The sequence below is a fragment of the Gemmiger qucibialis genome, assembly GCF_027689445.1.
GTDB lineage: Bacteria > Bacillota > Clostridia > Oscillospirales > Ruminococcaceae > Gemmiger > Gemmiger qucibialis.
In genome coordinates this window covers 1-115,343 of record NZ_JAQFEN010000005.1, presented here as the reverse complement: position 1 = coordinate 115,343, position 115,343 = coordinate 1, and the positions used below count along the sequence as shown (strand labels likewise).

Genomic DNA, 115,343 nt, shown 5'->3' with positions numbered 1-115,343 from the left:
GAAAGCGGCGTGTAGTCGATCTTGAAGTCGCCGGTATGCAGCACGATGCCCGCCGGGCAGTCAATGGCAAACGCCAGAGAATCCGGGATGGAGTGGTTGACATGGATGGGCTCCACCGTAAAGCAGCCAAGGCGCACTTTCTGGCGGGGACGGATCTCATGGAACTCTGCACTGGAGGCAAGACCGTGCTCCTCCAGCTTGTTTTTGATCAGGCCAATGGTCAAACGTGCAGTGTAAATGGGCACGTTGAACTTTTTGAGCAGATACGGCAGGCTGCCGATATGGTCTTCGTGGCCATGGGTAATGAACAGGCCCTTGATGCGGTCCTTATTTTCCAATACATAGGTGAAATCCGGAATGACAAGGTCCACACCGAACATATCGGAATCCGGGAACACCAGGCCGCAGTCCACCAGGATCATATCGCCCTGGCATTCATACAGGGTGATGTTTTTGCCAACTTCGCCCAGGCCGCCCAGCGGGCAGATGTGCATGGGAACAGCCGGGGTGGAAGCATCATAATAATGCTGCTTATAGCTGCGGCGCTGCGGGCTGCGGGGGCGCTGCACCGGGGCCGGAGCTGCTGCATTCACCGCATTGCTCGCTGCAGCCTGCTGGGGCTGCGGGGCACGGCGGCGCTGCGGCTTGCGGTGCTGGGGCTGTGGTTTTTCCTCCGCTGCCTGCAGGGCGCTGGCCGCGGGGGCAGGCGCACCGGGTTTGCGGTTCTGGTTATTATTATTTGCGCGCGGGGCACGGCGGGTGTAATTGCTGCGGCCCTGCTGGCGGGGGCGTTTTTCGTTGTTGTGATCTTCCATTGCATAACCTCCATATTGTATTCGGCCAGGGTTGGCGGTTACACACACGGTAAGCACCGTACCCCGGACGTGATGTTTTGTCGCATGTAAAATTTGTACGGCACTGTGCCGATTTACTGAATCACGGTTTGGACGCGAAGAGTTCAGCCGAAAGGCTGCAACCGGGTCCTGAATCAAACTACGACATTGCAATTAAATCTATTATAAGGCGCAGCGGGGGCATTGTCAAATAGTATGCCGGACGCATTTATGGACAAATTACACAAAAGCTTGCAGGGCTGGGCAAAATCGCGTATAATTATTTTTATAGTAAAGCGGCAGGGTTCCGGGCATTGCGGCTGGCCGATAAGGTACAGCGAAAAGCAAAGAAAAGGATGCCATCTTCCGGCACGCCCTGATTCCAGTATTGCCGCAGCAAAACGAGGGTAACATGAAACACATCGAAATTTATACCGACGGTGCCTGCAGCGGCAACCCCGGCCCCGGCGGTTGGGGCGCGATCCTGCGCTTCCGTACCGGAGAAAAGGTGTATGAGAAAGAGATTTCCGGCGGCGAGGCCGGAACCACCAACAACCGCATGGAGCTGACCGGCCTGCTGGAAGCCCTGCGCCAGCTGAAAGAGCCCTGTGACATTGACCTGTACAGCGACAGCCAGTATGTGATCAACGGGCTGGAAAAGGGCTGGGCCAAGGGCTGGCGCAAGCGCGGCTGGAAAAAGGCAGACAAATCCCCCGCCTTGAACCCCGACCTTTGGGCACCGCTGCTGGAAGAAAGCGAGAAGCATGTGATCCACTACCACTGGCTGAAAGGCCACGCAGGCCACCCCGAAAACGAGCGTTGCGACCGCTTGGCCGTGGAGCAAAGCAAAAAATACGGCGGAAAGCAGGCCTGACGCACTGCGCACCGCTGATACAGGAGGATATTATGGACGGAGCACTGGGTTTTAATACATTTGAAAAGCAGGATAAGGTTCTAGTTGGGCTGAACGGCGGCATGGACGCTGCCGTTACTGTGCGCATTTTGCAGGAGCAGGGCTTTGCCGTACAGGCCGCACTGGTGCATTTTGCCGGGATGGCCGACGATGCCGTGGAGACCGCGCAGAACGCCGCCAAGGCGCTGGATGTAACCCTGCACGTGATTGAAGCAGCGGACACTGCCGCGGACGAACTGCTGAAGTTCCAGCTGCTGATGCAGACGGCTGATAAGCTCGACTGCCGTTTTATCTCCACCGGCCATTATGCCCGCGTGGAGCAAGACGCCGATGAGTGCCGCCTGTGCGCCCCAGAGCACGCAGAGTGCGACCAGACCGCCCTGCTGGAAGTTCTGCCACAGGAAATTCTGGCACGGCTGATCCTGCCGCTGGGTGAATTCGACAAGGAATCCGTGCAGGAAATTGCGCAGGATATCGGCTGCGCGGAATAAATTGCCGCAAACGAACGCAGATGTTTGGATAGAAATGCAGAGCTGCGGATTCCAATGGTTCAGAGATTATGAAAAAGGCATGTGCTTGAATGATAGCACATGCCTTTTTGTTTTAGGCAATACCGCATAATTCTAAGTGCCGATACGGCGAGCGAGGTGCGGCAGCTGCTAAGCCAAAAGCGCAGATAATACTGGATGCTGCAAAGGTGAGCGCCGCCAGTGGCGGAAACAGCGAACCGAAGCAGGGGCAGCGGTCGCAGAGTGCGAGGGGCTTTTGCCCCCGAAGCACGATGCGGGTACCGCAACCCGACATTATCGAGCATTTTGGCAACGCAGATGCCGTGCCGCAGCCGCCGGAGCGGTGCTTGAGCCGTTAGGCGGGAATTGTGCGGTATTGCCTTTACTATTCTTTTGTTCTCTGTTCTTTATGAGATGAGCGTCTGAGAAAAGCAACGGAAATCAAGTGACCCAAAGCCATCTTATTTCTTTTTGTTTTTCTTTTCCTGGCGCTCCTGCTCTTTGATCAGGCGCTTGCGCTTCTGCTTTTCGGTTTCCACGCGGGGCCAGGGGTTCCAGGTGCCCTCGTTTTCGTGCATCCAGTGGGCAAAGGGATACAAAAGGATGGCCAAACCGCCCAGCAGAATCAGCAGGTAGATGGCGGTGGACAGATCGACCGCCATATCCAGCGCGCCAAGGGCCGCCATCAAAAAGCCGGCATACATGGCGAACTGCCCATTATAGCGGACATAGCGGTTCCAGTTTTCTTCTTTTATGGCGTCCCGCCCCTGGTCCCCCCAGATGCGGGGATTTTTGGTAACGGCATAACCGTAATACGCCAGCACAAGGCCAACAACAAGCATAAACTGGAACATAGCGTCTCCTCACTTTGGGCTGTATATTACAGGCCCATTTTTTTGTAAAATGGGGTAAAATCAAAGGTGGCAAAATAGTCTGCCGGGGTCTCGGCGCGGCGGATCAGTTGGTGGGAGCCATCCTCGCACAGCAGCACTTCGGCGCTGCGCAGCTTGCCGTTGTAGTTATATCCCATCGAGAAGCCATGGGCACCGGTATCGTGGATGACCAGCACATCGCCCATATCGATCTTGGGCAGCATACGGTCAATGGCAAACTTATCATTGTTCTCGCACAGACCGCCGACCACATCGTATTTATGGTCGCAGGGGGCGTTCTCTTTGCCCAGCACGGTGATGTGGTGGTAGGAACCGTACATGGCCGGGCGCATCAGGTTGGCAGCGCAGGCATCCAGGCCGATATACTCTTTATAAATGTGCTTTTCGTGGATGGCTGTGGCAACCAGGCAGCCATACGGAGCCAGCATAAAGCGCCCCATCTCGGTAAAGATGGCAACGTCGCCCATACCGGCGGGCACCAGGATCTCCTCAAACTTTTTGCGGACGCCCTCGCCAATGGCCAGGATATCATTGGAGCGCTGCTCCGGCTTGTAGGCAACGCCGACGCCGCCGGACAGGTTGATGAACTTGATGTGTGCACCGGTCTTTTGGTGCAGACGCACAGCCAGGTTGAACAGGATACCGGCCAGTTCCGGGTAATAATCATCGGTAACGGTATTGCTGGCCAGGAAAGCATGGATGCCGAAGTTCTTTGCACCCAGTGCCATCAGGCGGGTATAAGCTTCGGTCATCTGCTCTTCGGACATGCCGTACTTGGAATCGCCGGGGTTATCCATGATGCCATTGCCCAGGTCAAAGGTTCCGCCGGGGTTAAAGCGGCAGCAGATCGTTTCGGGGATACCTGCCACATTCTTGAGGAAATCCACATGGGTCAGGTCGTCCAGGTTAATGTAAGCGCCCAGGTCATACGCCTTCTTCATGTCCTGCACCGGCGTTTCGTTGGAGGAGAACATGATATCGCTGCCGCTGAAGCCACAGGCTTCGCTCAGCAGCAGTTCGGTGTAGCTGGAGCAGTCCACGCCGCAGCCTTCCTCTTTCAGGATGCGCAGCAGGTACGGGTTGGGGGTTGCCTTAACGGCAAAATACTCCTTAAAACCTTTGTTCCATGCAAAAGCTTTGTTGACAAGGCGTGCATTGGCGCGGATGCCTTTTTCGTCATAAAGATGGAACGGGGTAGGCACATCGGCAATAATTTCCTGTGCCTGCTCAAGGGTGATGAACGGTTTCTTTTCCGGCATAATAATACTTCCTTCCCTCTTGTTGCGCGGCGCGGCACTTCCCCTGCCCTTTTTTGCACATACAGGGCGTATGCGGCCCGCTGGGGCGTACCGTAAAGCAAACGTGGTGAAAATATTCCACCCGCTTGTTTGCTTATTCGATACGCTCTGACCCTCTATGAATAAATATACAGTTATTATATTGCTTTTGCCGCCGCAGGGCAAGAGCTTTTTGAAAAAATGCCGGAATGGTGCAAAAATGCCCCGCATACCGCAGGGCATGCAGGGCAAAAGCATGGATCGTGATAAAAATTCAGGGGGTCAATCCCCTACCGCGCTGTGCCGCATGGCAAGGTGGCCGGCAAGCAGGCGGTTTTCCAGGTGTTTGACCGTCCACAGGTAAGCCGGGTACAGGAACAGGCAGGCCGCCACCCAGGCTACCGGGTTGGACAGCTCTGCGCCAAAATAGCCCAGCACCGGAATCAGCACCAGGGCGATAACGGTACGCGCCACCATTTCGGCCACACCGGCCATCATGGCAAGTGTGGAATAGCCCAGCCCCTGAATGGTATAGCGCCATACGATGAGCGCGCCGAGCGGGATAAAGAACAGACTGTTCCAGAACATATAATCCCGCGCCATCGCCACGATCTCAACCTCGGTCTTGGTATCCAGGAAGAGGCCGATGATCACGACATCGCCAAAGTGCAGGGCAATAAAAGCAAGGACGGAATAAGCAACCACCATAATGTAGGAGCTTTTTACACCGCTGCGCACACGGTCCAGCCGGGCCGCGCCAAGGTTCTGGCCCGCATAGGTTGCCATAGCGGTGCCGATGCTTTCCAACGCACAGGAGAGCAGATTTTGGGTTTTGCCCGCAGCCGTAATGGCGGCAACCACAGAGCTGCCCAGCCCGTTGACGGCCCACTGCATTATAACGCCGCCCACGGCCGTGATGGTACACTGCAGGCCCATGGGCAGGCCCATAGCAGACAGGCGGCGGCAGGTAGAGCGGCTGTATTTCCATTCATCCCGCGTCATATGCAGGATCTTGAACTTTTTGATCAAATAGATCAGGCTGATCACGCCGGAGATTGCCTGCGAAACATCGGTTGCCACAGCGGCACCCAAAACACCCATATTAAAGTTGATGATGAGCACCAGATCCAGCACAATGTTGACAGCGCTGGTCAGCACCAGGAAGTAAAGCGGGGTTTTGCTGTCGCCCAAAGCGCGCATGATGGCCGAAACCATATTATAGAGAAAAACAAAGGGAATTCCCGCAAAGATCCAGCCAATGTAGGTGCTGGCACCATCAATAATGTCCGCCGGGGTCTGCATCAGCTCCATAATGGGGCGAGTCAGCGCCACCGTGACAACGGTAAGCACAACACCCCAGGCAATGCACAGCCAGGTTGCATTGGCCACATGGCGGCGCAGGTCGCTGTCATCATGGGCACCAAACAGCTGTGCGATGGGGATAGCAAAGCCGTTGCACATGCCAATAACAAAACCCAGGATCAGATAGTTGACCGAGCCGGTAGCGCCAACTGCCGCCAGCGCATTGACACCGACAAAACGGCCCACAATGATGGTATCTGCCAGGCTGTAAAACTGCTGGAACAGGTTGCCCAGCATCAGCGGCAGGGTGAACAACAGGATGATTTTGAACGGATTTCCGCTCGTTAAATCTTTGGTCATATGCATTCCCTCAACAAGATCATTTTTCCACACAAAACAACGCGCAAAAGTAAAAAATAGGGTGGTTGGCACCCTGTTTTGCTCAAGCGCGGAGTTAATTATACTATAACAAAACAAAAAATCAAGTGGGCTGCAAAGAAAAATATATTCCCCCAAAGCAGCGGCTGAATTGTATGCTTTTACAGCGCCACTGGAGCTCACGCCGAACAGCCAACAAGAAAAGCCGCACACCCGAAGATGTACGGCTTACCTTGGCAGGGGTAGAAGGATTCGAACCCTCGGCACGCGGTTTTGGAGACCGCTGCTCTACCAACTGAGCTATGCCCCTATGTAAAAAGCCCACAGTAGCTAACGTGCTGTGGGCTTTGCTATGGAGCTGTTAGGCAGATTCGAACTGCCGACCTCATCCTTACCAAGGATGCGCTCTACCGACTGAGCTATAACAGCATGTGGCGACCCGGATCAGGCTCGAACTGACGACCTCTAGCGTGACAGGCTAGCGTTCTAACCAACTGAACTACCGGGCCAAGCCCTTTCGCGCTTTGCATCAGGCGTTACCTGACCGCTGCAACATGATTGATTATACTGGATTATACCCCAACTGTCAAGCACTTTTTTGATTTTTTTGCCATTTTTCTTGTGTTTTGCGCATCAGCGTCAATAAAGTTTTGGGCGGGTGCTCTTGTGCTTTCCTCTGCTGACCACGGCTATGCCGCAGCGTTAATTTGCAGTTGCTCTTTCCCGACTACAACATTTTTTGTTACAGCGTTTTGGAAAAAAGCTGGTCAACAGAGCCGTAAATCGTTTTATAATCTCCGACTTTGGTAAAGCTATATTTTTCATACAGCCCCACTTCCCCGCTCATGAGATAATTCGCTGAAAAGCCCTGTTCCTTCGCCACGTTGCAGGCCGCGTTCACCATTTGTTCAGACAGCCGGTTCCCCCTGTATTTTTCGGCAACAAACAAAAAACCTATCAAAGGCCCACAACCATATTCTCTTGGCATTTCATCCCGATTGGTAAATGTGCAGAAAGCCGCCGCGTCATCATCGCGCAAGGCCACAAGAGCTCTTTCGTTATTTTCAAAATCGTTTGGCTCCATCTTCTCTGCCCCAAAAATGCTGCTGCTTTCCATGGGCAGCCTGCTGCAAAAGCGATGGTCCCATCCCACAGTTCATGGCCGGGTGCCATTACGATAATTTTCTCCAACTTATTCTCCTTGAAACCCTTCGGATTTCAACGAATCGAACCGCAAACAAAAAGCACAGCAGTTTTTCGATACATCTGTATCACAACTGCTGTGCTTTTGGCAGGGGTAGAAGGATTCGAACCCTCGGCACGCGGTTTTGGAGACCGCTGCTCTACCAACTGAGCTATGCCCCTATGTAAAAAGCCCACAGTAGCTAACGTGCTGTGGGCTTTGCTATGGAGCTGTTAGGCAGATTCGAACTGCCGACCTCATCCTTACCAAGGATGCGCTCTACCGACTGAGCTATAACAGCATGTGGCGACCCGGATCAGGCTCGAACTGACGACCTCTAGCGTGACAGGCTAGCGTTCTAACCAACTGAACTACCGGGCCAAACCCTTCGCGCTTTGCATCAGGCTACCGCCTGACCGCCGCGACGCATATTATTATAGCAATCAGGGCGGCCTGTGTCAAGCATATTTTCAAAAAAAATCCAAAAATCTTTTTGCTCTTTTTCTTTTGTCAAAATCGTCCGTTATGCGTTATTTTTATTTCCTTGCTGTCTTAAAAGAACTCTATTGTACAAAAAATATCCTCTGTTCTTTTCAAGTTCACAGTTCTATGTTATACTGACTAACAAACAGCGTTCCCTTTGTTCGTATCGCCATTTCTGCTGTTGCGCAGGCGGCACGGCAAAAGGATCCGCTTGCAACCCACAAAACAGGAGGTACAAATTATGTGGACCCGTTCCCTTTTGAAGTCCAACGCCAAACAGGCGTTGCAAGAGCGGTACTGGCGCAGCGTGGGACTGTGCCTACTTCTTTCCCTGTTGGGCATTGGCTATTCTTTCCCCCGCCTTACGGCGCAATACCGCGTAACGTCTTCCCAACTGAACGGTATGATGAGCGGCCCGGCGTGGCAGGGCAACGCCGGCGGTGGATACACCAGCGGCAATGAGGAGTATCTTTTGCAGGCATTGGCCCCCTTTGCCGGGGTGGTGATTATCGTAATGTTGATCGCTGCCGCAATCAGCCTATGCTGGGCAGCGTTCCTCATCAACCCGCTGACAGTCGGCCGCAACCGCTATTTTATGGAAAGCCGCCAGTCGGCAACACCGTTCAGCACCGTCACTTCGATCTTCCGCACCCCGTATCTGAATGTTGTTAAAGTTATGCTGCTGACCAACCTGAAAATTGCGCTGGGTTCCCTTTTGATCATTCCCGGCATTTACTGGTCTTATTGCTACATGCAGGTCGGCTACCTGATGGCCGAAAACCCCTACCTGACCACCTGCCGCGCCATGGAGCTGAGCAAGCAGATGATGGACGGTGAAAAGTGGAGCACCTTTGTGCTCCAGCTTTCCTTTATTGGCTGGTACTTGTTGTGCAGCATTACCTTTGGCATTGGTTTCATCTTCCTGGAGCCTTATGTACAGGCCACTTTCGCAGAGCTTTACGCTGCGCTGCGCGCCAAGGCGCTTGCCAACGGATACACCAATGAGTATGAACTGGGCGGCTTCGTGCGCCACTGATTATAAACAATAAAACAATAAAAAACAAATCCGGACTGTGGATCATTTCCACAGCCCGGATTTGTTTACTTGTGCAATTTTGACGGTATATAACTCAAGCTTTGCCTGATTCATTCACAGCCACTGCGCTGGGGTGATCCTTAGAAGGATGCTTGGCAAACAGCGTCTTCAGAGCAAGTGGAGTGGCAACAGAAGATACGATGATCAGCAGAATAACAGCGGTAAAGTAGACAGCGTCCACCATGCCGACTGCAAGGCCCTTTTGTGCCACAATCAAAGCAACCTCGCCGCGGGTCATCATGCCAACGCCAACCTTGAGGGAATCTGCCCAGTTGAACTTGCAGATCTTTGCTGCAAGACCGCAGCCAATGATCTTGGTGATAAGTGCCACAATGACAAAGCAGACACAGAACAGCAGGATATCGGGAGTCAAGCCGCTGATATCGGTTTTGAGGCCGATGGAAGCAAAGAACACCGGAGCAAACATCATATAGTTGCTGATTTCGACACGGCGCTCCACATAGGGTGCATCATGAATGTTGCACAGCACGATACCAGCAATGTAAGCACCGGTAATATCGGCAATGCCAAAGTACTGCTCTGCAATGTAAGCCATGGCAAAGCAGAAGCCAAGGCTGGCAATGGTAATGCGCTGGGTGTGGGGGTTACGGTTATCCAGCCAGGTCATGGCCTTGTACAGCACAAAACCGACAATGACCGCCACCACAAAGAACAGCACCGTGTTGATCAACACCTGGCCGATGCTGGTACCGCCTTCTTCGCCGCTGCCGGCCCCCAGAACGCAGGTAAGCACCACAATGCCGATAACGTCATCAATCACGGCTGCGCTGACGATGGTGGTGCCCAGGAAGCCTTTCAGCTGGCCAAGCTCCTGCAGGGTTGCCACCGTGATGGAAACGCTGGTTGCCGTCATAATGGTGCCGATGAACAATGCTTTATAAAATTCCGGACTGCCGATAGCACCCAGACCATAGAACGCACCATACAGCAGCGTACCGCCCACCAAGGGAACAAAAACACCCACGCAGGCAACCAGAGTTGCAATGGGGCCGGCTTTCATCAACTGCTTCAGGTTGGTGCCAAGGCCGGTGGAGAACATCAGCAAAATAACGCCGATTTCCGCAAAGACCGAGATGGTATCGCTGAGCTGAACAACCCCCAGCAAAGAGGGGCCAATCAGCAAACCGGCGATGATCTCGCCCACCACTTGGGGTGCCTTGAGTTTGCGGGCAATCAGGCCAAAAAACTTAGCCGCAATCAATATGATTGCAAGATCCCGGAAGAATAGATACATAATGATAGAGCCTCCTTTTCAGCACGGCATAGCTGATATGGCTTTTTGGTTCATACAGTGGTACTTGCCATCCGCCCAGCCTCCCCAGCCAAAAGGTGCCGGAGCCGTGTTCCCTTATGTTTTACCACGCTGTTCATATTTTTTCAAGAGCTTTGTCACAGAAATGTCAATTTTCATCTGTATGCACAAATGTCTTGCACAAACGGGGCGTTTGCGGGGCAGTTCATGCCATATTGTGGTTGCGGCAAAAAGGGCATGTGCTTGTACCCTCCTTTGGATTTCAGATCATTTTTACAAAAAACTTCTTCCATATGTTCTTTTTTTCTTTTTTAAAATTTATTTGAAAAAAATTGATTTTTTTCAAAATATTGCTTGACAATCCCAGATGTGCTTGCTATAATATAACACGTCGTCAGGTGAGGCGATACAGCAGAATAGATGGAAAGATGGCTGAGCTGGTCTAAGGCGCACGACTGGAAATCGTGTAGGGCCCATAAAGCCCTCAAGGGTTCGAATCCCTTTCTTTCCGCCACAAAAAAGCTACATTCAATTTGGATGTAGCTTTTTTGTTTTACAATTTTACATGTTATCAGTGCGGCCCTTTTTGTGGCATAATAAAGCCACGAAAGGAGCTGAGCTTATGCCCGAAATTATCCCAATTCGTGATCTGAAAAATACCAATGCGATTTCGCAGCGCTGCCACAAAACGCAGGAACCCATCTTTGTGACAAAAAGCGGTTATGGGGATATGGTTATCATGAGCATAAGGGCTCCTCGGATGTTGTCCGGGGAGTTTTTATTTATATCGTCTCGTGTATTTTCCTTGGCACATTGCTGATTATATCGACTATTCTAATAACAGCAGAATTCAAGCTAAAACAAAATGGATGCCTCCCTCCACATTCAGAGAAGCATCCATGATGGATTCTTAATTATTCGATTTTTATCCGTGTCCAGAAAACCGGGTACATATCAGTACGGGACGGCAGCTTTGCTTTTATTGGTTTGCTCTTTTTATAAAAAACTATGGGCAATACCGCATAATTCTAAGTGCCGATACGGCGAGCGAGGTGCGGCAGCTGCTAAGCCAAAAGCGCAGATAATACTTTGTGTATTATCGAGCATTTTGGCAACGCAGATGCCGTGCCGCAGCCGCCGGAGCGGTGCTTAAGCCGTAAGGCGGGAATTATGCGGTGTTGCCTATGATTACAGCGGCATATAGTCAAAATCAATGCGGCCAAGGGCAACGTTGGCACCGGCCACCTGCACTTTGACGGGGTCGCCCAGCATCCAGCGTTTTCCGGTCAGCGGGTCCAGAATGCTGACACCCTCCACCACAGTGGCTTCGCCCTTGCAGAGCTGTGCGGCAGGCACAAAGCCCTCTACGGTGTTTTCCAGCGCCACAAAAATGCCGCGCGGTGTTACACCTGCCACGGTGCCGGTGTAGACTTCGCCCAGGTGGTTGTGCATATACTCGGCCTTGTACAGGTCCTCCACATCGCGCTCAATGCGCACGGCGGAAACTTCCTGGCGGCTGGACTGCTCGCTGGCGTGGGTGGCAAAACCGGTATAATCCTTGATGAGCTCCTGCTCCGGCTTGCCCACCAGCATATCCGTCAGGATGCGATGGATGGCAAGGTCCGGGTAACGGCGAATGGGGCTGGTAAAGTGGGCATAGTCTGCCAGCACCAGGCCGTAATGGCCTTTCGGCTCCGGAGAGTAGCGAGCTTTCTGCATGCTGCGCAGGATACCGGTGTGGACCGGGATCTGGATGGGCTGGCCGCGGGTTTCGTCCAGAATGGCAGAAAGCTCCAGCTGGGTGGGCACTTCCCCGGCAAAGTGGACGTTCAGGCCGCAGGCTTTCAGGGTGTTGCTCAGCTTTTCCATGCGCTCGGCATCGGGGGCTTCATGGATACGGTACACAAACGGCACGTGATGGGTGCGGCCCGCATTGGCAGCGCACTGGTTGGCCAGCAGCATGAACTCTTCGATCATGCACTCCGACACACCGCGGGTGCGCTTGACGATATCCACGCAGCGGCCTTCCTCGTCCATGACCAACTTGGCTTCGTCGGATTCGATGTCCATCGCGCCGCGTGCTTTGCGCAGAGCCAGGCGCTTTTCGTACAGCTCGGTCATCGCGGGCAGCTGAGCCATAACATCTTTATATTTCGTCACCAGAGCCGGGTCATTGGAGCCGTCCAACAGAGCGTTAATTTCTTTATAAACGCCCTTGACACGGCTGCGGATGACGCTCTTGACGAACTGATAACTATGGATATTGCCGCTTTCATCCAGCTGCATCAGGCAGGAGAACGCCAGGCGCTCCTCCCCTTCATTGAGGCTGCAGATGCCGTTGGAAAGCTGGGTGGGCAGCATGGGGATGACTTTATCCGCGTAATAGATGGAAGTTGCGCGCTCATAAGCTTCCTTATCCAGCGCGGTGTCCGGGCGGACATAGTGGCTGACATCCGCAATATGAACGCCCAGCTCATAGCCGCCGTTCTGGGTCTTCATCAGGCTGATGGCGTCGTCGATATCCTTGGTCTCGGCAGAGTCGATGGTAAAGATCGGCAGACCACGCAGGTCGGCGCGGTGGGCAGCTTCGGCGGGGTCGATGAGAGCGTTATCATATGCGTGAGCTTCGGCCAATACCTCCTCCGGGAATTCCTGGCGGACATCACGGCCATACAGCACAGCCTTGGCGCACTCTGCTGCGCGGTCGGAAGTGCCGAAGCGCTCGGCAACAGCGCAGCGATGGTCCATATGGCGCTGGCCGCGGTTGGTCAGGATAGCACCGACCTTATCCCCCAGCTGTGCGCCGTTGACGCCTTTTTTATCCAGCACAATGCGCACATCACGGCAGCCGTCCGGCTCCACGGCAAGGCGGCCGTCCTCAGTCAGCACAATGGTACCGGCAAAGGTGTTGTGCGGGGTGGTCACCTCCACCACTTCACCCTCGGCGCTGCCCTCCACACGGGGGTGGTCGAACAGTTTGATGATAATTTTATCCTGCGGCATAGCACCATGCAGGGCGCGGCCGGGAATAAAGATATCGCCGGTGCCGTCATCGCGGGACGCAAAGCCGAAGCGGGCCGCCAGCTTGACCAGTGTGCAGGGAATGCCAGCGGGGGCATCGGTATTTTCCATCACGGCAAAGCCCGGAACATAGGTACCGTTGCGGGCGGACAGCATACCGGTAGCTACCATGCCGGTTACGGTGTTGCGCAGGCGGGAATTATCCACCTGCAAAGCATTCTGCAGTTCACGCAAGGTCTGGGGGCGGTGCTTGCACGCCGCAAGAATATTTTTCTGTAATGGTGTCATGTTTTCTCCTTTGGGTTGGGCACAGGCAGCGGCCCATGCCTTTGTTTTTACTCCTCGTTTACGTCACCCTGCCACCCGGCAGGATCCTTCCATAGCAGGCGCGGCCTTTGGTTTCGCGGCAGCACCTGCACCATTGTGACCTTTTTATTTTTCCCATAAAAAACGACCCGCGGTATTGGGCGGGTCGTTGACGGTTCCTGAATAAGGGAAAGCGGAACGCCAACAAAATTGGCCAGACCGTTCTCCTTTCATTCAATTACAAGCGGGCACTCAGCACACCAACCAGCAGCGTAGCTACAAAGAAAACAGCGCCGCAGATTTTGGTCACTTTGGCCAGCTTGGCATCCAGGCCACGCTCGCGGCCGGCAGCCATAAAGCTGCTATCACCCATAATGGCAGCAGACAGGCCCTGCCCTTTCTGGGTCTGGGACAAAGTGAACACAACGATCAGAACCGAAACAATGATCAGCACAACGCCGAACGCGATTTCATAAGCGGTCATGGATTAACAGCAACTCCTTTTCAGGCCACAGCCAAAACGGATGTTTCGGCCTGCCCTAACTCTCATACAGGTTATAATATAACATACCAAAAAGCAAAATGCAAGAACTTTACCCTGCCTTGTGCAGAAAAAGATTGCATTGCCTTTTTTTGCTCCTTACAGACTCATCTGCTCGGTCGTGTCCTCCTGGCGGAGCAGCGCGCCGGCTGCGGGCAGAGTGCGCACGCGGTAGCGGTGCGGGTCTTTCAGTTCCAGCCCCGCCGCCAGGCGCACTTTGGCGATTCGGGCGTTCTTTTTCAGCGTTACCATGTTGATACCGGCGGTATCGCGGGTAGCCTTTTCGGGAATCAGCGCACTGCCGACCAGGATCAAGCGTGGGCCACCGGTGCCGCCGCTGGTGAAGACGGCCAGCTCGGTTTCTTCCTCAATGTGCAGCATTGCGGCAAGTTCTTCCTTATCGCTATAGGCTTTCAGCAGCTTGCGGCGGTTCTGCTTGGTCATATAGCTGGCCAGCGGGATCTTTGCACACTTGCCGTTCTGGTAGAAGAACAGCATATAACCACGGTAATCGACTGTGACCGTCATGAACAGCGGCACTTCGCCCTCTTCCATTTCCAGCTTGGAAGCGACATAATCACCCAGCACGCTGGCCTTGGTATCGGCAAATTCCGATGCGCGGGATTTGTACACCTGAGCATGGTTGGTAAAGAAGAGCAGCTCGGCGCTGTTGGTGGTCTCTTTGGTATAAACCACCTCGTCGCCGTCTTTCAGCTTCTGCTCGCCAGACATGCGCAGGCTCTGCGGGGTAATTTTTTTGAAGTAGCCTTCCCGCGTAAAGAACACCGTGACCGGGTAATCCGGGATCTCGTTCTGCTCATCGGCAGCAGAATCGTCCGGCAGGTCGTACAGAATTTCCGTTTTGCGGGGGCTGCCATACTTTTTGGCAACATCGCCCAGCTCGGTCATAATGATCTTGCGGATGCGGGCGGGGCGTTTGAGAACATCTTCCAAGTCTGCGATCGCCTTTTCCAGTTCCTCAATTTCCTCGGTGCGTTTGAGGATATACTCACGGTTGAGGTGGCGCAGCTTGATTTCCGCCACATACTCAGCCTGCACTTCGTCAATGCCAAAACCGATCATCAAGTTGGGCACAACCTCGGATTCTTCCGCAGTGTTGCGCACAATTTCAATTGCCTTATCAATATCCAGCAGGATAGCTTCCAGGCCGCGCAGCAGGTGCAGACGCTTTTGCTTGCCCTGCAGATCATAGTAGGTGCGGCGGCGCACGCATTCGGAGCGGAATGCGATCCACTCCAACAAAATCTGGCGCACGCCCAACACGCGGGGCTGGCCGCCGATCAGCACATTGAAGTTGCAGGCAAAACTGTCCTCCAGCGGGGTTGCCTTGAACAGACGCGCCATCAGCTTGTCCGGGTCCTGGCCGCGCTTGAGGTCGATGGTCAGCTTCAAGCCGTTCAGGTCGGTTTCATCACGCATATCGCTGATCTCACGGATCTTGCCCAGTTTGACCAGCTCGGTGATCTTATCCATGATGGCTTCCACCGTTGTGGTCGGCGGAATGCGGGTGATGTCAATGCAGTTGTTCTCTTTATCGTAAGCCCACTGGGCGCGCACGCGGATGCTGCCGCGGCCTTTTTCCAGCACATTCTGCATCTCGGCGGCATCATACAGGATGGAACCGCCGCCGACAAAATCCGGCGCGGGCATCAGCTGGGCCAGGTCCGCCTGGTCGTCTTTCATCAGGGCGATGGTTGCATTGCAGAGCTCCACGAGGTTGAAGGAACAGATGTTGGACGCCATACCGACCGCAATGCCCAGTGTGTTGTTGGCCAGAATGGTCGGGAAGGTGACCGGCAGCATCGTCGGTTCGGTGGTTGTGCCGTCATAGTTGGGCACAAAATCCACGGTATCCTTGTCGATATCGCGGAACAGCTCTTCACACACGGGTTCCAGCTTTGCCTCGGTGTAACGAGCGGCGGCGTAAGCCATATCGCGGCTGTACGCCTTGCCAAAGTTACCCTTGGAGTCCACAAAGGGCACCAGCAGGCTTTCGTTGGAACGGCCCATACGCACCATGGTGTCGTAAATGGCGGCATCACCGTGGGGGTTCAGGTGCATGGTGCTGCCCACGATGTTGGCGCTTTTGGTGCGGGCGCCTTTCAGCAGGCCCATGCCGTACATGGTATACAGCAGTTTGCGGTGGGCGGGCTTGAAGCCGTCAATTTCCGGCAGCGCGCGGGAAACAATAACGCTCATGGCGTAAGGCATGTAGTTTGTTTCCAGCGTATCGGTAATGGGGCTTTCGATGACCTCACCGGCAGAGAGGATCTCGACGTTATCGCCCAGCTGCGGGCGGGCAGGGGCAGCTTTCTTTTTGGTTGCTTTTTTTGCCATTTTGCTCTCTCCTCCCCTGATTAAGATACATCCAGATCGTCCAGATATTCAGCGCCGTGCTCCGCAATGTGCTCCTTACGGCCCTGCAGATTATCGCCCAGGAGCAGGTCAAACACCTCCGCCGTGCGCTGAACATCGGTGGGCAGAACTTTAATTAAGCGGCGGCTTTCGGGGCTCATGGTGGTCAGCCACATCATTTCGGGGTCGTTTTCGCCCAGACCTTTGGATCGCTGGATCGTAAACTTCTGGCCATCGATCCGCTTCATGATATCGGCCTTTTCCGGCTCGGTATAGGCAAAGTAGGTCTTATTTTTGGTGTTGATCTCATACAGCGGGGATTCCGCGATATACACATACCCCTGATTGATGAGGGTGGGGGTCAGGCGGTAGAGCATCGTCAGCACCAAGGTGCGGATCTGATAACCGTCCACATCAGCATCGGTACAGATGACGATCTTGTTAAAGCGCAGGTTGTCCAGATTAAAGGTAGCCAGGTCCTTATTGTGGCTGCCGCCCAGCTCCACGCCGCAGCCCATCACGCGGATCAAGTCTGTGATAATGTCAGACTTGAAAATGCGGGCGTAATCGGCCTTCAGGCAGTTCAGGATCTTGCCGCGAATGGGCATGATAGCCTGGAACTCCGAATCGCGGCTCTGTTTGACCGCGCCCATAGCGGAATCGCCCTCCACGATGTACAGTTCGCGGCGGGTGGCATCCTTGGTGCGGCAGTCCACAAATTTCTGCACGCGGTTGGCCAGGTCCATCTGCTGGGTCATTGTTTTTTTGATGGACACACGCGCTTTTTCGGCGTGCTCGCGGCTTTGCTTATTGATTAGCACCTGCTTGCAGGCTTTTTCGGCTTCGTCCGGGTGCTCCACAAAGTAGACTTCCAGCTGGTGCTTGAGGAACTCCGTCATGGCCTGGGCCACAAACTTGTTGGTGATGGCCTTTTTGGTCTGGTTCTCGTAGCTGGTGCGGGTGGAGAAGCTGGAGGAAACCAGAATCAGGCAGTCCTGCACATCGTTGAATGTGATGGAGCTTTCGTTTTTCTTGTACAGACCCTTATTTTTCAGCCAGTTGTTGATCTGGTTGACAAAGGCCAGGCGGACAGCGCGGTCCGGGCTGCCGCCGTGCTCCAGCCACGAAGAGTTGTGATAGTATTCCAACGTTTGCACCGCGTTGGAAAAGCAGAACGCCACGTTCATTTTGACCTGATATTCCGGCTGATCATCACGGTCGCGGCCGATTGCGGAACCGGAGCAGAAATACACCGGGGTCAGGGTTCCCTCACCGGCGATCTCATTGGCATAGTCCTGAATGCCATGCTCATAGAAATATTCGATTTTTTCGGCACGTTCGCCCGTGCGGTCGTTGAACACGAGAGTCACACCGTCATTGACAACGGCCTGGCGGCGCAGCATATCCTTGAAGGTATCCGCCGGAACATTGATGTCGGTAAACACATCGGTGTCCGGTTTCCAGCGGATGACGGAGCCGGTGCGGCGGCCGGTGAACGGCTCTTTTTTCAGCCCGCCGACATTCTCACCTTTTTTGAAATCCAGGTGATAGTGCATGCCATCGCGGTAAATATCCGCAGTCATCCATTCGCTGGAATACTGGGTGGCGCAAAGGCCAAGGCCGTTCAGGCCAAGGGAGAAGTCATAGTTGCCGCTACCCTCGCCATATTTGCCTCCCGCGTACAGTTCGCAGAACACAAGATCCCAGTTCCAGCGTTCTTCAGCTTTATTGTAATCGACGGGGATACCGCGGCCAAAGTCCTCTACTTCCACAGAGTGATCCGGGTAAAGGGTAACGTTAATTTTGTTGCCGTGGCCGTCACGCGCTTCGTCGATGGAGTTGGATACGATCTCAAAAATGGAATGGGCACAGCCTTCCACACCGTCAGAGCCAAAGATAACGGCCGGGCGCTTGCGCACACGGTCTGCACCTTTTAAGCTCTTGATGCTTTCGTTGCCGTATTCTTCCTTCTTTTTTGCCATTCGGCAGTTCCCTCCCGTTTTGGATGCAGGGAATCACGCTGCTGCGTACCCCTGTGCGCGCAGAATTTTGCTTTTTCAGGCGCGTAAAGATAATTAAACCACAGGTTGACAGGAATTGTCAAATCCAATTTTGCGTTTTTGCTGCACAAAGTTCCCTGTTGTGGTTATTTTTTGTCTGCTTTTTTGCGTTTGCGCGGCGGCTGGGCGGAGGCTTTTTCCTCTGCGGGCGCCGGGCGTCCCGGCTCTTCCGGCACGGGGGCCGGAGCTGTGCCCTGCAGTTTCCAGGCGCGCTCCAGCACGGGTTTCAGGTACTGGCCGGTGAAGGAGTTCGGGTTCTGGGCCACCTGTTCCGGCGTACCGGTTGCCACAATGGTACCGCCGCCGCTGCCGCCCTCCGGCCCCAGGTCGATGATATAGTCGGCACGCTTGATCACATCCAGGTTATGCTCGATCACGATCACGGTGTTGCCCGCATCGGCCAGCTTATCCAGCACCTTGACCAGGCGGTGCACATCGGCAATGTGCAGGCCGGTGGTAGGCTCGTCCAGAATATAGACGGTTTTGCCGGTATCGCGGCGGGCAAGCTCGTTGGCCAGCTTGACACGCTGGGCTTCGCCGCCGGAAAGCGTGGTGGCCGACTGGCCCAGCTGCACATAGCCAAGGCCGACTTCCTGCAGGGTTTGCAGTTTGCGCGCAATTTTGGGCTGGTTGGCAAAGAAATTGCAGGCTTCCTCCACCGTCATATCCAGCACATCGGAGATGTTTTTGTCTTTATATTTTACTTCCAGCGTTTCGCGGTTATAGCGCTTGCCCTTGCAGACATCGCAGGGGACGTAAATATCCGGCAGAAAGTGCATTTCGATCTGCACAATGCCGCCGCCCTCGCAGGCTTCGCAGCGGCCGCCCTTGACGTTGAAGCTGAACCGGCCGGGGCCGTAACCGCGCTGTTTGGCATCCTGGGTGTTGGAGAAGAGGGTGCGGATATCGCCGAACACACCAGTGTAAGTGGCCGGGTTGGAGCGCGGGGTGCGGCCAATGGGCGACTGGTCAATGCCGATGACCTTATCGATCCATTCCATACCCTGAACTTCGTCACACTGGCCGGGGCGGCTGCGGGCGCCGTTGAGCGCTGCGGCCAGCGACTTATACAAAATTTCATTGACCAGCGTGGACTTGCCGGAACCGGAAACACCGGTCACGCAGATCACTTTGCCAAGGGGAAAATCCACGGTAATGTTTTGCAGGTTGTTTTCCCGCGCTTTGACCACCGTGAGCATTTTACCGTTACCGGAGCGGTGAGCGGTGGGAACTTCCACAAATTTGCGGCCGGAAAGGTACTCGCCGGTCACACTGCGCGGGGCATTGCAGATGTCTTCCACACTACCGGCGGCCACGATCTCGCCGCCATGCACACCGGCACCGGGGCCGACATCCACAATATAGTCCGCCTGGCGCATGGTGTCCTCGTCGTGCTCTACTACAATCAGGGTGTTGCCCAAGTCGCGCAGGCGCTTCATGGTGGCAATCAGCTTATCGTTATCGCGCTGGTGCAGGCCGATGCTGGGTTCATCCAGCACATACAGCACGCCGGTCAGTGCGCTGCCGATCTGGGTTGCCAGGCGGATGCGCTGGCTTTCGCCGCCGGAAAGGGACGATGCGCCGCGAGACAGGGTCAAGTACCCCAGACCCACGCTCTTCAAAAAGCCCAGACGCTCTTTGACCTCTTTGAAGATGGAGGCAGCGATGACTTCATCCCGCTCGGACACTTTTGCCGTCTGAATAAATTCCAGCTCCTCGTTCACGCTCATATCGCAGAACTTGGCAATGTTGATGCCGCCCACCGTGACGGCGAGGCTGGTGGGCTTCAGGCGTTGGCCGTGGCAGGTGGGGCACTCCTCGCTGGACATGACAAGGGCGATTTCCTCCTTGACCCACTCGCTGCCTGTTTCACGGAAGCGGCGCTCCAGGTTGGGGATAATGCCCTCAAACGTGTTCATATAGGTGCCGGAGCCAAACATATTCTCGCGCTGCATCTCGATTTTTTCAGTTCCGGTGCCATACAGGATGGCGTGCACGGCTTCTTTGCTCATCTCCTTGATGGGGGTATCCAGCGTAAAGCCATAGCGCTTGCCCAGCGCTTTGTAATACATTTCAGAGATGGATCCCTCCGCATAATACCAGCCGCTGGCCTTGATGGCACTTTCGCGGATGGACTTGTGCGGATCCGGAATCACGCGGGCCGGGTCCACCTTCATAAAGGTGCCCAGGCCGGTGCAGGTTTCACAGGCGCCAAAGGGATTGTTAAAGCTGAACATGCGGGGGGAAAGTTCGTCAATGGAAACACCGTGCTCCGGGCAGGCATAGTTCTGGCTGAACTCCATCGGTTCGCCACCGATAACATCAATGATGACAAGGCCGCCGGTCAGGGCAACGGCAGTCTCAATAGAATCGGCCAGGCGGCCGCGCACCGTATCATTGATGGACAGGCGGTCCACGACGATTTCAACGGTATGCTTGATATTCTTTTCCAGCTTGATCTCTTCGTCCAGATCATACATGTTGCCGTCAATGCGCACGCGGGCGTAACCGCCGCGGCGGGCAGCGTCCAGCTCCTTGGCCTGGGTGCCTTTGCGGCCCCGCACAACAGGGGCCAGCACCTGGAAGCGGGTGCGTTCCGGCAGTTTAAGCACCTCGTCTACCATCTCGTCCACCGTTTGCTGGCTGATGACGCGTCCGCAGACCGGGCAGTGCGGAACACCGATGCGGGCATACATCAAACGGAGATAATCATAAATTTCCGTCACGGTGCCCACGGTGGAACGCGGGTTGTGGCTGGTGGTTTTCTGGTCAATGGAAACCGCCGGGGAAAGGCCGGTGATTTCGTCCACATCGGGCTTTTCCATCTGGCCCAGGAACATGCGGGCATAGCTGGAAAGGCTTTCCATATAGCGGCGCTGGCCGTCCGCAAAGATGGTATCAAAGGCCAGGCTGGACTTGCCGGAGCCGGAAAGGCCCGTCATAACAATCAGCTTGTTGCGCGGCAGAACCAGGTTGACGTTTTTCAGGTTATGCTCCCGCGCGCCCTTGATCGTAATGCGGTTGTTGGCATCAATTTGAATGTTGCTCACTTTTTATAGCTCCTTCTCCCCTTGCCCGTTTTGCGCTGTTTTTCAGCGGCGCGGCGGGTGCTGGTATCGGCGGTAGGGTCCTCCCCGCGCTGCAGCTTTTCAATCTCATCACGCAGGAATGCGGCGTGCTCAAACTGCAGCAGGCGGGCGGCTTCTTTCATCTCGCGGGTCAGGCGGGTAATGGTCTGTTCGCGTTCAGCGCGGCTCATACGGTGCTGGCGCATCTTTTTGTTTTCTTCGCTCATGCTGATTTCCAGCCCGCCGCCGATGGCTTTCACGATAGTTTTTGGTGTAATGCCGTGTTCTTTGTTGTAGGCATCCTGGATGGCACGGCGGCGCTCGGTTTCCATGATGGCGCGCTCCATGCTGGGGGTTACTTCATCGGCGTACATCAGCACCACGCCGTTTGCGTTGCGGGCCGCGCGGCCAATGGTCTGAATCAGGCTGGTTTCGCTGCGCAGGAAGCCCTCTTTGTCGGCATCCAGAATGGCGATCAGCGAAACTTCCGGCAGGTCCAGGCCCTCGCGCAGAAGGTTGATGCCGACAATCACATCAATGGCGCCGGTGCGCAGGTCCTTGATGATCTCCATGCGCTCAAAGGTATCCACCTCGTGGTGCATATACTTGGTGTGCACGCCGTGTTCTTCCAGGTAGTCGGTCAGGTCCTCGGCCATTTTGACAGTCAGGGTGGTAACTAGGGCACGCTCGCCGCGGTCGATGCGCTGCAAAATTTCGCCCAGCAGATTCTCGATCTGGCCTTCCACTGGGCGTACCATGATGACGGGGTCCAGCAGACCGGTGGGGCGGATGACCTGCTCGGCCACGCGGCTGGAATGTTCCCGTTCATAGGGGCCGGGGGTAGCGCTGACAAAGATCGTCTGGCCGACCTTGGATTCAAATTCCTCAAATTTCAGCGGGCGGTTGTCAAACGCCGAGGGCAGGCGGAAGCCATATTCCACCAGCGTTTTTTTGCGGCTGTAGTCCCCGCCGAACATGCCGCGGACCTGCGGCAGCATCACATGGCTTTCATCCACCATCAGGATAAAATCTTTGGGGAAGTAGTCCAGCAGCGTGGTGGGGGTGGAGCCGGGGGCACGGCCGGACAGCACGGCAGAGTAGTTCTCGATGCCCTTGCACATGCCAACTTCCTGTAGCATCTCCATATCGTACTGGGTGCGCTGCTGGATGCGCTGGGCTTCCAGCAGTTTGCCCCCTGCAGTAAAGGCCTGCACCTGCTGTTCCATCTCGGTCTGGATCTTGGCGAGACCTTCTTTCATTTTTTCAGGGCCGACGATATAGTGGCTGGCGGGGAAAATGGCCACATGGCGCACAATATTTTTGCGCTCGCCGGTCAGGGGATCAAACTCGGAAATGCGGTCGATTTCATCGCCGAAGAATTCGACGCGGATGGCGTATTCATCATTATAAGCAAGGTGGATATCCACAATATCGCCGTGAACGCGGAACTTATTGCGGATAAAGTTCATATCGTTGCGTTCATATTGCAGCTTGACCAGGCGGCGGCAGAGCTCGTCCCGCTCCATCTGCATACCGGGGCGCAGGCTGATGACCATGCTGCGGTAATCGATAGGGTCGCCCAAGGAATAAATGCAGGAAACCGACGCCACAATGATAACATTGCGTTGCTCCGACAGTGCCGCCGTGGCCGAATGGCGCAGGCGGTCGATCTCATCATTGATGGCGCTGTCTTTTTCAATATAGGTATCGGTGGAGGGGATGTAGGCTTCCGGCTGGTAATAGTCGTAATAGCTCACAAAATATTCCACCGCATCATCGGGGAAAAATCCGCGCATCTCGGTGCAGATCTGACTGGCCAGGGTTTTGTTTGGTTCCAGAATCAGTGTGGGGCGGTTGCACTGTGCAATGATATTGGCCATCGTAAAGGTTTTGCCGGAGCCGGTAACGCCCAGCAAAGTTTGACCTTTATCCCCTGCTTTCAGGCCCTGCACCAGCGCTTCAATAGCCTGGGGCTGGTCGCCAGTCGGTTTGAACGGTGCTTTGAGGTGGAACACCTCGGTTTGATTTTCCTGTTGCTCCGGCATAGCGGACCTCCCCTGTTGTTGGTCGTTTATTTACAACTTTAGTTCGTCTTATACAACTTACTGTTGTCTTATTATAGTATAGATCTTTTTAATTGTAAAGGCAATACCGCATAATTCTAAGTGCCGATACGGCGAGCGAGGTGCGGCAGCTGCTAAGCCAAAAGCGCAGATCATACTTTGTGTATTATCGAGCATTTTGGCAACGCAGTTGCCGTGCCGCAGCCGCCGGAGCGGTGCTTAAGCCGTCAGGCGGGAATTGTGCGGTATTGCCTAAAGGCATTTTGCGGCTTTTTATGCCTTTTATGCGCTGCTGCCGGGGCTGCATCCGACAGCGGCATTTCGGCTTATTCTTCCTCCGAGTGTTCGCGCACCCATTTGGCAATATGCTTAATGAATGCCTCACCATATTTGGCAGCTTTTGCATCGCCGACGCCGGAAATGCGGCGGAAATCCCCCATGGTGCGCGGCTTAAGCTCGGCCATCTCGTCCAGGCTGACATTGTTGAACACGATATATGCCGGAACGTGGTTTTTCTGGGCCAGTTCGCTGCGCAGGGTTTTCAGGCTTGCCAGCAGCGAATCGTCCGCTTCCGAAAGTGCGGTGCGGGCAGCCGTCTTTTTGCGGGAAGCACGGCGCTTGGCCTGGGTTTCCTGCGCGGTGGCGGCGCGCTCCTGCATGGTAACCTGCTCACCGTGGAAAAGCACCGCCGGAGCCTTGGCTGTCAGGGTGATGACCGGGAACTCATCGCCGGTTTCGGCCAGGTAGCCCTGCTCCTGCAATGCATCCAGGTAAAGGCGCATGCGCTGGGGCGGCACATCCCGCATGATGCCATAGGTCGGGAACTGGTCCAGCCCGCGTTCCAGGGTTTTCTGATCCTTGGCGCCGCGCAGCATCTGCACCAGCGCCACAACCCCCAGCCCGCCGGGCCAACGCTTTTGGATGCGCGCCACGCCGGAAAGGATCTTCTGTGCTTCGGTGGTGATGTCGGTCTGCACAAACTCGCCGGTGCAGTTGGAACAGTTGCCGCAGCCGCCGGTGTGGTGCTCGCCGAAATAATCCAGCAGATAGCTGCGCAGGCAGCGGGTGGTTTTGCAGTACCCCACCATCACGTCCAGCCGCTCGCGGTCCCGCCTGGCGGCGGCTTCGGCCTGTTCAGGGGTTAGCTCATCGTTATCGTGGGAGTTCTGGATAAAATACTTTGCCGTCTGCACATCCCCCAGGGAGAACAGCAGGATGCACTCGGCGCGCTCGCCATCGCGCCCGGCGCGGCCCGCTTCCTGATAGTAGTTTTCCAGATTTTTTGGCATATTATAATGCAGCACAAAGCTGACATTGGATTTATCTATGCCCATGCCGAAGGCGTTTGTTGCAACCATGACCCGCTTGCGGTCATAGACAAAATCTTCCTGATTTTTGCTGCGCTCCTCCGGGGTAAGGCCCGCATGATAACGGGTGGCGGAAATGCCAACGGATCGCAGCTCCTTACAGACGGACTCTACCGATTTGCGGGTAGCGCAATAGACAATGCCGCTGCGATCCCGGTGGTCGAGGATATATTCTTCAATATAACGTTCTTTATCCCGCGGGCGGGCCACACCAAAATAGAGGTTGGGGCGATCAAAGCCGGTGGTCAGCGTAAAAGGCTGGTTGAGCTGCAGCAGGGCAATGATATCCTGCTTGACCTGTTCCGTTGCCGTTGCCGTGAACGCACCAATGACCGGGCGGTACGGCAGACGGGAGATGAATTCGGCAATTTTCAGGTAGCTGGGGCGGAAATCCTGACCCCATTGGGACACGCAGTGGGCTTCGTCCACAGCCACAAAAGCGATGCGGGCGTGCATGGCAAGGTATAAGAAACTGTCCGTCAGCAGACGTTCCGGGGCAACGTATAGAATTTTATAGTCCCCCTCCAGCGCGGCACGCAGAATGGTGCTGTAAAGCCCTTCCGGCAGGGCGGAGTTCAGGCAGGCAGCATGCACGCCCTCCTCTTCCAGGGCGGCAACCTGGTCCTGCATCAGGGAAATCAGCGGTGAAATGACCAGCGTAAGCCCCGGCATCAGCATGGCCGGAACCTGGTAACAAACAGATTTGCCTGCGCCGGTGGGCATAACGCCGAGGACATCCTGGCCGGAAACGATGGCATCCACCACCTGTTCCTGACCGGGGCGGAAGCTGCTGTGGCCGAAGTATTGCTGCAAAACAGAAAATTTATCCATGAATTCGTCCTTTTCTGGATGAGTGTGGCAAGTTGTGAACATTTTACAAAATTTTTAATTTGTCCGCAAAAACATTTTGACTTTTTGTATAGATTTGCTATAATAGAGGTACAGGAAGCAGCTGTCGAAAATGAAGCCAAGTTGGCAGCGGGCTTTCTGGCAAGGGTGCTGGGCACCCAAAACAAAGGGAGGTTGTCCTATGAAAGTTACATGTACCGGCCGTCGCGTTACGCTCAAACCGAGCTTTATCGAAAATGCGGAAAAGAGGCTTGCGAAGCTGGACAAGTTTTTCCCTGACGAAGCACAGGCACAGGTTACCGTCACGGTAGAAAAAAGCGAGCAGACCGTTGAGATCATGCTGCGCAGCAAGGATCTGGCCATGCGCGCCGAAAAAACGGATGAGCGCATGGAAGATGCCCTGGCCGACGCCGTCGATCTGCTGACCCGCCGTGTGGTAAAGTACCGCAAGCGCCTTGGCACCAAGCTGACCGCCGCGGCAGCGGAAATACCCGCTACCGAGCCGGAAGAAAGCATGGATATTGTGCGCGAAAAGCACTTTGCCCTGAAGCCCTGCAGCACTGAGGAAGCCATTTTGCAGATGGACCTGCTGGGGCACAGCTTCTTCCTGTATCACAGCACCGAGAACGACAAGATCCAGGTCGTTTACCGCCGCGCTGATGGCGGGTACGGCGTGCTGATCCCGGAAGCATAAGCTGGCAGCTTAAACTTAACATAGCGCCGCACAAACGGCATAACTTTGCCGCCCCTTTTACGGGGCGGCATTTTTTATTTGTTTTGTATGGTTCAAGGCAAACCCTGCTGCCTTGCGCCCGCGGGACATGCCGGGTTTGCTTTGTGCTTGAGGCGCATTCAGCGCTTGATTTGTTTGGGCTTCTCCGGTTCCATCGGCCAGGTGGCACGGGCGGCAAACAGCAGTTGGCCGGTACTGGGGTTATACTGCGGCACACGGCCATGCTCTGCCATGCTGAACCAGTCGGTAGGCGTCAAAATCACATGATCCAGCACATCAATGCCAACCTGGCCCAATGCCAGAATAATGGCCTGCGTGGCAAGCAGATCCGCATTGGAAGCCGCCGCCAAACCGGACGGATGGTTATGCGCCAGCACAACACAGGTACACTGGCTGGCAACGGCATCCCGCAACAGCTTATGGGTATCAAACTGCACGCGGTAGGGAATGCCCGATGCAATGTAAATTTCTTTGAGCGGGACATAATCGTCATTCATGGCGATCATATAAAACTCTTCCCGCTTGGGGTCGCTGAACAGCGGGCGGATATACTCACAGCACATCTCAGCGTTGCGCAGCTGAACAGGGTGTTCTTTGTGCTTTTGGATCTGGTAAAAGCGGGCAACATCCCGGAAGGAATGCAGCAGTCTTGCGCTGGCGGGGCCAATGCCCTGCACCTGCATCAATTCTTCCTCGCTGGCATCCAGCACTTGGCAAAATCCGCCAAAATGCTCGATCAGGCGGTGAGCCAAGGGGTTGGTATCCCGGCGCGGAATGGAAAAGTACAAAAGATATTCCAGCACCTCATGCGCGGCAAGGCTGGTTAAGCCATCGCGGGCAACGCGCTCCTGCATGCGGGCACGGTGCTCTTCATGGATCGTATTGGTGGTTTTCTTTTCCGGCATGGGCGCACATCCTTTACCTTTGGCTGTTCTTATTATATACTATTGTTTGAAGATTGCAAAGAGGATGTGACCCCCATGAAAAAGTTTATCGCAGGCGAAAACGAAAACGGCGTGCGGCTTTCCCGCTTTGTGGAAAGCGTGACCAGGGACATGCCGCGCAGCCTGCTGTATAAAAGTTTCCGCAACAAGCGCATTAAGGTGAACGGCAAGCGCGGTGAAGCGGACACCCGGCTGAGCAGCGGTGATGTGATCGAGCTGTATATCAACGATGAGTTCTTCCCCGAAAAGCCGGTGGTCCCGGCCAAAAAGCCGCCGCGCCGCCAGCCGCCGGTCAAGGTGATCTATCAGGACGAAAACATTGCGGTGCTGTACAAGCCCGCCCACCTGCTGTGCCACAGCGACCGCACCGGCGATGCCAACCTGGTGGATGCCTTTTGTGCCCAGCTGCAGGCCAGCGGCGAATATGACCCCAAGACTGAAAACCGCTTTGCACCCGCCATCTGCAACCGGCTGGACCGCGGCACCGAGGGGCTTGTGATTGCCGCGAAAAAATACACGGCCCTGCGGGATATGAACGAGATCATCCGCAATGACTGGATGAAGAAAGAGTACCTGACCATTACCATCGGTGCCCCGCCGGCCGGGCGGCATGTTGCCTGGCTGCAGCACAGCGAAAAAGGCAACAAGGTGCGCATTCACGCCCATGAAAGCGAGGGGTACAAAAAAATCATCACCGATGTAACGGTGATCCGCTGCATTGGGCCGTTTGCGCTCTGCCGCATTGGACTGATTACCGGCCGCACGCACCAGATCCGTGCGCACCTGGCTTACCTGGGGCACCCGGTGCTGGGCGACATCAAGTACGGCAACCGCAACATGAACGAGAAAACCGAGTTTAAGACGCAGGCACTGTGTGCCCAGCGGCTGACGTTTGGCAATATTCCGGAGGAAAACACACTGCACTATCTTTCCGGCAGGGTCATCAAGCTGGCAGACCCGGAGATTGTAAAGCAGTTTGATGCGTTGGAGAGGAAGCCGGGACAGGAATAAAGGAGTGCCGTTGGGTTAGGATACGGTTGGTTCGCCGTTATTTATCGTCCGTAATCGTTTGTAGCATTGTGACATTTTAGAATGATGAGCGGGGCGGCGGTTTGCATTTATGAGGCGTTCGTCATGGGGCCGATTTTTCGGTGAATTTTTAGGGCAATACCGCATAATTCTAAGTGCCGATACGGCGAGCGAGGTGCGGCAGATGCTAAGCCAAAAGCGCAGATAATACTGGATGCTGCAAAGGTGAGCGCCGCCAGTGGCGGAAACAGCGAACCGAAGCTGGGGCAGCGGTCGCAGAGTGCGAGGGGCTTTTGCCCCCGAAGCACGATGCGGGTACCGCAACCCGACATTATCGAGCATTTTGGCAACGCAGATGCCGTGCCGCAGCTGCCGGAGCGGTGCTTAAGCCGCAAGGCGGGAATTGTGCGGTGTTGCCTTAGGCAGCGGGCGCACGATGTGTGCCCCTACTAGTGTGGTAATTCTAAAGCTTTACTTTTTATGATTTGGAGACTTTCTCCATTTGGCTTTGTTGCGGAGCGGCTCTAATTTTTTAGATAGAGCAAAAGGTAAAGTTTTAGTTTTAACACACTACTACGGGGGTACGTTTTGGGCTTAGTTCCATGTGATATTTGAAATGCGCACCCAAGTTATGCCTGACAAAAAGCGAATATACAAAAACACCCGCAGGGATCGGCCAAGTGGCTTACACCTGCGGGTGTTGCTTATTGCTTATTCAGCGTAGCTGGAATCAGACCGGATGAGACTTGTTCTCATAGTCAGCATGCAGAGCGTCCACACCGTGCATACGGGCATTGCGCTTTTCGAAGAACTTGGGAGCAACCTGCGGGAACATAGCGTAGGTCAGAACGTCCTCTTCCTGGATGGCATACTTGGCAGCTTCGGCCTTCAGCTTGTCCATTTCGGGGGCAAGGGTATCAGCAAAGCGGCAGGTAATGGGCTCTTCGCCCTTCAGAATAAAGTCGCTGAATTCCTTCTTGATGGGAGCGGGCGTCTTGCCGTAATCGCCATGGACCAGGCCCTTGAACTCCTTGGTGACCATCTTGTAGCGCTCGCCCATGATGACGTTGAACACAGCCTGAGTGCCAACGATCTGGGAGGTCGGGGTGACCAGCGGCGGGTAACCAGCATCCTCACGCACGCGGGGGATTTCGGCCAGAACTTCGTCCAGCTTATCTTCCTTGCCAGCGTCCTTGAGCTGCTTAAGCATGTTGGAGAACATGCCGCCCGGAACCTGATACAGCAGGGTGTTGGCATCAACGCCCAGGCTCTTCGGATTGATCTGGCCGTTGGCGATGTACTTTTCGCGCAGTTTGGCGAAGTAAGCACGCACAACGTTCAGTTGGTTCAGGTCAAGGCCGGTGTCATAATCGGTGCCCTGCAGGGCGGCGACCAGGCTTTCGGTCGGCATATGGGAAGTGCCCAGAGCCAGCGGGCTCATGGCGGTATCCACAATGTCAGCACCGGCTTCGATGCCCTTCAGGATGGACATGGAGGCCAGACCGGCGGTGTAATGGCTGTGGATGTCAATAGGGATGCTGACGGTCTTCTTCAGCTCGCTCACCAGCTCGGCGCAGGTGTAGGGCTTGAGCAGGCCTGCCATATCCTTGATGCAGATAGAGTCTGCGCCCATCTCTTCCAGGGTCTTGGCATACTTGGCAAAATACTCGTTGTTATGCACCGGGCTCAGGGTGTAGCTGATGCAGGCCTGAACATGTGCCTTTTCCTTGTTGGCTGCCTCGATGGCAGTCTTCAGGTTGCGGGGGTCGTTCAGAGCATCGAAAATACGGATCACATCAATGCCGTTGGCAACGCTCTTCTGTACAAAGTACTGAACGGCGTCGTCAGCATAGGGGCGGTAGCCCAGCATGTTCTGGCCGCGGAACAGCATCTGCAGTTTCTGATGCGGCAGTTCTTTACGCAGGATGCGCAGACGCTCCCACGGATCTTCGTCCAGGAAGCGGATGCAGGAGTCAAACGTTGCGCCGCCCCAGCACTCCACAGAGAAGTACGGGATCTTGTCCATTTCGGGCAGGATGGGACGCATTTCATCCATCGTCATACGGGTGGCCAGCAAAGACTGATGCGCATCACGCAGAACGACTTCGGTAATCTTAACAGGTTTCTTAGCCAATCTCGTTCACCTCATTTTTTAACGTTCGGGATCGTTTACGCTTTATCAGCCCATGGTGTACAGCACATCGCCGGAGTTGACGGTATCGCCCTTGCGAACGTCAATGCTGGCAATGGTGCCGTCCTGCGGTGCGCTGATCTCGTTTTCCATCTTCATGGCTTCGAGGATCATGACAACATCGCCAGCCTTAACAGCAGCGCCTGCCTTGACCTTGATGTCCAGGATGGTGCCCGGCATGGGAGCGTTGACAGGAACAGAACCAGCGGCAGCGGGTGCGGCAGGTGCAGCAGCCGGAGCAGGTGCAGCGGCGGGTGCCGGAGCGGCAGCCGGGGCAGCAGCAGGAGCAGCGCCGTTGGTGTTTTCTTCAACGGTAACGTTGTAAGCAACGCCGTTCACGGTAACAGTCAGGTTTTTCATAAAAAGGGTCCTCCTTAAATATTACAGGGTGATGTTGCCGTGTTTCTTAGGCAAACGGGTGGTGCGCTTGGTGGCCAGCATATCCAGGGCCTGTGCGGCAGCAGCACGCACATCGGCAGCCTTTACAGCGGCATCGGCAGCGCCGTTGGCAACAGCGGCAACTGCGCTGCACTGCTCTGCCTTGTAGGCAGCAGCCTTCTGCTTGGTAGCCTGCTGGATGTTGTCAGAAGCAAAGATCTCGTCCTTGTACAGAACGGTAGCGGCGGTTTCCGGTGCCAGCGGGGCAACGGTGCAGCCGTCCACAGCAATACGCCAGTCAGCGGAAGCTGCAAAGACGGTGTAGATGGGGCCAACAGCCTCACCGGCAAGGATTGCGACCTTAACGGTGGTAGCTTCGGCATAAACGCCAGCCATACGGGCAGCCTGGCGGATGCCGCCAGCCTGGTCGTCGCCTTCGCTCTTGACAAAGCCTTCAGTGTTGACAACAGTCACAACGGGAATGCTGTAAGCATCACACAGGCGCACAAAACGGGCTGCCTTAGCGGTGCACTTGTGGCACAGGGTACCCTTGGCGGTAGCAACGATACCGACAGCCTGGCCGTTGACGGAACCAAGTGCGGTATAGATGTTGCGGCCATAACCAGCGTACAGCTCGGTCAGGCTACCTGCATCGGCAATAGCCTCGGCAGCGCTCTTGGCATCGTACTTGACCAGGTTGAGCGCAGCGGCGGGAGCTTCGAAATCAAACACAGCGGGGCCAGCCAGGTTGTTGGCCGGCAACATACCCACAACGCGAGCAGCGGCGGAAGCTGCCTTGACGGCATCTTCTTCCACGATAGCGGCAACGCCTGCCTTGGCGGCAAACTCAGCAGAGCCGGCAGCCTTGACCTTGTCCTCTGCATTGAAAGGAGCGGTCAGGAACAGCTCAGCGTCAGCTGCCATGATGCAGACATCAGCTGCGGCGGCCTGCACAGCGCTGGTGCCGGCGCAGGTACCGGTAACAACGGCAACCTGAGGCACAACGCCGGAGATGCGGGCGATCTCAGCGGTCAGGCGGGAGTTTGCGTTCAGCAGCTCCAAGCCACCTTCCAGCTTAGCGCCGGTAGAATTGTAGAACGTTACAACGGGATTGCCGGTCTCAGCGGCCATTTTCAGCACGCGAGTGGTTTTATCCAGATCTGCCGCGCCAACGGGTTCCCCGTTCTGGTAAACGGCATAAACGCTTTGGCCATTGGCACAGCCGAACGCTGCGCTGACGGCACCGTCAGTAAACAGAGGAGAATAGTTCCCCTCATCAAAAAATGCTGCAAGGATTGCTTCCTTGCCTGGCTTATTAGCTGCCATACATTGACCTCCTGTTTATTCAATGAGCAAGATGGTTATCATATGCCATATGGCTTTATTATACTACTTCGTCGAAAAGCAGACAAGTGGAAAGCGCCAAAAAGTTTTGCGTTTTGCCTTATTTTTCAGCTTTTTCTGCACAGTTTGCCCAAAATTATGACAAAGCCGCCCCTTGCGGAGCGGTTTGTTTGCATAGAATGTTGTGATTCAGCTTGCTTAGTCGTGCTTGATGGGGCCGGGGCGGCGGGCGGCGGCAGGGGCGGCTTTGCGGGCCGGGGCAGCCTTGAGCGCGGCATTGCGCAGGGCACTAATCTCGGATTTTTTCAGTTCGCGGTATTCGCCAGGCTGCAGCATGCCCAGTTTGACCGGGCCTTCAGCGCTGCGCTTCAGGCGGATGACCTCCAGGCCGACTGCTTCGCACATGCGGCGGATCTGGCGGTTGCGGCCCTCGTGCAGGGTGATCTCCAACACCGTGCGGCCGGGTTCATCCACCACAACATGGATGACGGCGGGCTGGGTTTTTACACCATCGTCCAGCACAACGCCGCTGGACATTTTGACAACCTGTTCCTCGGTCGCGTGGGGGCGCACAGTAACGCGGTACAGCTTGCCCACGCCGCCGGAAGGATGAGTGAGCAGGTTGGCAAATGCGCCGTCATCCGTCAGCAGCAGCAAGCCTTCGCTGTCTTTATCCAGACGGCCGATGGGATACACACGGCGGTCCACGCCGGTGAGCAGATCCATAACAGTCTTGCGGCCGCGTTCGTCCGATGCGGTGGTAATATAGCCGCGGGGCTTGTTAAGCATCAGATAGGTATACTGGCGCTTGCGCACAATGCGCACGCTTTTGCCGTCAATGCTGACTTTATCAAAGTCGGGGTCCATCTTATCCCCCAGCGTGACCGGGTGGCCGTTGACCTTGACGCGGCCTTCATCAATCAATTTTTCTGCAGCGCGGCGGGAGCACACGCCCTGGTCCGAGAGTACTTTTTGAATCCGTTGTTCTGCCATGGTGTTCCTTTCCAATATCAGGGTAATATCCGCCGGGTGGATTTGCTTATATGATAATGTCCTCCCGGCATTTCAGTTGAACAGCCCGCTTTGGGCCGGGTTCCGGTTGGGGAAAAATGAAATCTGTCCGCTTATTCCTGCGGGGTTTCGGGCTTGTCCTTTTTGATTAGGGCGCTGATGCGGTCCACAAGGTCCGGCAGAGCGTTGATAGCGCTGTCCACCGGGCTGACATGTTCCACCAGCTGGATGGTGCGCACATTGCCGCCGCTGATCACCAAAAACGCGATGGGTGCAATGGAAACGCCCGCGCCGGTGCCGCCGCCAAACATCTGCTTGTTGGTTTTTGCGCCAACATCAGAGCCTCCGGAGGCAAAGCCAAAGGTAACGCGGGAAATGGGGATGATGGTTGCTCCATCCACCGTGATCGGTTCGCCAATGATGGTATTGGCATCCACCAGCTGGCGGATTTTTTCCATGGTAACGCCCATCATGCCTTCAATCGGATGTTCTGCCATTATAAATTACCTCCCTGTTCTGTTTCAGGTGTATTGTATTTGGGGTGTTTTGGGGGCAGCAGCTGCGGGTCATGCCGGGCATGCCACACAAAGCACACCACTGTAACCAGTGCCAGCAGCGGGCAGAGCAGCAGTTTGAGCGAAACCACACGCTGCTGTTTGGCGCTGCCGGTGTAATCAGCCTCCAGCCAGAGCTGATCCGCCTGTATTTTAATGTGGTCCTGTGCGATTGCCAGGATGGTGTTGAGGGTGGTCAGCGTCTGGCCGTACAGGATGGCCGTTTCTGCGGCGGTCTCCCCTGTTATCGTCCAGATCACATTCAGCTTGCTGACGCGGAAGCCGCGCAGCAGCGGCCCCACACTGGCGCGCAGCACGCTGAACAGGTGCCGCACATAGCCAACAGGGTCTGCCCTGACTGCCGCTTTGATGCGGTCCACAAGGCCGGTATCTTCTTCCGGCTGTGATTCCGCGGCAGGTGTTTCCGCTGCCGGGGCAGATTTGGCTTTTGGTTTTGGTACTGCCTGTTCCGGCTGCGGGGATGTTTCCGGTGCTTTTGGTTTTCCCTGTTCCTTTTCAGCGGGCGGGGCCGGTTCTGCTTTTTGGGGTTCTTCCGGCGCTTTTGCGGGCTTTGCTTCCGTGGGTTCCGTCTGCTTTTCCATTGTAGGTTGTGCGGGCAGTTCCGCTTTTGCAGGCGGCGGGGTTGGCTTGGGCGGTGCGGCGGAAGTCGACTCGGTTTTGGGCGTGTTCCCCTGCTTCGGTTCTGCCTTTTTTTCCTCTTCATCCGCTTTGCGTGGGTACAGGGTAAAGTGCAGCGGGCCGTAACACAGCTGTAAACGCAGGCCGCCGATATGGCTCCAACGGAAGTGAATGCCCGCAGGCAGCAGCAGCGCCAACAGCAAAAGCAAAAGCAGTGCCAGCAAAATCATGCCAATTATTTTTAGCACCATCAGCACAACCGCCAACACGGCGCTCATTGCAGTTCCTCCAGGGTTTGCTGCACCGGCAGTTCTTCTTCTTTCTGGGGGTCGTCATGCAGCGGGGGCAGGTCGGCCAGACTGCCAAGGCCGAACACCCGCAAAAAGGTATCCGTCACCCGGAACGCCACCGGCTTGCCGGGCAGATCCAGGCGGCCAGCTTCCTCAATCAGTCCGCGTTCCATCAGCTTGGACACGGTGGAAGAGGAATCTACGCCGCGCACCTGCTCGATGAAGCTGCGGCTGACCGGCTGGTTATAGGCGATAATAGCCAGAACTTCCAGCGCAGCGGGCGAAAGCGGCGCGTTGCGGCGGGTATCCAAAATGCGCTTGACCACCTCGCCATAATACGGGCGGGTCGCCATCTGCCAGCGGTCGCCGTCAAAATGCAGCAGCATCAGGCCGCTTTCGGTTTCATCATAGCGCTTTTGCAGCTTTTCCAGCAGGGTCAGCACCTCTGCCGGGTCGGCGCGCATGGCTTCGGCCAGGCGGTCGGTTTCCACCGGTTCGGCGTTGGCAAACAGCATGGCTTCCAGCATGCCAATTTTATTGCGCTGTGTGATCGGCATCGGCTGCGGCCTCCTTTCCTGTGGGTTGGTTTTGTTTGTTGCGCGGGCGGCGGGCGCGGTCCATCGTCAGGGTTCCGGTTTCATCCAGCCGCACACGCCCGGCGCGGATCAATTCCAGCAGCGCCAGGAACGTTGCCACATTGGTGCTGCGGCTTTCCTGCGGGCTGAACAGCTGGCCCATGCGGCACAGCGTACCTTTCAGCATACCGCGCAGCATGTGGGCCACACGGCTTGCCACCGATACGAACGGCGCGGTGACCAACGGTTCAAACCGCTCCTGGGTGGGCTTTTTGCGGCGCTGGCTGCGCCCCATCAGGCTGAACCACGCCTGCACCAGCCGGTCGGGATCCTGTTTGCGGGAATATTCCGCCGGGCCTTCCGGTTTTTGGGGCTGGCGCACCGCGGTGTACAAATCCCGCGCACAGCTGCCCAACTCCGCCGCCACCTGCTTGCAGGTGCTGTACTCGATCAGACGGCCGGTCAGCTCCGCTTTCATGCGTTCCGCTTCAGGGCTGCGTGGCAGCAACAGGGCGCTTTTCATCTGAACCAGGTGCGCGGCCATATCAATGAATTCGCTGGAGACTTCCAGCTTATCGGCCTGCATGGTCTGGATGGCGGCAGTATACTGCTCAATGAGTTCCATGATATTGATATCATAGAGGTTCATTTTATTTTTGCCAACCAGATAGAGCAGCAAATCCAGCGGACCTTCAAAATTATCTTCCTGTAGCTTAAAGGTAAGTGTTTCCATAAAACAGCGGATATCGTTCCTTACTTAAATTGAGATGTGCCATCAGGCAATGCCGAACAGCAGTTCCACAAAGCCGGTCAGGTTCAGCAGCAAACGCCACGCCGCGTTTACGCAGAGATTGAGCGGGGTGTTGAGCAGGCCAAAGAACACCAGAAGCAGCACAACGCCCATGATGTATTTTTCATATCGCATGGCCTGAAAATACATTTTTTGCGGCAAAAACAGCAACACAATGCGGCTGCCGTCAAACGGCGGTACAGGGATCAGGTTGAACACGCCAAGGCTGATGTTCATGCTGATCAGAACATAAAGGAAATCCAGCACCAGCTGGGGCGCCGCGCCGCCGCAGGCATAATATACCACTTTATAGAGCAGCATGGCCGCATAGGCCAGCAAAAAGTTGGAGAGCGGCCCCGCCGCGGCGGAAACAGCCATCCCCCGTTTGGGATTTTTGAAGCGCGTGGGGTTGATGCCAACCGGCTTTGCCCACCCGACCCCGGCCGCAATCATGCACAAAGCGCCCAGCGGGTCAAAGTGGCGCAGCGGATTCATGGACAGGCGGCCCATATCCTTGGCGGTGGAATCGCCCAATTTCCAGCTGATAAGCGCGTGGGCGGATTCATGGAACGGGATGACGATCAGCATGGCCACGGCGCGCAGAGCGTAATAATACAGCTCCTGCGGGGAGATCACGCCATTGAGGGCAAAATGATTCATAAAAACCTCAGCATACCGCATAGCAGGCCACACAGGCACATACGGGTAATTATTTAAAGTATTATACCGTACAATCCGCCCCAAAACAAGGGCAGCGGGACACTTTGCGCCTGTTTTTGAAAAAATGTACCGTTTCTGCGGATTTTTTACGGATTTTTTCAAAAAGGGTATTGCATTTTGGCTTAAGATTTGCTATTATAGTACAGCTATGTTAAAGGAGGTGCAAGCAGAATGGCCAAATGTGCATGTTGTGGCAAGGGTGTCACTTTCGGCATCAAGGTTTCCCACTCCCATCGTCGGAGCAATCGTACCTGGAACCCCAACGTCAAGCGCGTGAAAGCGGTTGTGGATGGTTCCCCGAAGTATATCTACGCCTGCACCCGCTGCCTGCGTTCGGGTAAGGTTACCCGCGCGGTCTGATCAAGACGCAAAAAATTGCCGGTCACAGTTGGTGGCCGGCATTTTTGCGTGCTTTTTATAAGCGGGTTCCCGTTGCTGTCAGGGGCTGCCTTGGCAGTGCTTTTTTGATTTTTATCAGGATGTATCTGATCAGATACGCCTTAGGAGGTTGCTATGCTGCCAGCTGACCCAATCATCCTGCTCAGTTACATCAACACCCAGCTGCGGGATCATTACGCAAGCCTGGATGCCCTGTGTGCCGATCAGGACGCCGATAAGGATGCCATTTGCGCAAAACTGGCCGATGTTGGCTATGAATACAACGCCAGCCGCAACCAGTTTGTGTAACGGTGTTGATCACACCCACATGTTTTCGCACGGCACTTTGCCCCGCAAGGGGTAAGGTGCTGTTTTTTTGGGTAAACCGCAGCGCTGTTTGCTGCGCAAGGCACGCCTGAAAGCTGCACAAATGGTGACCCTTCCGCAAGCACAAAATTCGGCTGCGTTTGTAGAAACAGGCGATGGTTTCGGCTTTTCAGGTGCGCCCTTAAGGGAGGAAAGTATATTTTGAACTTTGTTTTTGTTTCGCCGCAGTTCCCCAAAACCTACTGGAATTTTTGTGACCGGCTCAAGCACAACGGGGTAAATGTGCTGGGCATTGGCGATTCCGGCTATGACGAGATCCCGGACGAGCTGAAAGAATGCCTGACCGAGTATTACCGTGTGGATTCCATGGCGGATTATGATGCCATGGTACGCGCCATGGGGTATTTCACTTTTAAGTACGGCAAAATCGACTGGCTGGAAAGCAACAATGAATTCTGGCTGGAGCAGGACGCCGCCCTGCGCACCGATTTCAATATTACCACCGGCGCACAGAACGACTTTATTGACCGCATCAAGTACAAGAGCAAAATGAAGGAAAGCTACATTGCTGCCGGGGTACCCGTGGCCCGCCACCACATGGTGCATGAAAACGGCCTGGACGATGCCCGCGCCTTTGTGGCTCAGGTCGGCTACCCGGTCATTGTGAAGCCGGACAACGGCTGTGGTGCCGAAGCCACCTATAAGCTAAAAAACGATGCCGAACTGGAAGCGTTCTATGCGGAACTGCCGGATACTTCCTATATTATGGAAGAATTCATCAACGGCACCATTGTGAGCTTTGACGGCGTAGCCGACAGCCGCTGTGTACCGCTGTTCTACACCTCCAACGTATTCCCCACCCCCTTGATCGACATTGTGAACTCGCTGGGCGATCTTTCCTACTGGACGCAGAAAACCGTGCCGGAGGAGCTGCGGGATGTCGGGTTTCGCACCATCAAGGCATTCGGCGCAAAGAGCCGCTTTTTCCACTGCGAGTTTTTCCGCCTGAACGAGGACAAAGAGGGCCTTGGCCAAAAGGGCGATTACGTTGCGCTGGAAGTGAACATGCGCCCCGCCGGCGGCTACACCCCGGACCTGATCAACTATGCCAACAGCGTGGACTGCTACCAGATCTGGGCCGACATGGTATGCTATGACGAGCTCCGCCACGAAAAGCTGGACCTGCCCCACCACTATTGTGTATACGCAGGCCGCCGCGACTGCCACACCTACAAGCACAGCCATGAGGAGATTCTGGCCCGTTATGGCCGCCAGATGAAGATGTGCGACCGCGTACCGGATGTGCTTTCGCTGGACATGGGCAACCAGATGTATGTTGCCACCCTGGATACCGCCACAGAGCGCGATGCGTTTGTGCGCTATGTGCAGGAGCAGGCCCCTGCACAGGCGGCAAAGGACTGATTTCAGCCGCTTTCTATTTTCTCATTATTTATTTTGACCCTTGACCGGGCACCGCCAGGATTGTTTCCTGGCGGTGCTTTTTGTTGTTTTATATCTTGCGTATTTTCGTGGTTTATTGTTTGTTTCTTTGCTTTAGGGCAACACCGCACAATTCCCGCCTTGCGGCTTAAGCACCGCTCCGGCAGCTGCGGCACGGCATCTGCGTTGCCAAAATGCTCGATAATGTCGGGTTGCGGTACCCGCATCGTGCTTCGGGGGCAAAAGCCCCTCGCACTCTGCGACCGCTGCCCCTGCTTCGGTTCGCTGTTTCCGCCACTGGCGGCGCTCACCGTTGCAGCATCCAGTATTATCTGTGCTTTTGGCTTGGCATCTGCCGCACCTCGCTCGCCGTATCGGCACTTAGAATTATGCGGTATTGCCTTAGTTCCCCTGTCTTGCAGTTTTTTCAAAATCTCCCAAACTTTTTTGTCAAAATCTATTGACAACTGCTGTTTTGGTTGCTATAATACAATACGTTGTCAGGCGACAGCAGCACATCTGGGGGTTTAGCTCAGCTGGGAGAGCGCTTGCATGGCATGCAAGAGGTCACCGGTTCGATCCCGGTAATCTCCACCAAAAAGCACCGTATCTGGTTCAGGTACGGTGCTTTTCTTTTTGTCGCTTATGGAGGTAATGATGACCATTATGGCCTATGGGAAAGGTTATTTGCCGTATGGTGGGTAGAATGTTGGGTGCAGCCCGTTTGCAGAACGATGCAAGCATCGTTCCCTACAAATTGGTTGCAATGTTCATAGCAGATTTCAAAGTTTCTCCGCGGCGGGATGATGGCAGATATTGATAAATATAAAATAGCTCCCCCGGCAGCGTTCCACGCGGTAATGCGGGACTGCTTGTCGAGGGAGTTTTCTTGCTTATCGCTTATTGATTTATCAGGTTTCTTCTTCCGGTTCCGGCTGTTCTGCCGGGGCGGGGGCTACCATGCGCAGGAACTCGGCTTCGTCAATCACGGGGATGCCGAGCGTTTGGGCTTTGGTCAGCTTGGAGCCTGCCGCGGCACCGGCCAGAACATAGGCTGTTTTTTTGGAAACAGAGCCACTGGCCTTGCCGCCGTTCTGCACGATCATGGCCTCGGCTTCCTGGCGGGAAAGGGTGGGCAGTGTGCCGGTCACAACGATCGTCATTCCGGCAAGGGCCGTTCCCTTCTTTTCGCCGTGCCACTGCATATTTACACCCGCATCGGCCAGGCGGTGCAGCAAATCCGCAGTACCGTCTTTGGCAAAGAACTCCACCACGCTCTGCGCCATCACGCCGCCGAAGCCATCAATGCTGCTGATGTCCTCCGCTGCGGCGTTTCTCAGGGCGTCCATACTGCCAAAATGCTCAGCCAGCAGGGCGGCGGCTTTATCGCCAATATTGCGGATACCAAGACCGAACACCAGTTTATCCAGGTTGTTCTGCTTAGAGGAAGCAATGGCTTTGAGCAGGTTCTCAGCGCTCTTGGCTTTGAATTTATCCAGCGTCAGCAGCTGATCTTTGGTCAGGTCGTACAGGTCTGCTACTGAGTGCACCAGCTGGCGGTCAATCAGCTGCTGGGCGATTGCTTCGCCCAGGCCGTCAATGGCCATGGCAGTGCGGGAGGCAAAATGGATGAGGTTGCGCAGGCTCTGGGCCGGGCATTCCGGGTTGACGCACCGCAGGGCGGCTTCATCCTGCAGGTGTACCACCGGCGCCCCGCAGGACGGGCAGACCCGCGGCATATGGTACGGCACTGAGTTTTCGCCGTGGCGCACCACACCGATGACTTCCGGGATGATATCCCCCGCTTTGCGCACCTGGATGGTATCGCCAATACGGACGTCCATCGCTTCGATGATATCCTCATTGTGCAGGTTGGCGCGGGAAACGCTGGTACCCGCCAGAAAAATGGGGTCAAACACCGCGGTGGGAGTCAGCACGCCGGTGCGGCCAACAGTGACTTCGATATCACGGACGGTGCTTTCCTTGACTTCCGGCGGATACTTGAAGGCAATAGCCCAGCGCGGGAACTTGTTGGTGCTGCCAAGGGTCTGACGCGCAGTAAGATCGTTGACCTTGATAACAGCGCCGTCCATATCAAAATCAAGGGTGCCGCGGGCTTCGCCAATGCGCTGGATCTCGGCAATGGCATCCTCAATGTTGGTATATACGTTATAGCGCGGGGATACCGGGAAGCCGAGGGACTTGATATAATCCAGCGTTTCGCTGTGGGTGGTAAAGGTTTTGCCCTCCACCTGCTGCAGGTTGAACACAAAGATAGAAAGCCCGCGGGCTGCCGTGATCTTGGCATCTTTCTGCCGTAGAGAGCCAGCCGCCGCGTTGCGGGGGTTCTTGAACGGAGTTTTATCCTCCAGCTCCTGCTGCTCCTTCAGGGCAAAAAACGCGGCGTGCGGCATGTAAACTTCGCCGCGCACTTCCAGAAATTCGGGGGCATTGGGGATTTCTTTGGGGATAGACTTGATGGTGGCAAGGTTTTCGGTCACGTCCTCCCCCACCAGGCCATCGCCGCGGGTGGAGCCGCGGGTCAGGCGGCCGTTGCGGTATTCCAGGCTGACAGAAAGGCCGTCGATTTTGATTTCTACCACATATTCCGGCGTAACGCCTGCTTCCCGCACGCGCTGGTCAAACTCGCGCAGTTCATCCAGCGAGAAAGCATCCTGCAGGCTTTCCATTTTAACAGCGTGGGCCACCTTGCTGAACTTGCCGCTGGGGGTGCCGCCCACATGCTGGGTAGGGCTGTCCGGCGTGACAAGCTGCGGGAATTGGGCTTCGATGGTTTTCAGCTCGCGGGTCAGCTGGTCATACTCGTAATCTTCCAGTTCCGGGGCGTCCTGGTCATAATACAGACGGTTATTCTTTTCAATCACAGCGCGCAGTTCTGCTGCACGTTTGCGGGCCTGCTCCAGTTCCATGGTAGTATTTCCTCCGTTTGCGCGGTTATTCGGCTTACTCTTCCGAGTTTGGTTTGCTTTTTCAATGCACTTTAGTATGCCCGGCTGCGGGCAGATATAGAAAAGGCCGCCCTGCCTGTGGGCGGCTTGGACGCGATATAAAACGAAAAGCGCCCGGCAAAATTGCCAAGCGCTTTTGTTCTGGTGGAGATTACCGGGATCGAACCGGTGACCTCTTGCATGCCATGCAAGCGCTCTCCCAGCTGAGCTAAACCCCCAGATGCTTTGCCGTGGTTGGCTTTTCAACCGGCGACAGGTGTTATTATAACAGGGTGTTGGGTATTTGTCAACTAATTTTTTGAAAGTTTTGGGAGTTTGGCTCACTTTTTTGCTTTGCCGGGCATAGCATGGGCTGCGCGGAAAATAAAGCGGCGGGAGGTGATGCCCCATGCGCAAGTGCCGCAGTGCCGGGCGCCGCAGCCGCCATGCCGGGCTTTGGCGGCGGCTGGCATTGGCAGCGGCAGTTTTCTGCCTTTGCTGGCACCTGGCCGACTGCATTGAAGATGCCATGTGGCCCGCCATGCGGGAAGTTGCCCAGCACGAATGCCGCAGCCTTGTGGTGCAGTGCCTGAACACGGCGGTCTATGGCGAGCTTTCCGCCAACCCGCAGCGGTATGCCGGGCTGTACACGCTGAACGGTGGCTGCCTGCTGGGGGACAGCGAACGGATCAACACCGCGCGGGCAGCCCTGGTGCAAACCGCCCAGCAGGCATTGAATGCCATGCCGAAAAATGACATCAGCATTTCCTTAGGCAGCTTATCCGGCAGCATTTTCCTGTTGGAAATGGGGCCGGGCTGGACGGTGCACCTGAACCCGGACGGGTATGTGGAGGGGCGCATGGAAGAAACCATGGAGCCCGCCGCCATCAACCGCACCCGATTTACGGCGGACCTTGTGCTGGAAACCACAGTGAATGTTATCCTGAACGGCCGCGCCGCGCTGACCCAGGTGGAAGTACGGGTGCCGTTGGCCAGCTTTTTGTTGGATGGCGATGTGCCCGCTTATTATGGCAGTTGAATGATAAAAGCCGCAGCCCGCGGCAGGCTTTTCCCCCCCTGCTTCGGGCTGCGGTTATACGGTTTTAATGATGGTTGTGGCCACGAATGATGCGGTATTCCGGTTCCAGCTTATCCGTCAGGAACAGCTGGCTGTGGTAAAGCCCGGCATAGCCGGAAAGCGCATAGGTAATGCCGCACACGATGGCAAAGTACCAAAGCCCCTGCGCACCGAACAGCTCGATTGCCAGCACCAGTGATGCCACCACGCAGTTGCTGGCACCGCAGAACACGCCAGCCAACCCAAGGGCTGCGCCAAAGCCCGCCGGGATGCCCAGCAGCGGCGCGGCCACACAGCCAAAGGTTGCCCCCACAAAAAAGCTGGGCACGACCTCACCACCCTTAAAGCCAGAGCTGAGGGTAAGGGCGGTGAGCAGGATCTTGACGATCCAGTCCCATGGCAGGGCCTGGCCCTGTTCCACCGCAGCGGCGATGATGTTCACGCCCGCGCCGTTATAGCGCATGCTGCCATACAGCAGGGTGAACACCACCACCACACAGCCGCCCAAAAAGGCCCGCACCCACGGGTTGGGCAGCAGCTTGGGCAGGCCGTGCGCAGCGCTGTGCAGCACAAAGCAGAACAGATGCACCACCACCGCGCAGGCCAGCGCCAGCAGCACGACCCGCACGACCATGGCAGGTTCAAACGCCGGGGCTTCTACCGCAAAGCGCGTAGGGGTAACGCCGATAAGCCGAGCAACGCCATAGGCAATGATTGCCGCCGTAAAGCACGGGATATACGCCGCATAGAACACAACGCCCACGTTGACAATCGTCATGGCAAAAAAGGTTGCGGCAAGCGGGGTGCTGAACAAAGCGGAAAAGAACGCCGCCATACCGCACTGCACGGCCATGCGGCGCTCGTGCTCATTCAGGTGCAGCACGCCGCCGGCCCACCAGCCGATGGTGCCGCCCATCTGCAAAGCAGCGCCCTCGCGCCCGGCACTGCCGCCGCCCAAGTGGGTGAGCACCGTGCTGATAAACATGACCGGCAGCAGCCAGAACCGGATGGGCTTGCCATCCTTGACGCAGTCGATCATATCATCGGTCGAAACGCCCTCCAGCTTTGCCGCTTTATAAAATGCCACGATGACAAGGCCGATGACCGGCAGCAAAAACAGGATGGCGGTGTGTTCGGTCCGCAGTTCGGTTACACGCTCCACAGCCAGATCAAACGCCGCACCAATGATACCGCAGGGCACGCCGGTAATCATGGCCAGTGCCAGCCATTTCAACAGCTCTTTTGCGCAGAACCATACGCGGCCCGCGCAGGATACGATTCTTTCCCTGATGTTTTCCATCCGATAGTTTTTCCCTTCTACTTTGCAATAATTCCGTTACTTCATCGCCTCCAGCTGCGCCTGCAATGCGTCGCGGGTATACAGCGTATTGAGTACCTGAATGATCTCTTTTTTGCTCAGCCGCGGCGGCAGGCCCAGAATGCGCAGGAACGTGCGCCGCCGCTCGCTGGCGTTGGCGCTGCCGCTTAAGCCCCACTCATACAGATCGGTATAGGTAATGGGGTCCGTGTTCTGCTGCTGGGCCTGCAGGGGGGCCGCGGCCAGGGCGGTATGCAGCCCCTGCAGAATCAGGGCATCGTCCACACCTTCCACGCCAAGCAGGCCCTCCTTGCCGGGTTCCGGTTTGCGGGGTTCCTTACCGGGCACGGCGGGGATATAGGCCTGCAGCACGTTTTGCGGCCCCACAAGGCCGGTGATGTAGTGGCGTATCTTAAAGCCTGCGGCGTCGGAGTCCGTCAGCAAAATCATGCCCTGGGCGGCGGCAATGCGTTTGAAGAGCGCCTGCATGGTTTTGTCCTTAAAGATAGCAAAACCGTCTGTTGTCAGGATGGTGGCATCCACAAGGTTGGCCAGGCGGGCGGCATCGTATTTGCCTTCCACCACAAGGGCCTGGGTCAGGTTCAATTTATTCTGGTTCATGCACGGCTCCTTGCCAGCGAAAGTTCGCAGATGGCTTTTTGCATCAGCAGCGGGGCATCCAGACGGCTGCCTTTCAAATCCAGGTCCAGCTTTTGCAGAATGCGCAGGCTTTCTTCGATCTGGCTGCGCTGAAAGCGGGCGGCAGTCTGATCCGCGTTGCCAAGGCGGTAGTTCCATTTGCCGGTATACTTAAAATCCTTGGCCAGGTCCGCCAGCGGGCGGCGGCTCTTTTTAGCCAAAAAAGCCCGGTAAATATCCAGATAGTTGCCGATCAGCGCGCCGGTAATAAGGATCGGCTCGTTTTGCAGTTCCAGCAGGGTTTGCAGTTTGGCCAGAGCCTGGCGGGTGTTGCCCGCCGCCACCAGCTTGACCATATCAAAGGTATCAGCGTCCAGCGTGACGGTGCCAAGCTGCTGAATCATTTGGGTAGTGATGGTGGTATAGCCACTGAGCGCTGCCAGCTTGGCGATCTCATTTTGCAGCAAAAACTGGTCGTCGCCGCAGCGGTCCAGCAGGGCGGCTTCGGCACCGGGGGCAAAGGTGGTGTGATACTCCCCTGCCCAAGTGCGGGCCATCTCCTGCAAGGCGGCGCGGCCGGGTTTAGCGATCTGTACACAGTAGCCCAGTTTTTCGCATGCGGCGATGAGCTTTTGCTCCCGCTTGCCAGGCTTGATTTTGCCGTATTTTTCTTCCAGCAGGCTGGTCAGCACAAAGACGGCGTTCTCGGTATCGGAAAGGGTATCGCAGAGCTCCTGCAAATCTTTATCCGAATAGGCAGACGGACGAATGAGCGGCAGCATAACCAGCCGGCGGCCGCCAAAGAACGAGATGGTGCCCGCCGCCAGCACAATATCCTCCACACTGGGGGTGGGGCCATCCAGCGTAGTGGTATCGGGAGCTTCTTCGCTCAAAAACTTTTCGGCTTTGGCGGCGGCGCTGCGCACCAGAGCTTCATCACTGGCATAAAAGTAAAACACCGGGCAGCCGGACTTGAGACGTTTTTTCAGTTCGGTTTCACTGTACAGCAAGGGGCTGCACCTCCTCATACACAACACTTTTGCCGGGGCGCACCACGGCAGTCGGGTTTTCGGCATCGTAATAAACAGGGGTATCCCCCGCTTTGGACAGCCATTTGGGTGTTTGCTGGTTGCACAAAATTGCCTTTGCCTGAATGGCTTCCGGGCAGCTGCCACCCGCGCAGTACAGATCCACTGCCACTGGATCGGCCAGGATCAGCTTGCCCGCACTGGCCGCGGCGTGCCAGCCGCCGACATCCAGTACCGCAAGGGTTGCGGCGTTGGTGTGCAGCAAATCAACTTCCACGGTATCCAGCAGCTGCAGATGAGTCAGGCCCTGCGGCAGGTCGGCAATGGTCAGCAGCTGCGCGGTCTGCAAAGGCATTTCGCCGGGTTCGGTGCGCAGGTCAATCACTGCGGCAAGTTCCGGCGCGCCGTTCTGGGTCAGGTACTGCTGTACCGCACGGCCATTGGCGGCGCTGCCGCGGTAGAGCACCACGGCGCGGTTATTCTGCACCGCCACCACGCAGCCATTGCCCGCGGTGCCCACCATGGCCAGGCGTACCACATCGCGCTGCATGGTGCCGCCCAACATAACGGCTGCCACTGCGCACACAAAGCCAACGGGCACAAAGCGGCGCAGCTGCCGGGTGCGCCAGAAGAGCGCCGCCAGCACAGCAAAAACAGCCAGCACCCACAAAGTATACCGCACCGGCAGGGCAATGTGGGCCACCGGAAGAGCCGCGCACCAGGCGGCCAGGGTGGTCATCAGGCGCAGCACAATGCCAAGCAGCAGGCTTGCCCCGTGGAACAGCGGGTCCAGCACCGGCACAAAGGAAAGCACCAGCGCCAGAATCCCCAGCCGCAGCGCCGGGCCAAGCAGCCACACCACCAACAGGTTGGCGGGCACTGCGGCACCACTGGCTGCCATGCCGTGCAGCAGCAAGACCGGTAAGGTTGCCAAAGTGGCCAGTACCGCAGTCTGCACCGCATCCACCGCGCGGAGCACGATGGCAAGTGGCAGCGGCAGGGCGGTTTGCCGCCTTTGGTTATGGCGGGCCGCATAGCGCACCTGCACAAACTGTGTTTGCCGTTTGGCCAGCGCCGAAGCTGCCAGCACGCCCAATACCCCGCAGACGGAAAGCTGGAAGCCGATATCACACGGGGCAAAAGGCTGCTGCACCCCAATGATGATGGCGGCCAACGCCAGCGCGGTAAGGGAATCCGGCGGCTGGAGCAAAAGGCTGCCCACCAGCATGATGAGGAACATAACGCCCGCACGGAACACCGAGAACGGCAGCCCTGTCAGCCCCATATAGAGCAGCAGAACCGTGATTTGCAGCAGGACCCGCGGAACCGAGAACCGGCTGCGCCGCCCCTGCCCCATGGCAAACAGGCCGCACAGCAGCGCCACATGCAGGCCGGAAACCGCCAGCAGGTGGGCAATGCCCGCCGTGCGGAAGGTATCACTCCATTCGTCCGTCAGTTCGCTTTTCTCGCCCAGCAGCATGGCAGCTTCCACCCCGGCAAGATTTTGTGGCAAGTAGGTGGTTAACCGTTTGGCAAACGCCTGCCGCAGGTGGTACAGCCGGTACGGCAGCGCATCCGAGGTTTCCTGCCAGATATAATCCGCCTGATAGGATGCCCCCAGCCACGTACCCTTGGCATAGCGGGACATGCGGTAAGAGTCCGCCCGCAGGGGCTGCAGTTGGAACTGCCCGGTAATGATATCCCCTGCTTCGGAATACGGCAGGTCTGTGCAGTATACTTTAAGCGAGGTTTTGCGGCCATCCAGCCGGGTGATAAGCAGCGTTGCCCGCACATTGCCCGGCTGCCAGGAGGTTTCGGCGTCCGGCTGCACAATGGCAGTACAGGCATAGGTTTGCCCTGCCAGGCTTTGGGCCGGTTTTACCACGGCCAGCTGGTAAGCAGCGCTCCACACCAGGCCAGCCAGCAGCCCTGCCACGGCGGGCAGCGCAAAGCGGGCCGCCCGGCGCTGGGTAAAGGCAGCAAAGAGGAACAGCGATATAAAAAGTGCCGCCGTCAGCAGCGAGGCCAACGGCGGCAGGTACGCCGCGGCCAGCTCTGCCAATGCGAAGGCAAGACCAAAGCCAGCCAGCTTACGAGTCATGAGTTTTTAGTGGGCAAACAGGGGCAGCGGTTCAAGGAAGATGATATCCTTGCGCTCGGCTGCATCGCCTTCCGCCAGAACAGCTGCCTGGGCCACAATGGTGCCGGAGCTGCGGGCTGCCAGTGCATCCAGCGCATGCAGGCTGCCGCCGGTGGAAATCACGTCATCCACAACCAGGATGCGCTTGCCGTTCATATAGTCAAGGTCTTTTTTATCAATGACCAGGGTCTGCTTGCCGGCGGTGGTGATGGACTGATCCTCCACGATGACCGGATCCGCCATGTACCCCTTGACACCCTTGCGGGCGGGGATCCACTGCTTGCCGCTCTGGCGGGACATTTCGTATGCCAGGGGGATGCCCTTGGCCTCGGCGGTCAGGATGACATCAAAATCCGGGCACTTTTCCAGCAGGGCCTTGGCGCAGGCAATGGTCAGCTCAACATCGCTGAACATGATGAATGCGGCAATGTCCAGATGGTCATTGATTTTGCAGATGGGCAATTCACGGGTCAGGCCTGCCACATGCAGGGTATAGGTTTTTGCCATAGTAAACAACCTCTTTTCACATTTCGGTGCAAAGGAGCCTGCATCAGCCCGGAGGCCATGCAAGGCTGCGCTTTGCCAGCACATGGAAGTGCAGGTGCTTCACGCTCTGGCCGCCATCGGCACCAACGTTGGTCACAACGCGGTAGCCGCTTTCGTCCACGCCAAGCTGCTTGCACAGGTCGGCGATGGTGGCGTAAATGTGGCCCAGCAGCGCAGCGTCCGCTTCGGTAAGCTTTGCCGCAGATTCAATATGCTGCTTGGGGATTACCAGAAAATGCACCGGTGCCTGCGGGTCAATATCATAAAATGCCAGCAGAGTGTCATCCTCATACAGCTTATTGGACGGGATCTGGCCCGCTGCGATTTTGCAAAACAGGCAGTCATCCATCGGTTTTGCCCCCTTTCCCAGGGTGCGGGGCGGTTGGCCCGGAACCCCAAAATTGTACAGTTGTATTATAGCACGCTCAGTTTGCTTTTTCCAGGTTTTCTTTCACAATGCCTTCCACAGCGTTCAGTGCATCGTCGATCTTGGAAGTATCGCGGATACCGGCCATGGCGAAGTCCGGCTTGCCGCCGCCGTTGCCGCCTGCAATGGCAGCGATCTGCTTAACCAGGGCACCAGCCTTCAGACCGCGGGCCAGGGCGTTTTTGCCAACGCCGACAGCCAGGGTGGTCTTGCTGCCATCGGCGCCGATCAAAGCGCCGACTGCGTTGGGCTCTTTATCACGCAGTTTATCCATCATGCTGCGCAGGGTATCAGGGGTGGTGCCGTTCAGATAAACGGTAACAATGCGCACGCCGTCAACCTCGACAGCATTCTGGAACAGGCCGTCGATCTGGCTGGATGCCAGCTTCGCCTTGGCGATCTCCAGCTGCTTGTTGGCCTCTTTCAGCTCAGCGGTCACAGCCTGGGCACGGGCGGCAACATCCTTCATGTTGTTGGCCTTCAGGGCAACAGCGGTGTTGGCCAGTTCAGCGGTACGGTCGTCCAGCAGGTTCAGCACGCCGTAACCGGTGGTGGCCTCAATGCGGCGGATACCGGCGGCAACGCTGGCTTCGGACAGGATCTTGAAGCAGCCGATCTGGGCAGTGTTTTTGACATGGGTGCCGCCGCAGAACTCAACGCTCCAGCCGCCTGCATCCACAACGCGGACAACCTTGCCGTACTTTTCGCCAAACAGAGCCATAGCGCCCATCTTTTTGGCTTCCTCAATGGGCAGGTTCTGGATGGTGACAGGCAGAGCGGCAAAGATTTTTTCGTTCACGCGCTTTTCCACTTCCACAAGTTCTTCGGGGGTAACGGCGTTGAAATGGGTAAAGTCAAAGCGGGTGATCTTGTCGTCCTGGTAGCTGCCGGCCTGGTGGACATGCTCGCCCAGCACTTCGCGCAGGGCTTTCTGCATCAGGTGGGTGGCGGTGTGGTTGCGGCAGATGGAAGCGCGGCGCTGTTCATCCACAGCAGCGGTTACGGTATCGCCTACGCGGATGGTGCCGTCCAGCAGGGTGCAGGTGTGAACATAGAAGCCTTTGGGGGTCTTTTTGACCTGGTTGACTTTCAGGTTTGCAGTGCCGCTGGTCAGGTAGCCGTGGTCAGCAACCTGGCCGCCCATCTCGGCATAGAACGGGGTACGGTCCAGAACGACCAGCACATTCTCGCGCTCTTCATAGTCGGTGGAAACCGCATCGTTCAGTTCTTCGCCGTCAGACAGGGCCAGAACCTTGGCGGTTTCTTTCAGCACATCATAGCCGTCAAACTCGGTCGGCTCAGCGTTCAGTTCACCGAACAGGTCCTCGCTCCAGCCGGAGATATCCTTGGCCAGGCGCTCGGCACGGGCGCGCTCACGCTGGCGGGTCATCTCGACATGGAAAGCAGCTTCGTCAATGCCAAGGCCGGCTTCGGCAGCGATCTCCTTGGTCAGATCAAGCGGGAAGCCGAAGGTATCGTTCAGCTTGAAAACATCCAAGCCGGACAGGATCTTCTTGTGGGTCTCGTGCAGGTGCTGGATCATGCCGTTCAGGATGTTCATGCCGGAGTCAATGGTCTTATAGAAGCGCTCTTCCTCGGTGCCAATAACTTTCTTGATATAGGATTCATGCTCGCGCAGTTCGGGGTAACCAACCTCGCTGGAGACGATAACGGTATCCACCAGATCAGTCAGGAACGGATGGTCGATGCCCAGCATACGGCCATGGCGGGCAGCGCGGCGCAGCAAGCGGCGCATAACATAGCCGCGGCCTTCGTTGGAGGGCAGGATGCCGTCAGAAGCCATGAACACGGTAGCGCGGATATGGTCGGTGATGACGCGGATGGAGATATCGTCCTTCTCGTTTGCACCGTACTGTTTGCCGGAGATGCGCTCCACATGGTGCAGAACAGCGGCAACGGTATCGACCTCGAACAGGTTATCCACATCCTGCATGACAACGGCCAGACGCTCCAGGCCCATGCCGGTATCAATGTTCGGTTTGGGCAGCAGCGCATAGGTGCCCTTGCCATCGGAATCATACTGGCTGAACACCAGGTTCCAGATTTCCATGAAGCGGTCGCAGTCACAGCCAACGCCGCAGGTCGGCTTGCCGCAACCATACTTCAGGCCGCGGTCAAAGTAGATCTCACTGCAGGGGCCGCACGGACCGGAGCCATGCTCCCAGAAGTTATCCTCTTTGCCCAGGCGGACCATGTGGTCTTCGGGGATGCCGACAGACTTGGTCCAGATATCATAGGCCTCGTCATCGTCCTGATAGACAGAGATATACAGGCGGTCAGCGGGGATTTCCAGCTCTTTGGTCAGGAACTCCCAAGCCCAGGGAATGACCTCTTTCTTGAAATAATCCTGGAAGCTGAAGTTGCCCAACATTTCAAAGAAGCAGCCATGGCGTGCGGTAATGCCGACGCGCTCAATATCCGGGGTACGGATGCACTTCTGGCAGGTGGTAACACGGTGGCGGGGCGGTTCTTCCTGGCCAAGGAACCACTTTTTCATAGGTGCCATACCGCTGTTGATAAGCAGCAGGCTGGGGTCGTCTTTGGGCACCAGCGGGAAGCTGCCAAGGCGCAGATGGCCTTTGCCTTCAAAATAGTGCAGGTATTTTTCGCGTAATTCGTTAAGTCCTGTCCACTGCATGATCCTGATTCTCCATTTCGTATGCTGAAATAATTGGGATACTGTTTTGCCCCAGGTTTTACCACAGCCGCAAAAAAAGGAAAAGAAAAACGGCCTTTGCCCCGCCAGACAGCTACAATGCCGTCCAGCACAGGGGCGAAAGCCGTATAACTTCCGTGGTACCACCCAGATTGCAGGCTGTGCAGCCTGCCGCTTTGGTGCGCCTTAACGCGGCGCATACGTCCGATTTTTTCGGAAGCTCCGGGGCGGCACTGCCCTGCCCGCACCGGGTGCCTTGCAGCTTAGCGGCACCCTCTCTGAATGGCTGCGGATAATGGGGCATTAACCCTTTCAACGCTATTTTTCCTTTTACCCTATGATTATATGCCAGCGTTCGGTGCTTGTCAACTGTTTTCTGCCGGTTTTTCTGTTATAGCTGCATCCAGAACGGCAAGGGCATCCGCTACCTGGGCAAACAGGGCGGCGCTGCTGGTTTGGGGCTTTTGCTGGGAATCCTGCAAAACGGTGATGGTATAGCGCGGAGCATCCGCCGGGTAAAAACCGGCAAACCAGTAATGCAGCAGCTCCCTGCCGTCTGCATCAAACTGGCCGGTCTGAGCCGTGCCGGTTTTACCGGCGGCGGTACCGGTATGGGGCTGGGCATCGCCGCCAATGCCGCTGCGGACAACGGTTGCCAGCATACTTTGCAGCACCCGTGCAACCGCCGGGCTGCAGGCCGCTGCGGGCTGCGGCTGCTGCGGAACTTGCGTCCCGCCGGTGATGCTGCTGACAATACAGGGGCTGTGATATACCCCGCCGGAGGCTATGGCATTGAACATGGCCGTTACCTGCAATGGGGTAACGGTCAGCCCGCCCTGCCCGAAGGAAAGGCTTGCCAAACTGCCTGCATTTTGCAGGTCTGCCGCGCTGGGCAGCTCCCCCGCCGCGCTCTTCAGCCCCGGCGCCAGCAGGGCCGGGGTGCCAAGGCCAAAGCTCTGCGCGGCATTCAGAATTGCCTGCCCGCCCAGCAGCTGGCCCAGCGCAATAAAGTAACAGTTACAGCTTTGTTCCAGCGCGCCGCGCAGGTTGACGGTGCCGTGCGCCCGCCCCAGCGCACAGCGGAAGGTTTCCCCCGCCGTCTGGATGCTGCCGGTGCAGTCATAGGTGAACCAGTCCAGCCCCTGGGCATAGGCCGCCGCAGCCAGCACCACCTTGAACACCGAACCCGCGCTGAAAGCGGACAGACTGCGGTTAATGAGGGAGGTATCATCGGCGCGGATGCTGGCGGCGATATCATCGGGGTCAAATTCCGGCATACTGGTGCTGGCCAAAATTTGCCCACTGCCCACCTGCATGACGATGATGCAGCCTTTGCTTATATTTTGGGCGGCAATCGCTTCGCAGGCACGCTGGATGTTAGCATCCAGCGTGAGGGTAATGGCTGTGTTGGTACCGCGGGCGGTGGTTTGCACCTGCGGCGTAGTGCCCGCCAACAGATCCCCGCGGGCAGTGGTGGTGCAAAGCACGGCCTGGGCGTCCCCCGCCGCGGCCAAAAGATCATCATAGGCCTTTTCCAGCCCGGTCATACCGTGGCCGTCCCCATCCAGGTAGCCGATCAGGTGACGGGCGATGGGGGTTGGCAGATAGCGCCGGGCATCCGCCACCATGAACACGCCGTTTGCGGACAGATCCTCTTCCACTTCAATCAAAAACGGGGTGATGCTGTTGCGGCGGGCATACAGCTGGGCCTGCTGGGCAAACGGCACAAAGGGAAACAGTGTGGCATAGCTGGAATCCCCCGGTATGCAGAGCGCGTACCACCGCGGAGTAACTCCGGTTAGGGGGCGGCCTATCCTATCATAAAAATTGCCGCGCCGGATGGGGAGCACGGTTTCGCTGACGGTCTGTGCCGCCGCGCTGGCGGCATAGCTTTGGTCCGCCGCGATCCAGAACACACGGCAGAGCACCAGCATCCCTGCACAGAGCATGGCGGTGCAGAGGACAGCAAGGCGGCGGATGCTCATGGGCGTGGTTTCTCCTTTCCTAATATGCTGCACCAAGTGCATGGTATCAGTCACTTGTTGAAGTATCGCCCGCTGCCGCTGGTTTTATGCTTTCTTTTCTGTCTTTTCGGGTGCAGCAAAGCATTGCAAAAGATTTTGCAGTGGAATTATTGACAAACGATAATTCATGTGGTACGCTGATGATAGCAAAATTATTGTTTTATTATAATTTTACTCTATCAGAAAGGATGTGGAAGCGATGAAGCGTTTCCGTGTATTTTATGGCGGGCTGGCGGGGCTTGCCGCGGCCTGTGCGCTGGGGGCATGGTTCGCACCGGTCGAGGCCGGGTGGCTGGCGTTCCCCTGGGTCAGCATCGGGGCCGGGCTGCGGGTGCTTTCGTTAAGCGGCAGTGTGGGCAATGTGGCGGCCTGCGGGCTGTATGCCCTGCTCTGCCTGCTGCCCGCCGGGATTGCGCTGCGGGATATCCGGCACCACTGGCCGCTGGTTGGGTTCAGCGCGGTGCTGGGGCTTGCGCTCTATTTTCTCATCAATCCGGGGCTGCTGGCCCAGCGGATGGGCGGCCTGCCGCAAGAAGTTGTCGTGGCCATGCTGGGGCAGCTGATTTGGGCCGTTGCGCTGGCCTGTGCCGTCTGGCTGCTGTTGGGGGCGCTGCATCGGCGCAGCCTGAACACCAGCAGCCTGCTGCACGGGATGCAGATAGGGCTTTGCCTGCTGGACGGCGCGTTTGTTGTTTCCGTGTTTGGCGTGGGGGTGCTGGATCTGCGCGGGCAGATTGCCGCCGTGCGGCAGGCAAACACCATGCTGGACAATACAGCTTTCGGCACGCTGAACCCCACCGCTTTATTTCTGGTCTGCGGCTGGCTGGTGCAAAGCCTGCCTGCCCTGCTGAACCTTGGCATTGTACATGGGCTGCTGCAGCTGGTTAAGCTCGCCAAGGCGGATCGTTTTGCCCCCGGCATGGCACAGGCCGCCGCGCACTGCGGCACACTGGCCGGCGGAGCTGCGGCGGTGGATGTTACAGTACAAGCAGTGTTTTTGGCAGTACAGCTTTGCGCCGCCGGGCAGCTGCACCAGATGAACAGCGGGCTGCACATTGCCCTGCTGCCCATTCTGTTTGCGGTAGCAGCGCTGCTGTTCAGCCGCTGGCTGGCCGAAGGCTGCGCCCTGCGGGAAGAAAACGAGGGGTTCATCTGATGGCGATCAAAGTGTATCTGGATGAACAGCTGCGGGCACGCGGCATAACGGCCAAAGAACTTTGCGCCAGGGTGGGCATTACCGAAGCAAACCTTTCCATCCTGCGCAGCGGAAAAGCCAAAGGTGTGCGGTTCCACACCATCAACCGCATCTGTTACTATCTGCAATGTGATGTTGGCGATATTTTGAAATTTGACGGCGAACTGGATGAAGGTGATTGTGATGAAACATAATATGTTATTCGGTGCGGGTGCCGCTGCCCTGGCCTGCCTGTTGGGCGGCTGCCGGCTGGCGGTACCGCAGGGCGCGGCAGGGCAGGATACTTTGATCGGCGGGTACGCCACATGGGAGAGCATCCCCTATTTTTCCGAGCATTTTCTTTCCGGTGATCGTTCCCCTGCCCGTCTGTACGCGGACTGGAGCAGCGCCGACCGGCCGGAGGGTGCGCAGTGGCGGAATATTTTCCCCAATGTGACCGGTTATGCGCTGTGCCAGAACACGGCGGAGGATGACGGCGATACTGTTTATCTTGGCAGTGGGGCTGACCCGTATTTCAGCGGCCTTGCCTACAACAGCGCATACAACGGCAGTGAAACCACCGAGAGCATGACCGGCACGCTGTATGCCGATATCGGCCAGATTCGTGGAGATATTACCGGCTTTACATTCAGCCCGGTATACCAGACAGCGGACGGGCAGATCTACCTGGCGGAGGGCCAGCGCGTAACCTGCAGCACGCAAAATCTGGAAGGTTCCAGCCTGTCCCTCTCGGTCAGCGCGGCACAGACTGAAAGCAGCAGCTGGGACGACACCAACAAAACCGAGCAGGGTTTTACCGCCAAACTTTCCTTTTTGTATGCTGCCCAAGCGGTGCGGGTGCTGCAGATGGATGCGGATTATGGGGTATTGGGACAGGCCGACTACCCCGCCGCTGCGGTGCCGGAAGAGCTGAAATTTTTGCCGGGCGCTGAATTTATCCTGCTGGAAAGCCGCAGCACGGATACCGCCGGAACTGAGCACACTGCGCGGCAGATCATTGGGCGCGATGAGCTGGAAGATTACGGGGCGGACGGGCAGATGAAATATGTGACCCTCTACCTGCGCGGAGACGGCCCGCTGGCCGAAGTACACGCCATTGCCCTGAAAGGTTAAGGTGTATCTGAAGCCAAAGAAAATGACGGATATTTCGCAAACACAAGCAGGATTTAAGGCAAAGAGCCTTGGAATCCTTTGTGGACTCCAAGGCTTTTTAACGCAAAATTCGGCGGTGCTTGTAAATTTTCAACTTTTCAGATAAACCCTAAAACAGACCACAAACAACACCACCCGCCGGGCGTGTGGGAAAGCAGCGCAATGCTGCTTTCCCTGCCCCGGCAGGTGGTGTTATTATTTTTATTGTTGTGTTTTGGCCGCTTTGTGCCGCAGCCAGGCAGTGACCAGAAAAGTGATGGCAATGCAGGGCAAAAAACCGAGCGCATCCACGCCGACATCCTGAATCATTCCGGCGCGGCCCGGGATAAAGAGCTGGTGGAATTCATCAGTGCCCGCATAGGCGGTACAGGTCACAGCGCTGATCAGTGCTTCTTGCACAAGCTGTTTGGCCCCGCCCGCTTTGCCTGCGCTGCCAAACAGATGGACGGTGACGGCGGTGCTGACACCGAGAGCACAGTAAATATAAACATGTGCCCACTTGCGAATGTTGGCATTGTCGTTCTGGCTGCTGAACCACTTGGGGGTCAGGCGGTGAGCCGCGGTGGATTCCACTTTTTCCGTTATCTGCTGGCTGAGGGCAGAGGAGCTCTCCCCCGGCTGGGCGGAAAACAGAAAGATTGCCGCCATGATGGCCAATGTAACGCACAGCATCACCGCGCGCACAAGTTTCAGCTTATTGTTCTGCTCCGGCATTCCCGTACCTCCGCGTTCCATCGTGCCATCATGTACAATACACATGGCATACTTGAAAAGCATACCAGTTTTGCGGTGCAGAATCAAGCGAAAAAAAGACACATCCGCATGGATTGTACGATGTTATATTTATTTTATCTTTCACTTTATTATTTCTGCTCTTATTGGCTGCAAAACCGCAAAAAGGGCCGCAGCCCTTACGGACTGCGGCCCTACATATTACTTTATGCGGTGCGGCTATTAAATCAGTACATCTTTTAGTAGCGTATCCAGCACCGCCTGCACTTCCGGTGCGTGAAAGTCGATCAGTTGTTCCAACGGGGATTCCCTCGCTTTGCCTTAGCGTTGCGGTGGAAGTGATAATGTTCTTAGCACTTTCAGCCTATACTAACAAGTATCTTATCGCCTTCGAGGCAAATTAACAAGATTCTCGGCGTTTTTTACCAAAAGTGATATGAAGCACCTATACTTATGGCAAAGAAAGGCGGGAAAAAGATGATTGGAGCACGATTAGCCGACCTGCGAGATTGGAATAACCAAACGCAGGAAGATCTCGCCAAAGCCCTTAATGTTGCAACCTCTACCATCCGCAGTTGGGAGCATGAAAAGAGTTCCCCAAACCACGAGATGTTGATTGCCATTTGCAGGTACTATGGCACCTCTGCCGACTACCTGCTGGGTCTGACCGACATCGCCCCCTCGGACGAGGCTCGCAAACAGCGCCAGCGCCTGACCGAAGAAGAACAGAACGAGATGCACCGCTACGAAGAATATCTGCTCTAGAAACGCAAAAAATAAGCCGCCCAGCGAGACCGTAAGGTCGCTGGGCGGCTGTTTTTGCTATATGCTATATTTTACCTGTGGGATGTTCTCATAACTTCAAAATAATGTTCTGTTCTATACCTATCCATTTTACTGAATGTAGGCTTTAGTTCTTCATACTTTTCAAATAGCTGTTCTTTCCGTGCATCAAATAGAATCGCCAATAATGTATAGCTACTGTTCTCTTTGTATTGATTCATTGGGGCCAGCGGAAAATACTTTCTATCAAGGAACTCGTCTAGCTTTCCTTCAAGGATATCGCTCATGCGTGCCCTTTCAAAATGCCAAATTGAAAGTTGTCCAGCATATTCTTCAGAACATTTATCATCTATTCGTTTGCGAAGGTATTCAATGTACTTGTCTGCGAGATTTTCTCGTGCCGTGCGAAGAACTTCATTGTAAGATTCACTAATACTCTGATTTATATTCATGAAATATTGGCTATCATAAGAGCTCACCCTTTTCACACCCTCGCCAGAAAATTCTTCTGCAAACACTGTCATTAGCATTGATTTATAGGTATCAAGCAATTCGCCATCATCGTCATTCAAGACACACCACCAAGTATCCAGTTCATTGGCAGTCATTGTCAAATCATAGGACGTTTTAGCATCTGTCAGTTTTTCTTTCCAGCTTTTTAAGTACTCTGCTATTTCATCGTCTGTTTTATAAAAATTCGGTTTGATTCCTACTTCAACAAATAATTTATGCTGGACTTTAAGGTCCTCCTCTGTCAGTGGCCTTTTACTCTCATAGTATGAATACAATTCATTTATAAGAGCATCGCTTGACTTTATTCCGAGTAGATATTGTTTGACTCTCGATTCAAAGTAGTTTTGAAGTGTTCTTACTGTTTTGTCGAACTCACTTTTTGTTTCTTCTTCAGTGAGCGGTTTATAATAGAGTTTGTCTGTATCTTCAATAACGATTGCAAAGCATATAAGCCGAACCTCATTCATAAACATTTCGTCATGAATTGATTTGGCATACTGTTTTACATCATTATAAAAGTCTTGAGCTTTTTGAAGTGTTCTCAAATTTTTTATCGGGTGATTTTTGCACAGTTCATCAGCAAAATCACCTTGTATTCCCAATTTAGACCAATTAGCACTTTTGGAGTTCTCTGTAATAGTAAAAGTCCGATCAATCACTTTTTCCCTATATTTCTCAAAATCCTTCTTATCTGTAATTTCTTCAGAGTTTGCAATAAGAACCACCTGAATATGATTATTAGATTTCAGTTTTTCAACCACGCCAAAAAAATCTCTCAATTCAATGCTTTCTTTGCACCGTTCCAAATCATCGATTACAACAATGTGCCCTTCATCAAATTTTCGTGTAATAGAGTTCACCATATCTTCTTCAGAAAAATGGCTTTCTAAAATTGTGCTTACACTTTTTGCTCTATCATCAAAATTTCCGAGGATTCTGAATGAGTCTTTTAGGAATTCAACAATCTTCCCTCCGTTTGATGTATGAAGAAGCAGCTGATATAAAATTTCATGATATATCTGCTGAACATCCTCCATTCCAAATAACGAAACCATACAGGTTCTATCTTTTTTATCTTCAAGTGCCTTTTCTACAACATAAGATTTACCAATTCCCCAAGCGCCATCAACTAAGATACATTTATAAGATTGCTTATCAATATTTCGAATGATATTTTCAACATAGTCAGCATTCATTGATTCTACCTCACACGAAAAGAAACTACTTTTATATCATTGTTGCAGTATGCTTCTTTAGCCCATTTCGCCGCCGCATTTGTTGCAGAAAGCAGCCGTGATTTCAAAAGTATACTCCTTTTCCCGGATGGTCCGGTTGATTTTGATTTTCTTCAAGGTGTAGTTTGTTTCTCTGCGGCATTCTGTGCAGAAATCCCTCTGATTTTCCATGGCGGCACGCTCCCTTCCGGTTTTACATTCTTTTTTATTATTGTATCCCTACCTTTGTTTTTCGTCAACAATAAGGCCGCTGACAGTCTGCCGCTCGCAGAATCCATCAGTGGGTTTCATGAGTCTTCAAATCCCCTAGACAAAAAAATCGGCACCCGCTTTTCAGCGGGTGCCGATTCTGTTACCCTATAGTGCGCTTTGATTTTTGGCGTAAGTGGCGTAAGTTTGGCGTAAATCCGCTTTTGCGCGCTCCAAAAATCAAGGATTCATGCGGTTTTTTGGCAGTTATTAGTACATGCCGCCCATGTCACCGCCGGCGGGGGCTGCCGGTGCCGGGGGCTCCGGCAGGTCAGCGACCAGGCTTTCGGTGGTCAGAACCATAGCGGCAACGCTGGAAGCATTCTCCAGAGCGGAGCGGGTGACCTTGGTCGGGTCAACAATGCCGGCTTCGATCATGTCGTCAACATATTCTTCCTTCTGGGCGTCATAGCCGTAGTTGGGCTTGCCGGCCTGCAGAATGTTGTTGATGATAACGCTGCCTTCCAGGCCAGCGTTTGCGGCGATCTGGCGCAGAGGAGCTTCCAGAGCCTTGCGGACGATCTTAGCGCCAGTGCGCTCATCGCCTTCCAGCTCGCTGACCAGCTTATCAACAGCGGGGATAGCGTTGATGGTAGCGGTGCCGCCGCCAGCAACGATGCCCTCTTCAACAGCAGCCTTGGTTGCGTTCAGGGCGTCCTCGATGCGGAGCTTCTTATCCTTCATCTCAACTTCGGTAGCAGCGCCGACCTTGATGACAGCTACGCCGCCAGCCAGCTTGGCCAGGCGTTCCTGCAGCTTTTCACGGTCAAAGTCAGAGGTAGCGGAAGCGATCTGGGAACGGATCTGGGCAACGCGGTCAGCAATGGCCTGCTTATCGCCAGCGCCACCGACGATGGTGGTGTTCTCCTTGCCAACCTTGACCTGGCGGGCGCTGCCCAGCAGCTGGATGGTAGCGTCCTTGAGCTCATAGCCCAGGTCGCTGCTGATGACGGTGCCGCCGGTCAGGATGGCGATATCCTGCAGCATTTCCTTGCGGCGGTCGCCAAAGCCGGGAGCCTTGACAGCAACCACATTCAGGCCGCCGCGCAGACGGTTGATGATGAGGTTGGACAGTGCGTCGCCCTCAACATCCTCAGCGATGATGAGCAGCTTGCGGCCGGACTGGATCACGGACTCCAGCAGAGGAACGATATCCTGGAACACGCTGATCTTTTTATCGGTGATCAGCACGCTGCAGTCCTCGTAAACGGTTTCCATCTTCTCGGTATCGGTGACCATGTACGGGGTAACGTAGCCACGGTCAAACTGCATGCCTTCCACTACCTCGGTGTAGGTTTCAGCAGTGGTCTTGTTCTCCTCAATGGTGATCACGCCGTCAGCAGTAACCTTTTCCATAGCGTCAGCGATCAGCTGGCCGATCTGTGCATCACCGGCAGAAACGGTACCAACACGGGCGATATCCTTGCTGCCGTTGACTTTCTGGCTGTGTGCCTTGACGGCCTCAACAGCGGTGTTGACAGCCTTCTGGATGCCGCGCTTGATGTCCATCGGGTTTGCACCGGCGGTAACGTTCTTCATGCCCTCGGTAACAAGAGCCTGTGCCAGAACGGTAGCGGTGGTGGTGCCGTCGCCGGCAGCATCATTGGTCTTGGTGGCAACTTCACGCACGAGCTGTGCACCCATGTTCTCGAAAGCGTCTTTCAGCTCAATTTCCTTTGCGATGGTAACGCCATCGTTGGTGATGACTGGGCTGCCGAACTTCTTGCCCAGAACAACGTTGCGGCCTTTGGGGCCCAGGGTGATCTTAACGGTATCAGCCAACTGGTCAATGCCGGCGCAAAGAGCCTTGCGGGCGTCTTCGCCCTGCTTAATCTGTTTTGCCATAAATCAGCATCTCCTTTTATCAGTAAGAACAGTTAAAGTTTACTCAACGATTGCCAGGATATCGCTCTGGCGGACAATGGTGCATTCCTCGCCGTCAACCTTGACTTCGGTGCCGGAGTACTTGCTGGTGAGAACCTTATCGCCAACTTTGACGATCATCTCAACGTCTTTGCCATCGACATTGCCGCCGGGGCCGACTGCGATAACTTCAGCAACCTGCGGCTTTTCCTTGGCGGAACCGGTCAGGATCAGGCCGCCCTTGGAGGTTTCTTCTTCTTCAACGAGTTTGATCACAACGCGATCAGCAAGAGGTTTGATTTTCATGATGAAATATCCTCCTATAATTAAAGTTTCTTTGAAACATTTTGTTTAGCACTCTTTTCTCTTGAGTGCTAAATCTATTATAGCGTTCCTTTGCCAAAAATCAACCCCTTGAAGTATAAAATTTTTGTGAACAGTGTTTTTTATCGTTTATTCGTTGTAATTTATTAGCGCTCCGGGCTGTTTTCTATCTGTTTTTTGGTCTTGGCTGGCAGACTGCCCGGCTGAATGGCACACTGGCACTGCAAATAAAGGCGTGCTTTGGTGGGGATCAGCCTTCGCCGGGGCGGTGCCAGTGCAGGGTAAGCTCCGCCCGCAGCGCCCCCTGCGTGCTGCCATAACGGTTTTGCAGCCAGAAACACAGGTCGAGCGGGTCGGCATCCGGGCCGTTTATTCCGTACAGTCCCGTTATCAAACCGTCAAATTCCCGGTTGGCGGCTGCGGCAAATGCCACCTGCAGTTCGGTATCCGGGCGGGCGGCGGGAGTCAGGTCTTTCAGTTCCACATCCCGCAGGGTCAGGTTTACCCGCACGCTGCCGGGGGCCAGTACCTGCACATCGGCGGCGGCTTTGGCGGCAAGGTACAGGTCATCCGGCAACGTGCAGTCCAACCGATGGGCCTGGCCGCACAGAATAGCCGCCAGCTGGGCAGCCAACGGGCTTTGCGTCTGGCGGGCTGTATTGGCAGCGGTATCATAAAACAGCATGGCGTATTCCCCGCCCGCACTGACGGGCACAGCGGCGGTTTCGGCGTTATCAAACAGGGTTTGCAGGCCGCAGTGCAGCTGCTGCTTTTCTTCCAGAGCTTTCAAGTTTTCGTACAAGGTCGGCGTTTGGTCCTGGATGGGCATCTGCACGGCAGGATCCAGCACAAACACGGCGATTTCCGGCGCGGGGCGGGCGGTGCTTTGCAACAGCTGAGCGATTTCTTCTGCCAGCGGCCAGCTGCACCCGGCAGGCAGAACGGCAAGGTCCATCAGGCCGTAAAACGGCTGGCCGTTCATGGTTTGGGCGGCGGCATTCCAGGCGGCAGCACAGGTAGCGCCGCTGCCTGTAAAGGTTTTGCAGGCGGCGGAATCCTCGCTTTGCTGGTCACTGGTCAAAAGCGTGACCGTGTAGCCGGCATCCTGCGCGGTAAAAAACACCGCCCGCACAATTTCCCTGTGGGAAAGCAGCTGCCCGCCGCAGCCCGCCAACAGGCAGCCCAGCAGCACCGCCGCCATCAGGCGGGATGTTTTATGCATGATACCAGCCATTGGCAGCCTCCTGTTACCATCACAACCGCAGCGAAGCCCCAGCAGACGGCACTGCGCCAATAAAATGCCTGTTCCAGCGGCACGGTGCGCAGCACAGCACACAGCAGAGCCATGCCGCCAAAGTACAGCGGGTAACGGTCCAGCCCGGTGGCAGCACTGCCCGCCCCGGCGCGGCCACCCCACAGTTCCACCATGGCATACAGGTACAGTGCCAGCCGCACCGTGACTACCATGCACCACAGCAAAATTTGCAGCCATTCCAGCCGGTTAAAAATTGAAAGCGCCCCGCACTGTGCAGCCCCCTGCACCGGGGTTTGGCGGGTGGGCATGGCCGCGCCAAAAAACAGCTCCAGCAGCAGGTGGACCGCGGCATCAAAGCCCAGTGCTGACGCGGCAAATGTTGCTGCCTTGCGGCAGCGCTGGCCGGGCTGCGGAGGCCAAAGGGCAAACAGCAGATATTCCGGCGGGAGCGCCAGCTGAGAAACAAACGCCGCCTGCCAGTCCTGCCCTGTCAGCGGTGCCGCATGCAGGTTGGGTACACGCAGGCGCGGCGCGACCGAGAGTACCATGATTGCCATACACGCGGCACCGAACACCAACAAGGCGTTGGCCGTCTGGCGCAGGGCGGGCTCCCGCCGGAGGTAGATGACCGGTGCCAGCACGACAAAACAGGTGCCCGCCAGCCCCAGTGTACCGGGGTACACGCTGCCAAACAGGGCGTGCAGGCGCAGAATTTCCAATGCTGAACTGATTGCCAGCAAAACACAGAGAACTTTTTGCAGCAGGGCGTTTCCCTGCCAGCTGGTCGACACTAACAGAAGCACAGCGGCCAGCACCGCCGCGCTGGCGGGCAGAGCCAGCAGCCCTGCCCGCGCCCAATAACCGGTGTGTAGCCGCAGCAGCGTATCGGCCAGAATGCTGAGGAGCAGCACGGGGTAAAAATCCACATTACTCTTTTGCATGGCGCGGCAGCACCTCCCCTTTTTGTGCCAGGCGGGACCAGATGGCCCGCACAAAACCATCCCGCAAGGCTGCCTTGCCCGGCGGCATGAGCGGGTAAAGATAATCATAACCGAACGGGTCGCTGCCGCAGGCCATGGCCAGAATCAGCAGCGCCCCGCAGGCCAGCCCCGGCACACCGAACAGTCCCGCCAGCAGTATGACCGCAAAGCGGAACAGAATCGACTGTTCATACAGCGCCGGGACTGCCAGGGTGGCGATGGTGGCCGCCGCGGCCATGGTGAGCACCGGCACGCTGATGATGCCCGCCGAGACAGCGGTTTCGCCAATGATGAGCGCCCCCACAAGGCTGACGGTGTGGCTGATGGATTTGGGGGCGCGCAGCCCGGCTTCACGCACAATTTCCAGCAGCAGGGTCACGGCCAGCATTTCCGGCATGGGCGGTAGCGGCGTGGAGGCTTCGCCCTGGGCCAGTTTGGCCAGCAGGTGCACGGGGATCAGCTCCGGCGCAAAGCTGACCGCCATGACATACAGCCCTGGCCCAAACACCGCCAGCAAAAACGCCAGATATTTGAGCAGGCGGATGAGACCGGCAAACACTGCGCCGGAAGAATAATCGTCCAGGCATTCAAAGTGCTCGGCAAAAAAGCTGGGCACCACCATGGCAAGCGGGCTGCCGGATACAAGGATAACGATTTTGCCCTCACAGATGCGGGCGCAGGCGGTGGCCGGGCGCTCGGTATAGGCTGCCGCGGGGAAAAGGTTGAGCTTGTCCTGCTTGAGGAACGAGGCAAAATAGGTGCTGTCCAGCAGGACGGGGATTTGTACCCCGGCCAGCCGCTGTTTGAGGGTTTGCACCACATCCGCCGGGGCCAGGGCGGTATCATAACAAATGGCGTACTCGGTTTTGGCACGGGTGTTGGCGGTGCAGATCTCCGCCGTAAAGCTGCCGGTGCGGAACTGGCGGCGCAGCTGGGAAATGTTATTGCGCAGGTGCTCGGTAAAGGCATCCTGCGGGCCGCGCATGTTGCCTTCCCCGCTGGGGTTGGTCACGCTGCGGCCCGGCATATCCTGGGTGGAAAACGCCAGCGCCTGGCCGCTGCCCTCCACCAGCAGCACGGCCATGCCGCCGGCGAGGGCTTCCACCAGCTGGGTACGGGTGGTGATGGGGGTTTGCTCTGTGGGTAGGCAGCTTTGCTCTGCCAGGTACTGCACCAGCTGCGGCCCGGCCTTGCAGCCCGGCACGCCTTGACCCAGTGCGTGCAGCACCATGATGCAGAGTTTTTCCGGCGAGGAAAGCCCCGCAAACATGGCGATGCAGCAGCGGCAGCCGCAAATCGTAAAGCTTTTGGTATAGAAATCCGATGAGCCGCCAAACATAGTTTGCAGAAACGCCTGATTTTCAGCAAGGGCCTGCCCCAGCGGCTGGTTATCCGCAGTTGTCATGTAATCACCTTCCCTTGCTGTTCAGTGTGACCCAAAAACGGCAGGGATAAACGCAGGAGGTGTTTTTATGCTTGCATCGGTTTTGCATACCGTAATTATTTATGCTGTGGTTATTTTTGCCATGCGGCTGATGGGCAAGCGGCAGCTGGGGGAATTGCAGCCATCCGAGCTGGTAACAACGTTCATGATTTCCAATGTTGCCTCCATCTGCATTGATGAGCCGGATCTGCCGCTGCTTTCCAGCCTGGTGCCGATTTTATTGATTGCAGCGCTGGAAATATTGAACTCAACCGCCGCCTATTACCTGCCCGGCTATGCGGCGCTGCTGTTTGGGAGACCGGTGACGGTAATCCAGGATGGGCAGATCCGGCAGGATGCACTGCGGCATCTGCGCATGACGCCGGGCGATCTGATGGAAGCGCTGCGCGGCAAGGATATTTTTGACCCGCGGCAGGTAGTATGGGGTGTGGTGGAGCCCAGCGGGAGCATCAGCGCCGCGCAAAAAATGGCGGACGACAGCCCGCTGCTGCCGCTGTTGGTAGACCAGGAAGTTTACCCCGAAAATCTGGCCCAGCTGGGGCGCAATGAAGCCTGGCTGGATACCGACCTTGCCAGGCGCGGGATGCGGCGGGCAGAGGTACTGGCTTACCTTGGCAATAAGGAAAGCTGCGTTGTGATACAAAAAAAGACCGCCCAGAACGGGCGGTCTGAAAAACCGGAAAGTACAGGTGGTTTTTGAATGAAGCGCAACTGGTATGCCATCGCCATTCTGGTCCTGCTGGCGGCGGTGCTGCTTGGCTGCAAACAGTATGTAAGCGCCACTGCGGGCAGCCTGCGTGCCCAGGTGCAAAGCGCTTATGCGCAGACACTGACGCAGCAGTACCCGCAGGCGCAGCAGGCTTTCCGGCAGGCCGCGCACAGTGCAAGGCAGGCCAGCAAAAAGCTGGGGCTGCTGGTGCGCCGCAACGCGCTGGATCGCATGAACGAAACCATGGCGGTTTTGTCGCAGTATGCCAACCCGGAAAACCAGGCCGACCTTGCGGTGGAAGCTGCACGGGTGCTGGCGCAGATCGACCAGCTGGAGCAGTGCTTTACGGGCACATTTTAGCCCTGCATGCCGCCGTTTTTGGCGCGGGAATCCAGCATGTCTTTCAGCTCATCCATAAAGGTGTTGACATCGCTGAACTGGCGGTAGACGGAAGCAAAGCGCACATAGGCAACGTCGTCCATCTTTTTCAGCTGCTCCATGGCAAGGTCCCCAATATAGACGGAGGTCACTTCCCTGTCGTAAGAGTTCAGCAGCACCTGTTCAATGCGGCTGACGGCGGCATCCAGCTGCTCATAGCTGACAGGGCGCTTTTCGCAGGCGCGCAGCATGCCGTTGAGCAGTTTCTGGCGGTCGAACACTTCACGCGAACGGTCTTTTTTGATGACCATCAGGGGCACAGTTTCCACGATCTCATAGGTGGTAAAGCGTTTTTTGCAGGAAAGGCACTCGCGGCGGCGGCGGATCTTTTCGCCGTCCTCCGTGGGGCGCGAATCAATTACCTTGGATTCATCGGCACCGCAGTACGGGCAACGCATAGCAAAGTTCCTCCTGGTTTACGCTTTCTTGGGGGCGGGGGCAGCCTTGCGGGTCTTATAGCTGACCCACAGCTGGGTTGCAATACACATGGTGCTGTAAACACCGCTGACCATGCCAAACAGCAGCGGCACCGCAAAGGTGAAGATGCTGTCCAGCTTGAAGATAATGGACACCACGCAGACGATTGCCAGTGCAATGCAGGTGGTGATACTGGTCATCATGGAACGGCCAAAGCTCTGGTTGATGGACAGGTTGACCAGCTCCGGCAGGGACATCTTTTTGCCGTAAAGGCCGGTGTTCTCGCGGATACGGTCATAGATAACAACGGTATCGTTGATGGAGTAGCCCAGAATGGTAAGCATAGCTGCAATAAAGTTGCCGTTGAGGGGAATGCGCAGCAGAACAAAGACGCCGTACACAACAAACATATCGTGCAGCAAAGCAACGATTGCCATGGCACCGGCGGACCAGCCGCCAATGCGGCGGAAACGCACGGCAACGTACACCAAAATCAGCACGCAGGCAGCCACAACAGCCACAACGCTCTTGGCCAGGAACTCGTTGCCGATGGTGGGGTTGACGTTGCTGACTTCCTGCTGGACAAACTGGTTGTCCGGGTAGGTGGTGTTCAGGGTTTCGATCATGCTGTCCAACTGCTCGGTGGAAAGGGTCTCGCTGCCGGGCAGGTTGATGGTCAGGGTCTGTGCACCGGAAACATCAGTGCCGGTCTGTACGGTCAGGTTGCTCTGGCCCAGCTCGGCGGCTACCGTCTGCTTGACATTGTTCAGATCAACATCGCCCTGGTAGCCAACGGTAACCATAGCGCCACCCTTGAACTCGATATCCATGGTAACGCCAAAGACAAAGCTGAACACCAGCACCACGGCAACCAGAACGCCGGAGAAGGTGTAGAACTTCTTGCGGTTGCCGACAAAGTTGATGTTGGGGCACTTGTAAGTCTTTTTGCCATCCTTGGAACCGCCATACAGAACGGGGTTGCGGAACACCTTGCAGCGGGATGCACCACGGATCATAATGCGGGTTGCAAACACGCCAAAGACAAAGTTGAGCAGAACACTGGTGAGCAGCGTGAAGCCGAAAGAGTAGATGCTGCCAGCCGTGGAAGGACCAAACATGAAGAAGATGGGGTTGAACACCTTGCCCCAGAAGCCATCGGTGGGGCCAAAAGCACCCATCAGCAGGGCTGCAACGATGACGATGGTCACGTTGCCGTCAATGATGGGGGTCAGGCCCATCTTGAAGCCGCTGGCGATAGCGCCATCCAGCGTTTTGCCGTTGCCAAGCTCTTCTTTGATGCGCTCAGCGGTGATAACGTTGGCGTCAACGCCCATACCGATACCAAGGATGATACCGGCGATACCGGGCAGGGTCAGCGTGGAGCCATTGAACACGGTGAAGTAACCGGAAACAAATGCCAGCGTGGCGACAACCTGGCCAAACAGAGAGATGACCGCAATGGTACCGGGCAGACGGTAACGCACGATCATGAGCAGAGCCACAAAGGCAAAGGCAATGATGCCGGCCAGCACCATCACATCCAGGCTCTTAGCGCCCAGGGTGGGGCTGATGGTGGAGAAGCTTTCGGCCGAGAGGGCAAAAGGCAGAGAACCGGAGTTAATCTGGTTTGCCAGCGCGGTGACCTGGTCCTGGGTGAAAGAACCTTCGATCACAGCGTTGCCGTCCGTGATGGCAGTCTTGACGGTAGCGGTGGAGATGTTCTCGCCGTCCAGCCAGATGGAGATGGTGCCGTTGGACTGGGCTGCCAGCTCGGTGGTGGCCTCAGCAAACTTTTTGGCACCGTCAGCACTGAACTGCAGCTGAACAACATAACCGTTTTCCTGGTTGTAGCCTGCGGTTGCGGACGTCACATCGTCACCGCTCAGGATCTCTTCGCCGTCGGCAGTAGAGCCCTTGCGGAACACCATCTCGGCGGTGGTGCCGATCTCGTCAATGGCGGTCTGGGGATTAAAGTCGGTTTCGCCGGTTTTCCAGGGAAAACGGACGATGATGCGGTCCTTGTTATAGTCCACATAATCCTCATAGTCGGTAATGCCAAGGCCGACCAGACGGTCTTCGATGACGGTTTTGGCCGCGGTCATCTGGTCATCGGTGGCTTCCACACCGTCAGCCGGCATGAACGTCACGTCCACGCCGCCGCGGATGTCGATACCGAAGCGGATATCCTCCGCGCCCTTGATGTAGACGTTCTTGGTATCGCCGTATGTGTAGCTCACGCCGAACAGGGCGGTAAACGAGAACACGACGATCAGCAGCGCCGTGACAATCAGATGCCACGACTTCCCTCTCTTATTCATATGTACCTCCAAACATTGCCCGCGCACCGGCACGGGCGGGGTTTTATTACCGGCGTATGCGCGTTGCCACACACCGCCATGCAGGGAAGCAGCCGCCTGCCGGAAAGCAGGCGGCTTTTTCCCTTTTTTACAGGCGCATCCGGCCGGGAAAACCGGGCGTACCTGTTTTAACTATGATAGGATGGCTGCTTATTTTATTCTGCCAGCAGCTTTTCGACCACAGCCAGGCGCACGCAGACGGTGAGCAGCATGGATGCGGTTTCTACCTCAGACAGACTGGGGTAAGTGGGGGCAATGCGCAGGTGGGAATCCTGCGGGTCAATGCCATAAGGGAACGCTGCGCCGGCGCCGGTCAGGGTCAGGCCGCAGTCCTTGCAGAGCTGGGCTACACGCTTGGCACAGCCGGGCATGACATACAGGCTGATGAAGTATCCGCCTTTGGGATTGGTCCAGTGGGCGATATCGCCGCAGGGGGTCAGCTCATGGGCAAAGGTGGTTTTGACTGCGTCAAAGCAGGGCACCAGGCGGCGGCGATGCTTGGCCATATGCTGCAGCACGCCGTCCTTGTTCTTCAGGAAGCGGACATGGCGCAGCTGGTTCATCTTGTCATAGCTGATGATCATGACAGAGAAGCGCCTGCAGATATAAGCCAAAGATTTTTCACTGCATGCCAAGGCAGAAACACCAGCGCCGGGGAAGGTGATCTTGCTGGTAGAGGTGAACATGAAAACGCGGTCCTCGGTGCCATACTGCTTGCTTTCATTCAGCAGCACCGGGGTCTCGATGATTTCATCGGTCAGGTGGTGGACAATGTAGGCTTCGTCCCAGAAAATCTTGAAATCCGGGGCAGCGGTCTTCATGGATGCAAAGCGGCGGATGGTTTCATCGCTGTAGACATAGCCATCGGGGTTGGAGTACTGCGGTACGCACCAGATGCCCTTGATGGTGTCGTCTTCGGCAACCAGCTTTTCCACCATATCCATATCGGGGCCGTCCGGCGTCATGGGGATCGTGATCAGCTCAAAGCCAAACTCCTCGGTGATTTTGAAATGGCGGTCATAGCCGGGGGCCGGGCAGAGGAACTTGCGGTGCTCCACCTGGGACCACGGGCAGGGGGATTCCGGGAAGCCAAAGGTATGACCTATGCTGATAAGGTTGTACATCAGCTGCAGGCTGGAGTTGCCGCCCACAAAAACCTCGCTGGGCTTAACGCCCATCACATCGCCAAACAGGGCGCGGGCTTCTTCCAAACCTTCCAAGTTGCCATAATTGCGGGCATCATAGCCATCCTCGGTGGTATAGTCACTCATTTTCAGCAGATCCATGGCCAGGTCCATCTGATGAGGGCCTGGTTTACCGCGGGCCATGTTGAGCTTAAGGCCCTTGGCCTTGAACTCGGCATAGGATTGTTCCAGCGCAGCCTTTTCTGCACGGAGCTGGTCTTTGGACATTTCAAAATAATTTGCCATAATCATTTCCCCCTAGATCGTGGGCTGCCATGGTGCTACACGCGCACAGGGCAGGTCCAAGTACGTTTCCCTCTTGTGTCCGCTTGTATGCACAGAGCATACAGTTTTCAGATATACATATTAGTATAAACGAAACGGCCACAATATACAAGCAGTTTTGAAATTTTTCCCACAAAAAGCAGGCGGTTTTTGGCCCAAAAGCAGGTAAAGAAGAATGGATAACCAGCCATAGATTTCTATATTGACCTTTCAGCGTTGACATGTTACACTTTTGTTGTAATAAGTTGTACGCATATTTATTCATGAGCTCAACTTTTGTCCGGCCGGGCAGCACAACTGGAGTACAGTTATGGAACAGCATGTCACCTTCCGGCGCGTGGCCGGTATGCTGGTGGGCATTGTGATCATCAGCCTTGGTGTTGCCCTTTTCAAGTTTGCCCATCTGGGCAACGACCCTTTCAACGCGCTCAACATCCGCTCTGCGGAGCTTGCCGGGCTGCCCCTTGGCGTACAGAACCTGATTTATAACGCGGTATTTTTCACGATGCAGATGATTTGGGGCCGCAGATATGTCGGCTTTGGCACCGTTGCAAATGCCGTTTGCTGTGGGTTTATCATCACGTTTTTCTATGATTTCCTCACTGTGCATTTTGCACAGGCCGCTACCCTGCCCGCACAGCTGGCGTGGGTGGCTGCAGCGGTGGTGTGCACCTCACTTGGCATTTCGCTGCACCAGACCTCCGATTTGGGGGTTGCCCCGTATGATTACCTGGCGCTGGGCCTGCGGGACCACACGCCACTCCCCTATTTCTGCTGCCGCCTTTTTACGGATACGCTGTGCGCATTACTGGCTTTTTTGCTGGGCGGGCTGCTGGGGCTGGGCACCCTGATCTGTGCGTTCTGCCTGGGACCGCTGATCCAATTTTTCAACACCCATGTTTCCGAAAACGTGTTGCAATATGTTCCAACCGGGCAGCAGGCATAATATTTACCAGCGGCGCAAACATAATTTTGCAGCGGCGGCAGCTTTGGCTTGCCGCTGCTTTTGGTTGTTTAATGGCATTTTATCTAAATTTGGTGTAAGATATAAGGCAATACCGCATAATTCTAAGTGCCGATACGGCGAGCGAGGTGCGGCAGCTGCTAAGCCAAAAGCGCAGATAATACTTTGTGTATTATCGAGCATTTTGGCAACGCAGATGCCGTGCCGCAGCCGCCGGAGCGGTGCTTAAGCCGCAAGGCGGGAATTGTGCGGTGTTGCCATAAGAAAACATAGATTTAGGAGCGTAACAAAACAAGATGGCACAGCAAAACAAGAGTAATTCCCTGACCGAAGGCAGTGTAGCGCGCGGCATGCTGCTGTTTGCGATCCCTATTTTTATCAGCAATTTGTTCCAGCAGCTGTACAACGCGGCAGACTCGCTGATTGTGGGCAACTTTTTGGGCGGCGAGGCGCTGGCGGCAGTTGGTTCTTCCAGCAGCCTGATTTTCCTCTTGACCGGCTTTGTGAACGGCGTAGCGCTGGGTGCCGGTGTGCTGATTGCCCGCTACTTTGGCGCAAAGGACTGGGAGAGCCTGGAAAAAGCCATCCACACCACGGTGGCGCTGGGCCTGGCCGCCGGGGCGGTGCTGACGGTTGTGGGCGTGATTTTGACCCCGCAGATCCTGCACTGGATGGGCACGCCGGAGAATGTTATCGGCAACTCGGTCGCCTACTTCCGCACCTATTTTTTGGGTTCCATTGCAGTGATCATGTACAATGTGGGTGCCAGCATTCTGCAATCGGTCGGCAACAGCCGCAGCCCTATGAAGTACCTGATTACAGCATCGCTCATTAACATTGTGCTGGACCTACTGTTTATCGGCGTACTGGGGTACGGCGTGGCTGCGGCCGCATTTGCCACGATTATCTCCCAGTCAGTCAGTGCCATTCTGGCATTCTCCAAGCTGATGCGCAGCAAGGAAGCCTGGGCTGTGAGCTGGCGCAAGGTTCGGTTTGACGGCCCCATGCTGCATGGCGTTATTTTGCAGGGCCTGCCCTCCGGCATCCAGAGCTCGGTCGTCTCGCTGGCAAATGTTATTGTGCAGGCAAACATCAACTCGTTTGGCGCACTGGCCATGGCCGGGTGCGGCTCTTACAGCAAGGTGGAAGGTTTTGCTTTCCTGCCGGTCACCTGCTTTTCGATGGCACTGGCCACTTTTGTCAGCCAGAATGTGGGTGCGGGCAAACCTGACCGCGTGCGCAAGGGTATGCGTTTTGGCGTGATTTGTTCGATTACGCTGGCCGAGTGCGTCGGCGTTGCGGTTTACCTGCTGGCGCCTTGGCTGATTGGTGCGTTCAGCAGCGAGGCCGATGTGGTCGCCTTTGGCGTGCGGCAGGCACACACCATTGCGCTGTTCTACTTTTTGCTTGCGTTCAGCCACTGCTGCGCTGGCATCCTGCGCGGATTGGGCCGCCCCATTGTGCCCATGGCCGTTATGCTGGCGGTCTGGTGCGCATTGCGCATTACTTACATTACGGTAACGCTGCACTTTATCCATGATATCGGGGTCATCTTCTGGGCATACCCTCTGACCTGGAGCATCTCTTCTCTGATGTTCCTGCATTACCTGCGGCATTGCACGATTCCCCGTGTCGGCGGCGGCGCACCGCACGATATGAAAGATGTGTGATGTGGGCGGATACAAAAACACATCACATATAAGGCAACACCGCACAATTCCCGCCTTGCGGCTTAAGCACCGCTCCGGCAGCTGCGGCACGGCATCTGCGTTGCCAAAATGCTCGATAATGTCGGGTTGCGGTACCCGCATCGTGCTTCGGGGGCAAAAGCCCCTCGCACTCTGCGACCGCTGCCCCTGCTTCGGTTCGCTGTTTCCGCCACTGGCGGCGCTCACCTTTGCAGCATCCAGTATTATCTGCGCTTTTGGCTTGGCATCTGCCGCACCTCGCTCGCCGTATCGGCACTTAGAATTATGCGGTATTGCCATAAAATAGCGGGTACACTGCCACATGAAGTGAGCTGCTTTGCCGTTCGCCGCAAATAAACCATTCGCTTTTTTACACTCTGGGCGGCAGGGCTTTGCGGATTGACAATTCCCCCGTTTTGCGTTACAATACCATACAGTTAGCCGCCGTGGCGGAACTGGCAGACGCAAGGGACTTAAAATCCCTCGGTGGAAACATCGTACCGGTTCGATCCCGGTCGGCGGCACTGGCTGAGCCTTACCGGATTTTCCGGTAAGGCTCTTCTTTTTTTGTGGGGTTCCCCTTTGCATAACCGCTGCAGCCACGGCCAACACTGATTGGAAAGCGGTGGGCGGGGCCGGCTCGCATTTGTTATGCCTAACCGCCATTTCTGTGGTCACCGAACGCCAAAAATCGCCCGATTCGTCCATTTTTGGTGCAAAATTGCAGGGTTTGTACCAGTTTTTGCGGTTTGCCCTTGACGCAAAGAAATTGTTGGAATATAATAAGCACCGTTAATCCTAGAGTTTTTATAGGATATGAAAATAACAAAGGTGCCCGGCACACCGCCGCCTGCCTGCTTTGCGCTGCAAACGGATGGCTGCACCGGACGCCGAACCAAGCTGCGGGTTTGCCTGCGGCTTTTTGAAATACAAACGCTCACCTTATTATAAAGCGAGCAGGAGGCAGTTTTTATGGCAGAGCAAGTTTTGAACGTAACCGGTCTGGCCGCACGCGTGGAAGACAAACAGTTGTTGCACGGCGTGGATCTTACCATCAACAAGGGCGAAACCCATGTGCTGATGGGCCCCAACGGCGCAGGCAAATCCACCCTGGGCTATGTTTTGATGGGTGCCCCCAAATATACCGTGACCGGTGGCCAGATCCTGTTCAAGGGCGAGGATATCACCCATGAATCCACCGATAAGCGCGCCAAGGCCGGCATGTTCCTTTCTTTCCAGGAGCCGCTGGAAGTTCCCGGCCTGACGCTGGAAGGCTTTATCCGCAGCGCATTGCAGCAGAAGGTCGGCCATGTGCGTTACTATGACTTCAAGAAAGAGCTGGCCCGCTGCATGGACATTTTGCAGATGGATGCTTCTTACGCAGAGCGCAGCCTGAACGTTGGTTTTTCCGGCGGCGAAAAGAAAAAGGCCGAGATTTTGCAGCTGATGATGCTCAAGCCCTCCCTCGCCATTCTGGACGAGACGGACTCCGGCCTGGACGTTGACGCCGTGCGCCTGGTTTCCAAAGGCGTGGAAGAATACCAGAAAGACCACAACGGCGCTTTGCTGATCATCACCCACAGCACCCGCATTCTGGATGCGCTGTCTGTTGATTACACCCACGTGCTGGTCAACGGCAAGATTGCTGCAAACGGCGATGGCAGCCTGGTGGAAGAGATCAATGTGAACGGCTACGAGCGCTTTGAAAAGATGGCGGAGGCCTGAGAATTATATGGCAGAAGTAAACGAAGCAAAACGCGAAAAATCTCAGGTTGAGGACATTAACCGCAGCCTGTATGATTTCCGCTATGAGGAAAAAGACGCCTACAAGGTAGACGCTGGCCTGACCCCCGCCATTGTAGAGCAGATTTCCCGTGAGAAGAACGACCCCGACTGGATGTTGGAGCTGCGCTTGAAATCTCTGGAGATCTATAATAAGACCGGTATCCCGGAGTGGGGCCCGCCGATTGATGAGCTGAACATGGATGATATCATCACCTATGTGCGCCCCAACACCAAAATGAGCGCCAAGTGGAGCGAAGTTCCCACCGACATCAAGGATACCTTTGAAAAGCTGGGTATCCCCCAGGCCGAGCGTGACAGCCTGGCCGGTGTCGGCGCACAGTATGACTCCGAGCTGGTATATCACAACGTGAAAAAAGAGGTTGCGGAGCAGGGTGTTATTTACACCGACCTGGAAAGCGCCATGCACGGCCCTTATGCCGAGATGATCCGCACCCATTTCATGCACCTGGTTCCCCCCACGGATCACAAGTTTGCCGCCCTGCACGGCGCGGTATGGTCTGGCGGTTCTTTTGTGTATGTTCCGCCGCATGTGCATGTGGAGATTCCCCTGCAGTCCTATTTCCGCCTGAACGCCCCCGGCGCTGGCCAGTTTGAGCACACGCTGATTATTGTGGACGAGGGTGCTTCGCTGCATTTCATCGAGGGCTGCTCTGCCCCCAAGTACAATGTGGCCAACCTGCACGCCGGTTGCGTGGAGCTGTTTGTGGGCAAGAACGCCAAGCTGCGGTATTCCACCATTGAGAACTGGTCCAAGAACATGTACAACCTGAACACCAAGCGCGCCATTGTAGAAGAGGGCGGCGTGATGGAATGGGTTTCCGGTTCTTTTGGCTCCCACACCTCTTACCTGTACCCCATGACCATCCTGAAGGGCAAGGGCTCCCGCATGGAGTTCACCGGCATAACCTTCGCCGGTCATGGCCAGAACCTGGATACCGGCGCCAAGGTTGTTCACACCGGCGCGGATACTTCCAGCTATATCAACACCAAGTCCATCTCCAAGGACGGCGGCATCAGCACCTTCCGCAGCGCGGTGGTCATTAACAAGGATGCCAAGAACAGCAAGGCTGCGGTTTCCTGCCAGTCTTTGATGCTGGACACCATCTCCCGTTCGGACACGATCCCCGCAATGGACGTGCGCACCCCCGATGCTGACGTGGGCCACGAAGCCCGCATTGGCCGCATCAGTGATGACGCCGTGTTCTACCTGATGAGCCGCGGCATCCCCGAAGAGGAAGCCCGCGCCATGATCGTGAGCGGCTTTGCGGATAATGTTTCCAAGGAACTGCCGCTGGAATACGCAATGGAAATGAACAACCTGATCCGCCTTGAGATGAAGGGCAGCATTGGGTGAGCAAAGGAGTTGGGAGTATGGCAAATGAAACAATGACCGTCAACCGGCTTCCCGCTCTGACGTGGAACTGGCTGAAAATGAATGCAGCCCGGCTGGAAGCAAACGCCCCCGCCGTGGGTGCCGCCCCCAGCTTTGTGCAGACCGCACAGCTGGCCCGCAGCAGCGCTGCACAGGACTGGGCCATGGAGACCGGCATGGGCACCGACGTTGACCGTTTTCTGGCCAACAGCCCAGCAGAGTACCTGACCCTGGGCGAAAACGAAGTGATGGATGCCCCCGCGGTTATCACCTATACCTACCAGCCCGGCACCCCCGCCGGGGACCGGCTGTACCTGGAAGCCAAGGCTGGCAGCACCATGCAGGTGGCTGTGATCCTGCGCAATGAGATCGCTGGCGAGGGCCTGGCCGCTTTGCAGATCAAGATCAAGGCCGAGGCTGGCGCTGTGGTCAAGCTTTCGATGGTGCAGGTACTGGATAATGGCTTTACCTGCCTGAGTGATATCGGCACCACCTGCGCAGACGGCGCAAGCTTTGAGCTGACCAAGCTGGAACTGGGTTCCGGCAAGCTGTATGCCGGTGCTGCCGCCGATCTGATCGGCAAAGGCAGCAACTTTACCGCCAGGATCGGCTACCTGGGCCAGGGCGAACAGCGCCTGGACATGAACTATGTAGCCCGCCACCGTGGCAAAAAGACCACCTGCGAGATGGATTCCACCGGCGTACTGGCCGGTAAGGCATTCAAGCTGTTCCGCGGCAGCATTGACCTGCTGCCCGGCGGTTCCGGCGCCAAGGGCCAGGAGCAGGAGAACGTTCTGCTGCTGGGCGACGGCGTGGTCAACCAGACCATTCCGCTGATTTTGTGCGGCGAAGAGGATGTGGAAGGCAACCACGGCGCAACCATCGGCCGCCTGGACGAAAAGATGCTGTTCTACCTCGCCAGCCGCGGCATTCCTGAAGAGGCTGCCCGCAGCCTGCTGGCCCGCGCCCGCATTGAGGCCGTAGTTGACCTGCTGCCGGAGGCACTGGCGGAAGAAGCACACAAATTCATGGAGGCGCACACCGATGAGCTTTGATTTTGTGGATTATAAAAAGGACTTTCCCCTGCTGATGCAGCAGGACGTCGCCTATCTGGACAGCGCCGCCACCGCGCAGCGCCCGGCCAGCGTTTTGCAGGCAGAGAAAGAATTTTACGAGCAGGCCAACGCCAACCCCCTGCGCGGCCTGTATGAACTGGGCGTGGAGGCGACTGACCGTTACGAGACCGCCCGCGAGCGGGTACGCAAGTTCCTGAACGCCCGCAGCGATGCCGAGATCATCTTTACCCGCAACACCACCGAAAGCATCAATCTGGTTGCTTACAGCTATGCGCTGAACAACATCCATGCCGGGGATGAGATCGTCATCACCATCATGGAGCACCACAGCAACATGCTGCCGTGGCAGATGGTTGCCCGCCAGACCGGTGCCAAGCTGGTTTACCTGGAATGCGAAAAAGACGGCAGCCTGCCGGATGAAAAGCTGGAAGCCGTCATCGGCCCCAAGGTAAAGCTGGCCGCCATTGGCCATGTTTCCAACGTGCTGGGCTGCGTAAACCCGGTAGAGAAAGTGATCGAGCTGGTACACCGCAACGGCGGTGTTGTGCTGGTCGATGCCGCCCAGAGTGCCCCCCACATGAAAGTGGATGTGCAGGCTCTGGATGCTGATTTTGTTGCATTCTCCGGCCACAAGCTGATGGCCCCCATGGGTATTGGCGTTTTGTATGGCAAGGAAAAGCTGCTGGATGCCATGCCGCCGTTTTTGACCGGCGGCGAGATGATCGATTCCGTCACCCGCGATGGCGCTGTGTATGCCGAGCTGCCCCACAAATTTGAGGCCGGCACCGTGAATGCAGGCGGCGCGGTTGCGTTGGCTGCAGCGATTGATTATCTGGAATCCGTTGGGCTGGAAAATGTCCACGCCCAGGAGCAGGCCCTGACCCGCTATGCCTATGAAGGCATGAAGAAGATCCCCGGTGTGAATATTCTGGGCAGCGATGACCCGGACAAGCACTGCGGCATTCTGAGCTTTACGGTGGATGGCGTACACCCGCACGACATTGCCACCATTCTGGACAGCTGCCATGTGGACGTGCGTGCCGGGCACCACTGTGCACAGCCGCTGCTGGCTTATCTGGGTGTGCGTTCCTGCGCACGCGCCAGCCTTGCATTTTATAACACCACCGCTGACATTGACCGCTTTCTGGCGGCGCTGGGCGGCGTAAGAAAGGAAATGGGTTATGCCGAGTAGTACGTTTTATAATGAGGTGCTGACCGACCACAACCTCTACCCCGCCCATAAAAAGCCGCTGCCCGGCGCCAACATGACGCTGGAGGGTGTGAACCCCAGCTGCGGCGATGACATTATTTTGCAGCTGAAAGTAGAAAACGGCAAGATTGAGGACGGCAGCTTTGTTGGTGACGGCTGCGCGATTTCCCAGGCTTCGGCAGATATCATGCTGGACATGATCATTGGCCGCAGCGTGGATGAAGCCAAAGACCTGGCCGAGACCTTTTTGAAGATGATTAAGGGCGAAGCTACCGATGCCGACATTGAAAAGTTGGAAGAAGCCGGTGCGCTGCAGGATATCTCCCACATGCCGGCCCGCGTAAAGTGCGCGGTGCTGGGCTGGCACACCATGGAAAAGCTGCTGGATCACAAGGACGAGCAGTGATTCCTGGCGGAGGGCTGATTCTTTCACGTTGGCCCTGAAAGTGATTTTATAAAATAAAGCCAGGCGTGTTTTGCAAAGTCGATTGCTTTGCAGAGCACGCCTGGTTTATTTTTTTGCTCTTTTATTTGTTTTATTGCGGTTGGATAAACGCATCTGCGAACGCTTTATCCACGGCGGGAAAAGAGAGCCGGGAGCGTTTTGTACCAGATGTTTGCAATGCCGTTCAGGATGGCACACACCGGGGCGCTGGCGCACAGGGCCACCACCGCGGGGATGATAAAGCACAGCCAGGTAATAACGGCAGGCAGACCGTGGGAAGCACAGGCTTCGTAACAGCCAAGTTGAACCAGAAGCGCGTACAGCGGCATGTGCAGGATGTAGATGGGCAGGGTTCGCTGGCCCAGGCTGGCAAGCGGCTTGATAAGCCCCAGAATGGGGGTGATGGCCAGCACGGTGCCAAAGCCCAGCAGGTAGAACACTGCGCGATCCTGCATCAGGTAGCCGCCCACCGCATAGGCGTCGGACTGGAAGATGCGGGCTCCCTCATACACCGGGGTTTCGGCGGTGACGATGCGCTGGACGGTTACGGTATAAAACACCACGATGGCTGCCGCCAGCGGGCCCCAGGCATACCAGCGCTTTTGCCAGCTGCGGAACGGCTCTGCAAACAACACACCGAATGCAAAGAACGGGAAAAAGGAAAACACACGGCCCAGATCAAACGGCCAGTTGACACAGCCGCCCAACAGGCCTATGGCAATGGCCGCGGCCATCCCTACGGTGCTGGCCAGCAGGCCGCGCCGCTGGATGGCGCGCAGCAAAGGCACGGTGAGCATCCAGAACATGAGGGCGTACAGATACCACATGTGCCGCCATGGCAGCAGTACATTTTGCAGCCAGCCGCCCTGATCCACAATGTTATCTTTCAGGGCAGCCACACGGAACGCCGTGATGCCCGCCTGGCTGATAAGGTAGAGCCATAGTTGCTGCGTGACCAGCTTGCGCAGGCTGAACTTAGCCACCAGGCCGCTGGCTGTGCAAAAAATTGCCATATGGAACAGGTAAATGCAGGTAAACAGTGCGTTGATGCCCGGCGCGGTACCACGGTGATACTCGATAAAATGGCCAATGACAACGCACAGGATGCCAAAGCCTTTCATAGCGTCCACATAGGGTTGGCGCTGGGCGGCAGTTTTCTTGTTTGGCAAAGGTCGGCTCCTTTCTTGAAACGGCGCTGGCGTGGTTTATGGGTTCCAGTATTCATACACCAGCTGGCCAAGGGTCTGCATGGCCTGGGTGGGTTCTTCGGGGAAGTCTACATTTTCATCTCCCTGGTCTGTCATGCAAACAATCCAGTAGGGATGCTTGGCATACACAATGGCAACATCGTGATATGCGTAATCCCAGCTGCCATACTTTTTGGCGGCAGGCACGCCATCCGGCACATACAAAATATCATGGTCAGCGGCCAGCATACAGGTTTTCAGGTAGGCTGCGGCGGCGCTGTCTGAATCCAGATAATCATACACCGCGGACACAATGTTGGCAAACTCGCCAGTGGAAGCCATACCGATAATGCCGGTTTGCGGGGTAAGGTCGCAGGTTGCGGCATAGGCAAAGCCGTAATCCGCCAAGAACTGCTGGAAGCCGCTGGATTCATTGGCTGGCCAGTGGGTGGTCAACAGGGTGACGGCGTTGTTATCGCTGTGGGCGATCATAGCACGCATGGCGGCTTTGGCCGGGATGGTCTCGGCATCGTTATAGGCTTGCAGCGCCGTATCAGACAAACAGCCGCGGAACTGGTTGGGCAGTTCATCTTCCAGGTCCAGTGTTCCGGCATCGGCCTGGCCGCACAGCCAGAACGCATAGGGCAGCTTGAGCAGGCTGGCAGGGTAATACAGGGCATCCGTGTTATAAGTATAGCTTTCCCCCGTTGCCGGATTTTGCAGGTAAAGCGAAAAGCTGCCCGGCTGCGCGGCGCAGAATTCATCCAGCAGCTCGTTCAAGTCTCCGCTGGGGGCTGTTTCCCGCGTGGCGGCAAGGGCGGATTCCAGCTTTTGGGCTGTGGACCAGTATTCCAGCTCTTCCGCCGCAGTAGCATAAACGCTGCCATTGGGCACCCATTGCACGGCCATGGCGGTTTCGGCTGTGGCCTGTTCATTCAAATCCACCGTTGCGCCGCAGCCCGCCAGAAAAAGCGCGGCCAGTGCCGGGGCGATGCACGGTAAATACCAATGTTTTCTTTTCCCCATAGGATTGCTGTTATGTTTCCTTTCCCGATTGACCGCGGGCATGGGATTCTCCTTAATGCCACGGCCAAAATTCCGGTACTATTGTAACACATGTTCGGCAAATTGTGGCAAAAAATCCGAAATTTCTTCATTTCCGGATGGCTGGCTTTTTCGAAATTCCTGTGCTGCGTTCTGGAAGCATTCGGTTCGTCTCCCCTGTCACGCTGTTATGCTGCCGCACGGGCGTATCTATTCTTTCCGTTTTCCTTTTCACCGAACCAATCCCAATGAAACAAAAATCCCGCTGTATGCGGCTTTTCAGGCTGCACACAGTGGGATTTGATTTTAACTCATTAGGGAACAGCTTCCCAAAGACTTACCAGAGGTTCACGACCTCATTGTACAGGCCCTCATAGCTCTTGGCAGAGTTGGACCAGCTGAAATCACATTCCATGGCGCGCTTGACCAGCACGGGCCAGCCTTCCTTGTTCCAGTAGCCTTCCTTGGCACGCCAGCAGGCTTCGTACAGCTCGTGGGCGTTGTAATTGGCAAAGGTAAAGCCATTGCCATAGCCATCGCCGGAGTCGTGGATGGAGTCGCGCAGGCCGCCGGTCTCACGCACAACGGGGATGGTGCCATAACGGCAGGATACCATCTGGGCCAGGCCGCAGGGTTCGGAGCGGGACGGCATCAGGAAGATATCGGCACCGGCATAAATGCGCTGGGCCAGCTTGGCGTTAAAGCCAATGTACACGCCAACGCGGCCGGGGTTGCGGGCGCACAGCTCGTTGAAGAAGTTCTCGTACTGGGCTTCGCCGGAGCCGAGGATCACCAGCTCAATGCCCTGCTGCAGCAGACCTTCGGCAATGCTGCGCACCAGGTCAACGCCCTTGTGACCGACCAGACGGGTGACCATGGCCATGACCGGGCTGCCATCCTTGTTCAGGCCGAACTCATCCTGCAAAGCTGCTTTGCAGACGGGCTTGCCCTGCTGAACCGTGTTGGCATCATAGTTCTGCGGGATATCCGGGTCGGTGGCGGGGTTGAAAACATCCACGTCAATACCGTTCAGGATACCGCACAGCTTATACTGCTTCTGGCGCAGCAGGCCGTCCAGACCATGGCTGAACCACGGGTCCAGGATCTCCTGTGCATAGGTAGGGCTGACGGTGGTGACCTTATCAGCAGTCTCGATTGCGCCCTTCATAAAGTTGGCGCAGCCATCATACTCCACAATGTGGGCATCGCGTGCGCCAATGCCGCAGGTATCCTCCAGGATATCCATGCCATACTTGCCCTGGTAGGCAATGTTATGGATGGTGAATACCGTCTTGATGTGGTTGAACTTATCCAAGTGGCGGTAGTACAGGTTGAGGTAAACCGGGGTAAGGGCGGTCTGCCAGTCGTTGCAGTTGATGATATCCGGCTCAAAGTCGGTATAGAACAGGGTTTCCAGAATAGCGCGGGAGAAGAAAGCAAAACGCTCGCCGTCATCATAGAAGCCATACAGGCCGCTGCGCTTAAAGTAATATTCGTTGTCGATAAAGTAGAACGTCACGCCGTCATGCTCGGCCTTGAACAGGCCGCAGTACTGGCTGCGCCAGCCCACGGGCACGCTGAAATTGGTAACATAGGTCAGCGTATCCTTGAACTTGAGATCGCCGTACAGGGGCATGATAACGCGGCAGTCAATGCCGTCATGAACCAGAGCCTTGGGCAATGCACCGGCAACATCGGCCAGACCACCGGATTTTGCATACGGTGCAGCCTCGCTGGCTGCATAGAGAATTTTCATGGGTACCTCCTTGCAGAGCCGCTGGAGCGGCTGTTTGCAACGCCTGCCGGGCAGGCTGTTATGATAAAATAAGGAAAGAGCGGAGAAGCGTGTTCACTCCCCCGCCCTTTCCTGCAAACTACCCGCCGGGGAGAGTTGGCGGGAAAGTTCAGGGCGTAATCAGGTTACACCGTGTGCCTTTTGGCAACAAACACCGGGAAAGAATCCGTGCCGATCAGCTTTTTATCTGCCGTGATGTGGACATTCTTGTCGGTAACCACATACTCAACGGAGCTATTCTCCTCCACAACGGTATCCTGCATCAGCACACAGTTGCGCACAACAGCACCCTTCTTGATCTGGCAGCCACGGAACAGCACGCTGTTTTCAACGGTGCCTTCCACCACACAGCCGTCAGCCAGCAGGCTGTTCTTGACCTTGCTGCCTTCCAGGTAACGGGTGGGGTTGTCGTCACGAATCTTGGTGTAGATGGGGTTGCCTTCGTTAAAGAGCTTATCGACATTGCCAGCCTGCAGCAGGCGCATGTTCTCGTCAAAGTAGCTCTTCATATCGCTGATGCGGGCCACATAGCCGTCAAACTCATAAGCCTGAACATTCAGCAGGCTCAGGTTGCGGGCCAGGATATCGCGCTCAAAATAGACCAGACCGCGCACAGATGCATCGCGGACAAGCTGGATCAGGCTTTCGCGCTCGATGATGTACAGGTTCATGGACAGATTCTGAACGCCGGGACGATAATCGTTGGAAAGCAGCTCAGCCACACGGCCATTATCAATGCGGATGGTGTAGTTATCGGTGCGGGCGCCATCGGGGATTTCTCCGCGGTTGTATACCATGGTAACGTCTGCGCCGGACTTGACATGAGCTTCGATCAGCTTGTTAAAGTCGAAGTTCATGGCAATGTTGCTGTCAGACAGGATCACATAGCGCTCTTTCTGGTCCCTCAGCCAGTTCAGAACGCTGGCCAGTGCATCCACACGGCCGCTGTACAGCTTGATGCTGCGCTCTGCAAAAGGCGGAACAATGTTCAGGCCTCCGCGCTTGCGGGTCAGGTCCCATTCACGGCCTGCGCCCAGGTGGTCCATCAGGGAATGATAGTTTTTACGGACGATGACCGAAACATTATCCACACCGGCGTTTGCCATGTTGGACAGAACAAAGTCGATCATGCGGTAACGCCCTGCGAACGGGATGGAGGCCATTGTGCGCTCCGCTACCAGTTCGGGGACAAGGTTATCATAAGAGTTTGCAAAAATGACGCCCAGTGCGTTTGCGTTGCTGCTTACCATTGTTCCTCACCATCCTTTACATCATTGGAAATCATTGCCTTGGGGCCAACCGTTGCGCCCTTGCCGATCTTGACACCGGAGCCAACCGTTGCAACATCGCCGGGTTCGGTAATATTCAGGCCGCTTTCCGGCATTTTGCCCACGGTAGCACCCTCTTCGATGGTGACATTTTCGGCCACGATGCAGTGTTCGACCTTTGCGCCAGCCTTGATGACAGTGCCGCCCATAACAACGGCTGCTTCAACAGTAGCGCCCTTTTCGACCACAACGCCGGGGAACAGGATGGAGTTTTTAACGGTGCCGTCAACCTGGCAGCCTTCGGTGATCATCGAGTTCACGATGTCAGCGTCCGTGCCAATGCGCTGGCAGGGGCGGCCGGAGTTGCGGGAGTAGATCTTCCAGTTTTCATCAAACAGGTTGATGCCGGAATGGGTCGGATCCAGAACCTCCATGTTGGCCTGCCACAGGCTGGAGATGGTTCCGACATCCTTCCAATAGCCGCTGAAACGGTAAGCGTACATGCGGCGGTTATCACGCAACAGTGCGGGAATGACATTCTTGCCGAAGTCGTTTTCACTGTTGGGATCGTTTTCGTCCTCGGTGAGGTACTTTTTCAGGATATCCCAGTTGAAGATATAAATGCCCATGGAAGCCAGGTTGCTCTTGGGGTTCTTCGGCTTTTCCTGGAATTCGCTGATGCGGTCATTCTCGTCCGTAACCATCAGACCAAAGCGCGGAGCTTCGCTCCAAGGCACTTCCATAACGGCAACCGAGAACTCGGCGTTCTTCTCTTTGTGGAAGCGCAGGAAATCAGCGTAATCCTGCTTGCAGATCTGGTCGCCGGACAGGATGATGACGTACTGCGGGTCATAACGGTCAATGAAGGAAATGTTCTGGTAAATTGCGTTGGCAGTGCCCTTGTACCAGTCAGAGCCGGTGGCCTGCTGGTAGGGCGGCAGCACATGGACGCCGCCATGCAGGCGGTCAAGGTCCCACGGCTGGCCGTTGCCGATGTATTCATTCAGGACCAGCGGCTGATACTGGGTCAGGATGCCAACGGTGTCAATATCAGAGTTGACACAGTTGGACAGCGGAAAGTCGATGATACGGTACTTACCGCCGAACGGAACCGCCGGCTTAGCCAGCTTCTGGGTCAGCGCGTAGAGGCGCGAACCCTGGCCGCCAGCCAGGATCATTGCGATCATTTCTTTTGCCATAATTGTTCTCCCCTTAAACTTGTTTATCTCCACGGGCCGCACCGGCTGCGGGTTGCCGCCGGTACCGTCCTTACACACCAGACGTTTACGATTCCGTTACCGGTGTTTTGGGCTTGGTTGTTTTTGCCGCTCTGGGCTTTTTAGCAGCCGGTTTTGTTGCCACGGGTTTGGCTGTGCGCTTTTTGGGGGCGGCAGTTTTGGTGGCCGCAGGCTTGGCTGCCTTTTCGGGTTTGGCTGCCTCGGCAGTTTCTGCCTTGGCGGGCTTTCCTGCCTTTTTGCGGGCAGCGGGAACGCTGAAATAGATGGTGGACAGCGGCGGCAGGGTTACCTCAATATGCTGGTCAAAGCCGTGCATCGGGCCCTTGACGCTCTTTACGCTGCCATTTTTGACACCGGTACCGCCATACTTGACGTCATCCGAGTTGATCAGCTCTTTGTATGTACCGGGGTTGGGCACGCCCATCGAGTAGCTTTCGCGCAGGACGGGGTTAAAGTTGCAGACAACCAAGAGCATCTTGCCCTTGGCGTCCCGGCGCAGGAACGCGATCACGCTCTGTTTGTTATCATCCGGCACGATCCACTGGAATCCTTCCCAGCTGTAATCGACCTGCCAGAGAGAGGCGGTCTCACGGTAGAAGTGGTTCAGATCCTTGACGTAGGTTTGCAGCTCATGGTGCTTATCATAGCCAAGAAGCATCCAATCCAGCTGCTTTTTCTCGTCCCATTCAATGAACTGGCCGAATTCCTGGCCCATGAACAGCAGTTTTTTGCCCGGATGGGCCATCATATAGCCATAGAAGGTGCGCAGGTTGGCGAACTTTGCTTCGTAATCACCGGGCATCTTATTGATCAGGCTGCACTTGCCGTGCACAACTTCATCGTGGCTGATGGGCAGGACAAAATTTTCACTGAACGCATAGAAGAAGCTGAACGTAACTTTGTTATGGTTGCCGGCACGGAACAGCGGGTCAGTCTTCATGTAGCTGAGCATATCGTTCATCCAGCCCATGTTCCATTTGAAGTTGAAGCCAAGGCCGCCATCGGCTGCCGGTTTGGTAACCAGCGGCCATGCGGTGGATTCTTCGGCAATCATCATTTTATGCGGGTGGCGGCCCAGGATAGCCGTATTGCACTTTTGCAGGAACGCAATGGCTTCCAGGTTTTCCTTGCCGCCCTTTACGTTTTGTTCCCACTCGCCATCGCGGCGGTTGTAATCGAGATACAGCATGCTGGCCACTGCGTCCACACGCAGACCGTCCACATGGTACTGCTCAATCCAGAACAGCGCACTGGATACCAGGAAGCTTTCCACTTCCGGCATACCAAAGTTGAACACCATGGTGCCCCATTCTTTATGCTCACCGCGGCGGGGGTTGGGGTCCTCATAGCAGGGGCCGCCGTCAAACATGTACAGGCCGTAAGCATCCTTGGGGAAGTGGGCGGGCACCCAGTCCAGGATCACGCCGATACCGGCCGCATGTAGCTTATCCACAAACTCCATAAAGTCGTGCGGGGTACCGTAACGGCTGGTGGGGGCAAAGTAACCGCTGACCTGATAGCCCCAGCTGCCGTCAAACGGATATTCCGTAATGGGCAGCAGCTCCACATGGGTATAGCCCATATCTTTAATATAAGGCACAAGCTGATCCGCCAGTTCGGAATAATTATAGGGGACACCGTCCTCCTTCATTTTCCAGCTGCCGGCATGCAGCTCGTAGATGCTCATCGGGCCGTTGATCACATCATTTTTCTTCTGCGCATCTTCCCACGCGGCATCGTGCCAGTCAAAGCCGGAAATATCAAAAACTTTGCTGCCGTTGGACGGGCGGGTTTCGGCATGGAACGCATACGGGTCAGCCTTGTACACCAGCTCATCCGCCGGGGTGGTAATGCAGTATTTATAAACATCATAGATTTTGATGCCGGGAATGAACAACTCCCAAATGCCGTCTGACACCTTTTCCATCGGATGGCTGGTGGGCACCCAGCTGTTGAAATCGCCCACAACGGAAACTGCTTTGGCGTGCGGTGCCCACACGCGGAACACCGCGCCGGGCTGGCCATCCTGCTCTTCCAGGTGGCTGCCAAAGTAGCGGTAGGCTTCAAAGTTATTGCCCTGATGGAACAGGTAAACTGGCAAATCGGAAGGCTTCGCCGCTGACTGTGTTTGTTTCACCTTGTAATCTCCCCTTTTGGCATGCACCGCGCCGGTTTACCGCCGACCGGGCTGCCCCTTTGATCATGTTCCCAGGGCAATACCGCATAATTCTAAGTGCCGATACGGCGAGCGAGGTGCGGCAGATGCTAGGCCAAAAGCGCAGATAATACTGGATGTCTTATCGAGCATTTTGGCAACGCAGATGCCGTGCCGCAGCCGCCGGAGCGGTGCTTAAGCCGTCAGGCGGGAATTGTGCGGTGTTGCCTTAGGTTTCCGGAAACACCTCTGATTGAGGCAGGCTATGCGCCGATGATACAAAGAACAGCACAAATTCCTGTTCCTGCTGCCTGTTCCGGCATAAACTGCACCCAATTTGTTTTTGCTATATTTATATTACCTGTTTTGCAGCGGAATTTCAAGAGATTTCTGTAATAAAGCGCTAAAATTTTCGTAAGTTGCTGGGTCGATTTGTGTAAAATTGACACACATTTGCAGGAATCCTTGTTAAACTAGACAAAAAACGATTTAATACCGCGAAATATCCCGCCGTTTTTCTATGCAAATAGAACAAAATGCACCGCCTTGCCCCACGGCAAAACGGGGGCTGGCAGTGCATTTGTTGTACTTATGTTGTTGATGCCGCATAAAGGCGCGGGCAGCATCAGCTGCCCAGGATATAGAGCGGATTTTCGCCCGCATAGGTGTTGCGGCGATCCCATGCCGTATGGGTTGCCAGGTAGTTGCACCAGGCGGTATAGCCTACCGGCTGCATGTGGATGCCATCGGCTTCGTATTCGTCAATCTGGCTGCCATCGGGCTGATTCAGGGCTTCGGCAATATTGACAAAGTAGCAGCCCTTGCGCAGCGCCATGTTAGCCAGCAGGTTGTTGACCAGCTTGATGCGGTCATTCTGCAAGCCGGGCTTGGAATCCTTGACCCATTCCTGAACGCCGGGGATGGACTGCACATAGATCGGTACGTTCGGCAGGCTTTCGTGGAACATGTCGATCATTTTTTCATAATAGGTGATGAACTTCGTGGCGGTGTCCTCGCTGCCGTTGACCAGGGTGTTGGTGCCGAACAGGATATACAGCGCATCGGGCTGGGTCTCCACCACGGCGTCAAAGGCCGGTTCCTGCACATTGCGGATGTGATCCTTGACGGTGGTGTTATAGACAACACTTTCCGGGCCGGCACCGCGATAGGCACGCACATGGGCGTTCTGGTAGCCGGTGGCATAACACTCCATGCCCTCGGTAATGCTGTCGCCCAAAAAAGTAACGGTGTCAAAGTGGCTGCGCTCCACGGTGCCAAGGGCAGGCAGGGCGGCCATGCGGGAATCGGTGTTCAGGTACTCCAGATCTATGGTCTGTTCCACCGGGGTGGCTGTATCCCACGCGGCGTTATCCACGGCGGGAAGCAGGCGCTGGGGGTTACCCGGCGTTTGAGCGGCGGGTTCGGGCTGCTCCGGGGTTGCCGTGGCAGCAGTTTCCGCTGTGGGCATGGTAGGCTCCGCCTGGGGGGTGTTCGCCTGTTGATTGTGGCGGGACATCCAGAAAAAGCCTGCAGCTGCACACAGTATGATCAGCACCACCATCAGGGCAACTACCGCGTTGCGGCGGCGGCGCTGTTTTTCTATCTTTTGGCGGTAGTGGTAATAATCAGCCATAGGGTTATTTTCTCCTTTTATCAGCAGCCCCGGCGCGCCGGAGGGCAAAAGCAACAGATATAGATATTATACCCCGCTGTACACATTGGCGCAATAGCCCGCCGGGAAAAGGCGCTAATTTTTACACTTGCTGTTTTTTCTTGCTTGACGCTTTGTTGGGCGGCCCGTATAATAGAATTAGAAAATAGTATCCGCGGCCTGGGGGTTGGCCCCGCCGCGGCACGGCGGCCACGTGCGCGCCAAAAAAATGCCGGATTGTTCCGGCTGATTACGCAGCTTTTTGCCTGCGTTACAGGAGGACTTTTTATGGAATGGATGATCGCATCGGACTCTTCTTGTGAGATCCGTACCCTGCCGGACACTGCACCGGGGGTTCAGTTTGCATTGGTTCCATTCAAGATTCGCGTTGGCGAGCGCGAGTTTGTGGACTTGCCCACCCTGAACACCAAAGCCATGCTGCAGGCCATGACGGATTATAACGGCGCCAGCGCCACCGCCTGCCCCAGCCCGGAAGAATGGGCCGAGCTGTTTTTGATGGCGGACAAAAGCATTGCGCTGACCATCAGCCATAATCTTTCGGGCAGCTACAACGCCGCGCTGGCCGCGCGGGAGATGGTGCTGGAAGAACACCCCGAAAAGCAGATTTTTGTGTTGGATACCCTGAGCTGTTCCGGCGCGCTGGCCGGTGCAGCAGAGCTGGCCAACAAGCTGATCCGGATAGGAACCAACTTTGATACCATCTGCATTGAGCTGGCCAACTGGGCACAGAAAGGGCATATTATGTTTGCCCTGGCCAGCTTTGATAACCTTGCCAAAGCCGGGCGGGTCAGCCGCGTGGTGGGCTTTATTGCCGGGCGGCTGAACATGCGCGTTTTGGGCCGCCGCACCGAAGATGGCACAATCGACTTTTTCTTTAAGACGCGCGGCGAAGCGCGGGTGCTTGCCAAGATTTTGGAACAGATGGACGAGGACGGTTACGATGGTGTGCGCCCGGTGCTGATCAGCGAGTGCAACAACCAGAACGCCGCCAACCTGTTGGAACACGGCATCCACGCCAAATGGCCGGATGCGCGGGTGGATATTGTGCCCTGCAGCGGTCTGTGCAGCTTTTACGCACAGGACCAGGGCGTGATCATCACCTATTAAATTTTGAGCTGAATGACCTGCAAACGGGACCGCTATCCTGTTTGCAGGATTTTTTATGGCAATACCGCATAATTCTAAGTGCCGATACGGCGAGCGAGGTGCGGCAGATGCCAAGCCAAAAGCGCAGATAATACTGGATGCTGCAAAGGTGAGCGCCGCCAGTGGCGGAAACAGCGAACCGAAGCAGGGGCAGCGGTCGCAGAGTGCGAGGGGCTTTTGCCCCCGAAGCACGATGCGGGTACCGCAACCCGACATTATCGAGCATTTTGGCAACGCAGATGCCGTGCCGCAGCTGCCGGAGCGGTGCTTAAGCCGCAAGGCGGGAATTGTGCGGTGTTGCCTTATATTTATTCCATCCGAAAACGATCCATACAGAATGCCCATATAAAAAGAAAAAGCACATGCCCTCCTGACTGGCCGGATTTTCCCGGCTGACATGGGGCATATGCTTTTATTTTATCTAATTTGAATTTTGCTGAATTTTGTTTTCGCCCTGATTTTACAGCCAGAACTGCACCAGACGGCTGACATTCTGGTACAGAGCGGGATTCTGGCCCAGAAGGCCCGGTTCCGCAGCAAAGTAGACACAGAAGCTGTAACAGATCCCCACGGCAACAGCTGCCAGCATCGCCCCCTGCAGCATGTGCTGCACGGTATGCAGGATGCTGCCCGATGCGGCGGCCTGCACACGCGGGGCAAGGGCGCTTTCAGCCCACAGCCAGACCAATGCGGCGGCGAACAGCAGCGGGGTTAAATAGTCGCTGAGATAGCGGTAGAGCACACCGGCCATCTGGCAGTCCAACGTGGCCAGAATAACAGCCAGCAGCACGGGCAGCAGCACCATGGCGCGCAGGTCTTTCTGCCTTGCCATACGGCGGCGCAGCAAAGGCAGGGCCGCAAAGGCCCACAGCAGTGGCAGGCTGACCAGGGCACCGCCGTAAAATACTTCGGTAATGGTCATACCCATAAAGTTTGTCTGCATTTTTGTACCCGCCAGGTAGGGGAACACCGCCTGCACCACCGGCAGGGACAGGAAATAGGTGAACAGCCCCGGGGCCAGCCGCCCAATGCGGAAGCCGCGGTGGGTCATATCGTTGCTGGTCAGGTTGTAATTGGCACCAAAATCAAACGGCGAGCCGAACCGCGCGGCATTGTAGGCCATCAGCCCCAGGGCTACCAGAATAACCGGCAGAACAAAGGCGATGGCTTCGGTTATTCCCTGCTTGCTGCGCAAGCGTTTTTGCCGGATATACTGCGGCCAGAAGATCGGCAGGCAGAGCACGGCAAACAGCTCCATCTGGGGGCGGCATCCCGCCACCAGCGCCATGCACAGGCTGCCAAGTGCCATGTGCAGCATGATTTTGCCATGGTGCTGCACCGGGGTGTTGGCGGCGCACAGCCACTGCCACAGGGCCAGCAGCACAAATGCCGCGCCGCACAGGATGGCGTATTCATACACCGAGGGGCGCAGCAGCAGGTAGTACACCTGGCTACCGCCTGCAATGCCCGCCGCAGCCAGCAGGCAGGCCGCCGCTGAGGCGGACGGGAACCAGCGCTGCGCAGCCTGCCGCACCAAACCAAACACTGCCAAAATCAGCAGCCAGGCCATCACGATCATGGCCAAGCTGGGCGGCAGGTCCGGTACGCCGGTCAGCAGCTCAAACGGCAGCTGGAACAGCAGGCACGGCACAATGCCAAAGTAAACATAGTACCGCCCCTGGTAATAAGCAACATCCCACAAAGCATCCGGGGCCGCGCTCTGACGGGCGGCGGTATCGTAAGGGTTCTGCATCTCCGCCATGGCGGCGGGCGGGTCGCGCTGCAGATCCAGGCGGCCATTCAGCAGGCTGTGGGCCAGAGCGCCGTACTGCGCAGCGGAATCATTCTGCCAATCGCTGATATGCTGGGTGAAGGTGATGCGGCTTTCGCCGTCCCAGTTTTCGACATTATAAAACGAGGTCGCCACGCCGGAGTTGCGGGCATCGGCAAAGGGGGCCGCTGCGGCCAGCAGGCAGAGCATGCAGCCCAGCACCAGCACCGCCGGGCGGTATTTGGCGCGGTGGGTCAGGTAGGCTTCGTGCCACGCGGCAGCGCCGGAGCGCAGCCCCCACAAGGCCAGCAGTGCCAGATACACCACTGCCAGCCTCAGCAGTGAGAAATCCATCGGGCGGGATACATTGGCCAGAACCGCCTGCACGGTATAGTTCAGGTCATAACTGCGGTACTCTCCGCTATAGCCCTCCGCTTGCAGGGTCAGGGTATCCACCGCGCCGGAAAAATCCAGCGTGCGCACCAGGCTGCGTGCCGCTCGCGGGGCCGCCTGCCACTGCCAGCTCTGGCGCGGGGCGGTGCTGGCTTCGTCGGTACCGGACACCCACAGGATAAACAGCGGGTTCTGATCCTGCGGATAGTTGCCGTCATACTGGTAGACAACGCCATCCAGCGCAACGTTATACAGCGGCTGATGGATGCCGGTAAAGGTAAGGGTACTGTGCTCATCGTTCAAAGCAATCGGCTCCCCATCCGCCGGGGCATCCTGCAAATAGGCGCGCAGGTCAACGGGCTGGTAGCCGTGGGTTGCAAAATAGGGTGCGTTGCCCACGAATACTTCCAGACCGATGGCGGCAATCAGCAGCGCAGCAACCGTCCAAAGTGTGCGGTACCGCCGCCCGCTGCGCAGGCGGAGTAACAACACAGTGCCGCAGGCCCACAGTGCCGCCCCATTGATGGCCAGCAGGCGGAACAGATCAAACCCCTGCACCAGCCCCGGCTGGGCAAACACACATGCCGCGATGATCCACACTGCCAGCACAATGCCCGGCCCGGCCAGTACATCCGCAGGGGTTACCCTGCGGTCGCACAGCCGCCCCGGCAGTGCCCAAACCAGCACCCCCAACAGGATGCTGACACAAATTGCTGCTGCAAACATAAAAAGCCCCCATACCAAAGTGTATGGGGGTATTATACTATGAATTGCGGTTTTTGTCGATATTGGGGGTGCAGGCGTCCTCTTCCTGCGGGTCGGACGGCTGTTCGCCTGCCCGCTCCGCTTTGCGGTACTGCGCGGGGGAAAGCCCGGTTTCCTTTTTGAACACACGGCTGAAATACAGCGGGTTATCATACCCGACGATCTCGGAAACTTCACCGATGCTGTATTTGGTGCGTTCCAGCAAGCGCTGTGCATTGACGATACGCAGCGACTGGATATACCGTGCGGGCGACAAGCCCACATACTGTTTGAAGCTACGGATGAACCATGCCGTGCTCATGTGCAGAGACTCGGCGTATTCATCCACATTGATGCGGGCAGTATAATTCTCGTTAAAATAGGCGGCTGCGGCTTCGATCTGCTCCCGCGTGGTGCCGTTGATCGACCGCCGTTCCTGCCGCTGGCGGCTGACCAGCACCAGCATCATCTGGAACAGCCCGGCCGTATAATCCCGATAGGCGTACTGGCAGAGCTGCAATTCCTGGATCATGCGGCGGAAAGTATTTTTGTACTCCGGCATAATGCCGCTGTAAAACACATGGCCATCCAGCGGAATCTCATGCGCCTGCAGCACTGCAGCGGCCTCGCTGCCGGAAAAATAGACCCAGAACACCTCCGGGTGGTCCTCAAGATAGTAGATATAGCGGCGCTCTTCCTGCGGGCGGTACAGCACCATATGACCCGCTGTTACCACATGCTCGGCATCATCAAACCAGAAGTGCGCCTTGCCCGCAGCGATATAAAACAGCTGATACGCATTTTCATCATACCGCGTAATAGTTGGCAGGCTGGCGTGCTTTTTCAATCGGCATGTTCCGCAGGAATCCACTGTAAGCGGTGCAGTACAGCTGCCGTCCGCAGCCTGGCGGCTGTTGATGGAACCAAAATTGATATACATCTGTGTTGCCCCCTCGTGTTGGCTGGGTAAGACGGGCGCACTCATCTTTTATGTAGATTGTATAAGGCAACACCGCACAATTCCCGCCTTGCGGCTTAAGCACCGCTCCGGCAGCTGCGGCACGGCATCTGCGTTGCCAAAATGCTCGATAATGTCGGGTTGCGGTACCCGCATCGTGCTTCGGGGGCAAAAGCCCCTCGCACTCTGCGACCGCTGCCCCTGCTTCGGTTCGCTGTTTCCGCCACTGGCGGCGCTCACCTTTGCAGCATCCAGTATTATCTGCGCTTTTGGCTTGGCATCTGCCGCACCTCGCTCGCCGTATCGGCACTTAGAATTATGCGGTATTGCCATAATATTATCCACTATAGTGCAAGTGCAACTGGCCAAATCATATTGTTTTGTTATACTTCTGTTATGATTTTCGCACATAATATTAGAATGCTTATCAAAATGTTTTTTCAGCTTTTCTGTTTTACCGCGGGGCCACAACAAAAAAGTGCCCGCCTGCTGCAAGGCAGCGTGCGGGCGCTTTCATGCTTATTCCTTTGCTTTTGAGCCGGGATTATTCAATGCCGGTCACGGTATAATCTTTGTCCTCAACGGCTTTTTTCAGCACAGTGTCATCCACCGGCTTATCCAGCGTTACAACAGCGGTACCGGCGGTGTGGCTTACTTCGGCGGCGGAAACACCGTCCAGCGCTTCCAGTGCCTTTTTCACGGTTGCTTCGCAATGGCCGCACATCATGCCTTCAATTTTAATGGTCTTATTCATGGTCGTGTTCTCCTTTTTGCTTGTTTTGTGTGCTTTGCGTTTATGGTCATGTTTGGTGCTGCGAATATCGAACAGGTTCAGCCGCAGTGCGTTGGAAACCACGCAGAAGCTGGACAGGCTCATGGCCGCAGCGCCGTACATCGGGTTCATCTGCCAGTGCAGCAGCGGGATAAAGACACCTGCCGCCAGGGGGATGCCCAACACATTGTAGGCAAAGGCCCAGAACAGGTTTTCGTGGATATTGTGCAGAGTAGCGCGGCTCAGGCGGATGGCGGCGGGCACATCGCTCAGGCGGCTCTTCATCAGCACAACGTCAGCGGCGTCAATCGCAACATCCGTACCGGCGCCAATGGCAATACCGACATCCGCGCGGGTCAGGGCCGGTGCATCGTTGATGCCATCGCCCACCATGGCCACGCGGCCCTTGTTTTTCAGGCTGCGGATCACAGCTTCCTTGCCATCGGGCAGCACACCGGCAATCACTTCATCCACACCGGCCTGTGCACCAATGGCTTTGGCGGTGCGTTCGTTATCGCCGGTCAGCATCACAACACGTATGCCCATGCCCTGCAGTTCACGCACAGCCTGCGGGCTGTCCTCCTTGATGACGTCCGCCACCGCGATAACGCCCTGCATGGTGCCATCCTTGGCAAAGAACAGCGGGGTCTTGCCCTGGGCGGCCAGTGCTTCGGCGCTGGATGCCATCTTTTGCGGCACCGCCACGCCAAGGGTCTGCATCAGCTTGGCGTTGCCGCCGTACAGGGTACTGCCGTTCAGCACAGCTGTCAGGCCGTTGCCGGGCAGAGCCTGGAAATCTGCCACCTCGGCGGGGGGCAGGTTATCCTCCTGCGCCTTTTGCAACACAGCGCGGGCCAGCGGGTGTTCACTCTTCTGCTCCAAGGCAGCGGCAAGGCTCATCAGTACCTGCTCCGTCACACCGTCTGCGGGCAGGATATCCGTCACGCGCGGCTCGCCGCTGGTGATGGTGCCAGTTTTATCCAGGGCAACGATCTCGGTTTTACCGGTCTGCTCCAGCGAAACCGCGGTTTTGAAGAGAATGCCGTTTTTAGCGCCCACACCATTGCCAACCATAATGGCAACCGGCGTTGCCAGGCCCAGCGCGCAGGGGCAGCTGATGACCAGCACTGAAATACCGCGGGCCAAGGCAAAACCGACCGTCTGCCCTGCCAGCAGCCAGACAATGGTGGTGATGACCGCCAAGGTGATGACGGTCGGCACAAACACACCGGAGACGCGGTCTGCAATTTTGGCAATGGGTGCCTTGGTGGCTGCGGCATCGCTGACCATCTGGATGATCTGAGCCAGCGTGGTATCCTGACCCACGCGGGTGGCACGGCAGCGCAAAAAGCCGGATTGGTTCAGGGTTGCGGCGCTCACGCTGTCGCCTTCGGCCTTATCCACCGGGATGCTCTCACCGGTCAGGGCCGATTCGTTCACCGCGCTGCTGCCTTCCAGCACCACGCCGTCAACGGGGATATTCTCGCCGGGACGCACCACAAACACATCGCCCTGCTGCACCTGTTCGATGGGAACGGTAACTTCCGCCCCATTGCGCAGCAGCGTTGCGGTTTTGGGGGCCAGGTTCATCAGGCCTTTCAGGGCATCGGTGGTCTTGCCCTTGGAGCGAGCTTCCAACGTTTTGCCCACCGTGATCAGGGTCAGGATGGTTGCGGCGGATTCAAAATAAAACTCCTCCATATAGCCCATCACGGCCATGGCATCCCCCTGCACCTGGGCCACCGTCATGGCAAACAGAGCGTAAGTGCTGTAGCCAAAGGCCGCGGTAGCGCCAAGGGATACCAGGGTATCCATATTGGGGGCACGGTTCCACAGCGCCTTAAAGCCGCTGATAAAGAACTTTTGGTTGATGACCATGATGATAATGGTGAGCAGCATCTGTAAAATACCCATTGCCACATGGTTGCCCTGCATAAAGCCCGGCAGCGGCCAGTTCCATAGCATGTGCCCCATGGAGAAGTACATCAGCACCACCCAGAAGATCAGCGAGGCAATCAGGCGGCGTTTGAGGCGCGGGGTCTCGGTATCTTTTAAGGCATCTGCTGACGGCGCGGCGGACTGGGCGGCAGCGTTTTTAGGGCTTGCGCCATAGCCTGCGGCTTCCACTGCGGCCACAATATCTGCCGGAGCGGCGGTGCCCTCCACACCCATTGAGTTGGTCAGCAGGCTGACCGAGCAGGATGTTACGCCCGGCACTTTGCTGACGGCTTTTTCCACCCGGGCACTGCACGCGGCGCAGCTCATCCCGGTTACGTTATATTGTTCCACTTCTTTCCTCCGGTTTCCTCTCTTTTGCGGTAGTGATTCTATAATTCCTGTGTGATGATTGGTGAGTGGTTTCGCTTTGGTGTTTGAACACGGGTTGTTGATGTTTGAGTTGTTTCTATGGCAATACCGCATAATTCTAAGTGCCGATACGGCGAGCGAGGTGCGGCAGATGCTAAGCCAAAAGCGCAGATAATACTGGATGCTGCAAAGGTGAGCGCCGCCAGTGGCGGAAACAGCGAACCGAAGCAGGGGCAGCGGTCGCAGAGTGCGAGGGGCTTTTGCCCCCGAAGCACGATGCGGGTACCGCAACCCGACATTATCGAGCATTTTGGCAACGCAGATGCCGTGCCGCAGCTGCCGGAGCGGTGCTTAAGCCGCAAGGCGGGAATTGTGCGGTGTTGCCCTATCCTCACTCCCCTTTTGGTGAGCGGCTAGCCTGCAATTCGACGTATTATTGAGGTTACCATTTCTATCCACACTCTCCTTGCGGAGAGCGATACGTTGGGGGGCAACCAAGGCCGATGCGGCATTTCTATCCACACCCTCTCACAGGGAATGACTGGCATTTATTCATGGCTCTGGTAATGTTACACAAACTTTTACCGATGTTTGTGAACAGAAAAACAATTGTACTGGGCACTGGCATGGCATTTTTGCTGGCTCAAACACTCGTGCATTTATTTCATGTTCTGCTTCTGCTATTTTGTGCAGGCAATGCTTATTTCATCAGTTTCTGCAGCGTTTTCAGCAGCTCATCCACAACTTCGTCATTCCCGGCACGGATATCATCCGCCACACAGGTGCGGATATGGTTTGCCAGCAGCTCACGGTTGAACGCGTTCATCGCCGCCGTTACCGCCGCCGACTGCACCAGAATATCCGGACAATACACTTCGTTTTCCACCATCCCACGGATGCCCCGAATCTGCCCTTCGATCCGGTTCAGTCTGTGGACCAGGCTTTTATACTCTTCTTCACTGCGATGCTTTGTTTTGTGTGCACAGCAGCAACACGGTTCCTTCTCTTCGTTTTCCTGCATTATGTACCCTCCCATCACATGCAAGGTACCCCGGCGGGGTATATTTACTGTATACCCCGCCAGGGTACCTTGTCAAGTAGATAATATAATATTTTTATATTATTTTATGCGAGAGTTTTTTACTATAGCAATTTTTAAAATTAAAGCGGATATCCGCATGAACAAAACCACCCTGAACAGTCAGAAAGAGAAACATTCCATAGCCAATTTCTATCCACGCTCTCCTTGCGGAGAGCGACCCTACACTTTGAGTTTACCGCGCCGGCGCAAAAGTGATTTCTATCCACGCTCTCCTTGCGGAGAGCGACTGCATATCGGCCGGGGTTGTGTTATGATACATAGAATTTCTATCCACGCCCTCCTTGCGGAGAGCGACACGACTAAAGTCGCGGGTCTCCTTGCCCTGATTTATATTTCTATCCACGCCCTCCTTGCGGAGAGCGACGGTTCGTCCGCGGTATTCTCCGGCTGCTGCACCGGGATTTCTATCCACGCTCTCCTTGCGGAGAGCGACGCTGACCGCATTGGTTATGCTGTGCGGCTGCTCTATTTCTATCCACGCTCTCCTTGCGGAGAGCGACCCCAGGAAGTGAGCGTGCGCCGCGGTGTGGCACTATTTCTATCCACGCTCTCCTTGCGGAGAGCGACCTCTTCGCAAAGGCTTTCTGCTTTGCAGCTTTTTCAATTTCTATCCACGCTCTCCTTGCGGAGAGCGACGCATGTGCGTAATACTCTGCAATATTGCGGTAATTATTTCTATCCACGCTCTCCTTGCGGAGAGCGACGGTATCTAATCGCAGTGAGCCATCCTCATGGCGCCATTTCTATCCACGCTCTCCTTGCGGAGAGCGACCTACCACTTTTAACGGTGATTTTAAGGCTGGTCAATTTCTATCCACGCTCTCCTTGCGGAGAGCGACCGCCATTGGCAGATGGGGCACAGGCGCGCGCGACATTTCTATCCACGCTCTCCTTGCGGAGAGCGACCCGCCATTGGCAGACGGGACAGAGCCGGACGCGACATTTCTATCCACGCTCTCCTTGCGGAGAGCGACCTCCTGGGCCGTGATGATGATATGACCCAGCTGGAATTTCTATCCACGCTCTCCTTGCGGAGAGCGACCGGTTGTCGATGTCCGCCGCGCCACTGGCACGGCGGATTTCTATCCACGCTCTCCTTGCGGAGAGCGACCCCCGAAAGGCAGTGACAACACGGGGAAATCACAGGTATTTCTATCCACGCTCTCCTTGCGGAGAGCGACTATTGAGGAGGTTTCCAAATATGTCGTTAAGGATTATTTCTATCCACGCTCTCCTTGCGGAGAGCGACCTCGATGCATTGTGCGCCCGGTGCCCGGGCCTCAAATTTCTATCCACGCTCTCCTTGCGGAGAGCGACCCACAACCTGGAGGAACTGGGTTATCTGCTGATCATTTCTATCCACGCTCTCCTTGCGGAGAGCGACCGGCTGGAAGCGCCCATGACGCTGCCAGATTAGCCCATTTCTATCCACGCTCTCCTTGCGGAGAGCGACTTCGACACGGACGGCAACCCAATCCCCCCCCTGAATTTCTATCCACGCTCTCCTTGCGGAGAGCGACAGACCGGGGCCGACACGGCGGCCAGCAATGCAAGCATTTCTATCCACGCTCTCCTTGCGGAGAGCGACGCTTATCTCCATGTTACTCCCTCACAGATAGTTGAATTTCTATCCACGCTCTCCTTGCGGAGAGCGACTTGCCAACGTTGGCAGTTATGCTGCGCAGATCGTGATTTCTATCCACGCTCTCCTTGCGGAGAGCGACTGAGCATGGATGCCCTGGAAAGCTACCTGATCAACATTTCTATCCACGCTCTCCTTGCGGAGAGCGACCGTCGGCCAGATCGCTTGTGGCGAGCCTATCACGGCAATTTCTATCCACGCTCTCCTTGCGGAGAGCGACTTTTTTTGCGATTTTTAAGCCGCAAATATTGACGTATTTCTATCCACGCTCTCCTTGCGGAGAGCGACGCCATTGGCAGACGGGGCAGAGCCGCACGCGGCAATTTCTATCCACGCTCTCCTTGCGGAGAGCGACTGTGGGTGATACTCCCCCGTGCTGCGGTTGTATGATTTCTATCCACGCTCTCCTTGCGGAGAGCGACCTCACTTTCACCTTTACACTGATCTTATTGTCAGTAATTTCTATCCACGCTCTCCTTGCGGAGAGCGACTTCAAGGCCAATGTCCACCGGGCAAAGAGCCGGTTATTTCTATCCACGCTCTCCTTGCGGAGAGCGACCATTCTGTGCGTCCTTCCAGTTGTCCAGCATACCGATTTCTATCCACGCTCTCCTTGCGGAGAGCGACCGTAATGTACGCCCTGATATTCGCCCACTCGGTGTTATTTCTATCCACGCTCTCCTTGCGGAGAGCGACTACCGGTATCAGAATTACGAGTAACCTCTAACGTGATTTCTATCCACGCTCTCCTTGCGGAGAGCGACGTGCTTAATCCACTCGAAACACTCATAATTTTGATATTTCTATCCACGCTCTCCTTGCGGAGAGCGACAATCGTTATGGCCGTCCTATTGATGTTCAGTTTGTATTTCTATCCACGCTCTCCTTGCGGAGAGCGACTTAATCCTGCCACCAGTTGACACATCATCAGTTAACATTTCTATCCACGCTCTCCTTGCGGAGAGCGACTTGGAGGAGGTAACACTATGAATATTGATGTTACAATTTCTATCCACGCTCTCCTTGCGGAGAGCGACTTAATCCTGCCACCAGTTGACACATCATCAGTTAACATTTCTATCCACGCTCTCCTTGCGGAGAGCGACTTCGCGGTTGGACGCTGAATATTAACGGTCCGATATTTCTATCCACGCTCTCCTTGCGGAGAGCGACTCCGACACAACAAAGAAAAACCAAGACAAACGAATTTCTATCCACGCTCTCCTTGCGGAGAGCGACATGATTGCTTCAGTTGGCTCTCTTGTTATTTTTGAATTTCTATCCACGCTCTCCTTGCGGAGAGCGACCTTGGCAACGTGGTAGCCGGATTACTTATGTTGAATTTCTATCCACGCTCTCCTTGCGGAGAGCGACACTTGAATTGCTCGCGGAAAGGCTTGGCAATGCGTTATTTCTATCCACGCTCTCCTTGCGGAGAGCGACGGCGGCGTTCTGTTAAGCTGTTCCGCCAAAATTATATTTCTATCCACGCTCTCCTTGCGGAGAGCGACTTGACTATTATGTTATACGATTCTAGCGCGCTTATATTTCTATCCACGCTCTCCTTGCGGAGAGCGACCGGTTTCTGTTATCTTGATAAAATAGAAATAACTATTTCTATCCACGCTCTCCTTGCGGAGAGCGACCCCGGAAAAGTCAAAGTAGTAGAGCCGGGGTTCGTATTTCTATCCACGCTCTCCTTGCGGAGAGCGACGGCCAATAGAAGTACCGCAATACCAAATTTTAGATATTTCTATCCACGCTCTCCTTGCGGAGAGCGACCCATTACGATAACTATAACTTGCACTGCGTTGAGATTTCTATCCACGCTCTCCTTGCGGAGAGCGACCCATTACGATAACTATAACTTGCACTGCGTTGAGATTTCTATCCACGCTCTCCTTGCGGAGAGCGACGGGACGTCATCGCGGAAATGACAGACGCCCAGTCCATTTCTATCCACGCTCTCCTTGCGGAGAGCGACCCAATCTTCCGAAAAATCAACACCAAAGGAAGTATTTCTATCCACGCTCTCCTTGCGGAGAGCGACCGCACTGCCACCAGCAGACGGCCTATTTTTTTTATTTCTATCCACGCTCTCCTTGCGGAGAGCGACGCAAATCAAACAAACTTGCCGGGTTGAAATTAGTATTTCTATCCACGCTCTCCTTGCGGAGAGCGACATAATAAGCCCACACAGCGCGCCGGATAGCGGCAATTTCTATCCACGCTCTCCTTGCGGAGAGCGACAAATCAACTCGGCAAGTTAAACAAACTTGCCGAGTATTTCTATCCACGCTCTCCTTGCGGAGAGCGACCCATTACGATAACTATAACTTGCACTGCGTTGAGATTTCTATCCACGCTCTCCTTGCGGAGAGCGACGGCGGCGTTCTGTTAAGCTGTTCCGCCAAAATTATATTTCTATCCACGCTCTCCTTGCGGAGAGCGACAAGCAGTAGACATATCCGAAAGGCGAGAAGCAAGCATTTCTATCCACGCTCTCCTTGCGGAGAGCGACCACAACATGAAAGTGCGGATGATAGGTACCGGTATATTTCTATCCACGCTCTCCTTGCGGAGAGCGACGTCCCCTATTGATGTTTTGGCTGTTTCGGCAATGCCGATTTCTATCCACGCTCTCCTTGCGGAGAGCGACCGCCCCCAGCCCCCCAAGGCAAAAGTTCTATAAAATTTCTATCCACGCTCTCCTTGCGGAGAGCGACGTAATGTATGCCCTCATATTCGCCGGTTCTGTGCTATTTCTATCCACGCTCTCCTTGCGGAGAGCGACCGGAATGAAAAAGTTAAGAATACCCGTGCCGACCTATTTCTATCCACGCTCTCCTTGCGGAGAGCGACCGATGCCAAGCATTAGACATATCAGCCAAACGAATTTCTATCCACGCTCTCCTTGCGGAGAGCGACGATGAGCGGTTTAAGACACAAGTGGGCAAGTTTCTATTTCTATCCACGCTCTCCTTGCGGAGAGCGACTGTCCGTTGTTTTTCTCCTGCTGGCTGTTGGCGTATTTCTATCCACGCTCTCCTTGCGGAGAGCGACCCCGGAAAAGTCAACGTAGTGGATCCGGGATTGGCATTTCTATCCACGCTCTCCTTGCGGAGAGCGACTTCCACTATGACAATTACAATCTGCACTGTGTTATTTCTATCCACGCTCTCCTTGCGGAGAGCGACTTTAGCGCCTAAACAGAATCCGACACAGAAGAGAATTTCTATCCACGCTCTCCTTGCGGAGAGCGACAAATACATCAATCGCAGGCCGAATCACGCCAAACGATTTCTATCCACGCTCTCCTTGCGGAGAGCGACGTTGACTATTATGTTATACGATTCTAGTGCGCTTATATTTCTATCCACGCTCTCCTTGCGGAGAGCGACTTAATGGAGTACGAAGTACCTTCATTTTGATCGTTAATTTCTATCCACGCTCTCCTTGCGGAGAGCGACCAGTAACGAGAGTAGCAAGAACGCCAACGACAGTAATTTCTATCCACGCTCTCCTTGCGGAGAGCGACTGATTAGGGAGCCAGCAACCACCGGGAACGACAAATTTCTATCCACGCTCTCCTTGCGGAGAGCGACGCCAAAAATCCTATGATACGTGTTGATAAGGTACCATTTCTATCCACGCTCTCCTTGCGGAGAGCGACAACGGACATGAGACAACGCCTTGCAAAGCTGGGATTTCTATCCACGCTCTCCTTGCGGAGAGCGACCGATACAGGCAAACATTTTAAAGTTATACAGATATTTCTATCCACGCTCTCCTTGCGGAGAGCGACTACAGATAAACAAAATCCTTGATTTTGCCACCAGAAATTTCTATCCACGCTCTCCTTGCGGAGAGCGACCCCGGCAAAATCAGAATCTTTAACGACATACTTAATTTCTATCCACGCTCTCCTTGCGGAGAGCGACACAAGACCAATACCGGCAGTAACGAGAGTAGCAAATTTCTATCCACGCTCTCCTTGCGGAGAGCGACGCCATCGGTAAACGTCAAATCATCCCCATAAAACAAATTTCTATCCACGCTCTCCTTGCGGAGAGCGACTCTGTGACAAATGGAATTAACTTCTGTGACAAATGATTTCTATCCACGCTCTCCTTGCGGAGAGCGACAATGGTGTTGCTTCTCCCGTTGATGGTTTCATCATTTCTATCCACGCTCTCCTTGCGGAGAGCGACCACACAATCCGTTGCACTTTGCGTCCGTCAAGGGCATTTCTATCCACGCTCTCCTTGCGGAGAGCGACCATTCATTACGACAATTACAATCTGCATTGTGTTATTTCTATCCACGCTCTCCTTGCGGAGAGCGACATCGGAACATTACGAACGGTCAAAGTCAAAAATACATTTCTATCCACGCTCTCCTTGCGGAGAGCGACACACTATGACAACTACAACCTGCACTGCGTGGAAATTTCTATCCACGCTCTCCTTGCGGAGAGCGACAGCCAATCTTCTGTAAAATCAACACCAGAGGAAGCATTTCTATCCACGCTCTCCTTGCGGAGAGCGACAGCAAAAGTGCACAAAACAATGGGGCACTTTTGCACATATGAAACAAATTTTATGGGGATTGCATCTTCATGCTGACAGGCAAGGCTGTATTTTACCCTTTCTGCCCCTGTTTTTTCCATATTTTCTGGTGCGAAGGAACCGGGAATTTTATGATTGCCTTCCCCTCGCACTAAGCAAACAAGATTCCATCCTGATCAAAATCCGGGTGCAGACCCACATGCTCAACTTTGCTTTTGTAATGGTTTCCCAGTTGATAAAAGCGCAGGCTGTCCGATTCCGAATCGATCAGTTCGGTCAATTTTGCTTTGAACATCGTGTATTGCGCGGTATCCAGCAGGCACTCAAATACGGAGTTTTGCACCCGCTGGCCGTAGTCTACACAGACTTTTGCTACTTTGCGCAGCCTGCGACGACCGGCGGCTGTTTCAGTGTTGACATCATAGGTTACAAGCACCAACATAACGGCACCTCACTTCCAGAAAAACGGTGGGTACACTTCCAGGTCGCCGCGCAGAGCACGGGCCAGCAAAAGCGCCTGAACATAGGGCACCAGCCCCCAGGGCAGTTTTTCTTTCAAAAACGGATGGGTGATCTCTTCCTTCTTTTTGTTCTGCCATACGGTCAGGAAAGCTTTGCGGCCATCATCCGTCAGCAGTACGGCACCATTTTCCTGTTTTTGCAGGTGTTTTGCCGTGATGATCTTTTGATTGATGCAGCTGATGACCAGCCGGTCTGCATAAACCGCCCGCAGTTCTTCCATCAGGTCAAGTGCCAGACTTTTGCGGCCGGGGCGCGGGCGGTGCATAAAGCCAACATAAGGGTCCAGGCCCACAGCGGTCAAGGCGGATGCACACTCCCGCGCCAGCATGCTGTAGGCAAACGAAAGCAGCGCATTCACATTGTCCAGCGGTGGACGGCGGCTGCGGCCCTCAAACACAAAATCCTGCTTTTGCTGCAGAATCAGGTCATTCAGGCAGTCAAAGTAGCGCTGGGCTGCCTCGCCTTCCAGGCCGCGCAGCTGTTCCGGATCATCGCTGGTCTGTATCAGCGGCAGCGCGGCGGCCAGCTGGGTGGAGGTGCGTTTCAGTTTTTCGACCGGGACACGCTGGGGATGATCGCGGGTTGCGCGTTCCAGCACCCAGCGTGCGTTATACACTTTACCAAGGATAAAGCTCCGGGCATAGCGACAGCTCTGGGCCATGTCATCCGACACGCGGTACTGCGTCTGACGCAGCAGCACATTGCCGCGTTCTTCCCCCACGGTGCGGGCCTGAAATCTGCCATACGGGTCAAAAAAGCAAAGGTCAATGCCCCGCCGGGCACAAGCTCCCATCAAAGCGGGGCTGGCACCCGCGTAAGTAAAGCAGACGATGCCTTCCAGCGTATGCAGGGCATAGCGGTGGGTTTCCTGTTTATTGCGGGTAACAACAAGGTTTTCGCCATCCAATATCAGGTAAGCGTCCTCATTGATGACAAACAGGGTGTTGAGCAGCTTTCTCATGGCGCGCCCTCCTCAATATGCTCCCGCAGATACGCCGCCGGGTCTGCCTGCTGATACAGCGCCGGCAGGCAAAGCTCTTTCAGTGAGCAGGCATTGCAATGCTTGCCGGGTTTGCTTTTTGGGGTATAGCCGCGCGCAAACAGGCGGTTCATCTCATCCGCCATGGTCTGCGCGGTGCTGCGCAGTTCCGGTGTCATGGAAACATGTTCCCGCTGCCGGGTTTCTTCATAAAAGATTTCCCCTTCCGGCACCTCGCACACCAGCATTTCTTCCAGCGCCATGGCCTGTGCGCAGAGCTGCAAACGGTCGGCATCGTTTACCTTGCTGCGGCCATGCTTATATTCCACGGGTATGGGCTGCCACAGGCCGCGGCGGCCCTGCAATGACACGCCGTTTGGATCCTTGTGAAACTCTACCACATCGCAGTCGCCGGTCAGTTTTAAGCGGTGGCTGACGACCCTCATACCGCGGGCGATCAACAAATCGCCGCGTTTTTCTGTCAGGGTAACATCATGGCAGCGGGTATGCTGCAGGCGGCCTTCGGCGGTGCGTTGGTTTTCGAACCATTGTTGTTCCAGGTGTATGAGCGCCCACTGACGGCGGCAAAAGCTAAAATGCTGGATACCGGACATCAGCAGGTAATCATCTGGGGAAGCCATTACGACAGCCTCTCGCACGTTACCCCTGCGGGAAGATTTTCATCCACCGTTACCACATAGTCATGGTAACTGCGCGGGAAGGCTACCCCTTCGGCACGCGTGACATGCACTGCATCAAACAGTTTATAGGACGGCGCATTGCCCAGCTCCGAATCATGCTTGAACACGATCAGTTCCCGAACTGCCATTTTGCCGCGGGCTGCACTGTGGTCATTTTCAAACATATTCAGGATTGCCTGCCACAGCAGCTGCAGGTCATCCTCTGAGAATCCTGTAGTTTTGCGGGCAAGGTTGGCAGAAATGTAACCCTCTGCACGGTACAAACCATACGGTATCACATACTTGCGGCCCATCTCAGTGTCTTTTCGCTCTGCATCCGCTTCGGTCGTAATGGCAATACGGGTAATGGTCACTTCCTGCGGGAGAACAGGGTCTACCGAGCGTGCAAAGCTCAACTGAACAGGGCCGCGTACCTGCCCGCAATTCAGTGCGCCTTTTACGAAAGTTGTCATAACAGCGCCAAAGGTACGGATATCATAGAAATTTTGGCACATAAAATCCCGGATTTTGCGGTCCAGTTCCGGGTCATCTTTCTTGGCAGCTTTCAGTGCCTCCTTGGAATCTCCTTCAACGCCCAGATATTCCAATGCTTTTTTGTCGCTGCGGTTCAGGGGAACCTGATCTTTAATGTAAATCTGGTATCCTGCTTCATCTTCTTTGGCCACTTCGACATAGTTGCGAATCTTACGCTTCAAGCAGACATCTGTAACAATGCCATATCCCGTTTCCGGGTCAACGCGCGGCATGTTGCCTGCATCCGGATCGCCGTTCGGATTTCCATTTTCAACGTCAAACAGAATTACAAAATCATACCGGTTTTTGATTGCCTGTGCCATTGTTATTCCTCCACTTTCTTTGTATAGCGTTCCTGTGTCTGATGGTAATAGCCAAGGATAAAAGCGCCTTGTTCCGGCAAGGTCAGCCGTGCGGGAAAGCTTCCTTCCAGTTTTCCGCCCGCCAGCGCAGCGATCTGCTTATCGTAATAAATCTTTTGTGGCTTGCTCATTTTTTGCATATGCTTTTGCGCCAGCATCAGAATTGTTGGGAACACAGTGGCCGGCGTGGAAGCCGCTGCATTAAAATACCTGTCCTTGATGGTTGTATTGATATCCGGGTTTACCGCCATCTGGATTGCTTCCAGCACAGCAAAAAGCTGACCCATAACATACGGTTGATAATTTGTTTCCTTGTTATTTTCCACAGTTAATACCTCCTTTGGGCAACGGGGATCTTCATTACGCAGGTAGTATGCTTTTATAATAGCGGCACGGCCGCGTGTTACTTTTTGCTCTGCGCGGATACGCATCATAACGCCATCCAGCAGGGTTGCCGGGTACCTTGTATTATTCAGGATTGCACGCAAGACATCGCCTGCCAGCTGCGGTGCTGCCGATGGGTTGCGGGAATTGGTGTTGACGGTTTCCTGCAGCAGCCAATACACCCCCAGCCGCGGGAATTTATCATAAGCGGGGCGCACAATCTCTAAGCGGTCATAATGCTTCTGCACATTATCAAGCAGCGTTTGAAATGTATCCTGCCAGAAAAAGCGAACCGAGAGGCGCGCCGCATTAGGGGCCAAGCCAAGCACATAAAAGTGCCTTTGTGGGTCAAGTGTCACGTTCTGCCACTCTACACTCTGTCCATGGACCAGCTTGTCCATTGCATTTCGCACATCGCTTTCGCTGACAGGCGCATCCATGGCAAACAATGCATCCATTGCTACCTGCTGGTAGGCGGTCTCACCACCTGCTGCCCAGCAGACAATGGTGGTATCGCCCACGCGCTGAACATGTTCCCTGTCTGCCAGCAGATAGTTTAATGCCTGTGCATAGGCAAAGGCCGCATAACTGCCAACCGGCGCATTGCCCCCCTGTTCATGTCCGTATGAGCAAAAAGCGTCCGCATTAAAAGAAACAATCGATGCGCCGGAAGACTGTGCCCCGGTCACGCCTTTAATCGCCGGGTGCAGGCGGGCAAGCGGTGCCTTTTGCCCTGTAACCAGGCATCGGATTTCCGGTGCATCCGTGTTCTTATCACACTGCCGCTGCCAGGCTTCCTGTATTTCCGGATCGTCCTGAACATAGTTTTCCCGAATCAGAAATACCAGATTGCCACCCTTGTAAAGTTCCTTGAGACTTTGTTCCAGCGCTGGATTCTGCTCCGCCGCCTTGGGGTCCCAGTTTATAAAAAAGTTCCGCACTGCCTGTGCCGCCTGACCGGGAACATTTTGTAAAATGGCAAGATGCAGCTCCTTTGCAGCGGCAAAGCACTGCATTGCACGCTCCGGTTTGCCTTTTCCGTCAATGCCGAGCATGTAAGCACTGTTATCACACAAAAAATTGGCTGCCACACCACTAGAACGTTTAACCTGTTCCGGAACTTGCAGCTGACATGGAGCAAGCACTGTTTTTTTACCGCGCTTTTCCTCTTGCTGCAAGGGGTGCAATGCCATCAGTTGGCCGTTTTCATCCAGTTCCAAAGCCCAACTGACTTTTGCGCTTGTCCAACCGGGGCGCGTGATTTTGCCATTGGCCAGCAAATCTTCATAGTATTGTACCAAAGCCTGTAAAATCATCGGTACACCTCGCAGTCTGCCACATTCAACACACCATGTTCCAATTTTGCATGGAAATACATCGGGGTTATGTTCTGCGGGTCAGTGTAGTCAAAGTCATATAGCATGAATCCCAAATCCCGTGTTTCCTCAATGGTCGGGATTGGCCCGCCGGGCCATGCGCGGAATGCGGCAGGAAATTCACGGCACCCAAAATAAGGAGTATGAAAACACTGGCCCCTGGACATGCGCCGGGTAACAATATCCTGGAACTTTCCCGGATTGTCGCTCGGTGCCGCACGGTCAGTCATCTCAAATTCTGCCTCAATCACATAATGAACGTCCTGCAACACCATGGCTGCACGCTGAACGATCTGCTGGGGCGTGGCAAGGTAAAGCTCTTTCCCTGTTCCCTGCATCGCGCTGCGTACATCGGAACAAAGAATTTTGCTTTTTACTTCGTTCCGACGGATGTTGGTAAAGCGGATTGGGTTCATAACATAGATTTTCCGGATTTTCCACCGTAAGCCAGGGTGGTAATAGATTGCTTCCACTATACCGCGTGCCGCGGAAGGGGTGAGGACTTCATATGAAACCCTTTCGACTTTTAGCTCAGGCCTCGAGAGCAAAGCATAATTCCCCCATACTTCCAGCTGGATCATCTGCATCAACTCCTTTGCATTTCTATTTTCAGTTGTTTTTAATTTATATTTTGCTATAGTTTCAATATACGCTACTTGGCACCAAATGTCAATCCTTTTATCATGTATACTTTTTGTTTGCTTTTCATCCGGTTTTCTTTTATAATAAGTTGCGTCGGCAGCTTATGCCGTGGATAGAAATAGTTGATTTTACTTTAGCGCACAAGAACGGCAGGGCAGGCTCCCTGCCGTTTTTGCTTTATGCAAACCAGGCTGCTCCCGTTTCAGCTTCCATAGCAAGGCCCGTGTTGTTATCGTAAAAGCTTCCGTCCGTTAATTCCCATATGCCTTCACTGATTTGGCAAACCGCCCCGGCATTCTCCAGCGTTTTCAGATGATCCGGGTAAACCGGAACACCATATTGCCCCAGTTGACGGAACAAAGTTTTGCTTACCTCTCCTGCACGCAATCGTGCAAGCAAATGTTCCCCTTTCCCTTGGGGAATGTATACGGTCACGGCAGGTGTTTCAATTAAGCGGAACCTCTCTGCCGCTGTTGCAAAGGGGAAAATGCGCCCTTCCATATCCTGCTCGAACCCTTGCAGAATTTGCTGTTCATCCAGTCTTTTATCTCCTTTTAAGGTACGGTAAAACAGAAAGTATGTTTCGATTGCTTCCAGAGATGCCAGATCTGCATATTTTTTCAGGACGCTTTGCGTTGCGGATACATTCTGTTCCAGCATGCGCGGTACATGCTGCCCTTCCAATGTGAAAATCTGTACCAAGCTCTGCTCCGCCGGGCGTCTTCCCTCTCGATTGCAGCGCCCCGCCGCCTGCAAAATGGAATCCAAACCTGCTTCCTCGCGGTATACAGCCGGGAAATCCACATCAACACCCGCTTCGATCAAAGAAGTTGATATCACACGGCAGGGCAGCCCATCTTTTAAGCGTTCCCGGATTTCCTGCAATAACTGTTTGCGATGGGCTGGGTATAGCAATGTTGTCAGGCAGTAGCTGCCCTCTTTGGGCAGGTTATTGTATAATTCCTGTGCTGTTTTTCTCCGGTTTACAATACACAGCACTTGTTCCTGCGCTGCCAGTTCTGCGCCAAGCTGGCTTTGTTCCAACTCTCCGCGCATTTTTAGCGTTGTACGCCGGAATGCCTGATATTGCTCTTTGGGATGTGGGCAAAGTTCCGTCATCTGCAGCCCAGGCGCCAGTTCATCAAACAAGGGCTGCAAAGCTGGTTGTGTGGCCGTGCAAAGCACCGCTGCTGCGCGGTAATGCTGTACCAGCTGCGCGATTGCCGCAACGCAAGGGCGCAAATAAGGAACCGGCAGGTTTTGTGCTTCGTCAAAAATGACCACGCTATTTGCAATGTTATGTAATTTACGGCATTGTGACGCATGGTTGCCGTAAAGTGATTCAAAGAATTGCACGGATGTGGTAACCACCACCGGAGCATCCCAGTTTTCCGCCGCCAATGCTTTGCGGTAGGCTGCCGGCTCATCATCTTCCTTGGCAGAGTAGTCCACCCCTGAATGGTGTTCCAAAACATTTTCTGCTCCTAATATTTCCGAAAACACATCCGCGGTCTGGTCAATAATGGATGTATAAGGGATCACATAAATAACCCGGTCCATATGGTTCTTTACAGCTAGCGAAAGCGCAAATGCCAATGACGCTACCGTTTTTCCCCCGCCTGTAGGAACGGTCAGGGAATAAAGGCCGCGCCGCCCTGTTTGCCCTGCCGTTGTACAGGCACTCAAAATTGAACTGCGGCGCTGATTCAAGTTTCCCTGGGGATGGCTCCATTTTGCGGTATATTGGTTCAACCTTTTCAGCAGTTCATCCATTGTCTGGCCTTGTCCGCGCGGTTTAGGGCTGCTCATAAAGTTTTCCGTATCCAGATAGTCCGCATCGACCAGGCAGGAATACAACATCCGGGTATAAAATGCCTGTGTAAAACGATTTTCCTTCATCATTTCCGGCTGGGGCGGTATGGACGGCAGTTTAATCTCATTCGTCCATTGGGTATAGGGTTCAACGCTCTTTTTCAATCGCCCAAACATTGTCGCATCCTGCGCGGTATCGCTTCGGCCTCCTCCATCCGGCAGACCGCTATGGTGTCCCGCAATAGCAAAAGCCAGTGGGATTTGACCATATCGGGCAGCCACCTGTGCACCAGCCGTTGAGTGATCCACTTTCTCTCCACCTTGCAGGCGCTTTTGAAACTTTGTACTATATTTACCAATATCATGCAGTAACCCAAGCCAAGTTCCCTGTTGCTGGGCATCAAAGGCTGCTGCAAATTGCCCACATAGGACTGCCGTTCCCTGCAAATGGTCCGCTACCGTTTGGACGCGGGTTCCGTCTTCACTGATATGAGCCAGCATCTTTTTCTCCTGGTGCATAATCAAACTCCCTTCTGTTTTGCTTTTTTCTATTATAGCAGATCACTCATCCCATAATTCGGACTTTCACTCCAGTTCTGCAATCTTTGTCATACTATCCAAATTTATCCATGTAGAATTGTTAGCTATTCCCATTAGCAGATATTTTTGATAAAATAAGATATTATAGGGTTTATGAATTCACTTTCTTATATTACTTCTTCATCTTACCGAAAAATCATTTACGCAAGGAGTGAAAAGCCATGAAAAGGAAGTTATTCTCATTTTCCGCCAGTGTTATCACCGCAATAATGCTTACCGCTTGTGCTGCAGCGCCAGAAAATAAACCTGCTTCCTCCGCTGCTCTTTCCCCGACCAGTGAACCTGTTGCCACAGCTATACCATCCACTAGCAATGCCAACTGGAAGTTACCGCCGCAATATGATTTTGACGAGATGATTCCTCTCTTCTCCCGCGAAACCCACACTGCCGGTTACGCCGCTGCCCGAAATCTGTACGCTGTGCGCAAGGGCGAACGCTGGAGCCTGTTTAATGCTGCCAACTGTAATGCTTTTCTGGAAGATTTGTCAGAAAGCATCCCGTACCTGTATGGTGAGCAGGAGCTCTCCATTGGGGTAGATGATACATACGATTACCAGAAGCTGAATGCCCTGGAAGAACAGATTAACCAGGAGCTGGTTGCCCAACAAATGCCTTTTACAACCATGCTGGGCGGGCACGGCGGGTATGGCATCCAGTGGATTTTAGGTGACAGCCAGATTTACCGTTCTGCTATTGGTGTCTATACATTTAGTGGCACGCCCATCGAACAGGTGTATGCTCCTGATTTGGTTGGCATCCAGCAAGGCATTTGGGATGATGAATATGCCGGTTATCTTGTTGACAATTCTGCACCTTTTGCCGTTGCGGATAAAAACGGTACAATTTTAACCGATTTCGACTACCAGGATGCTTGCATGGCCGGTGAATCTTTAATCGCGGTAAAGGATGCAGCCGGTAACTGGGGATATTGCGACCAAAGCGGTACTTTAGTAATCCCCTGCATTTATCAGCCGCAGATGAGTTTGTCCATCATGAACGAAACTGTTGAATATCCTTACGCAGACTTATCTGGCATGGTAGTTGTGAAAAATCAATCCGGACAAAAGCTAGTTCTGGATGTTTACGGCAATGAGATAATTTCCGCTGGGCAATATGAAGATTTAGCCCCCGCGCGCGATAGCTGCGTATGGGCAAAACAGAATGGCCTTTGGGGCTTGCTGCAAGTACAGGATTATACCGAAAACAATGCCAACGTTATTCTGCCGGATGGATGCGTTGCACCAGATGTAACGCTTAGCCGAATTGATAGCCTTTGTACCTACACCACTGCTGATCATGGGCTGGTTATGCGTAAAGGTCCCGGTACAAATTATGAAAAAATGGATAATATCCCCTACGGTATCATCGTATGGGAATGCGGCTATAGCAGCAATGTGCCTGACTGGGTTGTTGTATATTACAGTGGGATTTATGGTTGGGTCAGTGATGAATACTTGGCTACCACTATTTATTCCACCAGTAAATAATAAATAAAAAAGCAGGTGTTCATGTAGAAACGATATCGTCCTCCACGTGAATACCTGCTTTTTATAGCTTCTTCTATTATATCTGTTCTGTGCCGCTATTTGTCTCTGTATGAAATAAATAGCCGCTATATGCATTTGAATGAAGTGTTCTGTTTGTTTGCTTTTTTACCTAAAAGAATCGCGTAGGAGGCTCTCTTAACTAAAGAGCCGACCTCTCACACCACCGTGCGTACCGACCGGTACACGGCGGTTCAACCGCATAAGTGCAAGGACTCGTAGTAGCGCCTGAGGATACTAAAATATCCTGCTTCTGCGAGTCTTTCGTTTGCAATGGAACCTTTTAATACAGGACTACCGGCGATACGCCAATAACCCAGTCTGGAATTGCCCCACTGGTACTATTCCAAAATTCTTCGTTTGAGTTTCATTACTCATCGATATAATCTTTATCGAACCACTCGCCTAGCGAGTGGTTTTAGATATATAAAAAAGCACCTTAGCTTACGCTAAAGTGCTCTTCCTGGTGACCCGTGCGGGAATCGAACCCACGTTAACGGCGTGAGAGGCC

The 115,343-nt window shown here is 55.2% G+C and carries 89 protein-coding genes, 10 tRNA genes, 1 pseudogene and 1 CRISPR repeat array (1 of these 101 running past the window's edge); of the genes and pseudogenes, 31 read left to right on the top strand and 69 right to left on the bottom strand.

The features are described from left to right. A protein-coding gene (locus tag PG062_RS09420) for a ribonuclease J (protein WP_270752098.1) crosses the window boundary here: on the bottom strand, positions 1 to 815 show its 5' end (the start). Its footprint begins 1,162 nt before the window's first position; the window shows 815 of its 1,977 coding nt (coding positions 1–815); the start codon lies at positions 813 to 815; its stop codon lies beyond the left edge, outside the window. Positions 816 to 1,245: 430 nt separating this feature from the next. On the opposite strand from PG062_RS09420, the gene rnhA reads away from it, so the two are divergent. Together rnhA and PG062_RS09410 are read left to right on the top strand one after the other, a co-directional pair. Next, complete coding sequence (rnhA, locus tag PG062_RS09415; RefSeq protein ID WP_114000560.1) at positions 1,246 to 1,707, top strand: ribonuclease HI; 462 nt, start codon at positions 1,246 to 1,248, stop codon at positions 1,705 to 1,707. A gap of 32 nt (positions 1,708 to 1,739) precedes the next feature. After that, positions 1,740 to 2,237 carry an adenine nucleotide alpha hydrolase family protein gene (locus PG062_RS09410; RefSeq protein WP_270752097.1) on the top strand — a complete coding sequence of 166 codons (498 nt, stop codon included), beginning with the start codon at positions 1,740 to 1,742 and terminating at the stop codon, positions 2,235 to 2,237. Between the two features lie 479 nt (positions 2,238 to 2,716). Here the strand turns inward: PG062_RS09410 and PG062_RS09405 are convergent, their stop codons facing one another. The 10 genes from PG062_RS09405 to PG062_RS09360 form a co-directional block, all read right to left on the bottom strand. Continuing rightward, positions 2,717 to 3,109 carry a hypothetical protein gene (locus tag PG062_RS09405; RefSeq protein ID WP_270752096.1) on the bottom strand — a complete coding sequence of 131 codons (393 nt, stop codon included), beginning with the start codon at positions 3,107 to 3,109 and terminating at the stop codon, positions 2,717 to 2,719. Between the two features lie 26 nt (positions 3,110 to 3,135). Further along, on the bottom strand, positions 3,136 to 4,407 hold the full coding sequence (locus PG062_RS09400; RefSeq protein ID WP_114000563.1) for a diaminopimelate decarboxylase: 1,272 nt from the start codon (positions 4,405 to 4,407) through the stop codon (positions 3,136 to 3,138). A 300-nt stretch (positions 4,408 to 4,707) separates the two neighbouring features. Beyond that, a complete protein-coding gene (locus PG062_RS09395) occupies positions 4,708 to 6,087 on the bottom strand; it encodes an MATE family efflux transporter (protein ID WP_114000564.1) in 1,380 nt (459 codons plus the stop codon). Positions 6,088 to 6,339: 252 nt separating this feature from the next. Beyond that, positions 6,340 to 6,415 (bottom strand) — tRNA-Trp (locus PG062_RS09390). 43 nt (positions 6,416 to 6,458) lie between these two features. Next, positions 6,459 to 6,534: transfer RNA gene (locus tag PG062_RS09385), tRNA-Thr, on the bottom strand. A gap of 3 nt (positions 6,535 to 6,537) precedes the next feature. After that, positions 6,538 to 6,614: transfer RNA gene (locus PG062_RS09380), tRNA-Asp, on the bottom strand. A 233-nt stretch (positions 6,615 to 6,847) separates the two neighbouring features. Then, entirely contained in the window at positions 6,848 to 7,222 is a 375-nt protein-coding gene (locus PG062_RS09375) for a GNAT family N-acetyltransferase (protein ID WP_270752095.1), read from the bottom strand. Between the two features lie 172 nt (positions 7,223 to 7,394). Beyond that, positions 7,395 to 7,470, bottom strand: a tRNA-Trp gene (locus PG062_RS09370). Between the two features lie 43 nt (positions 7,471 to 7,513). Continuing rightward, positions 7,514 to 7,589 (bottom strand) — tRNA-Thr (locus PG062_RS09365). Between the two features lie 3 nt (positions 7,590 to 7,592). After that, positions 7,593 to 7,669: transfer RNA gene (locus PG062_RS09360), tRNA-Asp, on the bottom strand. A 343-nt stretch (positions 7,670 to 8,012) separates the two neighbouring features. On the opposite strand from PG062_RS09360, the gene PG062_RS09355 reads away from it, so the two are divergent. Continuing rightward, positions 8,013 to 8,807, top strand: a complete 795-nt coding sequence (locus PG062_RS09355; RefSeq protein WP_270752094.1) for a DUF975 family protein — start codon at positions 8,013 to 8,015, stop codon at positions 8,805 to 8,807. A 94-nt stretch (positions 8,808 to 8,901) separates the two neighbouring features. Here PG062_RS09355 and PG062_RS09350 read toward each other — a convergent pair whose 3' ends face one another. Next, positions 8,902 to 10,122: a cation:proton antiporter gene (locus PG062_RS09350; RefSeq protein WP_270752093.1), complete on the bottom strand. Its 1,221-nt coding sequence runs from the start codon at positions 10,120 to 10,122 to the stop codon at positions 8,902 to 8,904. Positions 10,123 to 10,159: 37 nt separating this feature from the next. Between PG062_RS09350 and PG062_RS09345 the strand changes: the two genes are divergently transcribed. From PG062_RS09345 to PG062_RS09335, 3 genes and pseudogenes are all read left to right on the top strand, one after another. Next, positions 10,160 to 10,498, top strand: a complete 339-nt coding sequence (locus tag PG062_RS09345; RefSeq protein ID WP_270752092.1) for a hypothetical protein — start codon at positions 10,160 to 10,162, stop codon at positions 10,496 to 10,498. A 64-nt stretch (positions 10,499 to 10,562) separates the two neighbouring features. Beyond that, positions 10,563 to 10,654: transfer RNA gene (locus PG062_RS09340), tRNA-Ser, on the top strand. 108 nt (positions 10,655 to 10,762) lie between these two features. Further along, positions 10,763 to 10,888: pseudogene (locus tag PG062_RS09335) on the top strand (type II toxin-antitoxin system Phd/YefM family antitoxin); the annotation flags it as partial. A gap of 440 nt (positions 10,889 to 11,328) precedes the next feature. Here PG062_RS09335 and rnr read toward each other — a convergent pair. The 7 genes from rnr to recQ all read right to left on the bottom strand — a co-directional run bounded on the left by rnr (position 11,329) and on the right by recQ (position 25,773). Continuing rightward, on the bottom strand, positions 11,329 to 13,449 hold the full coding sequence (rnr, locus tag PG062_RS09330) for a ribonuclease R (protein WP_270752091.1): 2,121 nt from the start codon (positions 13,447 to 13,449) through the stop codon (positions 11,329 to 11,331). A gap of 256 nt (positions 13,450 to 13,705) precedes the next feature. After that, positions 13,706 to 13,951, bottom strand: a complete 246-nt coding sequence (secG, locus tag PG062_RS09325) for a preprotein translocase subunit SecG (RefSeq protein ID WP_113999956.1) — start codon at positions 13,949 to 13,951, stop codon at positions 13,706 to 13,708. A 156-nt stretch (positions 13,952 to 14,107) separates the two neighbouring features. Continuing rightward, positions 14,108 to 16,366 carry a DNA gyrase subunit A gene (locus PG062_RS09320; RefSeq protein WP_270752090.1) on the bottom strand — a complete coding sequence of 753 codons (2,259 nt, stop codon included), beginning with the start codon at positions 16,364 to 16,366 and terminating at the stop codon, positions 14,108 to 14,110. A 20-nt stretch (positions 16,367 to 16,386) separates the two neighbouring features. Further along, entirely contained in the window at positions 16,387 to 18,366 is a 1,980-nt protein-coding gene (locus PG062_RS09315; RefSeq protein WP_113999954.1) for a DNA gyrase/topoisomerase IV subunit B, read from the bottom strand. Positions 18,367 to 18,530: 164 nt separating this feature from the next. Then, positions 18,531 to 21,494: an excinuclease ABC subunit UvrA gene (gene uvrA / locus PG062_RS09310; RefSeq protein ID WP_270752089.1), complete on the bottom strand. Its 2,964-nt coding sequence runs from the start codon at positions 21,492 to 21,494 to the stop codon at positions 18,531 to 18,533. Next, positions 21,491 to 23,557 (bottom strand): excinuclease ABC subunit UvrB, encoded by a 2,067-nt coding sequence (gene uvrB / locus PG062_RS09305; protein WP_270752088.1) that lies wholly within the window; start codon positions 23,555 to 23,557, stop codon positions 21,491 to 21,493. The genes uvrA and uvrB overlap by 4 nt, the downstream gene beginning before the upstream one ends. Before the next feature lie 344 nt (positions 23,558 to 23,901). Further along, entirely contained in the window at positions 23,902 to 25,773 is a 1,872-nt protein-coding gene (recQ, locus tag PG062_RS09300) for a DNA helicase RecQ (protein ID WP_270752087.1), read from the bottom strand. 199 nt (positions 25,774 to 25,972) lie between these two features. Here recQ and hpf point away from each other — a divergent pair, with 199 nt between their 5' ends. Continuing rightward, positions 25,973 to 26,485, top strand: coding sequence for a ribosome hibernation-promoting factor, HPF/YfiA family (gene hpf / locus PG062_RS09295; RefSeq protein ID WP_270752086.1), 513 nt, complete (start codon positions 25,973 to 25,975; stop codon positions 26,483 to 26,485). Positions 26,486 to 26,643: 158 nt separating this feature from the next. On the opposite strand, the gene PG062_RS09290 is transcribed toward hpf, so the two are convergent. Further along, positions 26,644 to 27,429, bottom strand: coding sequence for a JAB domain-containing protein (locus PG062_RS09290; RefSeq protein WP_270752085.1), 786 nt, complete (start codon positions 27,427 to 27,429; stop codon positions 26,644 to 26,646). A 75-nt stretch (positions 27,430 to 27,504) separates the two neighbouring features. Here PG062_RS09290 and PG062_RS09285 point away from each other — a divergent pair, with 75 nt between their 5' ends. Further along, positions 27,505 to 28,479: an RluA family pseudouridine synthase gene (locus tag PG062_RS09285; RefSeq protein WP_270752084.1), complete on the top strand. Its 975-nt coding sequence runs from the start codon at positions 27,505 to 27,507 to the stop codon at positions 28,477 to 28,479. A gap of 748 nt (positions 28,480 to 29,227) precedes the next feature. Here PG062_RS09285 and PG062_RS09280 read toward each other — a convergent pair. From PG062_RS09280 to PG062_RS09240, 9 genes are all read right to left on the bottom strand, one after another. Continuing rightward, complete coding sequence (locus PG062_RS09280) at positions 29,228 to 30,631, bottom strand: oxaloacetate decarboxylase subunit alpha (protein ID WP_270752083.1); 1,404 nt, start codon at positions 30,629 to 30,631, stop codon at positions 29,228 to 29,230. Positions 30,632 to 30,676: 45 nt separating this feature from the next. Further along, entirely contained in the window at positions 30,677 to 31,048 is a 372-nt protein-coding gene (locus PG062_RS09275; protein ID WP_270752082.1) for a biotin/lipoyl-containing protein, read from the bottom strand. A 21-nt stretch (positions 31,049 to 31,069) separates the two neighbouring features. Next, positions 31,070 to 32,392: a carboxyl transferase domain-containing protein gene (locus PG062_RS09270; protein WP_113999946.1), complete on the bottom strand. Its 1,323-nt coding sequence runs from the start codon at positions 32,390 to 32,392 to the stop codon at positions 31,070 to 31,072. A gap of 216 nt (positions 32,393 to 32,608) precedes the next feature. Continuing rightward, positions 32,609 to 33,403, bottom strand: coding sequence for a pseudouridine synthase (locus PG062_RS09265; RefSeq protein WP_270752081.1), 795 nt, complete (start codon positions 33,401 to 33,403; stop codon positions 32,609 to 32,611). Positions 33,404 to 33,534: 131 nt separating this feature from the next. Continuing rightward, positions 33,535 to 33,918: a GerW family sporulation protein gene (ytfJ, locus tag PG062_RS09260; protein ID WP_113999944.1), complete on the bottom strand. Its 384-nt coding sequence runs from the start codon at positions 33,916 to 33,918 to the stop codon at positions 33,535 to 33,537. After that, a complete protein-coding gene (locus tag PG062_RS09255; protein ID WP_270752080.1) occupies positions 33,918 to 34,892 on the bottom strand; it encodes a hypothetical protein in 975 nt (324 codons plus the stop codon). The genes ytfJ and PG062_RS09255 overlap by 1 nt, the downstream gene beginning before the upstream one ends. After that, on the bottom strand, positions 34,889 to 35,461 hold the full coding sequence (gene scpB / locus PG062_RS09250; protein WP_113999942.1) for an SMC-Scp complex subunit ScpB: 573 nt from the start codon (positions 35,459 to 35,461) through the stop codon (positions 34,889 to 34,891). The genes PG062_RS09255 and scpB overlap by 4 nt, the downstream gene beginning before the upstream one ends. Next, the gene (locus PG062_RS09245; RefSeq protein ID WP_270752079.1) at positions 35,439 to 36,212 is read right to left on the bottom strand and encodes a segregation and condensation protein A; all 774 of its coding nucleotides are present in this window, start codon (positions 36,210 to 36,212) and stop codon (positions 35,439 to 35,441) included. The genes scpB and PG062_RS09245 overlap by 23 nt, the downstream gene beginning before the upstream one ends. Positions 36,213 to 36,254: 42 nt before the next feature. After that, on the bottom strand, positions 36,255 to 36,929 hold the full coding sequence (locus PG062_RS09240; RefSeq protein ID WP_270752078.1) for a site-2 protease family protein: 675 nt from the start codon (positions 36,927 to 36,929) through the stop codon (positions 36,255 to 36,257). A 231-nt stretch (positions 36,930 to 37,160) separates the two neighbouring features. Here PG062_RS09240 and rpmB point away from each other — a divergent pair, with 231 nt between their 5' ends. From rpmB to PG062_RS09220, 4 genes are all read left to right on the top strand, one after another. Further along, positions 37,161 to 37,349 (top strand): 50S ribosomal protein L28, encoded by a 189-nt coding sequence (rpmB, locus tag PG062_RS09235; RefSeq protein WP_113999940.1) that lies wholly within the window; start codon positions 37,161 to 37,163, stop codon positions 37,347 to 37,349. A 153-nt stretch (positions 37,350 to 37,502) separates the two neighbouring features. Further along, positions 37,503 to 37,676: a DUF4250 domain-containing protein gene (locus PG062_RS09230; protein WP_113999939.1), complete on the top strand. Its 174-nt coding sequence runs from the start codon at positions 37,503 to 37,505 to the stop codon at positions 37,674 to 37,676. Between the two features lie 67 nt (positions 37,677 to 37,743). After that, positions 37,744 to 37,899, top strand: a complete 156-nt coding sequence (locus PG062_RS09225) for a hypothetical protein (protein WP_270752077.1) — start codon at positions 37,744 to 37,746, stop codon at positions 37,897 to 37,899. Continuing rightward, positions 37,896 to 39,116, top strand: a complete 1,221-nt coding sequence (locus PG062_RS09220) for an ATP-grasp domain-containing protein (RefSeq protein WP_270752076.1) — start codon at positions 37,896 to 37,898, stop codon at positions 39,114 to 39,116. The genes PG062_RS09225 and PG062_RS09220 overlap by 4 nt, the downstream gene beginning before the upstream one ends. Before the next feature lie 2 nt (positions 39,117 to 39,118). Here PG062_RS09220 and PG062_RS09215 read toward each other — a convergent pair whose 3' ends face one another. Further along, positions 39,119 to 39,601 carry a hypothetical protein gene (locus PG062_RS09215; RefSeq protein WP_270752075.1) on the bottom strand — a complete coding sequence of 161 codons (483 nt, stop codon included), beginning with the start codon at positions 39,599 to 39,601 and terminating at the stop codon, positions 39,119 to 39,121. A 54-nt stretch (positions 39,602 to 39,655) separates the two neighbouring features. Between PG062_RS09215 and PG062_RS09210 the strand changes: the two genes are divergently transcribed. Further along, positions 39,656 to 39,731 (top strand) — tRNA-Ala (locus PG062_RS09210). 314 nt (positions 39,732 to 40,045) lie between these two features. Here PG062_RS09210 and ligA read toward each other — a convergent pair. Both ligA and PG062_RS09200 read right to left on the bottom strand, forming a co-directional pair. Then, positions 40,046 to 42,064 carry an NAD-dependent DNA ligase LigA gene (gene ligA, locus PG062_RS09205; protein WP_270752073.1) on the bottom strand — a complete coding sequence of 673 codons (2,019 nt, stop codon included), beginning with the start codon at positions 42,062 to 42,064 and terminating at the stop codon, positions 40,046 to 40,048. Between the two features lie 181 nt (positions 42,065 to 42,245). Next, positions 42,246 to 42,321, bottom strand: a tRNA-Ala gene (locus tag PG062_RS09200). Positions 42,322 to 42,491: 170 nt separating this feature from the next. Here PG062_RS09200 and PG062_RS09195 point away from each other — a divergent pair. Continuing rightward, positions 42,492 to 43,121, top strand: coding sequence for a sporulation protein YunB (locus tag PG062_RS09195; RefSeq protein ID WP_270752072.1), 630 nt, complete (start codon positions 42,492 to 42,494; stop codon positions 43,119 to 43,121). A 64-nt stretch (positions 43,122 to 43,185) separates the two neighbouring features. On the opposite strand, the gene PG062_RS09190 is transcribed toward PG062_RS09195, so the two are convergent. The 8 genes from PG062_RS09190 to PG062_RS09155 form a co-directional block, all read right to left on the bottom strand. Then, a complete protein-coding gene (locus PG062_RS09190) occupies positions 43,186 to 44,460 on the bottom strand; it encodes a chloride channel protein (RefSeq protein ID WP_270752071.1) in 1,275 nt (424 codons plus the stop codon). 36 nt (positions 44,461 to 44,496) lie between these two features. Next, the gene (locus PG062_RS09185; protein WP_113999458.1) at positions 44,497 to 45,099 is read right to left on the bottom strand and encodes a ribonuclease M5; all 603 of its coding nucleotides are present in this window, start codon (positions 45,097 to 45,099) and stop codon (positions 44,497 to 44,499) included. After that, positions 45,096 to 46,127, bottom strand: coding sequence for a DNA polymerase III subunit delta (gene holA / locus PG062_RS09180; protein WP_270752070.1), 1,032 nt, complete (start codon positions 46,125 to 46,127; stop codon positions 45,096 to 45,098). The genes PG062_RS09185 and holA overlap by 4 nt, the downstream gene beginning before the upstream one ends. After that, complete coding sequence (locus tag PG062_RS09175) at positions 46,114 to 48,246, bottom strand: ComEC/Rec2 family competence protein (RefSeq protein WP_270752069.1); 2,133 nt, start codon at positions 48,244 to 48,246, stop codon at positions 46,114 to 46,116. Before PG062_RS09175 ends, holA begins: the two co-directional genes overlap by 14 nt. 6 nt (positions 48,247 to 48,252) lie before the next feature. Next, the gene (locus PG062_RS09170; RefSeq protein WP_113999455.1) at positions 48,253 to 48,792 is read right to left on the bottom strand and encodes a phosphoribosyltransferase family protein; all 540 of its coding nucleotides are present in this window, start codon (positions 48,790 to 48,792) and stop codon (positions 48,253 to 48,255) included. A gap of 43 nt (positions 48,793 to 48,835) precedes the next feature. Then, positions 48,836 to 49,180 (bottom strand): histidine triad nucleotide-binding protein, encoded by a 345-nt coding sequence (locus PG062_RS09165; RefSeq protein ID WP_270752068.1) that lies wholly within the window; start codon positions 49,178 to 49,180, stop codon positions 48,836 to 48,838. A gap of 76 nt (positions 49,181 to 49,256) precedes the next feature. Continuing rightward, entirely contained in the window at positions 49,257 to 51,917 is a 2,661-nt protein-coding gene (gene alaS, locus PG062_RS09160; protein WP_270752067.1) for an alanine--tRNA ligase, read from the bottom strand. A gap of 383 nt (positions 51,918 to 52,300) precedes the next feature. After that, positions 52,301 to 53,920, bottom strand: coding sequence for a peptidoglycan D,D-transpeptidase FtsI family protein (locus PG062_RS09155; protein ID WP_270752066.1), 1,620 nt, complete (start codon positions 53,918 to 53,920; stop codon positions 52,301 to 52,303). Positions 53,921 to 54,158: 238 nt separating this feature from the next. On the opposite strand from PG062_RS09155, the gene PG062_RS09150 reads away from it, so the two are divergent. Genes PG062_RS09150 through PG062_RS09140 form a run of 3 tightly spaced genes read left to right on the top strand, consistent with a single transcriptional unit; the run spans position 54,159 to position 56,267 of the window. After that, positions 54,159 to 55,115: a hypothetical protein gene (locus tag PG062_RS09150; protein WP_270752065.1), complete on the top strand. Its 957-nt coding sequence runs from the start codon at positions 54,159 to 54,161 to the stop codon at positions 55,113 to 55,115. Continuing rightward, positions 55,115 to 55,348, top strand: coding sequence for a helix-turn-helix domain-containing protein (locus PG062_RS09145; protein ID WP_113999450.1), 234 nt, complete (start codon positions 55,115 to 55,117; stop codon positions 55,346 to 55,348). The genes PG062_RS09150 and PG062_RS09145 overlap by 1 nt, the downstream gene beginning before the upstream one ends. Next, positions 55,338 to 56,267: a hypothetical protein gene (locus PG062_RS09140; RefSeq protein WP_270752064.1), complete on the top strand. Its 930-nt coding sequence runs from the start codon at positions 55,338 to 55,340 to the stop codon at positions 56,265 to 56,267. The genes PG062_RS09145 and PG062_RS09140 overlap by 11 nt, the downstream gene beginning before the upstream one ends. Positions 56,268 to 56,507: 240 nt before the next feature. On the opposite strand, the gene PG062_RS09135 is transcribed toward PG062_RS09140, so the two are convergent. Beyond that, positions 56,508 to 57,065 (bottom strand): VanZ family protein, encoded by a 558-nt coding sequence (locus PG062_RS09135; protein WP_270752063.1) that lies wholly within the window; start codon positions 57,063 to 57,065, stop codon positions 56,508 to 56,510. A 450-nt stretch (positions 57,066 to 57,515) separates the two neighbouring features. On the opposite strand from PG062_RS09135, the gene PG062_RS09130 reads away from it, so the two are divergent. Continuing rightward, positions 57,516 to 57,803 carry a helix-turn-helix transcriptional regulator gene (locus PG062_RS09130; protein ID WP_270752062.1) on the top strand — a complete coding sequence of 96 codons (288 nt, stop codon included), beginning with the start codon at positions 57,516 to 57,518 and terminating at the stop codon, positions 57,801 to 57,803. A gap of 71 nt (positions 57,804 to 57,874) precedes the next feature. Here the strand turns inward: PG062_RS09130 and PG062_RS09125 are convergent, their stop codons facing one another. Beyond that, the gene (locus PG062_RS09125; RefSeq protein ID WP_270752061.1) at positions 57,875 to 59,530 is read right to left on the bottom strand and encodes a P-loop NTPase fold protein; all 1,656 of its coding nucleotides are present in this window, start codon (positions 59,528 to 59,530) and stop codon (positions 57,875 to 57,877) included. Positions 59,531 to 59,569: 39 nt separating this feature from the next. On the opposite strand from PG062_RS09125, the gene PG062_RS09120 reads away from it, so the two are divergent. Beyond that, complete coding sequence (locus PG062_RS09120; RefSeq protein WP_270752060.1) at positions 59,570 to 59,932, top strand: hypothetical protein; 363 nt, start codon at positions 59,570 to 59,572, stop codon at positions 59,930 to 59,932. Between the two features lie 96 nt (positions 59,933 to 60,028). On the opposite strand, the gene groL is transcribed toward PG062_RS09120, so the two are convergent. The 5 genes from groL to PG062_RS09095 form a co-directional block, all read right to left on the bottom strand. Then, positions 60,029 to 61,663, bottom strand: a complete 1,635-nt coding sequence (groL, locus tag PG062_RS09115; protein ID WP_113999447.1) for a chaperonin GroEL — start codon at positions 61,661 to 61,663, stop codon at positions 60,029 to 60,031. 39 nt (positions 61,664 to 61,702) lie between these two features. Further along, entirely contained in the window at positions 61,703 to 61,987 is a 285-nt protein-coding gene (locus PG062_RS09110; RefSeq protein ID WP_113999446.1) for a co-chaperone GroES, read from the bottom strand. A 268-nt stretch (positions 61,988 to 62,255) separates the two neighbouring features. Further along, a complete protein-coding gene (locus PG062_RS09105; RefSeq protein ID WP_270752059.1) occupies positions 62,256 to 63,239 on the bottom strand; it encodes a hypothetical protein in 984 nt (327 codons plus the stop codon). Then, entirely contained in the window at positions 63,206 to 64,201 is a 996-nt protein-coding gene (locus PG062_RS09100) for a hypothetical protein (protein WP_270752058.1), read from the bottom strand. Before PG062_RS09100 ends, PG062_RS09105 begins: the two co-directional genes overlap by 34 nt. Then, the gene (locus PG062_RS09095) at positions 64,188 to 65,645 is read right to left on the bottom strand and encodes a spore germination protein (RefSeq protein WP_113999443.1); all 1,458 of its coding nucleotides are present in this window, start codon (positions 65,643 to 65,645) and stop codon (positions 64,188 to 64,190) included. The genes PG062_RS09100 and PG062_RS09095 overlap by 14 nt, the downstream gene beginning before the upstream one ends. Before the next feature lie 67 nt (positions 65,646 to 65,712). On the opposite strand from PG062_RS09095, the gene PG062_RS09090 reads away from it, so the two are divergent. Both PG062_RS09090 and PG062_RS09085 read left to right on the top strand, forming a co-directional pair. Further along, positions 65,713 to 66,384 (top strand): DUF421 domain-containing protein, encoded by a 672-nt coding sequence (locus tag PG062_RS09090; RefSeq protein ID WP_270752057.1) that lies wholly within the window; start codon positions 65,713 to 65,715, stop codon positions 66,382 to 66,384. Beyond that, positions 66,385 to 66,753 (top strand): DUF4363 family protein, encoded by a 369-nt coding sequence (locus PG062_RS09085; protein ID WP_270752056.1) that lies wholly within the window; start codon positions 66,385 to 66,387, stop codon positions 66,751 to 66,753. Here PG062_RS09085 and nrdR read toward each other — a convergent pair. The 3 genes from nrdR to PG062_RS09070 all read right to left on the bottom strand — a co-directional run bounded on the left by nrdR (position 66,750) and on the right by PG062_RS09070 (position 71,035). Continuing rightward, positions 66,750 to 67,229 carry a transcriptional regulator NrdR gene (gene nrdR / locus PG062_RS09080; protein ID WP_113999440.1) on the bottom strand — a complete coding sequence of 160 codons (480 nt, stop codon included), beginning with the start codon at positions 67,227 to 67,229 and terminating at the stop codon, positions 66,750 to 66,752. The genes PG062_RS09085 and nrdR overlap by 4 nt on opposite strands. Before the next feature lie 18 nt (positions 67,230 to 67,247). Further along, positions 67,248 to 69,566: a protein translocase subunit SecF gene (gene secF / locus PG062_RS09075; RefSeq protein WP_270752055.1), complete on the bottom strand. Its 2,319-nt coding sequence runs from the start codon at positions 69,564 to 69,566 to the stop codon at positions 67,248 to 67,250. 194 nt (positions 69,567 to 69,760) lie between these two features. Further along, complete coding sequence (locus PG062_RS09070) at positions 69,761 to 71,035, bottom strand: aspartate aminotransferase type Ic (RefSeq protein WP_270752054.1); 1,275 nt, start codon at positions 71,033 to 71,035, stop codon at positions 69,761 to 69,763. A gap of 349 nt (positions 71,036 to 71,384) precedes the next feature. Here PG062_RS09070 and PG062_RS09065 point away from each other — a divergent pair, with 349 nt between their 5' ends. Continuing rightward, the gene (locus PG062_RS09065) at positions 71,385 to 72,020 is read left to right on the top strand and encodes a YczE/YyaS/YitT family protein (RefSeq protein ID WP_270752053.1); all 636 of its coding nucleotides are present in this window, start codon (positions 71,385 to 71,387) and stop codon (positions 72,018 to 72,020) included. A gap of 3 nt (positions 72,021 to 72,023) precedes the next feature. Here the strand turns inward: PG062_RS09065 and PG062_RS09060 are convergent, their stop codons facing one another. Beyond that, on the bottom strand, positions 72,024 to 72,221 hold the full coding sequence (locus PG062_RS09060) for a hypothetical protein (RefSeq protein WP_270752052.1): 198 nt from the start codon (positions 72,219 to 72,221) through the stop codon (positions 72,024 to 72,026). 113 nt (positions 72,222 to 72,334) lie between these two features. Here PG062_RS09060 and PG062_RS09055 point away from each other — a divergent pair, with 113 nt between their 5' ends. The 7 genes from PG062_RS09055 (at position 72,335) to sufU (ending at position 79,596) form a co-directional block, all read left to right on the top strand. Next, entirely contained in the window at positions 72,335 to 73,708 is a 1,374-nt protein-coding gene (locus tag PG062_RS09055) for an MATE family efflux transporter (protein WP_270752051.1), read from the top strand. Positions 73,709 to 74,166: 458 nt separating this feature from the next. Beyond that, a tRNA-Leu gene (locus PG062_RS09050) sits at positions 74,167 to 74,250 on the top strand. Positions 74,251 to 74,698: 448 nt separating this feature from the next. Next, complete coding sequence (sufC, locus tag PG062_RS09045) at positions 74,699 to 75,451, top strand: Fe-S cluster assembly ATPase SufC (protein WP_113999435.1); 753 nt, start codon at positions 74,699 to 74,701, stop codon at positions 75,449 to 75,451. A gap of 7 nt (positions 75,452 to 75,458) precedes the next feature. After that, positions 75,459 to 76,886 carry a Fe-S cluster assembly protein SufB gene (gene sufB / locus PG062_RS09040; protein WP_270752050.1) on the top strand — a complete coding sequence of 476 codons (1,428 nt, stop codon included), beginning with the start codon at positions 75,459 to 75,461 and terminating at the stop codon, positions 76,884 to 76,886. Positions 76,887 to 76,903: 17 nt separating this feature from the next. Further along, positions 76,904 to 77,959 carry a SufB/SufD family protein gene (locus PG062_RS09035; protein ID WP_270752049.1) on the top strand — a complete coding sequence of 352 codons (1,056 nt, stop codon included), beginning with the start codon at positions 76,904 to 76,906 and terminating at the stop codon, positions 77,957 to 77,959. Beyond that, on the top strand, positions 77,949 to 79,172 hold the full coding sequence (locus PG062_RS09030; protein WP_270752048.1) for an aminotransferase class V-fold PLP-dependent enzyme: 1,224 nt from the start codon (positions 77,949 to 77,951) through the stop codon (positions 79,170 to 79,172). The genes PG062_RS09035 and PG062_RS09030 overlap by 11 nt, the downstream gene beginning before the upstream one ends. Next, a complete protein-coding gene (gene sufU / locus PG062_RS09025) occupies positions 79,162 to 79,596 on the top strand; it encodes a Fe-S cluster assembly sulfur transfer protein SufU (protein WP_113999431.1) in 435 nt (144 codons plus the stop codon). The genes PG062_RS09030 and sufU overlap by 11 nt, the downstream gene beginning before the upstream one ends. Positions 79,597 to 79,760: 164 nt before the next feature. Here the strand turns inward: sufU and PG062_RS09020 are convergent, their stop codons facing one another. The 7 genes from PG062_RS09020 to PG062_RS08990 form a co-directional block, all read right to left on the bottom strand. Continuing rightward, a complete protein-coding gene (locus PG062_RS09020; RefSeq protein ID WP_270752047.1) occupies positions 79,761 to 80,804 on the bottom strand; it encodes an acyltransferase family protein in 1,044 nt (347 codons plus the stop codon). 36 nt (positions 80,805 to 80,840) lie between these two features. After that, the gene (locus tag PG062_RS09015) at positions 80,841 to 81,848 is read right to left on the bottom strand and encodes a serine hydrolase (RefSeq protein ID WP_270752046.1); all 1,008 of its coding nucleotides are present in this window, start codon (positions 81,846 to 81,848) and stop codon (positions 80,841 to 80,843) included. Between the two features lie 355 nt (positions 81,849 to 82,203). Then, a complete protein-coding gene (gene glgA / locus PG062_RS09010) occupies positions 82,204 to 83,622 on the bottom strand; it encodes a glycogen synthase GlgA (protein WP_270752045.1) in 1,419 nt (472 codons plus the stop codon). A 164-nt stretch (positions 83,623 to 83,786) separates the two neighbouring features. Continuing rightward, on the bottom strand, positions 83,787 to 84,911 hold the full coding sequence (gene glgD, locus PG062_RS09005; protein ID WP_113999427.1) for a glucose-1-phosphate adenylyltransferase subunit GlgD: 1,125 nt from the start codon (positions 84,909 to 84,911) through the stop codon (positions 83,787 to 83,789). Continuing rightward, positions 84,905 to 86,128, bottom strand: a complete 1,224-nt coding sequence (locus tag PG062_RS09000) for a glucose-1-phosphate adenylyltransferase (protein ID WP_270752044.1) — start codon at positions 86,126 to 86,128, stop codon at positions 84,905 to 84,907. The genes glgD and PG062_RS09000 overlap by 7 nt, the downstream gene beginning before the upstream one ends. 85 nt (positions 86,129 to 86,213) lie before the next feature. Continuing rightward, on the bottom strand, positions 86,214 to 88,304 hold the full coding sequence (glgB, locus tag PG062_RS08995) for a 1,4-alpha-glucan branching protein GlgB (RefSeq protein ID WP_270752043.1): 2,091 nt from the start codon (positions 88,302 to 88,304) through the stop codon (positions 86,214 to 86,216). A gap of 643 nt (positions 88,305 to 88,947) precedes the next feature. Continuing rightward, positions 88,948 to 89,955, bottom strand: a complete 1,008-nt coding sequence (locus PG062_RS08990; RefSeq protein ID WP_270752042.1) for an SGNH/GDSL hydrolase family protein — start codon at positions 89,953 to 89,955, stop codon at positions 88,948 to 88,950. Between the two features lie 306 nt (positions 89,956 to 90,261). On the opposite strand from PG062_RS08990, the gene PG062_RS08985 reads away from it, so the two are divergent. Continuing rightward, positions 90,262 to 91,101: a DegV family protein gene (locus PG062_RS08985; RefSeq protein WP_270752041.1), complete on the top strand. Its 840-nt coding sequence runs from the start codon at positions 90,262 to 90,264 to the stop codon at positions 91,099 to 91,101. A gap of 499 nt (positions 91,102 to 91,600) precedes the next feature. Here the strand turns inward: PG062_RS08985 and PG062_RS08980 are convergent, their stop codons facing one another. The 11 genes from PG062_RS08980 to cas3 form a co-directional block, all read right to left on the bottom strand. Next, entirely contained in the window at positions 91,601 to 94,030 is a 2,430-nt protein-coding gene (locus PG062_RS08980) for a hypothetical protein (RefSeq protein WP_270752040.1), read from the bottom strand. Between the two features lie 37 nt (positions 94,031 to 94,067). After that, entirely contained in the window at positions 94,068 to 94,988 is a 921-nt protein-coding gene (locus tag PG062_RS08975; RefSeq protein ID WP_270752039.1) for an AraC family transcriptional regulator, read from the bottom strand. Between the two features lie 562 nt (positions 94,989 to 95,550). Continuing rightward, positions 95,551 to 98,067 (bottom strand): heavy metal translocating P-type ATPase, encoded by a 2,517-nt coding sequence (locus PG062_RS08970; RefSeq protein WP_270752038.1) that lies wholly within the window; start codon positions 98,065 to 98,067, stop codon positions 95,551 to 95,553. 718 nt (positions 98,068 to 98,785) lie between these two features. After that, positions 98,786 to 99,106 (bottom strand): metal-sensing transcriptional repressor, encoded by a 321-nt coding sequence (locus PG062_RS08965; RefSeq protein WP_270752037.1) that lies wholly within the window; start codon positions 99,104 to 99,106, stop codon positions 98,786 to 98,788. A 206-nt stretch (positions 99,107 to 99,312) separates the two neighbouring features. Beyond that, positions 99,313 to 105,378: a CRISPR direct-repeat array (repeat unit 33 nt; unit sequence ATTTCTATCCACGCTCTCCTTGCGGAGAGCGAC). A gap of 170 nt (positions 105,379 to 105,548) precedes the next feature. Then, positions 105,549 to 105,839, bottom strand: a complete 291-nt coding sequence (gene cas2, locus PG062_RS08960) for a CRISPR-associated endonuclease Cas2 (RefSeq protein WP_270752035.1) — start codon at positions 105,837 to 105,839, stop codon at positions 105,549 to 105,551. A 9-nt stretch (positions 105,840 to 105,848) separates the two neighbouring features. After that, positions 105,849 to 106,880 carry a type I-C CRISPR-associated endonuclease Cas1c gene (gene cas1c / locus PG062_RS08955; protein WP_270752034.1) on the bottom strand — a complete coding sequence of 344 codons (1,032 nt, stop codon included), beginning with the start codon at positions 106,878 to 106,880 and terminating at the stop codon, positions 105,849 to 105,851. Beyond that, on the bottom strand, positions 106,877 to 107,539 hold the full coding sequence (cas4, locus tag PG062_RS08950) for a CRISPR-associated protein Cas4 (protein WP_270752033.1): 663 nt from the start codon (positions 107,537 to 107,539) through the stop codon (positions 106,877 to 106,879). Before cas4 ends, cas1c begins: the two co-directional genes overlap by 4 nt. After that, positions 107,539 to 108,435: a type I-C CRISPR-associated protein Cas7/Csd2 gene (cas7c, locus tag PG062_RS08945; RefSeq protein WP_270752032.1), complete on the bottom strand. Its 897-nt coding sequence runs from the start codon at positions 108,433 to 108,435 to the stop codon at positions 107,539 to 107,541. Before cas7c ends, cas4 begins: the two co-directional genes overlap by 1 nt. A gap of 2 nt (positions 108,436 to 108,437) precedes the next feature. After that, positions 108,438 to 110,174: a type I-C CRISPR-associated protein Cas8c/Csd1 gene (gene cas8c, locus PG062_RS08940; RefSeq protein WP_270752031.1), complete on the bottom strand. Its 1,737-nt coding sequence runs from the start codon at positions 110,172 to 110,174 to the stop codon at positions 108,438 to 108,440. After that, positions 110,171 to 110,815: a type I-C CRISPR-associated protein Cas5c gene (gene cas5c, locus PG062_RS08935; protein WP_408611408.1), complete on the bottom strand. Its 645-nt coding sequence runs from the start codon at positions 110,813 to 110,815 to the stop codon at positions 110,171 to 110,173. The genes cas8c and cas5c overlap by 4 nt, the downstream gene beginning before the upstream one ends. Positions 110,816 to 111,053: 238 nt before the next feature. Continuing rightward, on the bottom strand, positions 111,054 to 113,207 hold the full coding sequence (gene cas3, locus PG062_RS08930; RefSeq protein ID WP_270752029.1) for a CRISPR-associated helicase Cas3': 2,154 nt from the start codon (positions 113,205 to 113,207) through the stop codon (positions 111,054 to 111,056). Between the two features lie 242 nt (positions 113,208 to 113,449). On the opposite strand from cas3, the gene PG062_RS08925 reads away from it, so the two are divergent. After that, positions 113,450 to 114,775 carry an SH3 domain-containing protein gene (locus tag PG062_RS08925; RefSeq protein WP_270752028.1) on the top strand — a complete coding sequence of 442 codons (1,326 nt, stop codon included), beginning with the start codon at positions 113,450 to 113,452 and terminating at the stop codon, positions 114,773 to 114,775. Positions 114,776 to 115,343: the final 568 nt, after the last annotated feature.

What these genes read in the sequence shown, in the direction of transcription:
- PG062_RS09350 (WP_270752093.1), bottom strand. Translation starts at nt 10,122, where the DNA reads ATGTATCTATTCTTCCGGGATCTTGCAATCATATTGATTGCGGCTAAG.
- PG062_RS09145 (WP_113999450.1), top strand. Translation starts at nt 55,115, where the DNA reads ATGGCGATCAAAGTGTATCTGGATGAACAGCTGCGGGCACGCGGCATA.
- PG062_RS09150 (WP_270752065.1), top strand. Translation starts at nt 54,159, where the DNA reads ATGAAGCGTTTCCGTGTATTTTATGGCGGGCTGGCGGGGCTTGCCGCG.
- PG062_RS09060 (WP_270752052.1), bottom strand. Translation starts at nt 72,221, where the DNA reads ATGCTCGATAATACACAAAGTATTATCTGCGCTTTTGGCTTAGCAGCT.
- PG062_RS09055 (WP_270752051.1), top strand. Translation starts at nt 72,335, where the DNA reads ATGGCACAGCAAAACAAGAGTAATTCCCTGACCGAAGGCAGTGTAGCG.
- sufB (WP_270752050.1), top strand. Translation starts at nt 75,459, where the DNA reads ATGGCAGAAGTAAACGAAGCAAAACGCGAAAAATCTCAGGTTGAGGAC.
- PG062_RS09275 (WP_270752082.1), bottom strand. Translation starts at nt 31,048, where the DNA reads ATGAAAAACCTGACTGTTACCGTGAACGGCGTTGCTTACAACGTTACC.
- PG062_RS08965 (WP_270752037.1), bottom strand. Translation starts at nt 99,106, where the DNA reads ATGCAGGAAAACGAAGAGAAGGAACCGTGTTGCTGCTGTGCACACAAA.
- PG062_RS09155 (WP_270752066.1), bottom strand. Translation starts at nt 53,920, where the DNA reads ATGAGCATCCGCCGCCTTGCTGTCCTCTGCACCGCCATGCTCTGTGCA.
- cas7c (WP_270752032.1), bottom strand. Translation starts at nt 108,435, where the DNA reads ATGGCACAGGCAATCAAAAACCGGTATGATTTTGTAATTCTGTTTGAC.
- cas5c (WP_408611408.1), bottom strand. Translation starts at nt 110,815, where the DNA reads ATGATCCAGCTGGAAGTATGGGGGAATTATGCTTTGCTCTCGAGGCCT.
- PG062_RS09175 (WP_270752069.1), bottom strand. Translation starts at nt 48,246, where the DNA reads ATGACTCGTAAGCTGGCTGGCTTTGGTCTTGCCTTCGCATTGGCAGAG.
- uvrB (WP_270752088.1), bottom strand. Translation starts at nt 23,557, where the DNA reads ATGCCGGAGCAACAGGAAAATCAAACCGAGGTGTTCCACCTCAAAGCA.
- recQ (WP_270752087.1), bottom strand. Translation starts at nt 25,773, where the DNA reads ATGGATAAATTTTCTGTTTTGCAGCAATACTTCGGCCACAGCAGCTTC.
- glgA (WP_270752045.1), bottom strand. Translation starts at nt 83,622, where the DNA reads ATGAAAATTCTCTATGCAGCCAGCGAGGCTGCACCGTATGCAAAATCC.
- PG062_RS08985 (WP_270752041.1), top strand. Translation starts at nt 90,262, where the DNA reads ATGGAATGGATGATCGCATCGGACTCTTCTTGTGAGATCCGTACCCTG.
- cas3 (WP_270752029.1), bottom strand. Translation starts at nt 113,207, where the DNA reads ATGCACCAGGAGAAAAAGATGCTGGCTCATATCAGTGAAGACGGAACC.
- nrdR (WP_113999440.1), bottom strand. Translation starts at nt 67,229, where the DNA reads ATGCGTTGCCCGTACTGCGGTGCCGATGAATCCAAGGTAATTGATTCG.
- PG062_RS09110 (WP_113999446.1), bottom strand. Translation starts at nt 61,987, where the DNA reads ATGAAAATCAAACCTCTTGCTGATCGCGTTGTGATCAAACTCGTTGAA.
- cas8c (WP_270752031.1), bottom strand. Translation starts at nt 110,174, where the DNA reads ATGATTTTACAGGCTTTGGTACAATACTATGAAGATTTGCTGGCCAAT.
- PG062_RS09165 (WP_270752068.1), bottom strand. Translation starts at nt 49,180, where the DNA reads ATGGATGACTGCCTGTTTTGCAAAATCGCAGCGGGCCAGATCCCGTCC.
- PG062_RS09190 (WP_270752071.1), bottom strand. Translation starts at nt 44,460, where the DNA reads ATGGAAAACATCAGGGAAAGAATCGTATCCTGCGCGGGCCGCGTATGG.
- rnr (WP_270752091.1), bottom strand. Translation starts at nt 13,449, where the DNA reads ATGACACCATTACAGAAAAATATTCTTGCGGCGTGCAAGCACCGCCCC.
- PG062_RS09355 (WP_270752094.1), top strand. Translation starts at nt 8,013, where the DNA reads ATGTGGACCCGTTCCCTTTTGAAGTCCAACGCCAAACAGGCGTTGCAA.
- PG062_RS09255 (WP_270752080.1), bottom strand. Translation starts at nt 34,892, where the DNA reads ATGAGCGCCGTGTTGGCGGTTGTGCTGATGGTGCTAAAAATAATTGGC.
- alaS (WP_270752067.1), bottom strand. Translation starts at nt 51,917, where the DNA reads ATGCAGTGGACAGGACTTAACGAATTACGCGAAAAATACCTGCACTAT.
- PG062_RS09315 (WP_113999954.1), bottom strand. Translation starts at nt 18,366, where the DNA reads ATGGCAAAAAAGAAGGAAGAATACGGCAACGAAAGCATCAAGAGCTTA.
- PG062_RS09100 (WP_270752058.1), bottom strand. Translation starts at nt 64,201, where the DNA reads ATGCAAAAGAGTAATGTGGATTTTTACCCCGTGCTGCTCCTCAGCATT.
- PG062_RS08925 (WP_270752028.1), top strand. Translation starts at nt 113,450, where the DNA reads ATGAAAAGGAAGTTATTCTCATTTTCCGCCAGTGTTATCACCGCAATA.
- PG062_RS09395 (WP_114000564.1), bottom strand. Translation starts at nt 6,087, where the DNA reads ATGACCAAAGATTTAACGAGCGGAAATCCGTTCAAAATCATCCTGTTG.
- PG062_RS09375 (WP_270752095.1), bottom strand. Translation starts at nt 7,222, where the DNA reads ATGGAAAGCAGCAGCATTTTTGGGGCAGAGAAGATGGAGCCAAACGAT.
- PG062_RS09105 (WP_270752059.1), bottom strand. Translation starts at nt 63,239, where the DNA reads ATGGCTGGTATCATGCATAAAACATCCCGCCTGATGGCGGCGGTGCTG.
- PG062_RS08990 (WP_270752042.1), bottom strand. Translation starts at nt 89,955, where the DNA reads ATGGCTGATTATTACCACTACCGCCAAAAGATAGAAAAACAGCGCCGC.
- PG062_RS09130 (WP_270752062.1), top strand. Translation starts at nt 57,516, where the DNA reads ATGATTGGAGCACGATTAGCCGACCTGCGAGATTGGAATAACCAAACG.
- ligA (WP_270752073.1), bottom strand. Translation starts at nt 42,064, where the DNA reads ATGGAACTGGAGCAGGCCCGCAAACGTGCAGCAGAACTGCGCGCTGTG.
- PG062_RS09345 (WP_270752092.1), top strand. Translation starts at nt 10,160, where the DNA reads ATGGCTTTTTGGTTCATACAGTGGTACTTGCCATCCGCCCAGCCTCCC.
- PG062_RS09070 (WP_270752054.1), bottom strand. Translation starts at nt 71,035, where the DNA reads ATGGCAAATTATTTTGAAATGTCCAAAGACCAGCTCCGTGCAGAAAAG.
- PG062_RS09290 (WP_270752085.1), bottom strand. Translation starts at nt 27,429, where the DNA reads ATGCCGGAAAAGAAAACCACCAATACGATCCATGAAGAGCACCGTGCC.
- PG062_RS09285 (WP_270752084.1), top strand. Translation starts at nt 27,505, where the DNA reads ATGAAAAAGTTTATCGCAGGCGAAAACGAAAACGGCGTGCGGCTTTCC.
- PG062_RS09400 (WP_114000563.1), bottom strand. Translation starts at nt 4,407, where the DNA reads ATGCCGGAAAAGAAACCGTTCATCACCCTTGAGCAGGCACAGGAAATT.
- PG062_RS09230 (WP_113999939.1), top strand. Translation starts at nt 37,503, where the DNA reads ATGCTGCCAGCTGACCCAATCATCCTGCTCAGTTACATCAACACCCAG.
- rnhA (WP_114000560.1), top strand. Translation starts at nt 1,246, where the DNA reads ATGAAACACATCGAAATTTATACCGACGGTGCCTGCAGCGGCAACCCC.
- PG062_RS09410 (WP_270752097.1), top strand. Translation starts at nt 1,740, where the DNA reads ATGGACGGAGCACTGGGTTTTAATACATTTGAAAAGCAGGATAAGGTT.
- PG062_RS09125 (WP_270752061.1), bottom strand. Translation starts at nt 59,530, where the DNA reads ATGAATGCTGACTATGTTGAAAATATCATTCGAAATATTGATAAGCAA.
- secG (WP_113999956.1), bottom strand. Translation starts at nt 13,951, where the DNA reads ATGACCGCTTATGAAATCGCGTTCGGCGTTGTGCTGATCATTGTTTCG.
- scpB (WP_113999942.1), bottom strand. Translation starts at nt 35,461, where the DNA reads ATGCCGATCACACAGCGCAATAAAATTGGCATGCTGGAAGCCATGCTG.
- PG062_RS09185 (WP_113999458.1), bottom strand. Translation starts at nt 45,099, where the DNA reads ATGAACCAGAATAAATTGAACCTGACCCAGGCCCTTGTGGTGGAAGGC.
- PG062_RS09170 (WP_113999455.1), bottom strand. Translation starts at nt 48,792, where the DNA reads ATGGCAAAAACCTATACCCTGCATGTGGCAGGCCTGACCCGTGAATTG.
- PG062_RS09000 (WP_270752044.1), bottom strand. Translation starts at nt 86,128, where the DNA reads ATGGCAAAAGAAATGATCGCAATGATCCTGGCTGGCGGCCAGGGTTCG.
- secF (WP_270752055.1), bottom strand. Translation starts at nt 69,566, where the DNA reads ATGAATAAGAGAGGGAAGTCGTGGCATCTGATTGTCACGGCGCTGCTG.
- glgD (WP_113999427.1), bottom strand. Translation starts at nt 84,911, where the DNA reads ATGGTAAGCAGCAACGCAAACGCACTGGGCGTCATTTTTGCAAACTCT.
- PG062_RS09195 (WP_270752072.1), top strand. Translation starts at nt 42,492, where the DNA reads ATGCGCAAGTGCCGCAGTGCCGGGCGCCGCAGCCGCCATGCCGGGCTT.
- PG062_RS09035 (WP_270752049.1), top strand. Translation starts at nt 76,904, where the DNA reads ATGGCAAATGAAACAATGACCGTCAACCGGCTTCCCGCTCTGACGTGG.
- PG062_RS09405 (WP_270752096.1), bottom strand. Translation starts at nt 3,109, where the DNA reads ATGTTCCAGTTTATGCTTGTTGTTGGCCTTGTGCTGGCGTATTACGGT.
- sufU (WP_113999431.1), top strand. Translation starts at nt 79,162, where the DNA reads ATGCCGAGTAGTACGTTTTATAATGAGGTGCTGACCGACCACAACCTC.
- PG062_RS09135 (WP_270752063.1), bottom strand. Translation starts at nt 57,065, where the DNA reads ATGTGTATTGTACATGATGGCACGATGGAACGCGGAGGTACGGGAATG.
- PG062_RS08975 (WP_270752039.1), bottom strand. Translation starts at nt 94,988, where the DNA reads ATGTATATCAATTTTGGTTCCATCAACAGCCGCCAGGCTGCGGACGGC.
- PG062_RS09090 (WP_270752057.1), top strand. Translation starts at nt 65,713, where the DNA reads ATGCTTGCATCGGTTTTGCATACCGTAATTATTTATGCTGTGGTTATT.
- PG062_RS09095 (WP_113999443.1), bottom strand. Translation starts at nt 65,645, where the DNA reads ATGACAACTGCGGATAACCAGCCGCTGGGGCAGGCCCTTGCTGAAAAT.
- PG062_RS09015 (WP_270752046.1), bottom strand. Translation starts at nt 81,848, where the DNA reads ATGGGGAAAAGAAAACATTGGTATTTACCGTGCATCGCCCCGGCACTG.
- PG062_RS09320 (WP_270752090.1), bottom strand. Translation starts at nt 16,366, where the DNA reads ATGGCAAAAAAAGCAACCAAAAAGAAAGCTGCCCCTGCCCGCCCGCAG.
- PG062_RS09240 (WP_270752078.1), bottom strand. Translation starts at nt 36,929, where the DNA reads ATGAATCATTTTGCCCTCAATGGCGTGATCTCCCCGCAGGAGCTGTAT.
- PG062_RS09030 (WP_270752048.1), top strand. Translation starts at nt 77,949, where the DNA reads ATGAGCTTTGATTTTGTGGATTATAAAAAGGACTTTCCCCTGCTGATG.
- hpf (WP_270752086.1), top strand. Translation starts at nt 25,973, where the DNA reads ATGAAAGTTACATGTACCGGCCGTCGCGTTACGCTCAAACCGAGCTTT.
- rpmB (WP_113999940.1), top strand. Translation starts at nt 37,161, where the DNA reads ATGGCCAAATGTGCATGTTGTGGCAAGGGTGTCACTTTCGGCATCAAG.
- ytfJ (WP_113999944.1), bottom strand. Translation starts at nt 33,918, where the DNA reads ATGGCAGAACATCCGATTGAAGGCATGATGGGCGTTACCATGGAAAAA.
- PG062_RS09245 (WP_270752079.1), bottom strand. Translation starts at nt 36,212, where the DNA reads ATGGAAACACTTACCTTTAAGCTACAGGAAGATAATTTTGAAGGTCCG.
- PG062_RS09140 (WP_270752064.1), top strand. Translation starts at nt 55,338, where the DNA reads ATGAAACATAATATGTTATTCGGTGCGGGTGCCGCTGCCCTGGCCTGC.
- cas2 (WP_270752035.1), bottom strand. Translation starts at nt 105,839, where the DNA reads ATGTTGGTGCTTGTAACCTATGATGTCAACACTGAAACAGCCGCCGGT.
- cas1c (WP_270752034.1), bottom strand. Translation starts at nt 106,880, where the DNA reads ATGAGAAAGCTGCTCAACACCCTGTTTGTCATCAATGAGGACGCTTAC.
- PG062_RS09270 (WP_113999946.1), bottom strand. Translation starts at nt 32,392, where the DNA reads ATGGCAGCTAATAAGCCAGGCAAGGAAGCAATCCTTGCAGCATTTTTT.
- PG062_RS08980 (WP_270752040.1), bottom strand. Translation starts at nt 94,030, where the DNA reads ATGTTTGCAGCAGCAATTTGTGTCAGCATCCTGTTGGGGGTGCTGGTT.
- PG062_RS09065 (WP_270752053.1), top strand. Translation starts at nt 71,385, where the DNA reads ATGGAACAGCATGTCACCTTCCGGCGCGTGGCCGGTATGCTGGTGGGC.
- PG062_RS09085 (WP_270752056.1), top strand. Translation starts at nt 66,385, where the DNA reads ATGAAGCGCAACTGGTATGCCATCGCCATTCTGGTCCTGCTGGCGGCG.
- PG062_RS09265 (WP_270752081.1), bottom strand. Translation starts at nt 33,403, where the DNA reads ATGGCAGAACAACGGATTCAAAAAGTACTCTCGGACCAGGGCGTGTGC.
- sufC (WP_113999435.1), top strand. Translation starts at nt 74,699, where the DNA reads ATGGCAGAGCAAGTTTTGAACGTAACCGGTCTGGCCGCACGCGTGGAA.
- cas4 (WP_270752033.1), bottom strand. Translation starts at nt 107,539, where the DNA reads ATGGCTTCCCCAGATGATTACCTGCTGATGTCCGGTATCCAGCATTTT.
- groL (WP_113999447.1), bottom strand. Translation starts at nt 61,663, where the DNA reads ATGGCAAAACAGATTAAGCAGGGCGAAGACGCCCGCAAGGCTCTTTGC.